General features: G+C 49.0%; 114 protein-coding genes, 2 pseudogenes and 1 riboswitch (2 of these 117 only partly in view). Of the genes and pseudogenes, 16 read left to right on the top strand and 100 right to left on the bottom strand.

Annotated features, from left to right (window positions below):
* Positions 1–594 carry the end of an oligosaccharide flippase family protein gene (locus tag AC0WRU_RS06140; RefSeq protein WP_476128585.1) on the top strand. Its footprint begins 867 nt before the window's first position, so the window shows 594 of its 1,461 coding nt (coding positions 868–1,461); its start codon lies beyond the left edge, outside the window; the stop codon is at positions 592–594.
* Between the two features lie 138 nt (positions 595–732).
* Here the strand turns inward: AC0WRU_RS06140 and groL are convergent, their stop codons facing one another.
* The 7 genes from groL to AC0WRU_RS06105 form a co-directional block, all read right to left on the bottom strand.
* Complete coding sequence (groL, locus tag AC0WRU_RS06135; RefSeq protein ID WP_476127648.1) at positions 733–2,364, bottom strand: chaperonin GroEL; 1,632 nt, start codon at positions 2,362–2,364, stop codon at positions 733–735.
* A 71-nt stretch (positions 2,365–2,435) separates the two neighbouring features.
* Positions 2,436–2,717 (bottom strand): co-chaperone GroES, encoded by a 282-nt coding sequence (groES, locus tag AC0WRU_RS06130; RefSeq protein ID WP_025685233.1) that lies wholly within the window; start codon positions 2,715–2,717, stop codon positions 2,436–2,438.
* A gap of 361 nt (positions 2,718–3,078) precedes the next feature.
* Complete coding sequence (gene tatC / locus AC0WRU_RS06125; RefSeq protein WP_476127647.1) at positions 3,079–3,849, bottom strand: twin-arginine translocase subunit TatC; 771 nt, start codon at positions 3,847–3,849, stop codon at positions 3,079–3,081.
* Between the two features lie 111 nt (positions 3,850–3,960).
* Positions 3,961–4,212, bottom strand: a complete 252-nt coding sequence (locus AC0WRU_RS06120; RefSeq protein ID WP_476127646.1) for a twin-arginine translocase TatA/TatE family subunit — start codon at positions 4,210–4,212, stop codon at positions 3,961–3,963.
* A 179-nt stretch (positions 4,213–4,391) separates the two neighbouring features.
* The gene (locus AC0WRU_RS06115) at positions 4,392–4,874 is read right to left on the bottom strand and encodes a MogA/MoaB family molybdenum cofactor biosynthesis protein (protein ID WP_013309212.1); all 483 of its coding nucleotides are present in this window, start codon (positions 4,872–4,874) and stop codon (positions 4,392–4,394) included.
* Positions 4,875–4,987: 113 nt separating this feature from the next.
* On the bottom strand, positions 4,988–5,476 hold the full coding sequence (gene moaC / locus AC0WRU_RS06110; RefSeq protein ID WP_013309211.1) for a cyclic pyranopterin monophosphate synthase MoaC: 489 nt from the start codon (positions 5,474–5,476) through the stop codon (positions 4,988–4,990).
* Between the two features lie 38 nt (positions 5,477–5,514).
* Entirely contained in the window at positions 5,515–6,168 is a 654-nt protein-coding gene (locus tag AC0WRU_RS06105) for a 5-formyltetrahydrofolate cyclo-ligase (protein WP_476127645.1), read from the bottom strand.
* 271 nt (positions 6,169–6,439) lie between these two features.
* On the opposite strand from AC0WRU_RS06105, the gene AC0WRU_RS06100 reads away from it, so the two are divergent.
* Entirely contained in the window at positions 6,440–8,398 is a 1,959-nt protein-coding gene (locus AC0WRU_RS06100; RefSeq protein ID WP_476127644.1) for an ABC-F family ATP-binding cassette domain-containing protein, read from the top strand.
* A gap of 542 nt (positions 8,399–8,940) precedes the next feature.
* On the opposite strand, the gene AC0WRU_RS06095 is transcribed toward AC0WRU_RS06100, so the two are convergent.
* From AC0WRU_RS06095 to tsaE, 6 genes and pseudogenes are all read right to left on the bottom strand, one after another.
* Entirely contained in the window at positions 8,941–9,546 is a 606-nt protein-coding gene (locus AC0WRU_RS06095) for a class I SAM-dependent methyltransferase (RefSeq protein WP_209440988.1), read from the bottom strand.
* A gap of 229 nt (positions 9,547–9,775) precedes the next feature.
* A pseudogene (locus AC0WRU_RS06090) lies at positions 9,776–9,933 on the bottom strand (transposase); the annotation flags it as partial.
* 153 nt (positions 9,934–10,086) lie between these two features.
* The gene (gene tsaD, locus AC0WRU_RS06085; protein ID WP_476127643.1) at positions 10,087–11,151 is read right to left on the bottom strand and encodes a tRNA (adenosine(37)-N6)-threonylcarbamoyltransferase complex transferase subunit TsaD; all 1,065 of its coding nucleotides are present in this window, start codon (positions 11,149–11,151) and stop codon (positions 10,087–10,089) included.
* Entirely contained in the window at positions 11,148–11,663 is a 516-nt protein-coding gene (rimI, locus tag AC0WRU_RS06080) for a ribosomal protein S18-alanine N-acetyltransferase (RefSeq protein ID WP_025685242.1), read from the bottom strand. The genes tsaD and rimI overlap by 4 nt, the downstream gene beginning before the upstream one ends.
* 17 nt (positions 11,664–11,680) lie before the next feature.
* A complete protein-coding gene (gene tsaB / locus AC0WRU_RS06075; RefSeq protein WP_476127642.1) occupies positions 11,681–12,517 on the bottom strand; it encodes a tRNA (adenosine(37)-N6)-threonylcarbamoyltransferase complex dimerization subunit type 1 TsaB in 837 nt (278 codons plus the stop codon).
* A 3-nt stretch (positions 12,518–12,520) separates the two neighbouring features.
* Complete coding sequence (tsaE, locus tag AC0WRU_RS06070) at positions 12,521–13,000, bottom strand: tRNA (adenosine(37)-N6)-threonylcarbamoyltransferase complex ATPase subunit type 1 TsaE (protein ID WP_025685244.1); 480 nt, start codon at positions 12,998–13,000, stop codon at positions 12,521–12,523.
* A gap of 135 nt (positions 13,001–13,135) precedes the next feature.
* On the opposite strand from tsaE, the gene AC0WRU_RS06065 reads away from it, so the two are divergent.
* Positions 13,136–13,666, top strand: coding sequence for a cysteine hydrolase family protein (locus tag AC0WRU_RS06065; RefSeq protein ID WP_476127641.1), 531 nt, complete (start codon positions 13,136–13,138; stop codon positions 13,664–13,666).
* Positions 13,667–13,818: 152 nt separating this feature from the next.
* Here AC0WRU_RS06065 and AC0WRU_RS06060 read toward each other — a convergent pair whose 3' ends face one another.
* On the bottom strand, positions 13,819–14,052 hold the full coding sequence (locus tag AC0WRU_RS06060) for a helix-turn-helix domain-containing protein (protein ID WP_226001615.1): 234 nt from the start codon (positions 14,050–14,052) through the stop codon (positions 13,819–13,821).
* Between the two features lie 194 nt (positions 14,053–14,246).
* Here AC0WRU_RS06060 and AC0WRU_RS06055 point away from each other — a divergent pair, with 194 nt between their 5' ends.
* Positions 14,247–14,627 (top strand): hypothetical protein, encoded by a 381-nt coding sequence (locus AC0WRU_RS06055; RefSeq protein ID WP_025685247.1) that lies wholly within the window; start codon positions 14,247–14,249, stop codon positions 14,625–14,627.
* A gap of 33 nt (positions 14,628–14,660) precedes the next feature.
* Here AC0WRU_RS06055 and AC0WRU_RS06050 read toward each other — a convergent pair whose 3' ends face one another.
* Positions 14,661–15,278 (bottom strand): DJ-1/PfpI family protein, encoded by a 618-nt coding sequence (locus AC0WRU_RS06050; RefSeq protein ID WP_476127640.1) that lies wholly within the window; start codon positions 15,276–15,278, stop codon positions 14,661–14,663.
* Positions 15,279–15,905: 627 nt separating this feature from the next.
* Between AC0WRU_RS06050 and AC0WRU_RS06045 the strand changes: the two genes are divergently transcribed.
* Genes AC0WRU_RS06045 through AC0WRU_RS06030 form a run of 4 tightly spaced genes read left to right on the top strand, consistent with a single transcriptional unit; the run spans position 15,906 to position 19,246 of the window.
* Positions 15,906–17,090: an acetyl-CoA C-acetyltransferase gene (locus tag AC0WRU_RS06045; protein WP_476127639.1), complete on the top strand. Its 1,185-nt coding sequence runs from the start codon at positions 15,906–15,908 to the stop codon at positions 17,088–17,090.
* Positions 17,091–17,145: 55 nt separating this feature from the next.
* Positions 17,146–17,886 (top strand): acetoacetate decarboxylase, encoded by a 741-nt coding sequence (locus AC0WRU_RS06040; RefSeq protein WP_476127638.1) that lies wholly within the window; start codon positions 17,146–17,148, stop codon positions 17,884–17,886.
* 41 nt (positions 17,887–17,927) lie between these two features.
* A complete protein-coding gene (locus AC0WRU_RS06035; protein ID WP_025685251.1) occupies positions 17,928–18,593 on the top strand; it encodes a CoA transferase subunit A in 666 nt (221 codons plus the stop codon).
* Positions 18,590–19,246: a 3-oxoacid CoA-transferase subunit B gene (locus AC0WRU_RS06030; protein ID WP_476127637.1), complete on the top strand. Its 657-nt coding sequence runs from the start codon at positions 18,590–18,592 to the stop codon at positions 19,244–19,246. The genes AC0WRU_RS06035 and AC0WRU_RS06030 overlap by 4 nt, the downstream gene beginning before the upstream one ends.
* Positions 19,247–19,494: 248 nt before the next feature.
* Here the strand turns inward: AC0WRU_RS06030 and AC0WRU_RS06025 are convergent, their stop codons facing one another.
* From AC0WRU_RS06025 to AC0WRU_RS06015, 3 genes are all read right to left on the bottom strand, one after another.
* Positions 19,495–19,674 (bottom strand): H-type small acid-soluble spore protein, encoded by a 180-nt coding sequence (locus tag AC0WRU_RS06025; protein ID WP_341162030.1) that lies wholly within the window; start codon positions 19,672–19,674, stop codon positions 19,495–19,497.
* A 55-nt stretch (positions 19,675–19,729) separates the two neighbouring features.
* On the bottom strand, positions 19,730–19,969 hold the full coding sequence (locus tag AC0WRU_RS06020; protein ID WP_476127636.1) for a hypothetical protein: 240 nt from the start codon (positions 19,967–19,969) through the stop codon (positions 19,730–19,732).
* A gap of 335 nt (positions 19,970–20,304) precedes the next feature.
* Entirely contained in the window at positions 20,305–20,703 is a 399-nt protein-coding gene (locus AC0WRU_RS06015) for a RidA family protein (RefSeq protein ID WP_476127635.1), read from the bottom strand.
* Between the two features lie 436 nt (positions 20,704–21,139).
* Between AC0WRU_RS06015 and ku the strand changes: the two genes are divergently transcribed.
* A complete protein-coding gene (ku, locus tag AC0WRU_RS06010) occupies positions 21,140–22,057 on the top strand; it encodes a non-homologous end joining protein Ku (protein ID WP_476127634.1) in 918 nt (305 codons plus the stop codon).
* Positions 22,058–22,149: 92 nt separating this feature from the next.
* Here the strand turns inward: ku and AC0WRU_RS06005 are convergent, their stop codons facing one another.
* From AC0WRU_RS06005 to AC0WRU_RS05970, 8 genes and pseudogenes are all read right to left on the bottom strand, one after another.
* Entirely contained in the window at positions 22,150–23,961 is a 1,812-nt protein-coding gene (locus tag AC0WRU_RS06005) for an ABC transporter ATP-binding protein (protein WP_476127633.1), read from the bottom strand.
* A 20-nt stretch (positions 23,962–23,981) separates the two neighbouring features.
* Entirely contained in the window at positions 23,982–25,181 is a 1,200-nt protein-coding gene (locus AC0WRU_RS06000) for a nucleotidyltransferase domain-containing protein (protein ID WP_476128584.1), read from the bottom strand.
* Positions 25,182–25,187: 6 nt separating this feature from the next.
* A pseudogene (locus AC0WRU_RS05995) lies at positions 25,188–25,649 on the bottom strand (lasso peptide biosynthesis B2 protein); the annotation flags it as partial.
* Between the two features lies 1 nt (position 25,650).
* Positions 25,651–25,953, bottom strand: coding sequence for a lasso peptide biosynthesis PqqD family chaperone (locus tag AC0WRU_RS05990; protein ID WP_025683018.1), 303 nt, complete (start codon positions 25,951–25,953; stop codon positions 25,651–25,653).
* Complete coding sequence (locus AC0WRU_RS05985) at positions 25,943–26,926, bottom strand: serine kinase (protein ID WP_476127632.1); 984 nt, start codon at positions 26,924–26,926, stop codon at positions 25,943–25,945. The genes AC0WRU_RS05990 and AC0WRU_RS05985 overlap by 11 nt, the downstream gene beginning before the upstream one ends.
* A gap of 132 nt (positions 26,927–27,058) precedes the next feature.
* Positions 27,059–27,187 (bottom strand): paeninodin family lasso peptide, encoded by a 129-nt coding sequence (locus tag AC0WRU_RS05980; protein ID WP_149094479.1) that lies wholly within the window; start codon positions 27,185–27,187, stop codon positions 27,059–27,061.
* A 53-nt stretch (positions 27,188–27,240) separates the two neighbouring features.
* A complete protein-coding gene (locus AC0WRU_RS05975; RefSeq protein ID WP_476127631.1) occupies positions 27,241–29,166 on the bottom strand; it encodes an asparagine synthase-related protein in 1,926 nt (641 codons plus the stop codon).
* Positions 29,163–30,431, bottom strand: coding sequence for a sulfotransferase family protein (locus AC0WRU_RS05970; protein WP_476127630.1), 1,269 nt, complete (start codon positions 30,429–30,431; stop codon positions 29,163–29,165). The genes AC0WRU_RS05975 and AC0WRU_RS05970 overlap by 4 nt, the downstream gene beginning before the upstream one ends.
* Before the next feature lie 215 nt (positions 30,432–30,646).
* Here AC0WRU_RS05970 and ligD point away from each other — a divergent pair, with 215 nt between their 5' ends.
* Entirely contained in the window at positions 30,647–31,537 is an 891-nt protein-coding gene (gene ligD / locus AC0WRU_RS05965) for a non-homologous end-joining DNA ligase (RefSeq protein WP_476127629.1), read from the top strand.
* A gap of 54 nt (positions 31,538–31,591) precedes the next feature.
* On the opposite strand, the gene AC0WRU_RS05960 is transcribed toward ligD, so the two are convergent.
* Together AC0WRU_RS05960 and cls are read right to left on the bottom strand one after the other, a co-directional pair.
* The gene (locus tag AC0WRU_RS05960) at positions 31,592–32,536 is read right to left on the bottom strand and encodes a YitT family protein (RefSeq protein WP_476127628.1); all 945 of its coding nucleotides are present in this window, start codon (positions 32,534–32,536) and stop codon (positions 31,592–31,594) included.
* 195 nt (positions 32,537–32,731) lie between these two features.
* Positions 32,732–34,162, bottom strand: coding sequence for a cardiolipin synthase (gene cls / locus AC0WRU_RS05955; protein WP_476127627.1), 1,431 nt, complete (start codon positions 34,160–34,162; stop codon positions 32,732–32,734).
* Positions 34,163–34,284: 122 nt separating this feature from the next.
* On the opposite strand from cls, the gene AC0WRU_RS05950 reads away from it, so the two are divergent.
* The gene (locus tag AC0WRU_RS05950) at positions 34,285–35,316 is read left to right on the top strand and encodes a M23 family metallopeptidase (RefSeq protein WP_476127626.1); all 1,032 of its coding nucleotides are present in this window, start codon (positions 34,285–34,287) and stop codon (positions 35,314–35,316) included.
* Positions 35,317–35,335: 19 nt separating this feature from the next.
* On the top strand, positions 35,336–35,797 hold the full coding sequence (locus AC0WRU_RS05945) for a bactofilin family protein (protein WP_476127625.1): 462 nt from the start codon (positions 35,336–35,338) through the stop codon (positions 35,795–35,797).
* Between the two features lie 27 nt (positions 35,798–35,824).
* On the opposite strand, the gene AC0WRU_RS05940 is transcribed toward AC0WRU_RS05945, so the two are convergent.
* From AC0WRU_RS05940 to AC0WRU_RS05865, 16 genes are all read right to left on the bottom strand, one after another.
* Entirely contained in the window at positions 35,825–36,910 is a 1,086-nt protein-coding gene (locus AC0WRU_RS05940; RefSeq protein WP_476127624.1) for an AI-2E family transporter, read from the bottom strand.
* A 215-nt stretch (positions 36,911–37,125) separates the two neighbouring features.
* On the bottom strand, positions 37,126–37,908 hold the full coding sequence (locus AC0WRU_RS05935; RefSeq protein ID WP_476127623.1) for an ABC transporter permease: 783 nt from the start codon (positions 37,906–37,908) through the stop codon (positions 37,126–37,128).
* Positions 37,901–38,821: an ABC transporter ATP-binding protein gene (locus AC0WRU_RS05930; protein ID WP_476127622.1), complete on the bottom strand. Its 921-nt coding sequence runs from the start codon at positions 38,819–38,821 to the stop codon at positions 37,901–37,903. The genes AC0WRU_RS05935 and AC0WRU_RS05930 overlap by 8 nt, the downstream gene beginning before the upstream one ends.
* 109 nt (positions 38,822–38,930) lie before the next feature.
* Positions 38,931–39,422 carry a hypothetical protein gene (locus AC0WRU_RS05925; protein ID WP_476127621.1) on the bottom strand — a complete coding sequence of 164 codons (492 nt, stop codon included), beginning with the start codon at positions 39,420–39,422 and terminating at the stop codon, positions 38,931–38,933.
* Between the two features lie 131 nt (positions 39,423–39,553).
* The gene (locus tag AC0WRU_RS05920) at positions 39,554–40,531 is read right to left on the bottom strand and encodes an LCP family glycopolymer transferase (RefSeq protein ID WP_476127620.1); all 978 of its coding nucleotides are present in this window, start codon (positions 40,529–40,531) and stop codon (positions 39,554–39,556) included.
* Positions 40,532–40,546: 15 nt separating this feature from the next.
* A complete protein-coding gene (locus AC0WRU_RS05915; RefSeq protein ID WP_476127619.1) occupies positions 40,547–41,887 on the bottom strand; it encodes a UDP-glucose dehydrogenase family protein in 1,341 nt (446 codons plus the stop codon).
* A 51-nt stretch (positions 41,888–41,938) separates the two neighbouring features.
* Complete coding sequence (locus AC0WRU_RS05910; protein ID WP_476127618.1) at positions 41,939–42,748, bottom strand: WecB/TagA/CpsF family glycosyltransferase; 810 nt, start codon at positions 42,746–42,748, stop codon at positions 41,939–41,941.
* Positions 42,726–43,931, bottom strand: coding sequence for a glycosyltransferase family 4 protein (locus AC0WRU_RS05905; protein ID WP_476128583.1), 1,206 nt, complete (start codon positions 43,929–43,931; stop codon positions 42,726–42,728). The genes AC0WRU_RS05910 and AC0WRU_RS05905 overlap by 23 nt, the downstream gene beginning before the upstream one ends.
* 155 nt (positions 43,932–44,086) lie before the next feature.
* Positions 44,087–45,307: a glycosyltransferase family 4 protein gene (locus AC0WRU_RS05900; RefSeq protein WP_476128582.1), complete on the bottom strand. Its 1,221-nt coding sequence runs from the start codon at positions 45,305–45,307 to the stop codon at positions 44,087–44,089.
* 468 nt (positions 45,308–45,775) lie between these two features.
* Complete coding sequence (locus AC0WRU_RS05895) at positions 45,776–47,038, bottom strand: hypothetical protein (RefSeq protein ID WP_476127617.1); 1,263 nt, start codon at positions 47,036–47,038, stop codon at positions 45,776–45,778.
* Positions 47,025–48,368: a flippase gene (locus AC0WRU_RS05890; RefSeq protein WP_476127616.1), complete on the bottom strand. Its 1,344-nt coding sequence runs from the start codon at positions 48,366–48,368 to the stop codon at positions 47,025–47,027. Before AC0WRU_RS05890 ends, AC0WRU_RS05895 begins: the two co-directional genes overlap by 14 nt.
* A gap of 122 nt (positions 48,369–48,490) precedes the next feature.
* Positions 48,491–49,480: a GDP-mannose 4,6-dehydratase gene (gene gmd / locus AC0WRU_RS05885; RefSeq protein ID WP_476127615.1), complete on the bottom strand. Its 990-nt coding sequence runs from the start codon at positions 49,478–49,480 to the stop codon at positions 48,491–48,493.
* A 22-nt stretch (positions 49,481–49,502) separates the two neighbouring features.
* On the bottom strand, positions 49,503–50,441 hold the full coding sequence (locus AC0WRU_RS05880) for a GDP-L-fucose synthase family protein (RefSeq protein WP_476127614.1): 939 nt from the start codon (positions 50,439–50,441) through the stop codon (positions 49,503–49,505).
* A gap of 31 nt (positions 50,442–50,472) precedes the next feature.
* Positions 50,473–51,171: a sugar transferase gene (locus AC0WRU_RS05875; protein WP_025683040.1), complete on the bottom strand. Its 699-nt coding sequence runs from the start codon at positions 51,169–51,171 to the stop codon at positions 50,473–50,475.
* Positions 51,172–51,257: 86 nt separating this feature from the next.
* The gene (locus tag AC0WRU_RS05870) at positions 51,258–51,944 is read right to left on the bottom strand and encodes a CpsD/CapB family tyrosine-protein kinase (protein WP_476127613.1); all 687 of its coding nucleotides are present in this window, start codon (positions 51,942–51,944) and stop codon (positions 51,258–51,260) included.
* Positions 51,925–52,674, bottom strand: a complete 750-nt coding sequence (locus AC0WRU_RS05865) for a YveK family protein (protein WP_476127612.1) — start codon at positions 52,672–52,674, stop codon at positions 51,925–51,927. Before AC0WRU_RS05865 ends, AC0WRU_RS05870 begins: the two co-directional genes overlap by 20 nt.
* A 327-nt stretch (positions 52,675–53,001) precedes the next feature.
* On the opposite strand from AC0WRU_RS05865, the gene AC0WRU_RS05860 reads away from it, so the two are divergent.
* Positions 53,002–53,370, top strand: coding sequence for a helix-turn-helix domain-containing protein (locus AC0WRU_RS05860; RefSeq protein WP_025683043.1), 369 nt, complete (start codon positions 53,002–53,004; stop codon positions 53,368–53,370).
* Between the two features lie 53 nt (positions 53,371–53,423).
* Here the strand turns inward: AC0WRU_RS05860 and AC0WRU_RS05855 are convergent, their stop codons facing one another.
* The 25 genes from AC0WRU_RS05855 to thpR all read right to left on the bottom strand — a co-directional run bounded on the left by AC0WRU_RS05855 (position 53,424) and on the right by thpR (position 85,178).
* The gene (locus AC0WRU_RS05855) at positions 53,424–53,606 is read right to left on the bottom strand and encodes a hypothetical protein (RefSeq protein WP_476127611.1); all 183 of its coding nucleotides are present in this window, start codon (positions 53,604–53,606) and stop codon (positions 53,424–53,426) included.
* Positions 53,607–53,916: 310 nt separating this feature from the next.
* A complete protein-coding gene (locus AC0WRU_RS05850; RefSeq protein ID WP_476127610.1) occupies positions 53,917–56,205 on the bottom strand; it encodes a hypothetical protein in 2,289 nt (762 codons plus the stop codon).
* Positions 56,206–56,254: 49 nt separating this feature from the next.
* Complete coding sequence (locus AC0WRU_RS05845; protein ID WP_476127609.1) at positions 56,255–57,880, bottom strand: glycosyl hydrolase; 1,626 nt, start codon at positions 57,878–57,880, stop codon at positions 56,255–56,257.
* A riboswitch (cyclic di-GMP riboswitch) is annotated at positions 57,861–57,941 on the bottom strand. It overlaps the preceding gene by 20 nt.
* A 152-nt stretch (positions 57,942–58,093) precedes the next feature.
* A complete protein-coding gene (locus AC0WRU_RS05840) occupies positions 58,094–59,470 on the bottom strand; it encodes a sugar phosphate nucleotidyltransferase (protein ID WP_476127608.1) in 1,377 nt (458 codons plus the stop codon).
* Positions 59,471–59,638: 168 nt separating this feature from the next.
* On the bottom strand, positions 59,639–59,836 hold the full coding sequence (locus AC0WRU_RS05835) for a hypothetical protein (protein WP_476127607.1): 198 nt from the start codon (positions 59,834–59,836) through the stop codon (positions 59,639–59,641).
* A 371-nt stretch (positions 59,837–60,207) separates the two neighbouring features.
* The gene (locus tag AC0WRU_RS05830; RefSeq protein ID WP_476127606.1) at positions 60,208–61,536 is read right to left on the bottom strand and encodes a UDP-glucose dehydrogenase family protein; all 1,329 of its coding nucleotides are present in this window, start codon (positions 61,534–61,536) and stop codon (positions 60,208–60,210) included.
* Between the two features lie 5 nt (positions 61,537–61,541).
* On the bottom strand, positions 61,542–62,642 hold the full coding sequence (locus tag AC0WRU_RS05825) for a glycosyltransferase (RefSeq protein WP_476127605.1): 1,101 nt from the start codon (positions 62,640–62,642) through the stop codon (positions 61,542–61,544).
* A gap of 28 nt (positions 62,643–62,670) precedes the next feature.
* Complete coding sequence (locus AC0WRU_RS05820) at positions 62,671–63,819, bottom strand: glycosyltransferase family 4 protein (RefSeq protein ID WP_476127604.1); 1,149 nt, start codon at positions 63,817–63,819, stop codon at positions 62,671–62,673.
* Positions 63,813–65,000 carry a glycosyltransferase family 4 protein gene (locus AC0WRU_RS05815; RefSeq protein ID WP_476127603.1) on the bottom strand — a complete coding sequence of 396 codons (1,188 nt, stop codon included), beginning with the start codon at positions 64,998–65,000 and terminating at the stop codon, positions 63,813–63,815. Before AC0WRU_RS05815 ends, AC0WRU_RS05820 begins: the two co-directional genes overlap by 7 nt.
* Positions 64,987–65,826 (bottom strand): glycosyltransferase family 2 protein, encoded by an 840-nt coding sequence (locus AC0WRU_RS05810; protein ID WP_025685115.1) that lies wholly within the window; start codon positions 65,824–65,826, stop codon positions 64,987–64,989. Before AC0WRU_RS05810 ends, AC0WRU_RS05815 begins: the two co-directional genes overlap by 14 nt.
* 22 nt (positions 65,827–65,848) lie before the next feature.
* Positions 65,849–67,228, bottom strand: coding sequence for a lipopolysaccharide biosynthesis protein (locus tag AC0WRU_RS05805; protein ID WP_476127602.1), 1,380 nt, complete (start codon positions 67,226–67,228; stop codon positions 65,849–65,851).
* Between the two features lie 5 nt (positions 67,229–67,233).
* Positions 67,234–68,676, bottom strand: a complete 1,443-nt coding sequence (locus AC0WRU_RS05800) for an O-antigen ligase family protein (protein ID WP_476127601.1) — start codon at positions 68,674–68,676, stop codon at positions 67,234–67,236.
* A gap of 5 nt (positions 68,677–68,681) precedes the next feature.
* On the bottom strand, positions 68,682–69,452 hold the full coding sequence (locus AC0WRU_RS05795) for a WecB/TagA/CpsF family glycosyltransferase (RefSeq protein ID WP_476127600.1): 771 nt from the start codon (positions 69,450–69,452) through the stop codon (positions 68,682–68,684).
* 4 nt (positions 69,453–69,456) lie between these two features.
* The gene (locus AC0WRU_RS05790) at positions 69,457–70,794 is read right to left on the bottom strand and encodes an O-antigen ligase family protein (RefSeq protein WP_476127599.1); all 1,338 of its coding nucleotides are present in this window, start codon (positions 70,792–70,794) and stop codon (positions 69,457–69,459) included.
* Positions 70,795–70,804: 10 nt separating this feature from the next.
* Complete coding sequence (locus tag AC0WRU_RS05785) at positions 70,805–71,740, bottom strand: glycosyltransferase (RefSeq protein WP_476127598.1); 936 nt, start codon at positions 71,738–71,740, stop codon at positions 70,805–70,807.
* The gene (locus AC0WRU_RS05780) at positions 71,740–72,438 is read right to left on the bottom strand and encodes a sugar transferase (protein ID WP_476127597.1); all 699 of its coding nucleotides are present in this window, start codon (positions 72,436–72,438) and stop codon (positions 71,740–71,742) included. The genes AC0WRU_RS05785 and AC0WRU_RS05780 overlap by 1 nt, the downstream gene beginning before the upstream one ends.
* 16 nt (positions 72,439–72,454) lie before the next feature.
* Positions 72,455–73,348 carry a UTP--glucose-1-phosphate uridylyltransferase GalU gene (galU, locus tag AC0WRU_RS05775; protein ID WP_014280252.1) on the bottom strand — a complete coding sequence of 298 codons (894 nt, stop codon included), beginning with the start codon at positions 73,346–73,348 and terminating at the stop codon, positions 72,455–72,457.
* A gap of 39 nt (positions 73,349–73,387) precedes the next feature.
* Positions 73,388–74,026 carry a CpsD/CapB family tyrosine-protein kinase gene (locus AC0WRU_RS05770; RefSeq protein WP_476127596.1) on the bottom strand — a complete coding sequence of 213 codons (639 nt, stop codon included), beginning with the start codon at positions 74,024–74,026 and terminating at the stop codon, positions 73,388–73,390.
* Complete coding sequence (locus tag AC0WRU_RS05765; RefSeq protein WP_476127595.1) at positions 74,010–74,753, bottom strand: YveK family protein; 744 nt, start codon at positions 74,751–74,753, stop codon at positions 74,010–74,012. The genes AC0WRU_RS05770 and AC0WRU_RS05765 overlap by 17 nt, the downstream gene beginning before the upstream one ends.
* 332 nt (positions 74,754–75,085) lie before the next feature.
* Complete coding sequence (locus tag AC0WRU_RS05760; RefSeq protein WP_476127594.1) at positions 75,086–75,721, bottom strand: response regulator; 636 nt, start codon at positions 75,719–75,721, stop codon at positions 75,086–75,088.
* Positions 75,722–75,814: 93 nt separating this feature from the next.
* The gene (locus AC0WRU_RS05755; RefSeq protein ID WP_476127593.1) at positions 75,815–77,452 is read right to left on the bottom strand and encodes a sensor histidine kinase; all 1,638 of its coding nucleotides are present in this window, start codon (positions 77,450–77,452) and stop codon (positions 75,815–75,817) included.
* Positions 77,453–77,758: 306 nt separating this feature from the next.
* Entirely contained in the window at positions 77,759–82,357 is a 4,599-nt protein-coding gene (gene gltB / locus AC0WRU_RS05750) for a glutamate synthase large subunit (RefSeq protein WP_476127592.1), read from the bottom strand.
* A 467-nt stretch (positions 82,358–82,824) separates the two neighbouring features.
* Complete coding sequence (locus tag AC0WRU_RS05745) at positions 82,825–83,508, bottom strand: metal-dependent hydrolase (protein WP_476127591.1); 684 nt, start codon at positions 83,506–83,508, stop codon at positions 82,825–82,827.
* A gap of 158 nt (positions 83,509–83,666) precedes the next feature.
* A complete protein-coding gene (locus AC0WRU_RS05740) occupies positions 83,667–84,473 on the bottom strand; it encodes a cell wall hydrolase (RefSeq protein ID WP_025685127.1) in 807 nt (268 codons plus the stop codon).
* A 111-nt stretch (positions 84,474–84,584) separates the two neighbouring features.
* Entirely contained in the window at positions 84,585–85,178 is a 594-nt protein-coding gene (gene thpR, locus AC0WRU_RS05735) for an RNA 2',3'-cyclic phosphodiesterase (RefSeq protein ID WP_476127590.1), read from the bottom strand.
* Between the two features lie 185 nt (positions 85,179–85,363).
* On the opposite strand from thpR, the gene AC0WRU_RS05730 reads away from it, so the two are divergent.
* Positions 85,364–86,320: a D-2-hydroxyacid dehydrogenase gene (locus AC0WRU_RS05730; RefSeq protein WP_476127589.1), complete on the top strand. Its 957-nt coding sequence runs from the start codon at positions 85,364–85,366 to the stop codon at positions 86,318–86,320.
* Between the two features lie 4 nt (positions 86,321–86,324).
* Here the strand turns inward: AC0WRU_RS05730 and AC0WRU_RS05725 are convergent, their stop codons facing one another.
* From AC0WRU_RS05725 to AC0WRU_RS05575, 31 genes are all read right to left on the bottom strand, one after another.
* Positions 86,325–87,314 (bottom strand): THUMP domain-containing class I SAM-dependent methyltransferase, encoded by a 990-nt coding sequence (locus tag AC0WRU_RS05725; RefSeq protein ID WP_476127588.1) that lies wholly within the window; start codon positions 87,312–87,314, stop codon positions 86,325–86,327.
* A gap of 13 nt (positions 87,315–87,327) precedes the next feature.
* On the bottom strand, positions 87,328–88,272 hold the full coding sequence (locus AC0WRU_RS05720; RefSeq protein WP_476127587.1) for an MsnO8 family LLM class oxidoreductase: 945 nt from the start codon (positions 88,270–88,272) through the stop codon (positions 87,328–87,330).
* 81 nt (positions 88,273–88,353) lie between these two features.
* Entirely contained in the window at positions 88,354–89,769 is a 1,416-nt protein-coding gene (locus tag AC0WRU_RS05715) for a deoxyguanosinetriphosphate triphosphohydrolase family protein (protein WP_476127586.1), read from the bottom strand.
* A 357-nt stretch (positions 89,770–90,126) separates the two neighbouring features.
* On the bottom strand, positions 90,127–91,038 hold the full coding sequence (nikC, locus tag AC0WRU_RS05710) for a nickel transporter permease (RefSeq protein ID WP_476127585.1): 912 nt from the start codon (positions 91,036–91,038) through the stop codon (positions 90,127–90,129).
* A gap of 35 nt (positions 91,039–91,073) precedes the next feature.
* A complete protein-coding gene (locus AC0WRU_RS05705) occupies positions 91,074–92,078 on the bottom strand; it encodes an ABC transporter permease (protein WP_476127584.1) in 1,005 nt (334 codons plus the stop codon).
* A 38-nt stretch (positions 92,079–92,116) separates the two neighbouring features.
* On the bottom strand, positions 92,117–93,772 hold the full coding sequence (locus AC0WRU_RS05700) for an ABC transporter substrate-binding protein (protein WP_476127583.1): 1,656 nt from the start codon (positions 93,770–93,772) through the stop codon (positions 92,117–92,119).
* Positions 93,773–94,661: 889 nt separating this feature from the next.
* On the bottom strand, positions 94,662–95,627 hold the full coding sequence (locus AC0WRU_RS05695) for a glycoside hydrolase family 25 protein (RefSeq protein WP_476127582.1): 966 nt from the start codon (positions 95,625–95,627) through the stop codon (positions 94,662–94,664).
* Between the two features lie 134 nt (positions 95,628–95,761).
* Positions 95,762–96,208 carry a phage holin family protein gene (locus AC0WRU_RS05690; protein ID WP_025685137.1) on the bottom strand — a complete coding sequence of 149 codons (447 nt, stop codon included), beginning with the start codon at positions 96,206–96,208 and terminating at the stop codon, positions 95,762–95,764.
* A 501-nt stretch (positions 96,209–96,709) separates the two neighbouring features.
* Positions 96,710–96,847 (bottom strand): hypothetical protein, encoded by a 138-nt coding sequence (locus AC0WRU_RS05685; protein WP_476127581.1) that lies wholly within the window; start codon positions 96,845–96,847, stop codon positions 96,710–96,712.
* A gap of 16 nt (positions 96,848–96,863) precedes the next feature.
* Positions 96,864–97,184: a hypothetical protein gene (locus tag AC0WRU_RS05680; protein WP_476127580.1), complete on the bottom strand. Its 321-nt coding sequence runs from the start codon at positions 97,182–97,184 to the stop codon at positions 96,864–96,866.
* A 15-nt stretch (positions 97,185–97,199) separates the two neighbouring features.
* Positions 97,200–97,787, bottom strand: coding sequence for a hypothetical protein (locus tag AC0WRU_RS05675; protein WP_476127579.1), 588 nt, complete (start codon positions 97,785–97,787; stop codon positions 97,200–97,202).
* Positions 97,788–97,805: 18 nt separating this feature from the next.
* Entirely contained in the window at positions 97,806–98,594 is a 789-nt protein-coding gene (locus AC0WRU_RS05670; RefSeq protein WP_476127578.1) for a pyocin knob domain-containing protein, read from the bottom strand.
* A gap of 14 nt (positions 98,595–98,608) precedes the next feature.
* Positions 98,609–98,998: a phage tail-collar fiber domain-containing protein gene (locus tag AC0WRU_RS05665; protein ID WP_476127577.1), complete on the bottom strand. Its 390-nt coding sequence runs from the start codon at positions 98,996–98,998 to the stop codon at positions 98,609–98,611.
* A gap of 122 nt (positions 98,999–99,120) precedes the next feature.
* On the bottom strand, positions 99,121–99,909 hold the full coding sequence (locus AC0WRU_RS05660; protein WP_476128581.1) for a putative phage tail protein: 789 nt from the start codon (positions 99,907–99,909) through the stop codon (positions 99,121–99,123).
* Between the two features lie 40 nt (positions 99,910–99,949).
* Entirely contained in the window at positions 99,950–100,078 is a 129-nt protein-coding gene (locus AC0WRU_RS05655; protein ID WP_280740285.1) for a hypothetical protein, read from the bottom strand.
* A 44-nt stretch (positions 100,079–100,122) separates the two neighbouring features.
* Positions 100,123–100,389, bottom strand: a complete 267-nt coding sequence (locus tag AC0WRU_RS05650; protein WP_476127576.1) for a hypothetical protein — start codon at positions 100,387–100,389, stop codon at positions 100,123–100,125.
* 20 nt (positions 100,390–100,409) lie between these two features.
* Entirely contained in the window at positions 100,410–101,021 is a 612-nt protein-coding gene (locus AC0WRU_RS05645; protein ID WP_476127575.1) for a hypothetical protein, read from the bottom strand.
* Between the two features lie 12 nt (positions 101,022–101,033).
* The gene (locus AC0WRU_RS05640) at positions 101,034–103,607 is read right to left on the bottom strand and encodes a hypothetical protein (RefSeq protein WP_476127574.1); all 2,574 of its coding nucleotides are present in this window, start codon (positions 103,605–103,607) and stop codon (positions 101,034–101,036) included.
* A gap of 1 nt (position 103,608) precedes the next feature.
* Positions 103,609–104,205: a YmfQ family protein gene (locus tag AC0WRU_RS05635; RefSeq protein WP_476127573.1), complete on the bottom strand. Its 597-nt coding sequence runs from the start codon at positions 104,203–104,205 to the stop codon at positions 103,609–103,611.
* Between the two features lie 13 nt (positions 104,206–104,218).
* On the bottom strand, positions 104,219–105,370 hold the full coding sequence (locus AC0WRU_RS05630) for a baseplate J/gp47 family protein (RefSeq protein ID WP_476127572.1): 1,152 nt from the start codon (positions 105,368–105,370) through the stop codon (positions 104,219–104,221).
* Positions 105,370–105,828, bottom strand: a complete 459-nt coding sequence (locus AC0WRU_RS05625) for a DUF2634 domain-containing protein (RefSeq protein ID WP_044645249.1) — start codon at positions 105,826–105,828, stop codon at positions 105,370–105,372. The genes AC0WRU_RS05630 and AC0WRU_RS05625 overlap by 1 nt, the downstream gene beginning before the upstream one ends.
* A complete protein-coding gene (locus tag AC0WRU_RS05620) occupies positions 105,821–106,228 on the bottom strand; it encodes a hypothetical protein (protein ID WP_476127571.1) in 408 nt (135 codons plus the stop codon). Before AC0WRU_RS05620 ends, AC0WRU_RS05625 begins: the two co-directional genes overlap by 8 nt.
* Entirely contained in the window at positions 106,221–107,198 is a 978-nt protein-coding gene (locus AC0WRU_RS05615) for an XkdQ/YqbQ family protein (RefSeq protein WP_476127570.1), read from the bottom strand. Before AC0WRU_RS05615 ends, AC0WRU_RS05620 begins: the two co-directional genes overlap by 8 nt.
* Complete coding sequence (locus AC0WRU_RS05610) at positions 107,195–107,836, bottom strand: LysM peptidoglycan-binding domain-containing protein (protein WP_476127569.1); 642 nt, start codon at positions 107,834–107,836, stop codon at positions 107,195–107,197. Before AC0WRU_RS05610 ends, AC0WRU_RS05615 begins: the two co-directional genes overlap by 4 nt.
* Positions 107,837–107,873: 37 nt before the next feature.
* The gene (locus tag AC0WRU_RS05605; RefSeq protein ID WP_476127568.1) at positions 107,874–109,877 is read right to left on the bottom strand and encodes a hypothetical protein; all 2,004 of its coding nucleotides are present in this window, start codon (positions 109,875–109,877) and stop codon (positions 107,874–107,876) included.
* Between the two features lie 177 nt (positions 109,878–110,054).
* Positions 110,055–110,489 (bottom strand): phage tail assembly chaperone, encoded by a 435-nt coding sequence (locus AC0WRU_RS05600; RefSeq protein WP_044645253.1) that lies wholly within the window; start codon positions 110,487–110,489, stop codon positions 110,055–110,057.
* A gap of 76 nt (positions 110,490–110,565) precedes the next feature.
* Positions 110,566–110,973 carry a phage tail tube protein gene (locus AC0WRU_RS05595; protein ID WP_134910844.1) on the bottom strand — a complete coding sequence of 136 codons (408 nt, stop codon included), beginning with the start codon at positions 110,971–110,973 and terminating at the stop codon, positions 110,566–110,568.
* A 63-nt stretch (positions 110,974–111,036) separates the two neighbouring features.
* Positions 111,037–112,503, bottom strand: coding sequence for a phage tail sheath family protein (locus AC0WRU_RS05590; protein WP_476127567.1), 1,467 nt, complete (start codon positions 112,501–112,503; stop codon positions 111,037–111,039).
* A gap of 2 nt (positions 112,504–112,505) precedes the next feature.
* The gene (locus AC0WRU_RS05585; RefSeq protein WP_134910845.1) at positions 112,506–112,724 is read right to left on the bottom strand and encodes a YqzN/YkzM domain-containing protein; all 219 of its coding nucleotides are present in this window, start codon (positions 112,722–112,724) and stop codon (positions 112,506–112,508) included.
* Positions 112,725–112,734: 10 nt separating this feature from the next.
* Positions 112,735–113,706: a hypothetical protein gene (locus AC0WRU_RS05580; RefSeq protein ID WP_476127566.1), complete on the bottom strand. Its 972-nt coding sequence runs from the start codon at positions 113,704–113,706 to the stop codon at positions 112,735–112,737.
* A gap of 362 nt (positions 113,707–114,068) precedes the next feature.
* Positions 114,069–114,545 (bottom strand): ArpU family phage packaging/lysis transcriptional regulator, encoded by a 477-nt coding sequence (locus AC0WRU_RS05575; RefSeq protein ID WP_476127565.1) that lies wholly within the window; start codon positions 114,543–114,545, stop codon positions 114,069–114,071.
* A 280-nt stretch (positions 114,546–114,825) separates the two neighbouring features.
* Here AC0WRU_RS05575 and AC0WRU_RS05570 point away from each other — a divergent pair, with 280 nt between their 5' ends.
* Positions 114,826–115,296: a helix-turn-helix domain-containing protein gene (locus AC0WRU_RS05570; RefSeq protein ID WP_476127564.1), complete on the top strand. Its 471-nt coding sequence runs from the start codon at positions 114,826–114,828 to the stop codon at positions 115,294–115,296.
* 11 nt (positions 115,297–115,307) lie between these two features.
* A protein-coding gene (locus AC0WRU_RS05565; protein WP_476127563.1) for an ImmA/IrrE family metallo-endopeptidase crosses the window boundary here: on the top strand, positions 115,308–115,343 show its 5' end (the start). 402 nt of this gene lie beyond the right edge of the window; 36 of the gene's 438 nt are visible here — the first part of the coding sequence; it begins with the start codon at positions 115,308–115,310; its stop codon lies beyond the right edge, outside the window.

Here is a 115,343-nt window from a genome sequence, read left to right as displayed (position 1 = left end):
AAGAAATATAACGCTTTCTACAAAAAAAGCCATACTGCCATTCAGGTAGCATGGGTCTGGGGATTAGCCTCAGGTTTTTTCATTTTTGAATATGCCCCAGAAATCTCCCTATTTGTTTTTGGTATACAAAATGCCGAAATCCCCATTAAATCGTTGGCTATGTTACCACTACTCGTCGGATTGCGGGAAATCACAACCAGCGTCTTATGGGCACAAAATCGAAAGAAAACTCCCTTTATTGGCCTTTGCACAGGTGTACTTGCCAATTTCATTATTCTTTACTCCATAGTTGCCATTCCCGAGTTCGGGTATACCGGCATGTCCCTGGGAATCATAACGCTGGAACTGATCGCAACAGGCTGGAATTTCAAAACCCTGCAACTCTTCCAACGAGCCAAATCCCGTACAGTCATTGTGCTGTTGGTGGACATTTTAGTTTTTGAAGCCATTCTTATCGTGGGTACGCTGTGTTCCAAGGCGTTATCCTCATTGGGCTGGTCGGGGACGGTTCATATTATTGTGGAGGCATTTCATTACTGCTTTTGGTGTGCTCTGTATTTGAATGTACGATTAAAAAGCATTTTCGAAGAGTAGAAAAGGCCTCCCACAAGTTAATTGAACTCGTGAGAAGCCTTTTTTTCTATTGCAATGTTAACATTTCGTTAACAAAATGTGGTCAAACAGGGGTTCTGCTCACAGAAACCCTAGATGCATAAAGGGTTCATCACCCTATTACATCATGCCGCCCATTCCACCCATACCGCCCATGTCAGGAACGCCAGCAGCGCCTGCAGGTTCTGGCTTGTCAGCGATAACCGCTTCAGTAGTCAGGAACATAGCTGCTACGGAAGCAGCGTTTTGCAGTGCATAACGAGTTACTTTTGCAGGGTCAACGATACCAGCGTCGATCATGTTTACCCAGTCGCCAGTAGCTGCGTTAAAGCCTACGCCAACTTTTTCGCGTTTCAGACGCTCAACGATTACGGAGCCTTCTTCACCCGCGTTAGCAGCGATCGTACGGATTGGAGCTTCCAGAGCGCGCAATACGATATTCACGCCTGTTTGCTCGTCGCCTTGCAGTTCAACGGCTGCAACAGCGCTGTATACGTTCAGGAGCGCTACACCACCACCGGATACGATACCTTCTTCAACCGCAGCACGGGTTGCGTTCAGGGCATCTTCGATGCGCAGTTTGCGTTCTTTCAATTCTGTTTCAGTAGCCGCACCAACTTTGATAACTGCTACGCCACCGGACAATTTAGCCAGACGCTCTTGCAGTTTCTCTTTGTCGAACTCGGAAGTCGTTTCTTCCAGTTGTGTACGGATTTGGCTAACACGAGCCTCGATGTCGGCTTTGTTTCCAGCGCCGTCAACCACAATCGTATTTTCCTTCGTGATACGCACTTGACGTGCTGTACCCAGTTGGTCTACGGAAGCAGTTTTCAGGTCCAGACCCAGTTCTTCCGTAATTACTTGACCGCCTGTCAGGGCAGCGATATCTTGCAGCATTGCTTTGCGACGGTCACCAAAGCCAGGAGCTTTAACAGCTACAGCGTTGAATGTACCACGCAGTTTGTTGACAACGAGCATAGCCAGCGCTTCGCCTTCGATGTCTTCAGCGATCAGCACGAGCGGTTTGCCTTGTTGAACGATTTTCTCAAGCAAAGGCAAAATTTCTTGTGTGTTCGTGATTTTTTTGTCTGTGATCAGGATATACGGATTGTCCAGCACAGCTTCCATTTTGTCCGTATCTGTAATCATGTACGGGGAAATGTAGCCACGGTCAAACTGCATACCTTCAACCACTTCCAGCTCAGTTGCAAAACCGCGGGATTCTTCAACCGTGATCACACCGTCTTTGCCCACTTTTTCCATAGCTTCAGCGATCAGTTCGCCTACTTCATCGTCAGCAGCGGAAATACCGGCTACTTGTGCAATGGATTGTTTGCTTTCGATTGGTTTGGAGATCGCTTGCAGTTCAGCAACAGCTGCTTTAACCGCTTTGTCGATCCCTTTACGGATACCGATCGGGCTTGCACCAGCAGTTACGTTTTTCAAACCTTCTGTGATGAGGGCTTGAGCCAAAACAGTAGCAGTTGTCGTACCGTCACCAGCTACATCGTTGGTTTTGGTTGCTACTTCTTTAACCAGTTGAGCGCCCATGTTTTCGAACGCGTCTTCCAATTCGATTTCTTTTGCAATCGTTACACCGTCATTGGTGATGAGCGGGCTACCGAATTTTTTCTCCAGTACAACGTTACGGCCCTTCGGTCCGAGTGTTACTTTAACAGCGTTAGCCAATGCATCTACCCCACGAAGCATGGAGCGACGAGCGTCTTCACTAAATTTAATGTCTTTTGCCATTTGCGATAAACCTCCCATGGATTATGAATGATTTGTTCGATTCCTATATTCAGGTCTTGTCCGGATTCCGGTTAACCAATGATCGCGTGGATATCGCTTTCTTTCATAATCAAATATTCTTTACCTTCATATTTGATTTCCGTTCCAGCGTATTTAGAGAAGATTACACGGTCGCCTTCTTTTACTTCCAGAGGAATGCGGGCACCGTCTTTCAATGCGCCTGCGCCAACCGCGATAATTTTGCCTTCTTGCGGCTTTTCCTTAGCAGAGTCAGGAAGTACGATTCCAAAGGAAGTCGTTTGCTCTTGCTCAATTGCTTCCACCAATACGCGTTCACCCAAAGGTTTGATCATGAAAAAATAGCCTCCTTATTAAGTGTTTTATTCCGTTATACGGTTGTTATGTTGTATGTATTAGCACTCGACACTCGTCAGTGCTAACAACCAACTTTATGATACTCAACTTGAGATTGAATTTCAAGTCCCTGATGTATTTTTTATGGGAATTTTTATGGACGGCCCTTCTCGATTATATCCATCTGTCCTAAAAATAACCGTTATCTCAGGCTAATGGTTATTTTTAGGGCAGCTATGCTGCTATTTTTTATGATCTGTTTTCAAGACAGCTAAGCTGCTGCTTTTCATGGTCTGCAAATTGCCATGTAGCTCCCGAACCCGAAGATACCGTTTTGCACGGAAATTCGAGTTCTACCTGTTACCGCTCCGGTGCTACACGCAGTTGTGCCTCCCGTTCTTCATCTGCACGCAGTTGCCTGCGGTACACCACTGTTGACATGTACACACTCACTTCATACAGCACCAGTAACGGGATCGCCACCAGAAAGTCAGAGATAAAATCCGGGGGAGTTATAACGACAGCAACAAAGACAAGCAGAAAATAAGAAATTTTCCGCCATTTGCGAAGCCTCATCGGAGTAAGTACCCGAATCCCCGTCAGGAACATGATGAGCAGCGGCAATTCAAACAACAGAGCAACAGGCAGCACAATATTAAACATAAAGGTGAAGTATTGAGCGATACCGTACGTTTCATGCAGTCCCATGCTTTTGGTGATAGACGACGTAAACTGAATCGCCATCGGGAAAATAATAAAATATGCAAAAGCTGCACCGATCACGAACAACAGCAGCACATAAGGCACATACCGCAAAGTCGCATTTCGTTCTTGCGGTCGCAAGCCGGGGCTAACAAACTTCCACAGCTGATAGCATGCAAACGGCAGCGCCACCGCAATCCCGATCAACATGGCGATCTTCATGTAGATGCCTATTCCATCCCAGAAGGAAAATGCATTCAGCTGAAAAGCCTGCGCCGAACCGGAGCGAATAAGCCAGTCATAGACAGGACCTGCGGCGAACAAACCACCAGCCAGTGCCAGAACAAATACAATCAGCACATAAATGATTCTACGCCGTAGCTCCCCCAGATGCTCCATGAGCGGCATTTCATGCTCTGATTGGGTCAAACTCGCTCCTCCTTTCTGGATCGGACGCAGCTGCGCCTCCTAAAAAATAAAGCCCTTCCCTGGAGAAGAGGCTCTTCTTGAAATTGTAAAAGCATCAACAATAAAACTAACCTAAGATAACCGTTTTTCCTCCGGCTGGGGCTGCACTTCTGAAGCCGTCGTCTGGGATGCCTTGACCGCACTATCCTTATTGTCTTTATGTTCAGTCCGTTGGTCTTCAGACAAAATGTCACGTGCTCCGTTTTTAAACTCACGGAATGTACGCCCCACAGCGCGACCCAGCTCAGGCAGCTTGTTCGGGCCGAATAGCAGCAGCGCCAGAATGATTAACAAAATATAACCCGGTGCTCCAATATTAGGCATGTGTGGTAACCCTCCTTATGTTGACGGGCAACATGACAAACAAGAACCAGCATCTGGTGCACAGACGCAGAAACAACCATGGAGACCATGCTTGTCCGTTGTATGTTTCTTGTGTGCTTTGCCCGCATACAGCCATGTAATTTCTTACGGATATCATACCACACTCAGCATGCTGCCTTCTACCGGAACTGGCCTGTCACCATGAGAAGCGCCTCTGGTAACTGATCCATAATAGCCGCCAAATTTTCATGCACGCCCTTAGGAGTTCCCGGCAAATTCACGATCAGCGTACGCCCCCGAATCCCTACAATTCCACGAAAAAGCATGGCCGCTGGATTTTTCTGCATCACAATCATACGCATCGCTTCCGCCATCCCGGGCACTTCCCGTTCCACGACCCGCCGAGTCGCCTCGGGTGTCACATCACGGATTGCCAGCTCGGTTCCGCCCGTCGTCAGTACCAGGTCTGCATGAAAATAATCGGTCATTTCGATTAAAGCCGCAATAATTTCATCCGGTTCATCGGGAACGATCCGGTACTCCACAATCTCTCCGCCCAGCTCTTCTTCGATGAGTTCCCGGATGACCTGTGCGCTTGTATCCTCACGCTCTCCCCTCGCCCCTTTATCACTGGCTGTTAGGATCGCCGTTTTCCACACCATAAGATCACCCTTCTCCTATCATGAAAGAATACTTTCTCTTCAGAAAATCAGAAACAGCCACGCTGCATCCTCCATCACATCACAGTACCCTCTCGGCGACATGTATGTCTATGTCAAGGTTCCCGGTGGTCCTCCCTTTGGAAATCCCCATGCTTGCCACCTGTTTTCGATTGCAGCATGGTAGGGCCGATGATCATATCTTTTTGCAGCGCCTTACACATATCATACACGGTTAACGCTGCGGCTGAAGCCGCTGTCAAAGCTTCCATTTCCACACCTGTCTTGCCCTCGGTCTTCACTTCAACTTCAATGTGAAGCACATCATGTCCATTATCAGAAAACGTAATGTTCACGCCTGTCAGAGCCAGCGGATGACACATCGGAATCCAGTCCGACGTTTTTTTCGCGCCTTGAATCCCGGCGACCTGGGCCACAGCAAGAACATCGCCCTTGCCGATTCTTCCTTCTTTTACAGCCGTCAATGTAGCCGGGTTCATCGTAATTTGAGTCACGGCGACTGCTGTACGAATCGTAGACGTTTTACCCGAAATATCTACCATACGAGCCCGTCCCTGTTCGTTAAAATGAGTAAAGGAATCCACGACTCCCTCACAGCTCCTTTCACATACCCAACTTTGCTTCATTCATCATTTGTCGATTTTGCGTGATCACAATCCAAGGGCCCTTCTGGAGTAAACAGCACGTCCACTCGTAAATCCCCTGGCTCCATGGGCACCTGCTTCAGCAATTGTCCCGGCAGCAGCAGCGAGACATAAAGCGGACCTGCGCAGCCGTTCTTACGCTTCTCTGCCTCTACCTGTGCGGTAAAACGATCATAGTAGCCTCCGCCGTAGCCGATCCTGCCCCCACGACGATCAAAGGCCAAGCCGGGCACAACAACCCAGTCGATTTCCGCCCACATTTCAGGCGACCATTCCTTGCATGTGGGCGCAGGCTCAGGGATGTTCCATACTCCGGGCACAATATCTCCGTACTGATCCATCTCCCTCAGCTCCATGGTCCGGGTTACCGGATTCACTCTTGGGGCCAGGACACGATCTCCCTGTGACCAGCAATGCTCAATGAGGGGAGTCGTCGAAATCTCGCTGCCAAAAGAGAGATAACTAAATAATGTTAGCTTATCCCCGTTTCTGTCTATTCTAAGCTGCTCCCATGCCTCGATTGCATACCGACAGGCCACAGCCGATGCCTTTTGCCTTGTCAGCGGGTCCATGGAGTCCCGCGCTTCCCGTTGCTTCAAACGCAGCGCGTTCTTCACATTACAGACATCCACACATCCGCCCTCCCGCACAATCGTCGATAATGATTTAAAATGCTACTATTGGTCCATTTGTCAGTAAGTGCTGTACGTTGCAAGTTTTTTTCATTCTTTTTCACTTCTCGTTTAAGTTTATCATTGTTTATACAAATTGACTACACGCGGCTCAAGGGTTTACGGGGTGAAAGCAGTGCATTAGTGGGTATTTTCATGTAAACTGGAAGGAAGACACCCTGCGGAGGAAGCGGGGAAAACTGTGCATAATGTAATGGAGGAACGATACGCGATGTTATTGCAAGTAACCGGAATTACGAAATCCTATGGAATTGAGCCCGTTCTGGACGGGATTAACCTTCAAATATTGGAACGTGAACGCATTGGACTGGTAGGTGTGAATGGAGCGGGCAAATCGACATTGCTCAAAATCATCGCTGGTGAAATATCATACGACAGTGGACAAATTTTTAAAGCGAAGGAGACCAGCATTGGTTATTTAGCGCAAAATAGCGGCTTGAATTCCGACCGATCCATCTGGGCGGAAATGATGCTCGTATTCACTCCGCTAATCGAAGCAGAGCGGGAACTGCGGCAGATGGAACAGGAAATCGCCGACCCCGCCAATGCGCAGAACGAGAAGCGCTATGCAGATCTGCTGGAAAGATATGCGAGAAGGTCAGACTGGTTCAAGGATCACGGCGGATATGAAATGGAGACCCGGATTCGCAGTGTGCTTCATGGCATGGGCTTTGGCTCGTTTGCACCGGAGACGCCTGTATCCACACTGAGCGGCGGACAGAAAACACGTCTCGCACTGGCCCGTATCCTGCTGCTCGCCCCCGATGTACTCATGCTGGATGAGCCGACCAACTATCTGGACATTCAAACGCTTACCTGGCTGGAAGATTATTTGCGCGGCTATTCCGGCTCGCTGCTGGTCGTATCCCATGATCGTTATTTTCTCGACAGACTGGTGACCACCATTATTGAAATCGAGCGTCATCGTTCGACACGATATACAGGTAACTACAGTCGATATATGGAGCTGAAAGCTGCCGAGTACGAAACCAATCTCAAGCACTATGAGAAGCAACAAGGGGAAATTGCCCGTCTGGAGGCATTCGTACAACGCAATATCGTGCGGGCTTCCACGACCAAACGCGCCCAGAGCCGCCGCAAGCAGCTAGATAAAATGGATCGAATGGATCGGCCGATGGGGGATCTGAAAAAAGCCCATTTCTCCTTTGAAACAGCTTATATGTCAGGGAAGGAAGTGCTGGAGGTACGCGACCTCTCCGTGGCCTACGAAGGTAAGAAACCGTTATTTCAGCATGCATCCTTCGACTTAAAACGCGGCGATACCGTTGCGCTGATTGGTCCGAACGGAATTGGAAAATCGACGCTGCTCAAATGCCTCACCGGAACGTTAAAGCCTGCTGCCGGATCGATTCACTGGGGCACAAAAATCAAAATCGGTCTCTATGATCAGGAGCAAACGAACCTGAACCCGGCCAATACGGTGCTGGAGGAGCTATGGAGCGAATACCCCCATATGGAGGAAGCGCGGATTCGCACAGTGCTGGGTAACTTCCTGTTCAGCGGTGACGATGTACTCAAAAAGGTAGCCACATTAAGCGGTGGTGAAAAAGCCCGCGTCTCTCTCGCCAAGCTGATGCTGCGCGAAGCCAATGTGCTGATTCTAGATGAGCCTACCAATCATCTCGATCTGTTCAGCAGAGAAGTGCTGGAGGCTGCCCTAATCGACTATGATGGCACGCTGCTGTTCATCTCCCATGACCGTTATTTCCTTAACAAAATGGCGGAACGTGTCATTGAGCTTCATGCTGAAGGAATAGAACATTTCCTGGGGAATTATGATGACTATGTAGACAAAAAGCAGGAGCTGGCGGAAATTGCGCAGGAAGCGCAGGAGTCCAGTCAGGCAACACGCAGCAAAGCATCATCTGTATCCGCAACGGACGAGACGGCACCCAAAACAGGTGCAGCAGCCTATGCCGCAGACAAACAAGCCAAGAGTGAGGAACGCAGTCGCCTGCGCAAGCTGGAGACAGTGGAAAATCAAATCAAAGAGCTGGAAGAACAAATTACGAGGCTGGAGGAGCAAATGACTCTCCCCGAAATTTATCAGGATTACACAGCGCTTCAGGAAATTCAGGCACAGCTTGACGCACGCAAGCAGGAATTGGCAGCAACCTACGCTTCATGGGAGGAACTGTTAGAAGAATAAGGCATGCTTCAAAATATGGACTTAAAAATTTCACATTTGCCCCATCCGTCTTTTTATACACAAAGATATCCACAGAATATGTGCATGGAATGTATTGAAAAATGGCCTTTAGGGCCATTTTTTTATTGATAAAAAGCCATTTTCATATGAAAACCAAATTTATCCACCCTTTTATCCACATTATCCACAGATTTCACAAAGCCTAAAGATGCAAAATATCCCCTGTTCTTGCATCCTGAAAAAGTCTTAAGCTGCTTGCTCCGAGCTTAATTATCCACATTTCGGACGGGATATGTGGATAACTTTGTTCACAACTTGACAAATCATATCATTGTTCGGTGAGTATTAAATTTAAGGTTTTTTTGATGAATGCTGAAAAATCATGCAACATCATGACGAACGCTGCGGGAGAATTAGACATTAAAATTCACCTGCTCAAACTCCTGTATTTATACCCCTTTAAAAAAACCGCCTTATTAATTAAGGCGGTAAATTTAAGGCGGTAGATTCAACTATTCTATTCAAAAGTTAGAAGGTGGGTATTACTTTCTTAATATGTAATCAATAAACCCCTGTCGAATTTTCTCACCCTGATATATTCTCTCCAATACTCTGTCTTCCTTGTAGAGTATAAACATATCATTGAACAATGTTTCGGGTTCGTTTTCTGCATAGTATGAATGGATTACAGGAATATCATCGTCATATTGCTCGAATTGATTGTTCCCGAGAGAAGGACCTTCACCACATCGGAAATCTTTTGTCGTCAAAAAGTTTACGAAAAACAATCCCCCAGGAACTAATACCCTTTTCATTTCATTTATTGATTTCTCAACCTCAGCCTTGGTCATATGAAAAACTGAATTGTAAGAGTATACAAAACTGATAGAATTATTTTCAAAAGGTAATTGACGCATATCCCCTTTCATTATATTCAAATCTTGACCCTTACTTTTTGCATAATTTTCTGCAATTTGTAATTGTTCATTATCAGACTCAATACCGATAGTTCTATAATCATATTCAAAAAACAAACTTAATGGAGGGGTCTCGCCCCCTGCTCCACAATCTAACACTACTTTTTCAAGGGTTAAATCATTACAATACGCTAAGAAGCGATATAACGGAATTTGTTTAAATATCTCCAACAAAATACATCCCCCGTTCAAAATAATCTATTTGCTTGGGTAATCTTACCATAATACACTCAGGTGAAAAATACCATCAAAACCATGCCCTTTCGTATCATGAAGAAATCGATGCTTGACGAAGAAGGACATTCGTCACTACTACTGGAAACAGACATGAGGAGACCAACATATTTTTCTTATTCGACGTTGTATTCTCATATTCCTTGCTGTAAGTTACCTCATCATGCAACAACTCCGCACATTTTCTAAGCGAATAACCCTCAATCATCATTCGATGAATCGAACCCAAAGATGGGGTTTTCTGGTGCGTTGAAGAGGAGTATTAGTAAGATCGTTAAACGTTTGTTGACATGATTTACAACGGTAACGTTGCCGTTTTACATCTATGTCACCCTAATTATAGAACAAACGTTCGTATATATCAAATATCAACAGTCGAATTTAACATAGCCAAAATATAAAAGACACGACTCAAACGAGTCGTGTCCCTATCTACTATCTTCACTTGCATTCAGCTCACTGCCTGATCTTCTCCAACTAAGATTGGACGGACCACTCTTCCAGAGACAGCCCGGGATCGGCTTTCATGTCCAGTGAGGTGAATTCGCCACGCTTCCACTTGGCGTAAGCAGCCGCACCAATCATAGCCGCATTATCCGTGCAATATTTCATGGATGGTACTAGCAATTCCATACTTTCACATTCACAGCGTTCACGAAGTGCGGTCCGCAGTCCGCGATTGGCGGCAACACCGCCGCATAGCAGCAGTTGCTTCGCGTCGTATTCACGCATGGCACGAATTGCTTTTTCCACCAGCACTTCCACGACCGACTCTTGAAAGCCTCTTGCAATGGCTCCGGCATGAACGGTTTCTCCGCGCATTTTCGTCTGGTTGATCACATTCAACACCGCAGATTTCAAGCCGCTAAAGCTAAAATCATAGGAATCCGGCTCCAACCATGCACGTGGCAAGGTGATAGCTTCCTCGGATTCATGAGCCACTCGGTCTACGTGCGGACCACCGGGATACGGAAATCCAATAGCACGGGCTACCTTGTCGTAGGCTTCCCCAACCGCATCATCCCGTGTGCGGCCAATCAGGTGAAAATGACCCTCGGACTCCATCCATACCAGCTCCGTGTGCCCACCCGATACGACCAAAGCGATGCACGGATATACGATTTTATGCTCCAACTGATTTGCATAAATATGTCCTGCAATATGATGGGTTCCGATCAACGGCTTGCCAAACGCCATGGCGGCGCTTTTGGCGGCGACAATGCCTACCAGCAGCGCACCGACCAGTCCCGGTCCTTGCGTCACGGCAACCGCCGAAAGCTCGCGGGGCGTAATTCCCGATGCTTGCATAGCCTCGTCCAGCATGTAGGTAATGCTCTCCACATGCTTGCGGGATGCCACCTCTGGCACAACTCCACCAAAGGCTTTGTGCGTTTCAATCTGACTGGAAATCAGGTTAGAAAGCACCTCCGTGCCATTTTTCACGACGGACACAGCCGTTTCATCACAACTCGTCTCCACTGCCAGTATATAGCAAGGCTCGCCAGAGGCGGCGCCTGTACCTGCTTTTTCCTCTTGCGTCATTGCTTCTGCACGCTTCCTTCCTGTTCACCGGATGCCCCATGTGCGGGAAGATCCGCCCACATGATCACGGCATCCTCGTTATTATCCGAATAATAGCCCTTACGGACACCCGCTGGCTTAAAGCCTTTTTTCTCATACAAGCCCTGAGCGATCCGGTTCGTCACCCGTACCTCCAGCGTCATGCGTTCCATCCCCAAATAAGAGGCCGTCTGCATCAGCTCGTCCAGCAGCTTATCTCCAAGCTTGCGCCCGCGATAGGCCTCACGAACGGCAATATTCGTAATATGGGCCTCGTCCATAATCGTCCACATACCTGCGTAGCCGATGGCTTGTCCGTTCAGCTCCATAATCATATATTTAGCAAAATGATTCATTGTCAGTTCATTGCGGAACGCTTCTTCCGTCCACGGCAGCGTGAACGCTTCATGCTCAATTGCCAGCACATCGGGAATATCATCCAGCTGCATCAGTCGAAACTCTAGCTTTTCTTCCCGTTGCATGTTCTTTGCCATGTTGTTCACCGCTCTCTTCAGCGCTGACGAAGCAGATTGGCTTCCGCCTCCGCCAACTGGGTATAGTTTGGAACCAGCGTATGTAACTCGTCATGTTCCTGACGAAGCAGCTTATCCGCCCCAAGGCGGCCAACCCATCTTCCTTCCAGCTCATACGGTACGATACGAAGCTCGCCACATGCACGCAGGCGTTCGGCTATTTCTGCGTGAACCGCCGTTTCACCGACCAGCCAAATGACCGCAGGTCGCTGTTCGGACGGCAAAGCCTCCAGTCGTTGCAGCAGGTCCTCAGTCCAAGTGGCCATCAATCGGATCGCATCCGGCTCCAGACGCTGCGGAATCCCGGTATTACCGTCCACATTCGCTGTGAACAAGCCTGTATAAACCTGTCCGCGCCTTGCATCCAGCACTGGAACGATCCAGTCTGCCACCTGCTCTCCAGCCAAGTGTTTACTTGCTAACTCACTTCCAGCTTCTTGCTCCTGTGACTCGGTGCCACGGCTCCAACCGCCCCAGGCCAGCGCGTGCAAAGTGGATACGGATGTCACCGGGACGCCCCAGGCCCAAGCAAGTGTTTTCGCTGCGGTCACCGCAATGCGAATGCCTGTGTAAGACCCCGGTCCCACACCCACCGCAATGCCGTCCACATCATCTCGTGTCAGCCCGTCTTCGCTCAGAAGCCGTTCCAATTCGGAAATCACATGCACCGAGTGATTGCGTTCGCCGTACACGTTGCTTTCACCCAGTAACTCTTTTCCATTCATCAGGGCGGCCGCCATCACGGTCGTCGCTGTATCTAACGCCAAAAACCGCTCACGCGGTTTTACATTCTCATCTGTATGCTCTCTTTGCATGGTTCAAACTCCATTCTCCCGCAAACTGCGGCACCATTGTTCATAAGGCTCGCCGTACCCGGTCAGGTGAATCAGGCGCTCCCCCACATCCGTTGTTTCTATATACATGTGAAGCCGCTGCTCCGGCAACATATCCGGTATAATACTCCCCCATTCCACCAGACATACGCCTGTCCCGTAAAAATATTCATCCAGCCCGAGATCCTCCGCCTCGTCCTGGGTAATCCGGTACACATCCATATGATACAAAGGCAATCGGCCTTCGTACTCCTTAATGAGGGTAAAGGTTGGGCTATTTACGATACCCGGCACACCTAAATGGCTGGCAAAAGCCTTGGAAAAAGCAGTTTTACCCGCTCCCAGATCTCCATCCAGCACGATCACCGTTCCGGGAACCGCTTTGGCTGCCAAAAAACCTGCCAAAGCCCCGGTCTGCGCCTCTTCGGCAGAACGGAACGTAAACTGTTCCTGCGAAATTGTCATATATTTTAATCACCTTTCGTCCGAATCGGACCGTTCCAACTTGTCCTTTATTATATAGTTCACCTTATGTCGCCGCAAGACATGAAGACATGCTATTGTAAGATAGATGTAACATACGGGGAGGGAAGCGAAACGATGGGACAAAACGTTTTACTCATGATTGACGTGCAGCAGGCTATGTTTATGTATGAAGAGAAGCTGTATCGAGAGCAGGAGGTTGTAGAGCATTTGCAGCAGCTTTTGACCAAAGCCAGAGCAGCAGGTACGCCCGTTATTTTTATCCAGCATACCAGCGAGACGGACGAGGATTTTCGGGAAAACAGCATAGGGTGGGCCATAGCAGATGTAGTGCGTCCTCTTCCCCATGAGCGGATTGTCCGTAAATCATCCTGGGACAGCTTTTACCAAACTGAATTGGGCGATGTACTGAAGGAACTGGATGCTGATCGCCTCATCATCGCCGGGATGCAGACCGAGTTCTGCCTCGACACGACCTGTCGAAACGCCTACAGTCTGGGGTACCAGAATAATGTGCTTGTGTCGGATGCGCACAGTACATTTAATAGCAACGTGCTGAGCGGAGAACAAATCGTTGCCCACCACAATGAGATGCTCGGTAATCGTTTTGTACGTTTGCTTGCAACGGAGGAAGTACATTTTTCGTGAGTTGTTGAAGTAAAACCTTTACGTTCCATGCCGACTGCTTTCAAGCAAGTCGGCTTCTTTTTTGTTTACCCCAAAAAACCGCAGAATAAAAAAACACTGACGTTATAACGTCAATGCTATTGGTAACTCAGGTATATGGATTCTACATAAGTTTATTCAATATTTTCTTTGGCATTCGGTATGTACTCTAGAAGATCACCCGGAGTTACACCTAATCCTCGACACAATGCACCTAGTGTATCGTAATCTATCCGTTTGGTTGCGTTACCAGCAAGCGAAGTAATGGTGTTTCGACTCACTCCTGTTAAATCCACTACATCTTTGTTTTGCAGTCCCCGCTCTCGCATAATATCACCAAGGCGACAACGTATACTTAAAGGGTTCATAAAATTCCTCCAAAAAATAAGCACAGGATGTTGACATATAGAACAATATTAGATATTATTCATTCATGCACAAAATGTTGACATATTGATATGTTAACTACTTTTTATCTTCTTTTCATCGTAGCAAAACCTTTCGTTATTAGCAATATGTTACCGTTTCAAAATACAATAACTATCCAACAGGGGGTAAACATATGTTTATAAAAACAAAAACAAATTCACTCGTACTAGAACGGGCAGCGATGGTATTTGGACCCTATGATCAATCTCATAATTATGAGATATTTGAGGGGATCATTTACGACGGACAATACTTTTTTCACATAGAAGACGAGCGTTTGTGGCTTCGGCATGTGCTCAAAGTAGACCATCCTGAACATACCCACTTATTCGTCGACGGTGACAGCGGTGGACTCCAACTGGCAGAAAACATTCAGTGTGACCTTATGGAGGCTGTATCCAATACAATTGACAGACTACATACTATGGATAGCATGACATTTCTAATTAACGAATTGCTGTGGCTAAACAATCGTGGAGACATTAAACTTAATTTTATAAAAAGCAGTAAATAAAGCTCTATTTGATCCAATTCACAGGTTTTTTTGCTATCTCGCAAAGGGGTCATCATTTTTATTGGCATTCCAAATGTATTCAATTTGATTGGCAACCTGCCTAGCTTTTTCAAGACCAAATTGGTCGGCAACAAAGCCTAAGGACATATCCATTCCAGCAGATACACCGGATGAAGTATAGAACTTTCCATCTACTACCCATCTTGCGTTTGGAATCCAGTCAACTTCCGTGTCGATAGATTTGACCCAATCAAAGGCTAATTTATTGGATGTGGCACGCCTGTTTTTTAACAAGCCTGTTTTGGCAAGTAGTGCAGAACCTGTACAGACAGTTATACAAAAATAGGACTGTTCCGCAATCTCAGTGATCTGTTTCATAAATTTATCGTCATGGATTAAACTTCTTGTCCCCTGTCCGCCTGGGATCATGAATATACCATTGGGCTTTACCTGTGCAATGGGTTCAGTAACAATCTTGGTCTTTTGCCTGCTCTCCATAATTCCTCCGTCCAAAGAGAAATATTTTAAGTCATAAACTTCTGGTAGGCGACCAAAAATCTCAACGGGTCCGAATACATCCAATGTTTCAAAATCATCGAACAAGCATATGTTAAAGTCCATACGGCTCACTTCCCCTAAAATATTAATCATACTATACACCCCGTTTCCTGAATTAGACAATATAAAAAAGCGCCCTTTCGAGAGACACCGTTAGCAAGAAGCAAGCTAGCACAATATGACGAAGATCATGAATATTTAAAGGCAAAGCCGTCTTCAGAAAATTCTGGAGGGCTTTTTTTATTTCCCAGCGATAAGTTAGGTGCTATTTGCGAAGAAAAGGAAGGACGTGATTAAGAGGAAGGTGTGCAAACTCAACGATTGGCCTCGTTTTTTCACGCGTTGATTACAAATTTCGTTTTTAACATAAAATTCAATTTGAGATCATGATTTTCAGAAAAATCAAGAAATTAACAGAAAACATTAGAATGGCCTATATATTTTAGAGTATATGGCTTTATACGTACTTGTATATAAATATATGTATATATTTGAACATTGAGCAAAATCTGCATTAGAACTATGATGTAAATGGTTTTAATTTCCAACGAGAGAAGGCGATCGAACCGTCACACTCACCGTCTTAGGCACCATGATATGCCCGCATACAAATGGATCTTGCAGTCGCTGCGTTTCATAAGTTAAGAGCGGAAATTACGAATTGAAGTGCAGTCATGGATGTATTGTGTCTTGAACACAGCGAAAGGAATGTGAATTTTAATGAAAAAAGTAGCTTTAGTAAGCCCGTTGAGAACAGCGGTGGGCTCTTTTAACAAAACCCTCGCGCCCCTAAGCGCTCCTGAACTGGGAGCAACTGTGATGACAGCATGCCTTCAGCAAAGTAAATTAGAGCCTTCTTTGATTGATCAAATTTATTTGGGAAATGTTCTTCAGGCAGGCAATGGCCAAAATCCTGCCAGACAGGCGGCACTAAAAGCCGGTATCCCCATTGATGTACCCGAATCAACGATAAACACGGTTTGCGGTTCAGGACTTCATGCCGTTGCTTTAGCCTACAACTCAATATTGGCGGAACAAGCCAACATCGTCTTGGCCGGAGGCATGGAGAGCATGTCGAACGCCCCTTATCTGCTAAGGAATGCAAGAAACGGCTACAAGCTTGGCAACGGTGAATTGGTAGACTCCCTGGTGGCCGACGGCCTAACGTGCCCGATCAACAATTACCATATGGGAATTACCGCAGAAAATGTTGCTGAGAAATATGGAATTTCAAGACTTGAGCAGGATGAATTTGCCTATGAAAGCCAGATAAAGGCCGTAGAAGCAAAAAACAAGAAGGTTTTTGCAGAGCAGATTGTTCCGGTCATGATCAAAAACAAAAAAGAAACGATTTCTTTCACAGAGGACGAGCATATAAGAGGAAATACAACGAAAGAAAAACTTTCTCAATTAAAACCTGCGTTTAAGGAGAATGGAACGGTTACCGCCGGGAATGCTTCGGGAATCAATGATGGCGCGGCGGCTATGCTTGTAGTGTCGGAAGACAAATGTAAGGAACATGCATTAAAGCCATTGGCATATATCAAGGGTTATACACTTGTTGGCGTTGACCCTGCATATATGGGAATGGGACCGGTGAAAGCCATTTCGTCACTTCTTAAGCAACAGGGAATATCCATCGATGCCATTGATCTTTTTGAAATTAATGAAGCGTTCGCCGCACAAGCATTAGCGGTATTGAAAGAGCTTGGGGTCAATCCGGAGAAGGTGAATGTCAATGGCGGCGCGATCGCGATCGGACATCCTGTCGGTGCAAGCGGTGCCAGAATATTGGTTACGCTGGTGCATGAAATGGTACGAAGATCTTCACGTTACGGCATCGCCTCGTTATGCATCGGAACGGGAATGGGAATAGCGATGCTGGTTGAAAATGCACTTATTTAAAGTGCGTGTTCAGGATGACTTTTAGAACTACCTCTTAAAAGGAAGGGAGATCTCTATGAATCAAAAAGATGTACTTTCACTACAATCCATGCCTGCGGCTAGCGGCAGCTACGGGCGCCCACCATACCGCTTCATCAACCGGGAATTTTTTATCATTACCTATGAATCCGATCCCGCTGCGATTAGACAGGCGGTTCCGGAACCTCTTCAGCCGGATGGAAGCAATACCGTTTCCTATGAATGGATCAAGATGCCCGATTCATCCGGGTTAGGAAGCTATGAGGAAAGCGGTATTGTCATTCCGTGTACTTTTCATGGAGAACCCTGTAATTTTGTTGCCCAAATGTATTTGGATAACGCGCCTGCTATTCTTGGGGGACGTGAAATCTGGGGATTTCCGAAAAAATGGGCGAAGCCTCGCCTGAGCGTGGAGGAAACGGAGACGCTGACGGGTACATTGCATTATAATCACGTCCTGGTGGCCACGGGAACTATGCCTTTCAAATATAACATTCTTGATGAAAAGGAAACGGCTAAAGCCATCGCAAAAACGCAAGTTAATTTAAAATTAATTCCTGATGTTGATGGTACCCCCAAAATCGCTCAGTTAGTAGCGTATAATCTCGATAACATTACTGTAAAAGGCGCCTGGTCAGGGCCTGCCAGATTAAGCCTGATCCCCCATGTCAACGCTCCTGTGGCAGATTTGCCGGTAAAAGCTTATATTGGCGGAAAACATTTTATTGCCGATTTAACGCTCCCATATGGAAGAGTTCTCTACGATTATCTCCAATAAAGTTTGCTTTCCTAAAAATATATATATAAGGAGAAGGAACCATGAATAACAAAGTAATCTCCGCTGAAGAAGCAGTTAAGAAGATCAAAGACGGAGACACGGTGATGGTCGGAGGTTTTCTGGCAGGAGGCTTTCCGGAGGATCTGGTACGTGCGCTTGTCGACACAAATTCCGCCAGCAATCTCACAATTATTTCCAATGACACAGGCACGCCGGAATTATCTATCTATAACCTTGTAAAAAGCGGCAGAGTAAAACGGATTTTTGCATCCTATATCGGCTCCAATCCGGAAACGGGAAGGCTCCTTATGACGAAAGAAGCGGAGGTCCAACTCTTCCCGCAAGGCACGCTCGCTGAAAAAATACGCGCAGGGGGAGCCGGTTTGGGCGGTGTTTTAACACCTGTAGGTGTAGGCACCATGGTAGAGGAAGGAAAAAAGAAAATAGAAATTGACGAAAGGGAATATTTGCTCGAACTGCCGCTCAAAGCGGATGTGGCGCTAATCAGAGCCCATAAGGCTGATGAAGAGGGAAATCTTGTCATTAACGGCTCTTCACGCAACTTCAATATGGTTATGGCTACAGCGGCAGAGTATGTAGTTGCTCAGATAGACGAATACGTAAAGACGGGAGAAATTGACCCCAATCATGTCAACGTTCCCGGAATATTTATCGACGCAATTGTAAAGGTGGGTGGAAACGCATGAATAACAGAGAATTCATTGCTCGAAGAATAGCCCAGGAATTCAAAAATGGCGAAGTTGTCAACCTTGGTGTTGGAATGCCTACAATGGTAGTGGACTATATCCCCGAAAACATTCATATTATGCTGCAGGCTGAGAACGGAATCCTCGGTGTAGGCCCCAAAGCGGCTCAGGGAAAAGAAAGACTCGATTGTATCGATTCAGGCGGAAACTACGTTACAACTATGGAAGGAGCATGCTTTTTTGACAGTGCACTTTCATTTTCCATCATCCGCGGAGGGCATGTGGATATCACCGTTTTGGGCGCCCTGGAGGTCGATGAGAAAGGCAACCTTGCAAGCTGGATGATCCCTGGAAAAAAGGTGCCAGGCATGGGGGGAGCCATGGATTTGGTGGTTGGAGCCAAGAGAGTGATTGTAGCCATGGAGCATGTGAACAAAAATGGGGCGCCGAAAATACTGAAGCAATGCAAGCTGCCCCTGACCGCTGTAAATGTTGTAAAGACCATAGTAACCGAAAAGGCTGTCATCGATGTTATTCCGGGTAGAGGGCTGATGCTAAAGGAAATTGCCCCGGGTTTGTCGGTGGAAGATGTTCAAATGGCAACAGAGGCTGAGCTGATAGTTTCACCACATTTGAAGGCCATTGCAGTGTGAAGGTCATGGGAACGGAACAAGCCCTTAAGGGGAGATAGAGACTGACCCCTGTTTGTAAGACAGGGATCAAAACAGCTTTTCATTATTACAAATAAGGTTCGCTAATTGCTCATTGAGCAATTGCGAGCCTTTTTGGGGGTGGAGCGGAACCATTCAAGCAGCATTCTACGATGAAAGCCTATAGCTGTCCAAGATCAAGCCACCATACACCCCATACTATGGGAAAAAATCTGTTTGGTGCCCCTCTCCTATTGTTCTTCCAGACGATCCACACGGACGGTTTGCGTATTGCCGGGTCTGCTGCCTATCTGTACTGTTGCCATACCGTTCGCTTCGTCTACATGCTCAATCCAGATCGGTTTGCCATCCAATTGTACGGCAATATTTTCGGATGAATCATAAATAGCTTTTGCTCGGTCCACGTTCATGCTATTCTTCCCCTCCTGATTGTTGTTGTGTGCATTAATTCAGAAAAATAGGTCACTAGTCTTCATCTATAATCCGTTCAACGTCTAATGATGGAAAGCTGTGAGAAGGAGAGGTTGAAACTACAGCCTCCAAATCCACATGAGCTACAGCTACGGGAAAAGGCGGCTGGATTCCATGGGAAAGGGCAAACTCGGGCGGCAATGCATCCTGTTCGCCTCCGGCGGGTCCCCGAAAAGCGATATGGCTTTTACCCACACGATGCCTGATTTGCTGAGGATAGGATTTTCCGGTCATAAATTGTGTACCTCCTTTTGAAACGGATATGCCTTACTATGCACCAAAATTGCTGCAACCATGCGCAAGCGGAAGCAATTCGCAGCCTTCATTTACACCTCATACAAATCCTTTGTACGAAGCATAAAAATGATTTGCTCACAGCCAAGGCATTGGAATCGAAGGATGCAGATGCGGATAGCTCATCACAATGCGATGCTCAGTCATCGTTTAGTGCGTTTGCTTGCGACGGCGGATGTACATTTTTCGTGAATTTAAACATAAAACAGCCCCAGCTTCTCACGAAGACCGGGGCTATCTATGATTCCATCCCATAAATGAGGTACGTATTATTTTTATGCTTTAGCTGCCCAAATTTCAATTTCAATTTTTATTTCAGGCAATCCTAGAGCAGTAAGGTAGCCGATAGTCATTGCAGGATAATCATTCCCGAATAACTTTTCCCATTGGGAATACATGTAATCCCAATCTATCTGCTCAGTTGCCCATACATTTACTTTTATAATATTGTCAGCGGTTAATTGTTCGGCGTCCAAAACTGATTTAATGTTATTAAAAGTATTGCTGATTTGTAGGTTAAGGCTTTCTGGGAATTGGCCATTCTGATCTACTCCAACTTGACCCGAAGTCACGAATAGCTCTGAATTTCTGGGAATTTTAGTTATATGTGTGTAATTCCCTACTGGTTTCGGCATACCTGCCGGGTTTTTTCTAGTTATTTTTTCATTTTTCATTTAATCGACCTCGTCATTTTAAAATTTTTCTACCGTTTCTTCTAACCATTTTTAGGCAGACTCCACCCATAAAAATGATTTTAGAAAAAAACAGCAGTCGAGTATCCATATCCAAAAGATATAAAGTTTAATGATCTTTTCTTCATGACATGAACACTCCTTTCTTATAAAATGTCAAAATCGTTGGTTATCCCTTATCTTAATATAACTAATGTAACTTAACAACTTCAAATCATTGTGTTATGCGATGTAGTCATACCTCAGAAGGCAGATTAGTTGGCTTGCTCTTTTCTTTACACCTCATACATTCCTTTCTCCGAAGCATACTAAGTGAAAAATCTAAATGAAAAATGGATTGCTCACAGCCGAGCGTTGGAATCGAAGGATGCAAAATGCTGATACTTGATATCACACATAAGAAAGGAGGAGCGGCGTAATGCATACGGTCTGGAAAGGCGCAATCAGCTTTGGACTGGTTCATGTGCCCGTTAAGATGTTTTCAGCTACAGAGGATAAGGATATTTCCATGCGTTATATTCACAAGGAGTGCGGAAGTCCGCTCAGTTATGTACGGAAGTGTCCCGTTTGTGACAAGGAGGTCGAATGGGAGGAAATTGGTAAAGGCTATGAGTACGAAAAAGGAAAATTCGTCATGTTCGATAAGGAGGAGCTGGAGCAAATCAGTGGACAGGCGGACAAAAATATCGTCATTCTGGACTTTGTGGACTTGCAGGAAATTGATCCGATTTATTTTCAAAAAACATATTATTTGTCCCCGGATCAGGCAGGCTCCAATGCTTACAAACTGCTTATGAATGCGATGAAGGATACCGGGAAAATTGGCATTGCTCAAATCTCAATCCGATCCAAAAGCAGTCTGGCGGCTATTCGTGTGCTGGATGAATGCTTGGCGATAGAGACAATGTTTTACCCGGATGAAATCCGCCCAGTGTCTCAGGTTCCTAATCTGCCGGGACAGGAGGAAGTTAAAGAGAAGGAGCTGACCATGGCAAAAATGCTCATTGAGCAGCTATCCACGCCTTTTGATGCAGCAAAATATACGGACCAGTACCGCGAGCGTCTGCTGGACCTCATTCAGCATAAAGTGGCTGGAGAAGAGATCCGAATCGCTCCGTCGCAGCCGCAGACCAATGTCGTGGACCTGATGGCTGCACTCCAGGCCAGCATCGAGGCAGTGAAGCCTGTCGTTACCGATCCCGGCCCTGCCGCTGTGAAAAAACGCCCTGCGCGCAAAACAGCAGCCACAACAACACAACAAGCGGTGGCAGGAGATGTCGTTTCTCCAACTCCGATTAAAAAGAAAAGAAGTACCGCCAAACGCAAGGAAACCTGAGACTACGAAGGCTCAGGTTTAGCATATGTTTACGGAAAGACAAGCCCATTCAATATCCAGTAGGAATTTAAGCAGGCCAGCAGAACTGGTAACTAAGGGGTGGCGATGACACTGCTTTGGTATGACAGCAGTTGACTGAACGCCCCCCGCTCTTCCTGTACCAATTGGCGGTAATTCCCCTGCTGTATAATCTCGCCCTGTTCCAGAACGACAATCTGATCGGCATGACGAATGGTCGACAGACGGTGAGCAATGACGATCAACGTCATTTGACCTTTCATCCGCTCCAGCGCCGCCTGAATATCGGCTTCATGCTCCCCATCCAGCGCACTTGTCGCCTCATCCAGAATGAGTACTGGAGGACGATGCAGGACAGCCCGCGCCAGTACCAACCGCTGACGTTCCCCTCCAGACAGGCGAATGCCGCGATCCCCGATTACCGTGTCCAGCCCTTCGGGCAATCTGGTAACAAAGCCGTCTGCGGCTGCAAAATGTAACGCTTCCCATAACTGCTGCTCGCTCGCATTCGCATCGGCCAGCTTCAAATTTTCACGGACAGTGGCATGAAACAAAAAAGGGTCCTGCGACACATACCCAAACGACTGCCGCCACTGTGGCAACAGCTCGTCGTCCAGCACATGTCCGTCCATTTTAATCTGGCCCTGGGTTGGGCGTAAAAATCCCATCAGGACGTCAACCATTGTACTTTTGCCTGCGCCCGATTTCCCCACAATGGCCGTCATTCCCCGAGCGGGGATGAACAGATTTATTTGGTGTAATGCAAGCTCTGCTGTACCCTCATACCGATAATCCAGACCACTGCATTCAATGCCAATACGAAGATACAAGGGCTGGCGTACAGATGCAGTTGTAGATGCAGTCAGCGATGGATCTGAGAAAGCTTCGCATTCCTGCTGTACCTTGGTCACACTTTCAAAGGCAGACAGCATGGACATAATATATTCCAGACTCGCTTGAATAAGAGCAAACCTTGGCCATAAACGGGAAAATATAAGGATGAGCACAATCAGCTTTTCAGGAGAGACGTGTAACCATTGCAATGACACCAACATGATGCAAGCGACAAACACGGCAGCCGCCGTGCGGTGAAAAAATTGTGTGGTGGCATTTTGCCGTACAAACTGGGTCGTGTTGTCCTCCATACGTTGGGTCAAGGATCGAAACCAGTCTATATTCGCGGTTTCCAGCAGATTGCTTTTAATATCCTTCATCCCGTTCATATGGTCGGTGATCCCGGCAAAATAAACCTGCGACAGCTCGGTCGTACGGTCGCCCAGTTGTTTAGCATTTTGAATGGATCTACGAAACACGACAAACAGCCCCAATCCGCACAGGAACACCAGCCCGGTTAAAGAAGGAGACAGCCAAAAAGCCAGCGCAATCTGGATCAGCGTAAAAATAACGGCTGTGGTGAGCTGGAGAAGCAGATTGGTTCCCTGACTGACACGCGCCAGCTCGGTCGTCATCACATGGCTGAAATCAGATTTTCGCTGACGCAAGTAAAAAGTCCACTGGGCCTTCATAAAGGAGGTATACACGTCTATTCGAAGGGAACGCATGAACCGTTGCTGAATCCGCGAATTCAGAATGGATTGGTAACGCTGAAGAAGTGCCTGCCCTATGAGCAGTAACGCAAAAAGCAGCAGCATTCCCGGCAACAGCCAGCTTTTAGGGATGTTTGACAAGAAAAGATCAAATCCGCCTGACAGGAAGGACATCCCTGCATGACCGCCAAATATGCCGATAGCCGCCAGCATGGGAACAAGCATGTAAATACCCAGCCCCTCCAGCAAGCTGACGATGATCATACATCCAATATTGAGAAATAAAGCACCGCCATTCACGGCATACAGCTTGGTCATATATAATCGCAGGTGGTACATAATGCACGCTCCTTATCAGGTCAGTGCTTTGAGAATCGCCGTTTTAGCCAGAGAAATGGACGTAAAGGAATGTACAGAAAATGCAGCTGGCGAGGCAGTGGTAAAACCGCCGGATCGCCCGTAGAAGGAAGCAAACGGCTTATCAGGTACAGCAATCGGTGGCTAGGCTCCTTTAGGGAGAGCAAATAGGATCGACTGGTTGGCTGGCGGGTCGTTGGTTCGACTTTCTGGTACGCCGCCCCGGGAACGCTGGCCCGAATAAAGGCCAGCGCTCTCAGCGCGAGCCTGTGCGCCTGTCGGGTAGCCGATACCGGACGCATCGGCTCCGGTATCGGCGTACCCAGCAATGCAGCGGCGAGCGCCCAAGCCTGCCCGCCCGCAGGCAGGCCTCCGTATCGGCGCAGCATCGGCAGAAGCGCCTCCCAATCGACGGCGCGTACTGCAAGCCTGTCGATGTCAACCAGCCAGCGCAGCCTGAACCAGCCGTGACGCGCCCCGTGTGCGCTGAGGTACAGAAACTGGTGCTCGCTGCCAAGCGTGTACGTACAGGGTGCTCCTGTAGCTGTGACTTCACTCATTTGCCTGTGATCCCACAGCTCGTCAAATGAAGGTTCTCCGCCTGCATCCGGATGGAGCCGCCAATGCAGCTCTATCTCTACCCGCTTATGCGGATGAAGAAAGGACGCATGATGGTCCTTCCATTTCCAACTGCCCAGTACACGTACTTCTCCGCTTTTGGATACATAACCGGCTTCCCGCATCCAATGCTCCGCCTGATCCATGTCGTCCGGGGCAATGAGCAGATCCACGTCCTTGGAGGTACGCAGTGAAACATCCCCGTACAATTGCTGCGCCAAGACAGGACCCTTGAGCATAAGTACACGGATGCCATGATTCATGAGCAGCCCGGTCACACGTCCGGCTTCCGCTTGCAGGTGTAGCATACGCAGGGTGTTCCGGTGATATTGCGCCTGAAGGTTGCGCAGCAATTCAGCAGGAATGGCCGGATGATTTATTTTTTTCAACTGGAGATATGCCGCAGGTACCACCCGGTGGTGTTCTGCCAGCCGCAACAAGCGGGTCCAATCCAATCCATACAGATCAGCAGCATGGACTGCATCCAGCTTTGAAGTAGCATCTTTTCGCAGTAAAAAGAGCAGCAGCGTCAATTCCTGATCCTCATTCCAACGGTCAGGTTCCAGAACAGTATTGGTGGACATACTTTCAGCAATCTTCGTATTGTGGGCCGTCACAGCACGCCTGCCGAAGGTGCCCACCACGGTAAACGCCCCCATCTCCCGTTCGCCCGTAACATAAATCGGTCCACTCCGCACCCAGGCATGTGCCGCCAAATGTCCCGCAGTAGTCTTGGCTGTGCCAAGATACAGCGTGCAGTCCAGCTTTCTGCGACCCAGCAATGTCATTGCGGCGGCAGCCTGCACAAGACAGCTACTGCGCCAAGGGGTATAACGGCTCGCCAGCTCCACAGCATGTGAAATATGCCGCACGGATTGCTTCTGCCGGGCATCACATTCCCAAGAGGTTTCTTCCATCCGTATTCCCCAACCGCGTGCATAATCTTCAAACGGACGATGCTGATGAAGACGCGCCCATCCCAGTTGCAGCCAGGCTTCCGGCAGCAGTCTCCTGACCTCCGGGGATAGACGACGAAGGCGTTGAACCCACATTTTAAACCGACTCCCGCAGAAGCTTTAGCAGTCCTTCCCGTTCCAGTTCAGCCACAAAGGTATGTACTTGCTGCCTGCACCGTTCCTCGTCCACTTCATATTCATCCGTCAGAGCAGCTACGATCTCCCCAAGTGAAGGGCAGGATTCCGCCAGTTCCCAGATTCGTCCTCCCGTGAAGCCAAGATTATAATATTTTCCTGTGTTGATGCTCATCATGACCTTTTCCCCGTCCATGTCACTGACATACACTTCCTCACCGTGAATGACACGGTCATGATCCTTTGTCGAATGATTAGCTGCCATAGCTGTCTTCCTCCCTGCAAATGATATCAAGTACCCGGTGTACAATCTCGGACGCGGTAAAAGCCGAGCTATCCCTCAGTAGTCGCCAGCCCTCCACCTGCCGGGCCACCCGGGCTGCCGTTCCAAAATGCCATTCACCCAGACTCATTCGCGGAATAACTACCCTGCGATATGTATGAAGCAATAACGTATGCAAGCATTCCAGCATGTTCAAAGAATGTTCCATAACCGCCTTTAACTCCCCTTCGCGTTGGAACTCACGGCTTGGGGACTCTGCCACCAGCTCGAATACACCTCCCAGGGGAAGCGGCTCGTTGTGAAAAGAATCGACTGTTGGCACGGCATATTTATTCAGCTCACCTGTAAGCTTACGCAAATGTCCATGTTTATTTTCCTGTAAAGCCTCAAGCTGGAGCATGCTTTCCAAACCTAATTTTTGCTGCGGGTAAGCTGGATAGACTATGGTTTTGGAAGCCGTAGCTTGCACAGCAATAACATCATCACTGACTATCTTATAGCCTGCCTGTGTAAAAGCAGCAGCCAGTGTCGATTTTCCTGCTCCGGATTCGCCCACGAAAGCATAGGCCTTGCCTCCAATGACTACCGCACTCCCGTGAAGAGGCAATATCCTTCTCTGTAACAGAAGCACGCCCATGCATGTGCCGAGCACAAACAAACGCACGGTGTCAGGATCAGCTCCGTGGTATACGCATACCTCAACCTCTTTGCCACCCCTGACAGCATAAATAGCCGTACCCGGTACGTGAAACATAAAGCTCTCGCCCTCTATCATAAAATGCGTTTGCTCCAGTTGTTCGCCCCATTCAGTCAAATCAGCCTGACGAATAACCACATCCTCCACCACTCCCGGCGCTGCGGGCATCAGTTCAGGTAATTCCAGCTCACTGGCAATCTTGAGCCCAAATGCCGTATATACCTCCAAACTGATACTACGTGTACTACTGTCATGCACGATAGGACCCTCTCCCCCTGCTCTTTAAAAATCCCGCCTTTATTTCATTGAGCAACGCCTTCAACCCAATAGAAATAAAGACGGCTTTGTGCAACGAATATAGCCCGCTTAAAGAATCATGTATGTCATCTGTTAGCTTGGATTAACCAGGTCAGCGTCGTGATCAGATACCCAGTCAATTTCTTTCCAGCCCTTACCTGCCATCGTCTGGTTAATATCCAGCACCTCTATGGTGGGCTCCTGCCATTCTTTTTTACTCATGTCATCACCTCCCCTCCAACGAACGACGTAGCTGTCTGACCGGATAGACCGGATCAGTTAAATCTGCGTATAAAACGGTACACAATCAGACTGTGCATCAGCAGCCGTATGTTGGGATCGGACGCCTGCTCCGGTCGCGGTTGGCGAAACTTCGCCATAGCCATTTTAATGACATCGATATTGAGAAATTCGGCGGCATGTAAATCATGGCACAGCAGTTGAAGCTCCCCCATAAACGTCTCCCAGCAGGGGAGCATACGGTGTAGCCAATCCGCAGGCTGTACACCGCGTACACGCTGGTTCAACCGGACATCATCGGGCAAATAATCCCGCATGGCTCCGCGAATGAGTGCGCGATCCCGGCCGTTTTGCACATACTGCTCAAAGGGCACCGACAGGCAAAAGCGGATTACCCGACTGTCTCCGGTCGGGTCGCGCTCCCACAGACCATAACGCAGCGACAGCTTGGTCGCGACTACACCATTTTTGTTCGCAATCGCCAAATTCGTGAATTTCTCTTTTCTCGTCTGATCAGCGTTCTTCATCCATCCGGTTCCGCTCAAAGCCGGAATGTCCTCCACATTCATCCGCTTGGCGAACTCCGGGTGAATGAGTGAAGGAACAGGACTTCGATTGCCGCCACCTAACCATAAACGGGAGTCAAGCGTGGTCGCTTTTTTCAGCATCACGGGTAATAATTGGGACATCCGCCTTCCGGTCAGCTTGCTGTACCCCCACAACCCCTGAAAGGATTGCAGCCAGTGAAAACGACGAAGCTGACGGGCATAATAGTCCAGTGCAGGTCCCCACGAAATGGTAAAATTTCCTCGCGCCCCAGTCAGTAGCACACCTACATTTTCCTCTTGTGCTTTTTCATAAAAACCCCTGATCCAGAACGAATTTTCAAAATATTTATAGGGAGCTTCCATCAATTCCAGCCAGATATCAATTTCTGAAAATGGACTTTTCCCCTCAAAATCCAGGTAATTTTCGTGAATGTTGCCCACATATCGAGCCGTGGATTGGATATAAGCCCGTTCATTCGCCAGCAGTGTCGACGGTGTCCAATCCGTAAAATCCTGTACGGGTACATAACTGTACGCATGAAGAGGCTTTTGCTGCAATCGCAGGGACGGCGCGGCAAGGCTGGCAACCGCACCGGAATCCAGACCGCCACTCAAGGCCGCCCCTACAGCGCGATGCGTGCGCAATCTGGCATTCACCGCCTGTGAAAATACCTCGCGAAAAGCCTCGACATACTCGCCGCCGGTTTTGAGTCGCAGCGGCTCCACATCCTCCAAAGAGGCATATTTATGGATGGTTCGCTTTCCCTCCTCCATGGTGAACCAATGGGCGGGTGGAAGCTGGTTTATATGCTTATAAGCAGTAATCCCAATATCTACGGATTCCTGCATGGCGCGGATGGCCAGAAATTCCGCCAGCCACGGCTCATGCAATTCTTTTCGCAGGGAAGACAGAGCCAAAAGAGGGGCTACTACTGTACTGAACGCAAACCCTCGGTCATGTTGGTATGTATACAGCGTGCGGCTTCCTGCCATATCCCGAGCGCCATATAATCTGTGCCGCTTGGCATCCCAAATAACAAAGGCAAAATCGCCTATTAGATAGCGGGCTGCATCGAGCGCCCATTTGTCGTATGCCAGCAAAATCAACTCGCTGTCCGTAATGTCTTGCCGCCTTTCCTGTCCCACCCCCAGCCGTTCAAACAGCTCGGAACGATTGTCAATAATCGCATCCGCCGTGATCGCCAAATTCCGTTCCTCGTCATAGAAAGGGAGACGCTCATGAACGGATTCTGGTGTCACATGCTGGGCATGACAGCCCAAAAATATGGAACCCTCACACCAGGCGCATACGCGGTCGGCGGGATATTTTCGCAGAGCTTGCATCATTTTAACGCCTTCTTCGGCGCATACGGACTCATGCTCAAAGCTGTATATTCCGGCAATCGCACTCACGTTTTCCCCCCTTTTTCTTTTTTCATTCCCGATAACGCTACGGACGCCCAGCGACACAACTGACGGGCAAAAGGGATACGAGATCGGAGCCGTTGATTTCTGCCTTGGTAGGTTTTGAGCTGTGCGATAAGACGATTCCGCTCCTCATAGCTATGTGCCAGCCTGTTTTCCAGCGATTGGAGCCGTCTATCATTTACAACCTGTACAACGTCCTTCTCTAGAGAATCATGAAGTGCAGGTTTCTGCCCTGCTTTTATTATGAATTCCCTGTTATCCGCATCCTGCTCTTCCAGCATTCGATAAGCGTTCTTCCATTCAAAGCCGCTTTGTTGGAGAAATTGGCTCGTACGCCGACTTAGTAGCTCCACATCCGCCTCCTCTTCAAACTTTACACCGGTGATACGCTCGGCCTGTTCCAGCGCTTCCCCGTAGCCAAGCTGTGTAAATATACGAGCTCCGATGCTTCTGCAATACAGCTCAATTTCCTTTTTGTTCAACAGATGTTGCCAGCTATGTACCGAGTCCTGATGCGTCTGCTCATGCTCCCCCACGAACGGATCACCCGCTCCCATGCTGTAAAACAGACTGGATTTAGGCGTATCCGCAAAGTCCCCGTACTTTTCCATACCCGGTTGATAATCTACACCCAGAAAATCGCACAGCTTCCCGATCTCCACCGCCGGATTAGCTACAAGTTGCTCATACACAAGCGGGTATGCAAGCGGATGAGGTGTGGCAAAATAATGTGCGTAACGGAACAAACCGACCGTAATATCCGTCATTTTCATATTAAAATGCGAGCTCTCCAGCTCCTCCAGCAGATGAAAGCGTTCGCCGCGCATTTGATTAACTTTTTTGAATGAAGCCACGATAGATAAAGGATTACGGATAAGCCACAACCTGCGGGCTGCCGGGAAAAGGCAGTCTATAAATTCCAGCACCGTATAGTAACGCGGGGATTTGTCGATAACCATATTTGCGTTAGTCCCTTCAAGCAGCCCGTTATAGATTTCAAGTGCATACGATCGGGAAGCCTGCTCCAATACGTGCCGAGGAACCATACCGTTAAAAAATTGCCGGATGATTCCGGTTCCTCCATAGGGACGTGTTTGTGACTGGGGAAGATCATACAGACTGAGCAGGAACCACATTTCCTGCGTGGCAAACAAGCGGGAGTGATTTTGTAAAATGGTGGTCACTAGCGAGCTTCCACTTCGGGGGACACTAAGCAGGAAAACCAGTCCCTCGCCTTGCTTATCAATCAAGGAAACGCCTCCTCTAATCTGCTCAAGACACTTAATAGATACATTTCGTATTTTATTATAAATTTATGATACATATTGTATCTTGTCAATCCCTTTGGCGGATAAATTCTGTACATGACGCTCATGTTAATCCATAACTACATCTACAGGTACATCATCCAGGCTGTTAATAGAAGGTTTGTATAGACTGAGGCTAAAAGAAGGAGCGTAGCGTTATGGGACAAGCTGTTAAAGGCATCATTACCATCGAAGGTCTGGAAATTCCTATCACCAACCCGGATAAACCCCTGTGGCCCGAAGCTGGCGTCACCAAAGCGCTGTATCTTCGCAAGCTTGCGGTGCTGGCCCCTTTTCTGCTCAAATATAGCCACAACCGTTTACTGACTGTCATCCGTTGGCCGCACGGCATTCACGGGGATTTTTTTTACCAGAAAAATGCCCCGCAGCCCCGGCCGGACTACATCGAAACCTTCCAGCATGACGGTATTGAATATATGGTGCTCGGCACGCTGCCACAACTGCTATGGCTCGGCAATCAGGCGGCGCTGGAGTTTCATCCCTCCCTGCATCAAGCTGGAAGCACACTGCCCTGTGAATGGATGATTGACCTTGATCCGTCCAGAGAAGTCGAACCACGTATTATGGAAGCGGCGTCCATCGTCGGTGAAGTACTGGCTTCGCTTGGTTTGGATTCCGTACCCAAAACATCCGGAGCCACGGGTGTGCAAATTATTGTTCCGATCCGCACAGGCATCACCTTCGATGAGCTTCGCAGCATCGGTCTGCTGGTGGGACAGTTCGTAACCGAAAAACACCCGCATCTGTTCACACTGGAACGGTTAAAAAAGGATCGGGGAACGGCTATCTATTTTGATTATTTGCAGCATTATCAAGGAAAAACCCTGGCCGCTCCCTATACCCCGCGAGCACGCCCTGGTGCTACGGTATCCACCCCACTGACATGGGACGAGGTGCGACAAGACGTATCGCCGCTTGACTATCATTTGCTGAATATTGAGGAACGGCTAAATCAGGTGGGCGACTTGATCGCCAAGATCCCTCCCCAGCCCATCGAGGATGTTCTCAAGCATATGCGCGCCAAATAAAAAAGGGGACGAACTCCACAGCCGTAAAATCGACTGAGGAATCGTCCCCTTGCGCTAGTGTATTCCTTTTTTCTTGAAGCGTCCGCCCTTCACATCGTGAATGTTACCAATCGCCACAAAGGCATGTGGGTCCCAATCTTCAACGATGGTCTTCAGCTTCGCTTCTTCCAGACGGGTGATGACAACGAAAATGACTTTCTTGCTTTCGCCTGTAAAGCCGCCCTCACCTTCCAGATAGGTTACGCCCCGTCCAAGACGGTCCGTCAGGGCATCCCCGATGTCGCGGTATTTTTCACTAATAATCCAGACTGATTTGGACTGATCCAGACCTTCGATGGTAATATCAATCATTTTCATCGCAATATAATAAGCAATCATGGAATACAGGGCATTCGGCCAACCGAATACAAAGCCTGAGCTGCCCAGAATGAAGATGTTAACGAAAAGTACGATCTCACCGACCGAAAAAGGAGTTTTTTCATTGACGAGAATAGCTACGATCTCTGTTCCATCCAGCGAGCCGCCGGACCGGATGACAAGACCTACCCCAACGCCGAGAATGACACCGCCAAAAATAGCGCCGAGCAGTGGTTCGCCAGGGGTCAACGCATTTACACTGTGAAGTAACGTGGTTCCGATGGACATCACGATAATGCCGAATAATGTGCATAAAGCGAAGGTTTTACCGATTTGCTTGTAGCCGATAACCAAAAATGGAAGGTTCAACAGGGTCAAAAAAATGCCGAGCGGGTAGCCAGTAATCTTGGAGGCCATAATGGAAATACCTGTGACGCCTCCGTCGATAACGCCGTTAGGAACCAGGAATATTTCCAATCCCACTGCCATGAGCGCCGCTCCAAAAATAATCATGGCCGCACGCTGGAATAGGCGTTTTGCTTTATTTTTAGGATTGGCTGGTATTTTGCTGATCTTGGTCAACTCTCCGGTCACATCTGTGATTTCAGACAGATTTTGGACTTCCTTGCTTACTACACTCATATATAAATCCCCCCGTTACAGTATGGTATATTGGACCGAAAAAGGGGCTGCTATCCGCAGTCCCCTCTCCTTTACGGCGCTTGTGTTATATGAATAGTATATCATAAAACTGTGATTTTGCGTAAAAAAGTTAGCAAAAAGCACATAAACCTCAATAAAGCGGGATTATATTGATAAAAACGACGAAAACCGCCTTTAAAGGAGCGGAGAGAGCATGCGAGCCAGAATTTCAACTGTTTTCTGTAATCGTGGACGTCTGCGGAACACCTTTAAATCAATGTGTGAGGAGTTGGACAGGTCCTCTTCAAAATCGGCCGACAGGTGCTCCAGCGCTGACCGGGCAAAGAGTACAGCGGTCAACTCAAAATTATAGAAAAAGCTGCGCATGTCCATATTGGCGGTCCCGACCGAGCCGAGCAAATCATCCACAATGACAACCTTGGCGTGAATAAACCCTTTACGGTATTGGTAGAACCCCACCCCCGCCTCCAGCAATTCTTGAACATAGGATAGAGACGCCAGATGAACCAGCTTCGAATCCGATTGATATGGAATAATAATCTTTACATCGACACCACTGACCGCCGCCAGCTTAAGCGCCTCATAAATCCCCGGATCGGGAATAAAATACGGCGTGGTAATCCAAATCCGCTTCTTGGCAACCGCCAGCGCACCAAAGCACATTTCCTGAATCGTATCCCATACCTGATCGGGACCGCTGCTCAAAATCTGTACTTCCTCATCTCCTTCACAGGCATGCGGCGGAAATAAATTCTCATCCATCAGCCGTTCCCCGGAGGCCAGCTTCCAGTCGCTCAGAAATGCATTTTGCAGAAAATAGACGCTATCTCCTTCAATCTGCAAATGCGTGTCCCGCCAAAATCCCACCTTGGGGTATTTGCCGAGGTAATCATCGCCCACATTTATGCCTCCAACAAACCCGATCAATCCGTCCACCACTACGATTTTACGGTGATTCCGGTAGTTAATCCGGCGATCCAGCGTGGCGAAAAACGGGGGCAGAAAATAATGAAACTCTACACCTGCCTCACCACAGGCACGAATAAAGGAATAGGGCAAATTGTAGCTCCCCACGCCGTCCACAACGAACCGAACCCTCACCCCCTCACGCGCCTTGCGGATCATGAGCTCCTGAAACTGGGTACCGATGTCGTCCGCCCGGAATATGTAAAACTCCACATGGATATGATGCTGCGCCCGTTCCATCGCTGTCAGCATCGCCTCAAAGGTCTCCTCCCCATTCGTTAGCACACGGGTGCGATTACAGCCGGTCAACGGATTTTCCGACATGCGAATTAGCTGGTTAAACAGACGCTCCTGGTGCTTGAAATGAGGATTGTGCATTTGTTCCACATTCTCAATCACCCTCGATTGTGACCACAGGCGCTCGCGGAATTCACGAAATAGCTGTGATCCCGCTTTTCGCACCATTTTGCGCTTCTTATAATCCTGTGCAACAAAGTAGTACACGACAAAGCCGATGAGCGGGAAGCAGAACAAAATAAAGAGCCAGGCTACCGCCTTGGACGGCTTGCGAAATTCAAAGAGCAGGATCGTCCCGGTCTGAAAAATAAAAATAATTAAAACCAACAGCAACCACAGCATGTTTAAGCCTCCTTATGTATCTATGTTTTATACCAAGCTCCAATTTTTTTGACATGTTTGCCCCTTAAGCTGAATAGATAGTAACCAAGCACTATAGGAGCGATGTCCGGAAAGGAGCGATTATGAAAAAAGGAAGCCTAAATCGCCGGATGACCTTGCTCGTCATTCGAGATGCACAGCAACCACCCAAGCAGTTGCAATGCACTACAGCCGCTGTCATTCTCGTCCCGACCCTTGTGATCGCGTCCATCTCTACACTCGTGATCGGGCTGCAAATCCGTTCTTCCCATATCATTTCCCAAATGGAAACGAATCTTGCCGTCCAGAGCTTGCAGATGGAGGTTACGGTGGCGGACAAGGATGCGGCAATCGGGCGATTGCGCCGCGAAGTCATGGAGCTGACGAATCAGGCGACCAGTATTCGCGAACGCCTCCAGCGAGTAACGGAGCTGGAACAGCAAATGCAGCAATTTATCCGTAAACATGGAAAATCCTCTGCCACCAGTAGCAACAAATCGACTATGACCCCTCTCTCCCGGGATGCCTCCGGCCATACCGGGGGCGAGTTGATTACAGTTCATGAAAATACAGCCATGCTTACTCGTCAAGCTATGGATGATTTTCAGGAAATCGAATCCCTGCTGGACACGGTAGAACGCACGGTTCCCCGCTCAATTCAGCAGGCGAACGCCGTACAGCAGAACCTTGAGCAGAAGCAAGCCGCACAGTTACTCCAAACCCGCAGACTGGCGCTTGCCGAACAGGGCAAGCCTTCGGCATGGCCTGTGGGTTCGCGCCAGATGACCTCCAGCTTCGGTTATCGCAGCGATCCGTTTACGGGCAAATCGGCTTTCCACTCGGGCGTGGATATTGCCGGACAAACCGGTGACCCCGTCTATGCGGCAGGAGCGGGCACCGTGCTGGAGGCAGCTTCCAGCGGGGCACGAGGCAAGTGCATTATCATCCAGCATCCTGACGGACTCCAGTCCTGGTATATGCACCTGAGCGGTATGCAGGTGACTCCAGGGGATCGAATCCATAAAGGGCAGATGATCGGCAGGCTGGGAAGTACGGGAAGAAGCACGGGGCCTCATCTTCATTTTCAGATCGTCAAGCATAATCAGCCTGTCGATCCGTTACTGTATGTACAATAAAGGATTGGAGGAAAACAACATGTTCAAGGACTCCAAAAAAAAGCTGTCCGCTCCTGCAACCGATACGCTGTTGGCTAACGGCACCAGCTTTGAAGGTACGATTGAGGCTGAGGCCAATATTCGAATTGATGGCCATTTTCAGGGCGATATCCGCAGCACTCGCGCCGTCGTGATCGGGGAATCTGCTGTCGTGCGTTCGGATATCATCGCACGAGACGTCATCCTTGCGGGCAAGGTATTCGGCAGCATCACCACAGAGGGACGACTGACGATTACGCCTACGGGCGGACTGTATGGCAAGGTAGCCGCCGCCGCGCTGGTCATCTCCGAAGGCGGCGTACTGGACGGTACGAGTCAGATGATCCGAACGCAAGACGCAGAACCGTCTGCTTCAACTGACGACTCTGATCTTGAATCACAATCCGGTATTCGCAAAGACAGGGAAACCAGTCAAGCGACCCTGCAATCAGAAACGGGATAATTCCATTTACTCCATCCTATCCTCCATTCACTCCATTATATCCTCCACCCTGCGTTCCAAAAATAAATGATACACCTTGCGTATCACTATTTTAGCGCACATGTACAGCGGAATAACCAAAACGATACCCAAAATGCCGAGCAAGTCACCACCTACCAATAACAGTATGACGACGGTCAGCGGATGAATATCCAGTTGCTTGCCAAACACAACAGGTGACAACCAATTGTCCTGAATTTGCTGGGCAGCGATCACGACGACCAGCGACCAGATCGCCATGGAAGGTGATTCAAGAAGCCCGATAATGACGACGGGTATGGAAGCCGCCACAGCCCCCACGTAAGGGATAAAATTGAGAAAAATCGAAATGACCGCAAGCAGCAAGGCGTAAGGCAGACCGATGATTAGAAAGCCAAGGAACATCATAATACCCAGCGCGACATTTATCAGCACCCGACTCACGATAAAGCTGCTGAGCGCACTGTCGATATCCTCCATGACCTCCAGCGCGTCCTTGTGATATTTTTTAGGAAAGAAGTTTAGCATTTTGGGACCAAACTTGCTCCCCTCCTTCAGCATGTAGTAGAGCAAAATCGGAAAGGTAGCCACGACGATAAAAAAGTAGGATACGAACGATACCAGCTTAACCGAATAATCGGACAGAGCTGAAAAAGCCTCATTCAACGTATCTGACAGTCGTGACAGCGGATCTTCCCCCGGAGGCAGCACTTGTCTCAAGGATTGATTATGCCGCCATTGGCTCAATTGATCAACCAGACTGCTAATGAGCTTCGGCGCATTTTCAAATAAATTCGTTACCTGATCACGCAATGTAGGCCATACACCCCATGAGAAAATAAACAGCAGCGCGGCAATGACCAGATAAATCAGCAAAATGGAGACGGGACGCTTGATTTTTCTTCGTTCCATCAAATCTACCACTGGCCTCAATAAATAGTAGAAAAAAAAGGACAGCATCAACGGTACAACCAGCAGGCTGACCAGAGATACGATAGGACTGAATATAAAACTTACTTTGGTGCCCAAGTAAATGATGAGCAAGAGCATGACAATACCTGTAGTCAGGCGAAAAAAACGATTATTGGGCAGCATATCATGCAGCACCCCCTTCTGATCTGTTACTCTCTACCTCTTTAAACGCAAAACGACCCTATTGATTGATTCTTGCTGAAAATAGGTTGCAATATACCCCGGCACGCATAATCTGTAGCGGTAATTGTATAAATACAGCGCCAAAACAGCGCAAAAAGGACGTGCAAATGGATAGCCATTTAACACGTCCTTTCAGATCGAACCAGAGGATCGGTTTAGGTTGAAACATCTCGTTTTACAAAAACTACCCAGGCAATTACGATAAAAACTACATAATAGGCAGCCAGCACGGTGAGCGAAAAGGTCAAACCAGAACTTACTGTGCCCGGCGGCATTTCGAGATATTTTTTCAGGTCCATATGCGTAAACAGCACGTATTTGGTCCATTCATAACGATCTGTACTAAACAAACCGATTGAATTATAGATTGTTTTGGTGAACATCATGAACAAAGACAGGCCAATCGCCAAGGCGCTGGAACGAAAAACAGCGGACAGCATAAAAGCAAAGGCGATGGTCACGAATAGAGCGATATAGCTGTACAAGAAGTTCAGTGTTACATAAGAAATCGGATCACTGAACGGCGGAATCGAACCGGCTGGCGTATCTTTGGATAACATCAGCCAAGAGGACAGCGTAACCATCGCTATTAAAATGAACGTTCCGAGCAGACTGAACAGGATGACCGATATATATTTGGACAAAAGAATTTTGCTGCGGGTCCAAGGACGGATAAGCAGCAGCTTGATGGTTCCCCATGTAAATTCACCCGCCACCGAATCAGCCGCTACAATGACCGTAAACGTCGTATTGAGGAAAAATGTAAACATCGCCGTCAACACGATACCATCCCACACGCTGACCTGATCGGAAACCAGGGCAATCAGCATCGGAATCACAGCCGTGATGACCGCTAGCAACCCTAGCATAATCCACGTCCGTACACGCAAGTAAATTTTAAGATTTTCGTTATGTACCAGCTTGAAGAAGTCAGCCAATGGACCCGCCTCCCGTCACTTCCAAGAATTGATCTTCTAACGTACGGGCCACCGGACGAATCGCATATACCTTGACTCCATTTGCAGCCAGAAGGCTGTTCATGTCTGCTATCTGCTCCCGTTCCAGATGCAGCAGCAGTTGATTGCCTTCGACGCGCCCTGCTCCGGCAAGCGCATAGGCTTGCTGGGGATCATTCACTTCAAAAGCAATTTCCGCCGTCTGGGCTTCTTCGCCTGTGCTCTTTAGCTGCTTGATGTCAATCAGCCGTCCGCTTTGGATAATGGCGACACGGTCGCACATCAGCTCCATTTCGGACAACAAATGACTCGATACAAATACTGTAATTCCCTCGCTCCGGCTCAACTGTCGCAAATAATCCCGCAGTTCGCGGATACCCTGCGGGTCCAGACCGTTGGTCGGCTCGTCCAGCACGAGCAGCTTCGGCCGATGCAAGATGGCCTGTGCTACCCCGAGTCTCTGCCGCATTCCGAGCGAGTAGGTTTTGACTTTATCGTGTATCCGGTTTCCGAGTCCTACCAGGCGGATCGCCTCATCTATGCGCTCCCTGGTCACCCCTGGTGACATTCTCGCAAAATGCTGCAAATTTTGATAGCCGGTCATAAATTTGTACATCTCCGGGTTCTCCACAATCGCACCAACGTGGGAAACGGCCTTTTCAAAATCGGTTTTGATGCTGTCTCCACAAATATGGATATCGCCTTTACTGATCGAAATCAAGCCAACCATCATACGGATGGTGGTTGTTTTTCCCGCACCGTTCGGTCCGAGGAAACCAAATACCTGCCCCGCTGGAACCTCCAGCGTCAGATCGTCCACAATCGCTTTTGAGGAAATGATTTTACTCACACCCTCCATACGTATGACGGGAAGCTGTCCTGTCGCTTGCTGCATGCTATGAAACTCCTTCCATCCGGAGTGAAGCTCTATTCTATTTTGCTGTTCATTTCCGGTTTTGGAAGTATTGTACCATATTTAACCTGTTAGAAACACTGCGTCCGATCTATTCCTTATCCTTGTATATCCAAAGCACCCGCCATTCTTCACCTTCCTGCGTCACATAACAAGGCTGTACGATATCAAAATTACCAAATCGGGTCTTGTAATGCTGGGTAACCGTAATACGGTAAACCTTCCCTAGCTCGTCTACACTCTGCTCTGTGCGAATATCATATTCAGCCTGCGGCTCTCCCAGCTCGAATGTGAACGTATCTGTCCCCATATCCTGCATAAACACATGTGCACGCTGCTGCACATACGTGGATTTTTCGAATTTCTTTTTCATTTGCGAATGAAAAAGCTCCCATGAGCCTCCGAAATTTCCCGATTGCTCCATCGTATAAAACTCATTCAGCGCTTCTACCGCCTGATCGCCCTCACCCGTAGACATTACCTCGCGCAGACCCAGCCACAGCAGCCATAACAGCCCGCATATCAATGCAAAATACAGCAGCTTGCGGACAAACGTAGAAGCCGCTCTCCTTCTAAACAGCACACATTGCCCCTCCCTCTGTTGGACTATACCGAATTCTCTACAGATGTATGTGGGACAAGCCTTGTTTAGAAGACTTTAGAAGAAAATAACGGGTGACCTCCCCAAAGGGCACCCGCCTACATAAGGCTTACCTAAGGTGATATGGCAGTGGTAAGCCTATGCTTCTCCAGCACTCCATGGATACGCTGGCGTTCCTGCTCATCCACAATGTAATAATACACGCCGTTGATTTTACCCCCATGTCCCTTCAGCTCAACGGTATCCGTCTGCTTGAGGGACGGACCGATCCGAGTCAGGAAGGTGGTCATATCGTCAAAGGTAATGTCTGTGCGAATCTGCTCCCCCGCTGCCTCCAGTATCGGTTTTACCCTCAACAACCCTTCCTTGCTGATGGACTGGGCAAGAATTTGCTTGAGTAGCTCCCGCTGGCGGGCATTTCTTCCGAGATCCCCTCGTGGATCATCGAAACGCATACGAGCGTAGGCCAACGCCTCAGCCCCGTTCAAGTTCAAATTACCCTGTGCAAAATGATGGCCCTCATATTGAAAATCAAGTGGATTATGAACCTCGACTCCCCCCACAAGGTCCACCATTTTCGCAAACCCTTCCATATTCATCTGTACATAGTAATCTATCGGATGGTTCAAAAAATGTTCTACCGTACGGATCGACATATCCACGCCCCCAAAAGCAAAAGCGTGATTGATTTTGTCCTCACGTCCCCTGCCGATCAACTCTGTTCGCGTATCACGCGGAATGTTGAACATCAACATAGAGCCTTCGGCAGGGTTAACAGACAGGACGATCATCGTATCCGATCGTCCTGGATCGTGAGGCCGCCGATCTACGCCCAGCACCAGCACGGTGAACGGCTTAAACTGGGAGATGGCTGCCGGATTGGGTGTACTTGATCCAGTGTCTGTACCTACGGATCGCCCTGCTCCGCCCGTTGCAAGGGTAGAGACCGCCCCAGGCTGCACGATGCTGCGCGGATGATACATCGCATTTGCCGCCGTTTTAAAGGAATGATACACATAAGCGGTGTAGGCAGCAGCCCCTACGACCAATAATGCCGCAGCCCCCAATGTCATCTTCAGCCATCGTTTCATACAGAGCCTCCCCCTTTACGGGTTCATTACAGACCGATGACGATCCATATCCAGATTGTTCATCTGCGGCCTGCCGACAGAATAGTATGCAAAGGCAGACTGCCTGATTTGCTCCTCACGGTACACATTGCGTCCGTCGATCATAATGGGATGCTTCATAAGCTCGTTCAGCTCGCCCAGCCCCACCTCACCAAATTCCTCCCACTCGGTTAGCAGGCACAGCGCGTCGCATCCTTCTGCCGCTTCTCGTGCGCTATCGGCCCACGTCACTTCCGAGCTGTCGAGCAATCTGCGGAAGTTGGCGGTGGCGACCGGGTCATATGCACGTATTTGCGCCCCCGCTTCCAGAAGCGACTGCATAATATCCAGCGCTGGAGCATCTCTTACATCATCTGTATTAGGCTTGAATGCCAGCCCCCATATGCCAATCGTGGCTCCTTCCAGATCACCCAAGGCTTCTTCCAGCTTGCGTATCACATTAAAGCGCTGCCCCTGATTCACTTCCACCACGGATTTCAGCAGCTTGAATTCATAATCCACATTGCCCGCAATCTGGATCAGCGCCTGTGTATCCTTGGGAAAACAAGAGCCGCCATAGCCGATGCCTGCGGACAGAAAAGAGGAACCGATCCGCTGATCCAGCCCCATGCCGTGTGCCACACGCGTGACGTCTGCGCCCACTTTCTCACAGATATTCGCAATCTCATTAATAAACGAAATTTTAGTCGCCAAAAAAGCGTTCGACGCGTACTTGATCATCTCCGCCGAACGGATATCTGTGGTCAAAATATTTGTCGTCAGCGGCTCATGCAGCGTACACAGCACAGCGGCGACATGAGGATCGGATGCCCCGATCACGATGCGGTCCGGCTGGAGCGTATCTGCTACCGCCGAGCCTTCGCGTAAAAATTCAGGAACCGAAGCCACGCCAAAAGAGTAGTTCGTGCGGCTCGCGATTAGACTGTGAATACGATCATTGGTTCCGACAGGCACTGTGCTTTTGGTGACAATCACTTTGTAGCCATTCATGGCGTCTGCCACCTCGCGTGCGGCTCCTTCAATATAGGACAGGTTCGCTTCCCCGCCCGGCAACGAAGGTGTACCCACTGCCAAAATAACAATCTCCGCTCCCTCTACCGCAGATGTGGTATCTGTTGTAAAGGTCAGTCGGCCCTGCTCGACATTATCCTTGATCAAGCCTTTTAACCCCGGCTCATAAATCGGTACTTCTCCTTCATGAAGCTGACTAATTTTGTCCTCATTCTGGTCGACACAGACGACCGTATTCCCGAGCGCGGCAAAACAGACTCCCGATACCAGTCCGACATACCCCGCACCAATTACACATAGCTTCAAAGCGGCTCCCCCTTTTACATGCTGTCTCGCTACATTACTCTTTTACCAGCTTCACTTCTCTACGCCTCTCCCTGCATGCCGATTATGCTGGAGCGCCAGCCGTTTGTTCTGCCGATAGGATTTGAGAAAACGGTATACATACACCGGATTGTTATAGGCGTATCTCTTCCACAACCGTTTCGGCTCGCTAATCAGGCGGTACAGCCACTCCAGCCCCAGCTTTTGTATCATTAGCGGCGGTCTGCGAACCTTTCCGGTGATATAGTCAAAGGCCGCTCCTACACCAATCATCACGCCACGGATGCGGTCTTTGTTACGATACATCCATATTTCCTGCTTCGGACAGCCCAAGCTGACAAAAATGATATGCGCGCCTGACGCATTGATGTCATGAATAATCTGCTCCTCCTCATCCGGCCGAAGCTCCCGAAATGGCGGTGAAAAGCCACCCGCGATGCGGATTCCTGGGTAGTCCTGCTCCACTCTTTCCTTCAAGCTGTCCAGCGTATCCGGCGTGCTGCCGTAAAAATACATACTTAATCCCGTCTGCGGCGCACGTTCACACAGCTTGAGCATCAGACTGGGGCCATCCACCCGATCCTGAAGCTCAAATCCGTACAGCTTGAGCGCCCATACCAGCGGCATACCATCCGGGGTACACAAATCTGCACGCGCAAGTGCTTCATGGAACTCGGATTGATTTCCGGCTGTAACAATGGAATGCGTGTTGCAGATACATACATAGCTGTCCTTGCGTCCGACTGCCCATTTCTCCACCGTGTGTACTGTTTCCTGAAACGTAAGCGCCGCAATATCTGCGTCCGCAATCCTTCCGACTCTATACCGGGGCAGCTGCTTCATAATCACGCTCCTCCATCGCCTCGCTGTATATGGCCATCAGTTGCTCGTAATTCACTTTTTCTGTGTAGCGTGCAGCATATATTTCCGAAACCTTTTGTCTCATGGCTGGATAGTTTTCATAGGCTGTCGCACGACGGATTACGGCACTTATATGTTCCATATCATCATGTTGAAAATGGAACCCGGTCACTCCATCCTCCACCACTTCCTCCAGTGCCCCGATTCGGCTGCACAACACCGGGGTTCCCACGGAATAGGACTCTACGATGGTCATGGGAAAGCCTTCATACCAAATGGAAGGGACCATGACATACATGGCCCGGCTCATACAATCCAGCACCGTGCCTCCATCCTGCTTGCCGAGAAAACGAATATCCTCCTGCGGATAAGCGGCAGCCAGTTCAGCCTTTTCCGGGCCATCCCCGATGATGACCAGTCTCAAGCCGCCCCGATCTTCCACCTGTGTCCAGGCTTGCAGCAGATTACGCACCCCTTTTTCAGCTGAGATCCGCCCCACAAACAACAAGTAACGATCATCCGGGTCATACACGGCTTCCACCTCTTTACGTTGGATAAAGTTAGGCTTTACCGCGATACGATCGGGTGGAATGCCACTTTCAGCAAATTTCTCCCGCGCAAACTCGGTTAGCGCAATATATCGGCTTACTTTGTGCTGCCATGTGCCGATCAGATCGTTGAACTTGATCATCGCCGCCACCGGAATCGTCTGTAGCTGTGAACCCCGGTAACACCCGTGGCGGATGGAATGCAGCAAGGTGCCGTGCAAGCATTTTTCACAAACCTCATTCCCTCGCATAAAGGTAGCCGCCGGACAAATCAGCCTGTAATTATGCAGCGTCTGGACGACCGGAATTCCCAATCGTTCACAGGCATGATAGACGGAAGGCGAAATAACCGGAAAAAAGTTATGCACATGCACCACATCCGGCTTCACCCGCAGAAGCAGCTTTTTGATTCTTTTAAACTCTGGCAGGGACCATGCCGCCTCCACTGCCAGCTTTGCCATGTTAACCAGCCCTTTGCTTTGGATGCTGTCGTTATGCACATAATAATGCTCCGTCTCTATCCCTCTGGAGCGCAGCATAGCCAATTCCTGTTCGACAACCTTGTCTTCTCCCCCGCTTTGCTGATAAAAGTTATGGATGACCAGCACCCTGCCCACCGTTTTATGGCTATGTTCACGTCGATGGACAGGGTTGGCTGTATCCGACGGTGACGAGTTGTTGGGCTGATGGGCCTCTCCCTGAACATAATGATGGCCTAGGCTTGGAGCCTGTGGACGCACTGGAGGCCCCGTCTGTATGCTGATCTGTTTGCTCACGTGGCTGTCCCTCTTTCCTGCCCGGATTGCATAGGATGGTGCATGGGCTGCATGGGCTGTATCCGTGAGTGACTTAGCATTTCTTCCGCAATACGATCCCACGACATACGCTCGACTGTAAGAAACGCCTGCTCCGCCATACTTTGTCTCAGCTCAGCATTGTCCAACAATTCAGAGACTCGACTCACCCATTCCTCCTCTGAAAAGCTGCTCAGGATCACTCCGCTCATCCCGTCCTCGATCAAGGTAACCGAGCCGCCATTCACCGAAGAAATAATCGGGACGCGAAACAGCATACTTTCCAGCAGCACCATACCGAAAATATCGTAATGAGTCGGGAACAGCATCACATCCGCCGCTCCATAAATCTGCCACAGATGCCGCTGCTCCACTCTTGGAAAATGCAAAATACTGTCCGTCAGCCCAAGCTCATGGGCATAGGCCCAATAGCGATCCGTATCCGCTTTACGCCCATCCCCGACGATTAACAAAAGGCAACAGGGATGCTTTTGAAGTACCTTTTTGAACATGCCTAGCATAAAACGTATATTTCTCCGCTCCTCCAGCACGCCGACATACAGTAGCACCGGACGATCCCCGAGCCGCCTCAGCTCATCCGTGACCTCACGATTCTTCTCGCGATCTTCGCTTTTGTCGTTGCCGCTGCTGTGTGTCTCCTCGACTTTGCTGCGGTCCAGTCCAACCCCAAGGGTGACGACGTTGTGAAAGCCTTTATCCTCCAGATAGCGCTTGGCAAGATCGGATTTGACATAGGTACAGCGTAGAGACTTTGCCACCTTCGGCAGTAGCAGGGTATCGTACAATCTTCGGATCAGCGCATGTGTGTTATCCCGGTACGGGCCGTGATACAGCACCAGCTTTTCGGGACATTTGCGGGAAAGCAGATAAGTCATGATCTGGTTGTATTCTGTGGAAATGACCAAATCATAAGCAGTCAAAAATGAATCCTTGAGGACATCCCTGTAGATGCTGTTGCTCAGGAACTTCAACCCGTGGAGCCAGATGATGCGCAGTGTGCAGCCTTCGTGACGGTATACCTGCTCCAGATGGGTTTCCTTGTGGTCGTTGTAGTAGACAATGTCGCAATCGAAGCCTTTCCGAACGAGTGCTTTACCCAAGCCGACTTCCTGCAAATTGTATGAGGCCCCGTTCACCTTGCTGGCAAAATTGCGAAGATACAATATTTTTTGAATCATCATTAGGCTCCTGCCATTTCATATTGGGTGAGTTATGGGGTGCGGGGTGAGGCCGCTACGTGGATGGATCATTCTTCCGATCGCTGTTACCCCCGGATTTCATCTGATTGTATAGACCCTTTAAAGGGTAAAATCCGGGGGTAAAGGCGAACGCTATCGCTTCTTCAGAACGATTCCATCCACTCCGCTGCTAACCGCCGTGTCCATAAAGTCACCCTAATTTAAAAAAAGGGAACTCAGGGCATGAAGTGCCCGGCGAAAGATTTACGGCGATAGAGCGAAGCTATCGCCGGGCGGGCTCTACCTTCCCCCACCCTATGGGCTGAGGGAAATTCTTTTTGGCGGCGGCAAGTAGCGGAGGGTAGGATTTGAATCTGTAGAAGCGAAGCGTTCGCCTTTGACGTGGGATTCCGCCCCCTACAGGGCTTATTCAAACCAGGGAATCCCACGTCAACAGCGACCGGAAGATCAAACCCTGCCCGAAGCGGCCTCCCCCCTCCAAACCGAATGCTCCCGCTGCTTTTCTTCCGTCATCTGCATATTAAAATGGTCTGCTCCTTTAAGCTGGGCAGCCGCCATGTCCGCCACCAAAGTCACGCTCGACTCCATCGGGACAAAGCGGTATTTATAAGCCGTAAGCCGATGGTCCGTTTCATGAAATAAAATATCCTGCGCGTAGTTGCCCCAACGATCCTTGGGCATCAGGTCAATCGTCATGCCGGCATGTGCGGAGGGCAGCAGCATATTGGAGCCGTGAATGCCGATCACCAATCGGCTGGCTGCATATACCTCGCATACTCGCAGCTCGCTTTCCCGGTCGAAGCGTGCGACACGTTCGTCGTTAATCCATGACGGGAAGCTCCCGGTGCGACCCAATCCGGCGACCGTAAAATGATAATCCGGAAAGGATTCCCGCAGCCTTCGGAACAATCGAATGATTTTGCGGCGCTGATGATAAATCAGCGGTTTAAGCCAACGCTTGAGCTGCGGAAATTTCTGCACTGCCCGTGCGATATGATGGCTGCCGCTCCACAAGCGGTCTTCCCTCCATACAAAGGTAATACGCGGCTCCGACTCACGGCCATCCTCATAACGCGGGACACCCGTAAACTGCTCAATATCGAACTGGCTGGGGTGAGAATACGCAGGGCTGACATAGACCTCGTCAAAACGCACCAGTTCCTCTATCATCCGATGATGCAGCACCGGATAAAAGTTACGGGCCTTGCTGAACGGCACATCGACTGTCCAGATTTCAGCCACACCTGCGGGTACCATCCACTCCAGCGATTTTTGCACAATAACGACGATACCCAGCTCTGGTGATTGTTCATATTCCCGCTGTACATTCAGCAGCTTGAGCAAAGCGTGACCATACAAATAATCAATCGTATTGACGATGATGACGCGCTTAAAGGGTTTCATTGTATGCACAGTCATGCCGACCGCCAAATCATAGGAAGGACTTAGCAGTGCTTGCCGCAAGGGTTCTCCGAGCCATTTTCTCGATTTCGCATCTCCAGTCAATGTATAGTTGGGCATTTCTACCCGATAGGGTGAATACGTAGCGTGACCAACCCGCATATCCTCGATATATTCACGTCCACAGCCTTCACACCAAGTGCTGACACATACATGAATTCCCTGCCACAGCACCTCTCCGCCCCGTACCTTACCTCCACAATGCGGACACTGCCCCTCATGCTGAACAAACGGTTTAATGGGTATCATGATTGTTCTCTCCAACTTTCGGTACTGTAATGTGAACACGCCAGAAGGTCAGGATCGACTTCATCATCCAGCCCAAATTGGCTTTGACTTCCTTAAACAGTAAATCTAATAAAAATACAGATATCGTAAAAGACAAGATGGTCGCCACCAGCGAGCCTCGGACACCAAGCAACGGGATAAGCGCATAATTTAAAGCCACATTCGTGACCGCACCCACAATCGAGGTCAGCAGCGTATATTTGAACAAATTTTCATTCGTGATAAACAAGCTTTTGGCAACACTGAAATTGGTAAAAAACAGACGAATCGCAAACAGCGACAGCAACGAGCCAGCCTCGGTAAATTCCCGCCCATACAGCACGACTACCACCCATTGCGACAGAAAAAATAATGGTATCGAGGTCACCAGAAAGCAGATAAACATCAGTCGGTACACGTTGGACAACGTTTGTCTGTATTCGTCGCTCCCTTTCATCTTGGATCGGGTTACCACCGGAGCATAAGCCGTAGTAAGGACGACCGGAATGAAACCCAGCACTTCAATGAGACGGAGCGCAACAGAATACTGCCCCACGGCCGCATCTCCCAGCATCTCGCCGATAATGACCTGATCGATCCGTGCCTGTACATATACAGCGGAGGATGACAAAATAAGCGGCCAACTGTGATTTATGATTCGTCGTGCTGTGGTTAGGCTGAACGTCCACTTGTGTACATGCCGTCCTTCCTTACGGAAGAAATACAGCAGAATCAGACTTCCGAGCAGAAACTCGCCATGAGCGCACAGCGCCACCACCCATATGGGGACACCGGACAACAATAAAATGATTTTAACGGTGGAGCTGAGGACAAAGGCTGTGTTCTTGGCAATGACCGTGTATTTGGACAACATCTGCGCCCGAAACCAGTAGTCGATGATATCGAACAACTGAAACACCGAGGCCGTCGCCAGAATCAGATTGATCAACCGTACGGAACTATCCTCCGGTCTGAGCAGCGAAATGAAGGAGCAGGACAGGACAATGGCTACCAAAGTACCCACCAGCTTCAGCAGAATCGCCGTACCCAATAACTCATGCTCATCCTTGGGGTCCTTGACGAGATCACGCACCAATATGGAATCAAAACCAAGCGTCGTGAAGATCAGGAACATCCCGAAAAAAGATTCCGCATAATTCCATTTCCCCAGTTCCTCCGGTCCGAGCACTCTCGCCATGATAATGCTGACCGCCAGTCCAAACACCATGCGGATCATTTTGTCTCCGAACAGCCAAGACGTATTCACCAACAGACTTCTGCGCGGTTTGGCGCGATTTTTGACTAATGTCATAAGCTCTACTCCATCTTGAAAAATGACCTTTCGCACGGCTCCATAGCATGCTGTTCTGCCGATGCGACTACAATAATGTACAGCGAAGAGACCTCCCGGCAAGCGAGCGGCCCCTCCATGTCCTACACGACGACGGAAGCCTCGACCGCAGCCTGTCTTTTTACCCGCTCCAAGTCTGTATCCACCATCATATGAATGAGCTGTTCGAAGCCTACTTCCACTTGCCAGCCCAGCTTTTCCTTCGCCTTGGCGCAATCGCCGAGCAGTAGATCCACCTCTGCCGGACGGACGAACTGAGGATCAATGACGACATAATCCTCATAGTTCAGACCTACATGGGAAAAGGCAATTTGCAGCAATTCGCGGACGGAATGCATTTCTCCCGTGGAAATGACGTAATCATCCGGTTGATCCTGCTGGAGCATCATCCACATCGCCTTAACGTAATCTCCTGCAAAACCCCAGTCCCGTAGCGAATCCAGATTCCCCATGCGCAGCTCCTGCTGCAAACCCAGCTTGATACGGGCTACAGCATCCGTCACTTTGCGTGTTACAAACTCCAGCCCACGGCGGGGCGATTCATGATTGAACAAAATGCCGGAGCATGCAAACATATCAAAGCTTTCGCGGTAGTTCACCGTGATCCAATGACCGTACACTTTGGCGACACCGTAAGGACTGCGCGGGTAAAATGGGGTTGTTTCTGTCTGCGGCGTTTCCAGCACCTTACCGAACATCTCACTGCTCGACGCCTGATAAAAGCGCGTGTCCGGCTTGGCAATCCGTACCGCCTCCAGCATATTGGTAACGGATAGCGCTGTAATCTGCCCGGTAGCCAAGGGCTGCGGCCATGAGGCCGCGACGAAGGATTGGGCAGCCAGGTTGTAGACCTCATCCGGGTCAGACTGACGCACGGCTTCGATGAGCGAAGCCAGATCGGTCATATCGCCAGAAAGCCAATGAATGTCATTCTGGATATGTGCCACATTTTCAAAGTTCGGCGTACTGGTACGTCTGCGTACCCCGTACACCTCATAATCTTTGGACAGCAGCAACTCAGCCAGATAAGATCCGTCCTGTCCGGTAATCCCTGTGATCAGCGCTTTTTTCATTCCTATTCCTCCACCGTTTTTTTTATTGTTCAACCAGATCCAGACCTTGAAACGCCTGATAGACAGACCTTAATCCCTCTTCCAGTGAAATACGCGCCGACCAGCCCAGCCCGGAAATTCGGGACACATCCACCAGCTTACGCGGTGTGCCGTCGGGTGCGGACGTATTAAAGGTAATTTCCCCCTCATAACCGACGACTTCCTTCACACGTTCAGCCAGCTCCCGGATGGAAATATCCTCCCCAACGCCGATGTTCACAATCTCATTGCCCTCATAGCCGTTCATCAGGAACAGACAGGCTTCCGCCAAATCATCCGAATGAAGAAATTCACGACGCGGTGTGCCGGAACCCCATACTTCTACCGTCGGGGACTGACTCAGCTTGGCTTCGTGAAACTTGCGGATGAGCGCGGGCAGCACATGAGAGGTCTGGAGATCAAAATTGTCGCCCGGACCGTACAAATTCGTAGGCATCACCGAAATAAAACGGGTTCCATATTGACGGTTATAGGACTGGCACATTTTAATCCCGGCAATTTTAGCGATAGCATAAGCCTCATTCGTTGGCTCCAGCTCACCCGTGAGCAGATATTCCTCCCGCAACGGCTGCGGGGCAAATTTGGGATAAATACAGGTGGACCCGAGGAACAGCAGCTTGCTTACCTTCGCCCGGTATGCTGCATCAATTACATTCGTCTGTATGAGCAGGTTGTCACGGATAAAATCGGCCGGGTAATCGTTGTTCGCCAAAATCCCGCCAACCTTGGCTGCTGCCAAAAATACATAGTCCACCGACTCGGTTTCGAAAAAACGGTCTACCGCCTCCTTGTTGCGCAGATCCAGCTCACTGCTTGTGCGGGTGATCAGGTTACGATAGCCTGCTTTGCTCAATGCCCGAGCAATTGCAGAACCCACCAGTCCGTTGTGCCCTGCTACATATATGTTGGAATAAAGATCCATGCTTTCCCCTACCCTTCCTGTTGGAGTGAATTTAATACGCATCGTTGGAGCCCAATAGCACCCGGAACGTTTTCAGCATGATGATGATATCCGTGCGCAAACTGCGTCTGGATATGTATTCCAGATCCAGCTCTACCATCTGGTTAAAGCTCAGATGATTACGACCGCTGATCTGCCATAGGCCGGTACAGCCTGGCGTAACCGTCAGACGCAGCTTATCCCTTACCGTATAATCATGGACTTCTCTGGGTAGCGGGGGTCTGGGCCCTACCAGACTCATCTGCCCACGCAATACATTCAGCAGTTGCGGTAGCTCGTCAATACTCGTTCTGCGGAGAAAGCGCCCAATTCGGGTGATACGCGGATCATCCCTCAATTTGAACATCGCACCCTCGATTTCATTCTCCAGCAGCAGCGCAGATAGTCTGTCCTCGGCATCGGACACCATGGAACGAAATTTAATCATGCGAAACGGTCGCTCATTTTTACCAATACGAACCTGATAAAATAACGCACTTCCTTTCGGGTCCTCCAGCTTAATCAGCAAAATCACGAGCAAAAATACCGGGCACAGCACGATTAATCCAATGAACGACAGCATGATGTCCATACTTCGCTTCACGAACGGATATACGCTCAATCCTTGTCGGCGTTCAAGCCCATGAGCGACCGAATACACTTCCACTGACGTACTCAAAGCCTCGGTCTCGTTCGAGTGGGAAGAAGACACTGCTCATCACCTCGATTTCCGATATATAAGTATTATTTATTCATTGTTAAAAGAATTTTATTAACTTTCATTTCCCTCGTTGCTGCTCATGTCAGGTTGCGTTCCTCCATGCCGCGTTCGGCACGAGTATTTGATCGTTTCACGTTGTTGAGCACCACGCCCAAAATACGTGCCTTTACTCTTTCCAAATTTGCCTTTGCTTTCTTAACGAGATCCTTTTTGACCTTCCCTGCCTGCACCACCAAAATCACTCCGTCACACATAGCGCTTATAATGAAGCCATCCGGAAAGGACAGCAATGGCGGCGTATCCATTAAAATCACATCATAATGCTCCTTCAGCTCAGCCATTAGAGCGTTCATTCTGCGGGAACTGAGCATTTCGGACGGATTCGGCGGAGCAGGTCCGGCTGTAATGGCATACAGATGGTCGATCCCGGTTTCCTGAACCACATCCTGCCATGGCTGCTGGTTGGCAAGGACTCGCGTCAAACCGGTATGATTACGCAAGCCGAACATGTGGTGCAAGGAAGAACGGCGTAAATCCATATCCATGACGAGCACCTTTTTCCCCTCTTGCGCATACGTTACAGCCAAATTGCTAATCGTGACCGTCCTGCCTTCACCCGCCTGAGCTGACGCCACCATCATAACCTCAATCGGCTCGTCTATAGAGGAAAACTGGATGTTCGTACGAAGCATACGGTACTCCTCCGAAACAGAAGATTGGGCATGCAGGGATGTGACGAGCTGGTTATTGATTAGTCGCGGCATATTGTCCTTCACCTACCTGTTTGGGAGTTGTAGCGGAGCCGTCGGAGCGTCTGTCTTCTTTTTTCATTTTCGTAATCAGGGACAGGGTAGGCAGGCCAAGTTCTTTTTCAACATCCTCTTCATTTTTAAAGGTATCGTCCAGCACTTCCAGCAAAAAAGCCAAGCCTATACCCAGCAACAAGGAGGCGGTAAAAGCAATAAGCATCTGTATAGCGGCATTACTGTTCACGGGAACAGCTGGTTCAGTCAGGCTGGCTTCGCTTAGAATCGTGACGTTATCCATTTTCATGATAGAGGGAATTTGGCGTTTGAATACTTTGGCTACCGCATTTACGGTTTTGACAGCCTTTGTATACGATAAATCGCGGATTGTTAAATCCATGACCTGTGAATCACCTGCGGTGTTTACTCTTAATTTTTGCGTTAGAGCTGACGGAGTGACCTTGAGATCGGGGAAGCTGGCAACCACCTGGTCCATAATTGCCGAGGACATCATAATTTGCTTATAGGAGTTCGTTAAGGCTATATTTGTTTGAACGACACTGTAATCGACGACACCCGCACGATCCGGCCTTGGCGTCTGATTGATAATAAGCTTCGCTGTCGCTTCATAAACCTGAGGGGTAAAATATACATTTTTCACGCCCACAACAGCACATACCAACAATACGATACCGCCAATTAACCATATTCTTTTTCGGACCATACGAATGTACTCTTTCAACTGCACAAGACCAGTCCTCCCTGATTGACTTGTTTTCGATGCGATGACGCTTGTACTGATCCTCTGCATACCGGGGAAAAGAACGATGCATGAGCCTCTAATATATAGTAAAATGTTATATAATGTCGCATAGAAGGTCTAGCCAGCGAATTTGCACAAGTGCTAAACCATCCGTGGCCTCCCAGGGTATATAAACGATAGCATATGGATAAAACTATAAAGCATTGATACATTATGTATCTTACATAACTAATTTATGATACAAATCGTATCTTGTCAAGCGTAAAATTGCTGTTTTTACTTTCTCAACCTTGCATTCAGGAGGAATATCAGATGAATTATGGCACCCGCATCGCTGAATTACGGGAACATAAGGGATTAAAACAAGAGGAACTAGCGCAATCCCTCGGAATTACGCGGGCGGCTCTTTCTCACTATGAAAAAAACCGGCGCAAGCCAGATTTTGAGATACTGACCAAGCTTGCAGACATTTTCGGGGTATCCATTGATTACTTGGTAGGACGCACTAGCCATCCGGCAGCGATTTTGGATTCAGATGTGAGGGAATTTGTGGACCAGTTGGAGCTGTCCGATGAAGATATCCTGCAGCGTTTTAATCTGACCATTGACGGACGAACTTTATCTGAGGAAGAAGCCAAGCGTTTTATCGCGTTTGTCCGCATGGAACGAATGATGGAATAAAGAAGGGGGGAGCCGGTTCACTCCTGTTTTTAGCAGTGCCGGCAGCCGATATTTTACACGCTCTTATCCTTCCGACCCTTGGTTCCGTCCGCTTCGCTCTGTAAACATTGCGGCATCGTGATACCGCATTGAAGCAAAATATCCCGGATGTCCAAGTGGACGACAGGTTTGTCTGCTTTCCGTTCGTTGTTTCGTAGAAGATGGCTGTTCATCCCTGATTCTGTCTCCTTGTTCATTCGGCACTAACCTCACTTTATCATTCTTGGTCACCGGAAAGAGAATCCCCACAAACATGTATGTATAATTACGAGCAAAACTATTATATATGAACACGTACCTGTAATGTTGTCGTCTTATGACGAGAAAATTAAAGGATTTCTGTGTTTTTTTCTGAAATATACGCAATGATTTGCCAAATCAGAACGATTTTCAAATAAAAAAGAACCTGTCAGGTCCTACTTTCTCCTGATAGGTTCTTTGGCATTCTGTTTTCGGTTACATGTAAGGTTTTCTTCGACTCTGGTCCTATTCTGCATTCTGTCCTGGTTAAGCGACCTTGGCGGCTTGGGATATCTGGGTGCCTCCGGTCGCTCGGACTTTATAGGCGTAGTGGCTCCCGGCTTTCGCCGTGTGATCCGTATACGTGTTTCCCGCTACTTCGGAGGCGATCACCTGATACGCCCCGTCTGTCCCTTCCGCACGCAGCACATCATAGGCTGATACACCTTCTGCCTGAAGCCAATCAATCTTTACCGCGCCTGCCTCTACAGAGGCGGCCTTCACCTCTGTTGGAGCCGAAGCCGCGGCCTGATCTGTACTTTTCAATTCCAGAATGTATTGCACCGACTCGCCGGGTCCCAATTTTTCTTCAAAATCGAGATTAGGCGAAGCATTAAGTCCTGATAGGGAACGCCGTGCCTGGCTGTAGGTTGACCCGGCTCCGAAGCGCTCACCCGTGTACAAACCGGCCTTCGGCATCGTCACCCGTACACGGATCGTCTGTGCTGTGGATTCGAAATTCACCAGATTCACCAGCAATTTGTCCGAGGTGGCGCCACTGCCAACCAGCGGCTTCAGTTTGGAGGTATCCACTGCACGGACATAGACCATCCTATCCTTTGTTTCCTCCGGATTCAGTACCCTATAAGTCAATGGTTTCCCGTGTGTGGCATAAGCCAGACTCAAGCGTCTCATGATGTTTACACGGCTGTCCTGCCCTTGTCCGAACGGATAAATTTCCGTATTCGCCGGATTGTGATTTTGCAGGTCAAAGTCGGTTTTAAACAGCGTGTAGTCCTTATAGAAAGCTGCATGCTGGATAAACATATCGGCAAAACCGATCTGCGAACGCATAATCCGGTCGAACGCTGCTGCTTGTGGCTGACTGGACCCGTACTCAGGGTTGTCCCGATGCGTATCGTTCGTACCAAACTCCGTATTCAGCATCTTCTTCTCCAGCCCGTTACTTGAACCGCCGAACGTTTTCAGATTTTGAACAAAGCTGCCTCCGCCCTCTTCGTTATACGATTCGCCATAGGCATGTCCATTGGTCAGGTCAGTGACATCCTCCAGTTGCTTACGTTGTGCCGGGTCCCGCTCCCATCCATCCGGATCGCCGCATTTGAGCGTACCTCCGGTTTGGTTTTTGCATGCCTTGGTTGAATAGGTCGGCCAGTAGGCCCAGCCCGGCGCAACCGTTTTGAGATGCGGCGCCAATTGCTTACCTTCCGTATTCAGCCACTTGGCTACGGCCAAATTGACCGCTTTCGAGCGGTTAAACAATCCAGGTTCATTATCCACTTCGTAATATTGTAGGTATGAACCATATTTTTTTACATAATCGCGCAATTTCTGCTTGGCCGTCTCCGGCAGGGAGCCGTCTTTTTGCAGCTTGATATCGCCTGTATACAAATACAAAGCTGACGATTGCATATTATACTGCTTCAACGTTTGGTAGTAATCTCCCACGTCTGTGCAGGCCTTGTTTACATTACTGGCACAAGTGACTCTCATGACATTGCCGCTATACGCAATTCCCAGCCATTTGAGAACATATGGTAAATGTTTAACTGCACCCTCATCATAATAAAATTCTTTATTATTGACATTCGTTCCGGTCAGTATATATTTACCGTGTATCGGCTCGGTCGCAGGTGAAGTTAACGTCTCCAAGCTCAAGTCATCCCAAGTCCACCACACATTTTTATCTTCAGTAGAGGAGCAGTATAGGCAGCGCGCTGTCTTTAGCTTGAGTACGTTAACACCGCTTTGCAATTGCTCTTTAGGTATATATAGCTCGTAATTGCTTTTGAAATTATATGCACTGCCTGTGCCGGCAACCCCGGCAATCTGAATGATGCCAGACAACTGATGATTTGAAAATACAACCATTTGAGGAACGGCTTTGCCCGCATCCAAAATCCGTACACGGAATATCACCCCGTTCGGAGGAACCTGATCGAGCTTGTACTGAAGTGACAGCTCAGGATTCGTGGACGCATTTAGACCGGGAGGAATATCTCCACTGCTGAGCAATACCGGAGCCGCTGTACTTCCTGCTACGGACATCGCTGACGATGTTCCTTTAGCAGACGACTCGGTAGAGGCCGCAGAAATATTGACATTGTCCTTACCGACTACACCCTTAAATTCTGCTGAAGAGTCATCCTGCTGACCGAGCTTCCATATCGGGCTGGCCGCCGCTACTTTATCCGTCTGAAGTTCTTCACTCTTGGGAGGCGTATGAATAAACCAGGCGATCATCGCTATAGCTGCGACCCCCAGTAGCCCGGCCAATACTACTATATACCTTTGGGTCAACCATTTTTTCATCATTGTGTTCCACCCTCTCTCCTCAAAATTTTTGGCGGGGAAAGAGTATATATCAAGGAAGAAACAAAGCGTTGCCGGGGATCACCGCTTTCGCTTCATGCTGACTTTCCCACATCAGACGTGCCATTGCATCGCCTGTTTCATCATAATATTCAACTTTCAGATCTGCTATTTTTCCTGCTTGCAAGGTAATGCTGCCCTTGCGTTCAGTCCAGCTTTGTTTGAACCAACTGTCAATAATCAGCTTGCCGTCTATCCATACACGAATACCATCATCGGATATCGTGGTAAACGTATAGGTCTCACTGTATTGCGGCTTGATTTTGCCCGTCCAGCGGACCGAGAACTGATCAGCCTTCACCTTGGGATCCGGCGAGGAGGCACGCCAGTTATAATCCAGCTTACTGTCTGTCCGAACCAAAACAGCGGTGCCGTCCAGATCCATGCTGTTAAAATATTCACCCCGCACCCCGTTCGCGTAGACCATATCCGGAACGGAAGGCGGGGCTGGTTTACTTACCACTGGCGGAGCCGGAGTTGGATCGTTTGGCCCCGTGTCCGGTACGGTCGGTAGCTCCGTATCAGGTTGTTTCATCGCAGCTAACCCTTCTTTCACATCATCCCGCGTCAAGCTTGCCGAATCATTCATATAATCCTGAATCTGATCCGTCGTGTTATTTTCGGTCAGCATCTTGCCCCAGGTCATGGAATACACCCATTTAGGCTGAGCCTGCATCACCTCGGGACTAGGCACCTCACCGTGTTCCCCAATGGCAATCGGCTTATTCCGTGCCAATCCGAGCAGTTCTTCGTAATGGCTTTGCTTAAAATCATTGCTGTAGATGTCTACAGCCAAAATATCCACTTTGTCATCCCCCGGATATTTCGGGGTATATGGGAAGGTGTACGAATTAGGCGCATTCGGACTCCATACCCACAGCAGATTGTTCAGTTGATGCGTGTTTACAAAACGGTCATACATGATATTCCATAGCTGATTGAAATTGTTTTTGTTTCCCCACCAGAACCAGTCGCCGTTCATCTCGTGGTAAGGTCTCCATAATACCGGAACGCCCGCATCACGAAGCTGCTTTAACGATACAGCGACCTTATCCAGATCGGCAATGAGAAGATTATACTGCGTAGTACCCGGCGTCACGTATTTGTTGAACTCCGCCTGGCTTACTTTCGCCTGCACATTGGCCCAAGTCAGTGGCTTACCCGGCAACGGTTCATGATAAGTCATCGTAACCATGCCGCCAGCTCTACTCCAACGTATGGCGCTATCGACGACATTTTTACGTTGTGCTGCCTCCGTAGCGGCGGACTGGCCGGAGATGGCTCCCATCTCGTAGCCATGTACACCAGCATACGCCTGACTGATTTTTTGGACCTTGTTGCTTAATTCATCCGGACTTTCCAAATAATCATGTTGACCCGTGACCATTTTTTTCCCCGAGATGCTGATCAAATAGCTGTATAGTTCACGGGTCTCAGCAGAAGCGTCCGAATTAACAGGCTGTAATGTGGCAGCATTCGCCACGGACAGAGATTCACCAAAACCGACGGGCAACAAAGAAAAAAGCATAACAACGGGGAGTACACTGCGTATCCATCGATTCACAGGGGTAAAATAGGGGCTCACTCTCGCTCTTCCTTTCGGTAGCCAGGCTGCCATCCTCACGGAAGGCCCTTTAGCTTTGCGTACCTGCCTTTCAACAGGGCTGCGTTTATCGTGGAAGGAGTTTGGATTCCTTCTTACCCTAAGTATCGACTTTTTTTTACCAAAATTTAATAGGTCATGTTCATAAATTTACAGATTTTTGCGTATTTTCGACAGTTCGGGCTAAAAAACTTCATAAATGAGTCTTTTTTCATTTTTACGAAAGATTTATGAAATAAACTGGTGACGGGAAATTTCATCCCAATCCATGCAAAAGCGGACAATATCCTCTTCGACCAGCTCAGAACCTGTCTGTACCTCGATCAATTCCACATCGGTCACGGCCAAAATGCTATGCTTCGTCCCTTCTGGAATGCGAACCACATCACCAGCCCTCACCTTGTGCAGCTTTTCATTCAAAATAATTTCCGCTTCACCGCTAATAATGGTCCAAATTTCACTCCGTTTGAAATGAAGTTGGTAGCTGATATTTTTTCCTTGCAGCACACGGATTCGCTTGGTCAATACCTCGTTGCCCTCGTCATACTTCACATAATCCACTACCCGATAATGCCCCCAACGGCGCTCTTCGTACATTGGACGCTGATTGTGTGCTTTGAGCACTTCCTTGATGCGCGGACTTTCTGCCTTATTAGTCACAAGGATGCCATCCGGGCTGGCAGCTACGATCAGATCATTCGTTCCAATAATCGCCACGGGAATGTCCAGTTCATTGATGAGGCTCGTATTGACACAATCCTCTGTTACTACACCTCTGCCCACTTGCTGATGGGACATTTCTTCCGTCAAGGTGTTCCAGGTACCCAAGTCCTTCCAGAAGCCATCATACGGAAGAACAACGATATCCTTCTCCTTCTCGACTACCGCGTAGTCAAAGCTGATTTTTTCCAGAGAAGAATATTGCTTTTGCATTTCTTCATAGTTCAGCGGCAATCCTTTGGATGCCAAGATATCAAGCAAATAACCTAATTTGAATGCAAAAACCCCGCAGTTCCATAGAGCATTGCGTTCAATCAGACGCTCCGCCTGCTCCCGGTCGGGTTTCTCTTGAAAATGGCTCACTTCACGGTAGCCTGTGCTACCTTGTGTGGCATCGTTTTTCGGTATAATGTAACCGTATTTCTCAGAAGGATAAGAAGGGACAACCCCGATTAACGCAAGCTTGCCTTCACTCTCCTGGAGAGTATGCTCCAACTGGGCGACGGTAGCAAAGAAAGCATCCTCTACATAGGGGTCTACCGGCAATATAGCAACAATTTCATCGGGCGAAACACCAGCGATGGAATATAGATAGGTCGCTGTCAACGCAATGGCGGGAAAGGTATCTCTTCGTTCCGGCTCAACAATGATGCGCGTATCCTGCCCAACCTGACTCTGAATCATTTCGACCTGCGCTCTCCCTGTTGCAATGAACGAGGATTCAGACAAGCCGTTATCCCCCAGTTGTCTCCACACCCGTTGCACCATGGATTCCGAATTCCCCTCCGGACTCTCCAGCACCTTCAAAAATTGTTTGGAACGGGAATCGTTGGACAAAGGCCATAATCTTTTACCGGAACCACCAGACAAAAGTACGAGCTTCATAACTCTCCACTTCCTCTCTATAATTGGGTAGTTGATCGGATGGTGCACGGTTGAGTAGCCCGCTACGGGATGGATTTGATCTTACGATCGCTGTTGGACCGGGATTCACTCGATTATATAAAATCGTATAAAGGTTTGAATCCCGGTCCAAAGGCGAACGCTCCGCTTCTACAGATTCAAATCCATCCCTGCGCTACTCAAATATGCATCATGCCGATCATACCGTGTATTGCAAAAGGCACGACCGGACATGATTAGTCCGGTCAGCCTGTAAACGCGCGTGCACGCGCGCTTGCCTGTCGTGCTTGCAGGCTTCAAGTAACGTTCAGCCCTGCCACGCTTGCCTTCGGTAACCGCTAATACCACTTCAAAAGCTTGCGTATCGCAACTGTAATGGAGGGTCTTAAGCCACAGTAGCGGAGTGGCTCAGCCGCATGGCAGCCTTGATCCGAAGGAGCGGTATCACCGCGCCGCTCCTTCGGATACGCCCTTCCTACCTCCCCCTATAAGGTGGGGGTTAAAAATTGTGACTCCATGCGGTAAAAGTTAGCGGAGCGGGCAGAATTGTTCTGAAGAAGCGGAGCGTTTGCCTTTATCCCCGGATTTTAACCTTTGAATGTTTTATACAATCAAGAAAATCCGGGGGTAACAGCAATCGAAAGAACAATCTGCACGCGCAGCGCCTCCAACACCACCACAGTCACTTTTTAATGTTTCACTTTTAAATCCATCACTTTTTAGGCTTCAACCTTATCTCTGTTCCACCCACTCATCCGCGGACGACCCACAGAGTAGTATTCTAGCCCGGAGCCTTGAATCTGCTCCTCAGTAAATACGTTACGACCGTCAATCAGGACTGGCTTGTGCAAAATGGAAGCCAATTGTACGAGATTGACGTTCTTGAACTCTTCCCAATCGGTCAGCAGGCAGACCGCGTCGCATCCTTCGGCGGCTTGCTGCGGAGAGGAGCACCATACAATATTCGGGTGATCCACGCGCTCCTTGAATTTTTCCATCGCAATCGGATCATACAGCTTCACAATAGCGCCTGCCTGGATCAGCGTTTCGATGATTTCCAGTGCCGGAGCCTCGCGGATATCGTCTGTATTCGGCTTGAAGGCCAAGCCCCAAATGCCAATCGGCACGCCATGCAGTTGACCCAGCGATTCGCGCAGCTTGGATACGATCATGAAACGCTGGTCGGTGTTCACCTCGACCACCGATTTTAACAGCTTAAATTCATAGTCTACGTTGCCCGCAATTTGGATGAGCGCATTCGTGTCTTTCGGGAAGCAAGAGCCCCCGTACCCGATCCCTGCTTGCAGGAAAGAGGACCCGATTCGTTTGTCCATCCCCATACCGTCAGCCACACAGGTGACATCCGCGCCCACCTTTTCGCAAATATTGGCGATTTCGTTGATAAACGAAATTTTGGTCGCCAGAAATGCATTGGATGCGTATTTGATCATCTCGGCACTGCGGATATCCGTCACATAAATGTTATCCGTGAACACCTGATGCAACGTAACCATCGTTTCACGCAGCCCCGTGTTGTCCAAACCGATAATGATGCGATCCGGATGGAGTGTATCATTGATGGCAGAGCCTTCTCTCAAAAATTCCGGAGCGGATACGATATCGAAGGACAAACTCGTATGACGAGCCAGCACGTCCTTGATCTTTTCGTTCGTTCCGACAGGGACCGTGCTCTTGGTCATAATAATTTTATACCCGTTCATGGCCTTCCCGACATCAGCAGCCGCCTGCTCAATATAGGACAGATTCGCTTCACCGTTAGCCAGAGAAGGCGTACCTACCGCCAAAATAACGATATCCGAGCGTCGAACCGCGTCAGCCAAATCCGAAGTAAACTCCAAACGACCCGCTTCCAGATTTAACGCGATCAATTCCTCAATGCCCGGTTCATAAATAGGAGATTCCGCCCGGTTCAGCATGTCGATTTTGTGCTGCTCCAGATCGACACAAATCACCTCATTACCTTTATGTGCAAAACACACGCCCGAGACGAGCCCAACGTATCCAGTACCGATTACAGCCAGCTTCATACCGTTCATCCTCCTTTTAGAAAGTTCACATAGGCTTGCTCTACATACTTTTTGAAATGATCCTTGAACGTATCTTCATCAAATTTGCGTGCATGGCTAATGATTCCGTCCACATCCCATGCATGCTGCTCGACCTTGGCGACCGCCTCCAGCACATCCTCTACCTGATGTCTGCGGAAAAATACACCATTCACATTCGGAACGATGGTATCCAGCGCTCCCCCGCCCTGATAAGCGATAACAGGCCGTCCGGCTGCGTTCGCCTCCAGAGGCGTGATACCGAAGTCCTCTTCCCCCGGAAAAACGAGCGCCCGGCATTCTGCCATCAGCTTGTTGACCTCTTCGTCTTCAAGTCTGCCAAGAAACTCAATGTTCGGAGAGGCCATGCCTTCCAGTCTTTTACGATCCGGTCCTTCACCGACAATGCGCAGCTTGAGACCATTGCGCTTGAATGCCTCAATCGCCAGGTCAACGCGCTTGTAGGACACTAACCGGGATACGATTAGGTAATAGTCACCAATGCTTGTAGCACGTTGGAAACGGGATGTATTAACAGGAGGGAAAATGACATCCGACTCCCGTTGGTAATAGTGCAGAATTCTCCGTTGGACGACGGAAGAATTGGCGACAAACTGGTTTACGTTGCGAGAAGTTTTGGCATCCCATGTTTTCAACCGATTCATGTAAAGCTTTAGCATGCTTTTGAGCAGGTTGGATTTGGACTGCCGGGCCATATATGTATCGTAATCCCAGGCAAACCGCATCGGTGTGTGACAGTAACAAATGTGAAACGTATGTTTAGGTACCTGGATGCTTTTCATAAATGCGCTGCTGGAGCTTAGAACAATGTCGAAATCCCTAAAGTCGAAATCACGGATAGCGATGGGGTACAGCGGCAGCACTCCTTTGAAATTGGCCTTCACTCCAGGGATGTTTTGTAGCCAGGTGGCTCTTATGTCTGCATCCTTCAAGTTGTTCGACAGGCGGTCGTCGCTGAACACCGTTGTGAAGATTGGAGCCTCCGGATACATATCGTGGAATACCTCTACCACCCTTTCCGCTCCGCCCATTTGGATTAAGTAATCGTGTGCTATCGCTATTTTCATCTGAATCATCCTTTAACGCGAATGTCGGTCAGACTCCTGCCAACAAACCCTTATAGTAATGAACTATATCCTTAACCGTGTTCTCGATAACAAAATGCTTCTTGACCCGTTCCATCCCCTTATCGCCCATTTGCTGACGTTCCTGTGGATGCTCCAGCATCCAGCGGATGGCTTCTTCCAGCTTGGCTGGATCACCCGGTTCAATAAGCAGCCCGGTTTCGTTCGGTACGACGGTTTCCTTGGGTCCACCCTCATTCGAAGCAATCACCGGCAGACCTGCGGCCATGCCTTCAATAATGACCTGCCCAAACGGCTCCGGTGTGATGGAGGTGTGAATGAGCAGATCACAGCGCTGCATCAGGCCCTGAATGTCATCGACGTGTCCAAGTAAATTGACGTTGTCTAATCCGTATTCGCGCATTGTGGATTCCAGACGGCGTTTGTATTCCTCTTCGCCGAACAGCGCATCTCCAGCCAGCCAAAATTTCACACGCTTATCCGGTAAAAAAGAGCGCGCCGCTTCCAGTAAAATGTGCTGTCCCTTCCACTCTGCCAGTCTGCCGACCAATACGACGTTAAACGAGTCATCGTCACGTGAATTTGCGGTCACATCACGAGCCGTAATCGCTTTGGCAAATGCCGAGTAGACGACGAGCGTCTTTTTGTCCGGGGGCAGCTCCAGCGCACTTAGCGTGGACTTGGAGTTGGCAATGACGCCGTTAGGCAAAAAGCGGGACATCAGGCGAATGCCTTTGGCGACAATCGGCTTCAGGTACGGCGGGCCGATATGGTCACGAATATGCCAGATCAACGGCACCTTCGCTGTCTTCGCGGCTACTGCGCCGTAGAACGCCGACTTGAGCGAATTCGTGTGAACACACACGACCTTTTCCTCGCGCAGCAAAGGTGCAAGCTTTTTCCCATAAGCCAACAGCCGGTAGGCTGCCGCAGGCGCACCCAGATTGACGGCATTTCGCCCCCGATTGCGGATAGAATCATCCAGCGGAACGATACGCACATCAATGTCACGTTGCCGGAGGCGATCTGCCAAATCACCTTCCTCCGCCAAAATGACGAGCGGATCGATATGTTCCCCGATGTTCGTCAGTATGTTATACAAAGCGACTTCGCCGCCGCTCCATCTTGCCGTGTGGTCAATATAAGCTATTCTCAGCATTTTGCCGCCGCCTTTCTGTCAAGGGCCTGCCGGAACACATCTTCCACCTGCTCCGCCACATGCCCCCACGTATATTTGCTCAGGACATGGTCCCTGCATTCCCGTGCGTCAGGAAGGGCTTCGCGGTTATCCAGCACACGCAGCAGTCCTTCCGCAATGGCTTCGCTGTCTGTTCCCCGGAACAACAGCTCCGGACGGAATCCACTTAAAATTTCCTTGTTGCCGCCTACAGGAGTCGCCATCACCGGCAGCCCCGAGGCCATCGCCTCCACCGTGATCAGACCGAAACCCTCCAGCGCCTGTGTCGGCACAACGAACATATTCGATGCCTGATGATACAGGGGGAGTTCCTCATCCGATACATACCCAAGCAATCTCACATGATTATGAAGATTGTATTCTGCCACCTTGGAGGCCAGTTCCTCCATCAGAGGTCCCTTCCCGCCAATCAACAGCAGATGATCAGGATGACGCTCGGTGACCCGCCGCCATGCTTCCAGCAGTTGCAACAGTCCCATTCGGTTAACAAGACGACGGACGGTCAGCACAATCGTCGCATTCTGTGGCAAATTCAGCCGTTCCCGCACCGTACCCCGATCCTCTGCCGGATGGAACCTTTCTACATTCGCTGCACCGGGAATGATATGGATTTTGCTGAGTGGAACCTTATAATGCTCATGCAAAATATCCCGAAAGGTTTCGCTCAGCACTACAAATTTGTCCGCCAGACCATAAGCCTTCATTTCAATGGATTTGGCCAACGTCGTTTTCAGCAGATGCTTGAGTCCTTGCCCTTCAATCTTCATTTCCTCTGTCCATGGGCCGTGGAAGGTGGTGACTACCGGAATTCCCCGTTTTTTCGCCTCCAGCGCCGGTCCGACACCATAGGGGGCAAAATGGGAGTACAGCACATCTATCGGCTGCTTGTCGAACAGCGTTGCTGCATATTTTTGCATCAGCTCTCGACGCTTCCAGATGGATTGCTGCTTGCTGCCAATCGAATGAATTCGGATACTGTCAGGCACTTGCGGCTTCTCATCGCTACAGATTAAAGCATCCAGCGTATTTTGTTCCGCCAGTTGCTCACAGATGGATTTGAAGTAGGTGTTTAAACCGCCGGGCTGCAAGGACGGCCAGCTAAGCCCTGTTGCTGCAATGCGAAATCCGTTATTGTACAACATAGCTGGTTTCTCCTTTCTGCTCGGTCTGTTCGTCTTCCACAATCTCTATTTTTTTCCGCCGCTTCGTCAGCTCATAATGCTTGAAGCAGACTAGAAACTCATACATCACCCAGAAGACCGCCACTGCAAAACCTGCCAATCCCTTGCGGTATAAGCCTTGAACAAAATACTTCTGCACAAAGCGGGCTGGAGGCCGCAACAACAATCTGGTAATCCGAAAGGATCTGCCTTTGTTAAATGCCGTCTCCGCTTCGAGGTCTGTGTACTTGTTAAAACGGGTCATATGATCACTGATGCTGCGGAAGCCATAGTGCCATAACACGCCCTCCAGATTGATGATCTGGGAAGAGGCTACATCCGGCATTTCATGAACAAGACTATTTGTAATGCCGTAAATACGCCGATTGTACAGACGAACCAAATACTCGCCTTTGTTCATCCATTTGCCCAGAAAATCACCAATTCGAAACACAGAGTATGCTTTGGCTGGATCATGGAGCGTTTCCTTGATCTTCAACAAATCTCCAAGAAGCTCCGCATCTACCACCTCGTCCGTATCAATCAGGAAAATCCAATCAAATTCGGCTTTTTCAACACCAAACATGCGCTGCTTCGCATAACCGGGCCACGGGTTGGAAAACACCCGACAGCCCAATGATTCAGCTACCTGAATCGTATTGTCCTTGCTCCCTCCGTCAATGACGACGATATCGTCCGCAAAGGGCTTGCAGGATTTGATGGCGGCTGTGATTCGAGTGCCATCATCCTGAGCGATAATAACTACGGATATCCGGTTGTCCGCGGGAACGCTAGACATGTGGTTCATTAGGGGGTGCCTCCTTCTTTATCTAACCGTTAACTGGCTTTTTCCGGATGTAGTGTGACATCGTTGATCGGAGCCATTGAATATCTTGTTTGGAAATAAGCAGTCTCGGAATTTTCATTTTCAGAACGAATTTAACATTACATAAAATGAAAACGAATCGTAGAATCCCCGAAGACAGCATCGCTATCCCTGCACCCGTCAAGCCGTATCTCGGAACGAGTATAGACAGCAATGGTATGACGAGTGCCAATCCGACACCCTGTAGGATGGTAACCAGCTTGGGCTTACCCAGCGCCATGAATTGCTGTGCCAGCACCATGGTTCCTCCGCTGATAGCAACCTCAAGCACCAGTAACCGGAATACCGTAAGCGCTTGTTTAAACTCCTGACCATATAGCAATGTAAATACGAACGGAGCAATCAGCGTCAGCATCATGGCAGCCAGAATCGTTGCTGTTGAAGTCACTCGAAACGCCCGAAATGTTATCGCAACCGCGTCCTCCTTGTTTAACCCAGAGGCTTTGGGAAAGAGCACGACGATAATCGAGGTTGAAAATACATTCACCATCCGGGCCAAGCTGACCGCTACCGCATATAAACCGAGATCAGCCGGTCTGAGCAGACCCGCAATCAGGATCTGATCAATGTAACTAGAAACCTGCCCCATGAGATCGTTCCCGTATGAACCCATGCCGTAGGTAAAGAGATTTTTGAATTGCGTCCAGCTGTTCTTCACCTTCGGTTTGTACAGCCGAACCATTCGAATCGTGACACCGATATAAATCGGCAAGCCTGGCAGCAAATAGGCCAAGGCTGAGGTGTACGGATTCATATGACCCGTCAGGATCAGGATCGCCAGACCCAGCAGCGTACTCAGCGGCACCAGATACCGGAACAAATTGTACTGCTTGTATTCCGACCGGACCTGAAGCAATGCATTATTGATCTGCGAGATCGCGATAAGCGGACACATCATCATGGAGCATTGCGCGAACAGGATGACCGATGAAGAAAAGGAGCGCAGCCAATAAGGAATCAGGAACACGCCGATAAGTGTCGCCAAGCCCCCGAACATCGCCGCCAGTAGCAAGGCGAGGCCGTACAGCTTGCCTGTTTCCTCCGGGTTCCTTTTCGCATTGTAAATCAAAGCGGACGGGACACCGAAGCTCATGCAGAAGGCGAGAAATTGGGACCAGTTCACCATCGCTGTCTGTTCCCCGCGTCCGGTAGGACCCAGGAATCGGGCCGTCAGCACGCCAGTCAGCATGTTCACGACGAGAATCAGCATGCTGAATATCATCGTTTTGACTGCTGCCGAGCTGCTATCCTTGCTTTTGGCAAAGCGAACCACTGTGGACCATAGTGTCCGAACAGGTGCGGATAATGTTTGTAAGTTTTGCACAGCCTTTACCTTCTTTCCGCGATGACATCTTTTGCCCACAGTCCTATTCCGATCATCATCCAAATCAGATAGCCGCGCATACCGGGAAAACCGTTATCCGATATGAGACTGGCTACAGCTCCGGCCCACGTAGCCAATGCAAGTCTGATATAAGGCTGACTGGCATCTCGCTCGGCAATGCGGACGAGAAGGCGCTTGATGATAACGATCAGACCACCGAAGAAAAAGAATGCTCCGCAAATACCGAAGGTGAGGAAAATGGCAATGTAGCCATTATCCATAATCCCAAGTTCACCGAGATCGCCGCCATTATCAAGCTTGGTTCCGATTCCTACGCTCCCGATCCCCTGCCCCACCGGGTTACCGACAATGGCCGGAAGCATCGTATTCAACAGATCCAGGCGTTCATTGTACGAATGATCCTGTTGAATATCCGTCAACGTTTGCATGCGGGCCACCAGACCTTCTGCTCCCGGCAGCTTCGGAACAAGGATGTAGAGAAGGAGGCCAACGACAGCAAGTTGAAACAAGGTTTTCCACTTGCCCTTGGAGGATGAAGTGAGAATATAAGCCAGCAGCATAACGAATGCAATCAGCCAGGCTGAACGTACCAGCGTGATCAAAAGACAAACGATCGTCAGCAGGACTCCGATCCATCCCAATGTGCCGCGCCACCGTTTTTCCATCAGCATGGGTACGAGCGCCATTGCCAGGAAAATAGCGCAGGGACCAGGCGAGTTCATAGAAGAGAAAACTCTGATTTGGAGCGGCTCTGGTATACCGATAGAATTCATCTCTACGTTATTCATCCAAAACGCATCCCAAGGAGGGACTGTCAAATACTGAATAATGCCGTAAATCGCCACGAGAACGGCAATGTTAGCATAGGAATACAGCAGACGATCCAGTTCCTTTGCTTTCATGGGCTTAATCGCAAGATAAGGCAGCAGTAGCAAAGGAATCACATAGTTGGCTAAATCATAGGCAAAAACAATTCCATTTTTGAACAACCCGACCAAACTTCCGTAGGCCAGTTCAATCCCAAAAAACACAGCAATCCGGGTCAATGGCTTTTCCGCCTGATGAATGCCACGCAGCACGGGAATAATCAACATGCTGCTTACCAGCAAGGGTGCCAAGCTCAACAAGGACACCGAGTGATACGTTCCCTCCATCCAGTCCGCAATGCGCCGGATTTCCGGTCCTACTGCCCACACCACCAGGGTGTACGGAATCAGCATCCGCGATTGAATGATCGCCAGCAAAAAGGCCGGAAAAACGAGCGCCAGCAATATGGCCCCCTGCTGGCTCATGGTCGGATTCATCTTGGCGCTGACAAATCCGATGGCGAGCGGCAGCATACAAGCCAACACTCCCATGCCGATCATGCTGATTCCACGCCGATTTCCTAACCAAACGGAAACCTGCTGATCTGCCAATCGACTCATGTTTCTCACCCCTGACCTCCCTTCATCCGTTTCCGCTTGAACATTTCCTTAAACAGCAGAACGAGAAACTGGGAATCCTCAATCAAGTATCTTTTCCACAAACGCTTAGGCTCCTGAGACAACCGCCAAAACCATTCAAATCCCGTCTTCTGCATCAGCTCCGGTGCACGTTTCACATTTCCCGACAGAAAATCAAACGTAGCTCCCACCCCTATCGAAATTGGAGCGCGATATGTCTCGTAATATCTGTAAATCCATTTTTCCTGTTTAGGTGCGCCTACGCCGACAAAAACGATGTCCGGGCGAGCCTCTTGCAGCAATTGGACAATGTGTCTGTTCTCTTCCTCATTTTTCTCAAAGCCATAGGAGGGAGAGTAGCAGCCCACCACATTCATGTTCGGGTACGATTCCTGAAGATTGAGCATAGCCTTCTCGGGAATACCGTCCGCCGCACCCAGAAAAAACAACCGATAGCCTCGATCCTCAAAAGCCTCCCCCAGCCGGGTGAACAGATCGGAGCCTGACACCTTTTGCTTGAGGGGCTTTTTCAGCAACCTGGACGCCCAAATAATGGGCATTCCATCGGCCACCACAGCTCCCGCATCGGAATATACCTTGCGGAATTCATCATCCTTGCGAAGCTTGATCACATGATCGACATTACAGGTCAAAATGTAGGAATGACGCTGATGCACAATAGAAGTATCTATAAATTCGAGTAGATCGTTAAAATCATAATTATCAAAGTTGACATCGAACATGTTCACTCTGCTCATCGTATCACTTCTCTTTGCGAAAATCGGTTTGAGTAGATGTCTGGTATAACGCGTTCAAATACCAGCAAAACGGAATAATCATCTGAACCGTCGACAACGTGTTATCTGAAAACGAATAGATCAGAAAGCCCGCAATCAAGCTTGCAAAATAAGGTTTGATCGATTTGGCAAGCGACCGGTAAATGAGAACGAACACGACCAGCAATGAAAGCATTAATAGCCCGCAGCCGACATATCCCGTGTCAAAATAAAAGCGTATATACTCGTTATGCGGTACGACAAAGCCTTTGAATAATGTCCCGTCGTTCGCAACCGTCACCGCGCCAAGACCCCTGCCTGACCACGGATAATCCTGTACTCTGTTCAAGAAATATTCCCATGCCTCCGAGCGTCCCGACAGGTCAATTCCCGTATCGGTCTCCCGCTCGAAGGAGCGTTTTTTTAAATTGTTCCATTGCAGGGCCACCGCCCCCAGAGCAATCAAAAACGATCCGGCCAGCGGTAGCAAATAATTGACTTTTCCCTTGAGATACTGCCGGGCGATATCGAACAGATACACAGCAAACATTAGCAACAGTGCCAGAATTGGCCCGCGTGTGCCGGTAGCAATCAGAATCAGAAAGTTCAGTGCCAGCACCGTATAATAAAAAGCAGCTTGCTGCGGCTTGCGTTTGACCTCAATCAGCGAGACGGCAATCCCGAGAAAGGAGAGCATCGCCAGATGCGGCGGAATGTTCGCTCCCTGTACTCTCACCGCCCCCGTAAATTCCACATCGGTAAACGAATGCAGCCCTACGACCTGTAAACCGAGTCCGACAACCACACTAATGATCGGCAGCAGGCTGATCAGCCGGATATGCTTTTCGGCCACATCCTTCTTCCACTGGATCAGTAGAAAAAAGAAGGGCAACGATAGTCCGACGAAAGCTTTTACTGCAATCGAGGTCGTCAGCGTAGGCAGCCATGCTGAAAATCCAAATGTAATCCCTAGCATGATCATCAATGCCCAGATCGGATAGCTAAATTTGAGGCGTATGCCGTAAACGAGCATGCAAGGTACCAGCAAGGCCAAAATACCCAATTTGTACAATGACAAAATCTCGATACCGAATACGCCACCCTGATACAGGGAATCCACCGATACCGCCGTGCTCAGCAGAACTGCATAGCTGATGCGCTCCGGATGATGGATAGAAACGGCCAGCAGAAGCAGTAAGCATACCGCCGCAATGCTGGCCACGGGCTGATAAGTAGCCGCAATTCCTACAGCAAGAGCGCCCAGAAGAAAAATGAAAACATGCTGTATTGTGTTTATTCTCGAAGTCCAAGGATAATTGCTCATGTTCAATCTTTCACCCCGCAGCTGACTCGCTTTTTCGGTTGCGCAGCGTATCCAGGGTTCCCCGTATACTTTCAAATCTGCACCGGTTCAACAGCTTCCTGCCCTCAGTACGTGCCAGCAGGGAGTCCATCGTGTTGTATAGCCATTTGGCTGCTGTCTTCGCCATCAGCATCACGTTGCCGCGCAGACCTACGGCCTGAACAGCGTGAGACATGCCCTGACAGTAGTAACGGTTCATGATCCATTCCTTTGTTAACCGTGCAGCCGGAACAAAATGCTTCACTGCCATGTGAGGATGGTACATGATCGTTCCGCCATTTTTACGAATCTGCTCGAACACCCACGATTCTTCACCGGATAAGAGGAGGTCTCCCTTTCTTCCCAAATGAAGCGGGAACATCACGGCAGCAAAAGCCGTTTTGCGCATGGCCATATTTGCTCCGAACGGATTCAGTCCCGGCGGATATTCACGGATGGCTTTTCCCAAGTCAATAATTGTGTAGGGCAGCTCAAGCGGTCCTGTCAGCCAGCCCGGTCGTTCCGTTTCAAACAAAGGATCTATCTTTCCGCCCATGGCCGTCAGCTCTGGATTATTCCCAAAGGTCGACATAATCGTTTGCAGCCATGTAACACACGGGATCGCATCATCATCCAGAAAAGCAATGACTTCTGCCCTCGATAACGTAATGCCCGCATTACGAGCGGCTGATAATCCTTGCTCGCGCTCATAATGATACCGGAGATGGATATTCTGACCATGGGCGACAGTGAACCTTTTGATCGTCGCTGCTGTATGATCGGTGGAACGGTTATCGACCACAATGATCTCAGCCAGTGCAAGGTCATTTAGCTCCAGCAGGGACATTAGCGTTTTTTCCAGCAGGTCCGCCCGGTTATAGGTGCAAATAACGACGGACACTGCGGGACATCGCTTGAATGCATCCATCAGTAAGCATCCTTGGAGAACAGCATTTTAATGCCTGTTTTCATGATAATTTTCAGATCGAGCCACGTATTGCGAACATGAATATACTTCAAATCCATTTGCACCATTTCTTCGAAGCCTACGCTGTTACGTGCGCTCACCTGCCAGTAGCCGGTACATCCCGGTGTTACAATCAGGCGTTGCTTGTCATAATCGGAGTATTGCTCAACCTCGCTCGGCAATGGCGGACGCGGACCCACTAACGTCATGTCCCCGACCAGCACATTCCACAGCTGCGGAATCTCATCAATACTCGTCTTGCGCAAAAAACTGCCAATCTTCGTAATCCGCGGATCGTTTTTAATTTTGAACATGGCGCCGCTCACTTCATTCAGCTCCAGTAAGTCCTTTTTCAGCTCCTCGGCATTGGACACCATTGAACGGAATTTATACATGTTGAATAGCTTCTCATTCTTGCCCACCCGAATTTGCTTGAAAAACACGCTTCCCTTCGGATCCTCGAGCTTGATCAAAACACCCACCACGATAAAAAGCGGCAGTAATACGATCAAACCCACGAAAGACAGCAACATATCGAGCAATCGCTTGGTTACCAGATAAGACGTTTTATCCTGAATTTGTGTATTTCCGTATGGCATGTAAAACGCTTTACCTGACATGACAGCCTCGCCGTCCTCCGGTAAATTTTCCATGCTCATGCTGACGTACCCCCTCTCAACCTGCCGTGGTTGCTTTCTCGGTCTTTTTCAGCCACTCGTGCATGGCCTCTATAACCGGATACTTCAAATCATCGCTAGCGAGTGCAAATTCAAGTGTGGTCAAAATATAACCAAGACGCTCGCCCACGTCATAACGTGTTCCTTCAAAGTCATAGGCGTACACGCGCTCGCTTTGATTCAGCTTTTGGATGGCATCGGTCAACTGAATTTCGCCGCCTGCCCCTTTTTCCTGAAGATCGAGATATTTGAAAATTTTCGGTGAGAATACATAACGGCCCATAATTGCCAGATCGGAAGGCGCTGTGCCCGGAGCCGGTTTTTCTATAAAATTGTTTACCCGGTACAGGCGTCCGTCCTGTTGATCCGGTTCAATGATGCCGTAGCGGTTCGTGAACTCCTGCGGTACCCGCTGCACACCGATAACGGAATTTTGAGTTTCCTCATATTGATCCATCAACTGACGCAAGCAAGGCTTCTGACCTGTTACGATATCATCGCCCAGCAGTACGCCGAACGGCTCGTCCCCGATAAAGCGTCTTGCGCACCATACCGCATGTCCCAAGCCTTTAGGTTCTTTCTGGCGAATGTAGTGAATTTCTACTCCCGAAGAACGCTGTACCTCTTCCAGAAGCTTCAGCTTGCCGTCCTCCAGCAGCTTCGATTCCAGCTCAAATGCGTTGTCAAAGTGATCCTCAATCGCACGCTTGCCTTTGCCCGTTACGATAATAATGTCCTCAATACCAGATGCAATTGCTTCTTCCACGATATATTGAATTGTGGGCTTATTGATAATCGGAAGCATTTCCTTAGGCATTGCTTTGGTTGCAGGAAGGAAGCGCGTACCCAACCCTGCTGCTGGAATAATGGCCTTCTTCACTCTTTTCGTCATCGCACTCATTCTCCTTGCTTCATCGAATTTTGGTGTTGCTTACTTCACCTGATTCATCACAATTCCAACCAGTGTCGCACCGGCCTGATCCATGAGCTGCTTTGTTTTACGTAAATCTTCCCGTTTGGTCCGGGCATGTCTGGCGACGAGAATCACACCATCCGTCAAGCTTGCGACCAGGCGGGCATCCGTATAGTTCAGCGCTGGAGCCGAGTCGAGCAGTATGATGTCATATTCGCGTTTTAGCTCTTCCAGCAGCTCCACCATGCGTTCACTGCCGAGCAGATCAGCCGCGTTGTATAAGGTGTCGCCGCCGGGAATAACAGACAGCTCCGGCACGCCATGCCTGACGATGGACTTGGAAGGAGCTCCACCGCGCAAATAAGCCGATAAACCTCCGGTATTCTCCAATCCGAATATCTCGTGCAACGCTGGTGTATGGAGATTGCAATCCACCAGAGCCACCTTCCTGCCTTCCTGTGCAAAGGAAACGCCGATGTTGGCGAGCAGCGTTGTTTTGCCCGCTCCGCTTTCTGGCGAGGTCAGCAGCAGCACCGTCCCGCGGTCCGTCTGCCCGATGACCTGCTGCCGGATGTATGTACGGAGGGAACGGAATGATTCCGAGACATACGATGAAGGATTGCTTTCTGTAATCAACATGTCATTCAATCGCAGCATATTTACGCTCCCCTACCCGTTCTTTGGAATTTCCGGCTGCGCCGTTGATGTCCTTCTTGCGAATGACAGGGATCGATGCAATCACCGGAATACCGATGTCCGCATCTGCCTCTTTTTCCGTGCGCAGCGTACCGTTGATGCTTTCCAGGAACACAATCGTGCCCAGCGCAATCATCAGCGATACGAGAAAGCTAATCGCAATATTCATGAGCGGATTCCCATTGGTGGGATCAGGATTGGCCCGCGGGTCCGCCTCATTCAAAATTTTCACATTATTCAATTCCATCAGCCCCGGAACCGCCTGCACGAATTTCTGGGTTACCGCGTTGACAACAGCGGCGGCCTGTGAATAACTCCCTGCCTCAAACGTCAAGCCGATGACCTGACTTTTATCCGAGGTTTTGACCTGTAGCTTTTCTGCGAGCTTTTGCTGCGTCAAGCCGAATTCAGGATGAGCCGTTACGACAGCCTCCATAATTTTGGGTGAAGTGAGAATTTGCTTGTAGCTTTCCACCAAATTAAGACTTGTGTTGACGTCGTTCAGATTGTTGCTCCCCTGCTTACCGGAAATATGATTAACCAGCAGCTGACTTGAGGCGGAATAGACCGGCTTCACGACATTGTCGCTCACAAAGTAAGTCGTTACGCATGAGAGAATGACAAAAATCGCAATCAGCCACAATCTTTTTTTGATTAGTACCAGATAATCCAAAATGGTTTTCTCCACAAAAATCCTCCCTCCCATACAATTTCTCTTCTTATTTTAAGTATGATCTAATTGTAACAAGCTGCTGTGGGAACGACATGGAACCGGACGGCACTTTCTCCATCACTACAGGGGGAGGAGATTGTATACTTTTGGCTACAGCATGGTATACTTTTGTACCAGTCTTTGTTGATTATGGAAAAATAAATCGAAAAAAAGCCCCAAAACCACCGAAGCTGGTGATTTTGAGGCTTCTTCTGTTAATCGCTATATAAACTGAACTGGAAAGCTACATGGGCGCACTGCCCAGTCGGACATGCTTTCCATCGCCACCGCCTTCAGCGTATCACACGCTAGATGTTCGTTGGCTCGTACTTCGCCAGACCAATCGCATTGGCATACAACGCTGCCTGCGTCCGATCCGCCAGCCGCAGCTTGGCCAAAATCTGACTGACATGCTTTTTGACTGTAAATTCGCTGATGAATAACCGGGATGCAATCTCGCGGTTGCAGACTCCCTGTCCCAGCTCGACCAATACTTCCTTTTCCTTCGGTGTCAGGTCGTCTGTCAGATTGCCCGCATCCTCCCGCAGCTTGTTCTCCAGAATAGCAGGATCATAATATTTGCGTCCTTTGTTGACAAGATGAATCGCGTAAATTAGTTCCTCAGGCAAAGCCTCCTTGAGTACGTAGCCGTCCACAGAAGCTTCCTCCGCTTTCAGGAAGTCTTCTCGTGTGGCCGAGGATGTCAGCAAAATAAATTTGCTTCTGAACCCGCGTCCGCGTGCTATTTTGATAATATCCAGACCTGATTCGTCGGCAAGTTTCAAGTCCAGCAGCACCAGATCCGGGTCGGTTTCCTCGATAACCACAAGTGCTTCCTGTTGATTCTGGGCCTCTCCCGCAAACTGAACATTGGGCTGCATGGATATAACCGCAGCGAGTCCTTTCCGTACTAAAGGATGATCATCGACAATGACAATTTTCATGATTCGGCCTCCTGTCTACAGTTCAGGATTTGCATAATCCCTATGTATCCGATTGTTACCGCAGATTTTGTATTGCAGGATGTTTACACATCTTTATTCATAAGCATTTACTGGAATGGACAATCGGATCTGTGTTCCCTCTCCGATTCGACTTGAAATATCAAATTCACCTCCCATTGATTGAGCTAAATATTCCATATTCATCATGCCCAGGCCACTGCCTGCACTGACCGTCTCACCTCCTGCTACCATTCTACCCGTCTCGAACCCTACTCCGTCGTCATGAATAGACAGTCTAATCACCTGGGGCGTCAATTTTAACTTCACATCAATCCGCTTGGCCAACCCATGCCGGATTGCGTTACCTGCGGCTTCGGATATGATACGAAATAAAGCCTTTTGATACAAGTACGGCAGTGAAAAATGATCCCCATGAATATCAAAGTCAATCTGTACATGATTCAGCTTGGACAGCGTATGCAGATGGCTTTTCACCGTTCCTAACCAAGTTGGCCCCCCGCTCTTTTTCGAGCTTAGGCTATGAATGGCCCCTTTCAGCTCCCTGACTGCCTGGTTGGCGGATTGCTGAATCAGCTCAATTTGTTCCTCCACCTGCTCCTTGGGCTGATCATGCCATGTCTGCCGAAGTGAATGCGTCGCGTATACAATGCCAAAAAGACTTTGTGATACATTATCATGCATTTCATTCGCAATCCGGTTCTGCTCGTTCGTTACAATCAACTGATTTTCGATTCGCTCCAGCTCGTAGCGCTCCAAAAATACGGCGCTCAGCTCAGCCAGGAATATTAGTTGCTGCACGAGCCAGCGTCTTCCCGTCAAACTTTGATCTGGGCCCAGTTTGAGTCCGATGGTTGCTACAAAACGAGTCGTCATCGGTACCGTGATCATGAGAAAATCGCCCCATTCCGGCAGATGCCTGAAAAACGGCTCCCGCTCTTCCCTGAATTCCTCGCGATAATTCCCGAGCTCCTCGAATAGCTGCTCCTCTTCCTCCACCGTCCAACCTGTCTGACTGCTCTCCGGCGCATCCTCCTCCTGACTGTCCAACCAGAAAAATGCGCGGCTCTGCTTTGTCAGCTTAACCGTGTAGTCCGAGATGACCTGCCCCAGATTCAATGCCTCGTTGTGGCTAGTTGTCTCCATGATGTGGTAAATCGACTTAATATGTTCCATCGTCTCATTAGCTTGCTCCTTCGCCATCTTCAACTCATTCTTCATGACACCGATCACCTGCATGGCCATCGTGGTCACAATCAGCACCAGGAATAAATTCGCATTTTGCAACACCATATCCCACAAAAAATATTGACCTGGTGTAAAAAAGATATAACAAAATGTGAGTACCAAGCCGATATAAGAAAGAAGGAGCGTCCAACTGTACCTCATAGAGAGGTGAGCACAAGCCACCAACATAGGGGTAATCACATACCATTTGAACGGACTATCCATCCCTCCCGTCGGGAGCAGCAACAAAATGATCCCTGCGGTTTCCAGAGCAATGCTGCATTTCAAAACCATATCATGAAGTCTGTACTTGCGGTAAATCCACGTAAATAATGTAACAGATAAAAATAGAAACACAATGAGTAATAACTTCTGCCACACATTTAATCTGGATGATTCGAACAAAAAAACAAGCGACGTTAAAGATAGTGATACATACCGATACAAAAAAATCATTTTGTCTTCTGCTGACTTCTTCAACTTCATCCTGTCACCCTATTCTATGTTTTGAAGGGACGATGGGGATTTGTTTGTGTACTCTAAAAAATCATAACCAATCCAAAAATAAATAACAAGACATAAACTCTCACGTAAACGGTTACATTCTAACTTTTTATAACATATTTACCGTTTCAGGAAAACATTTTGAGGGTAATGTCAGAAACTATAACGTTTGTCAAGGACATAAATCATATTTTCAGAGAACTAAAAAAAGGACTTGCTGGTACCACCGTGATCATAACAGCGGTATTCAGCCTGTCCTTTTTTCAGTGAATTTGGTGCGGGGCTACATTAGCCCCCGGCACGCGCCAATTCACGCATATTGGCTTCAAATGCAGCCAGCAGAGCCTCATCCCCGCTCAAACCGGTTGCCTCTTCTTTTTGTATCTGTTCAACCATACGCTTGTAATCCTTCGGAATCACCCGTACAAACTGCTGAATCGCATTCTGCCAGTCATCCAAAATACGTTGTCCCGCTTCACTGCCTGTGTACGTGACATGGCGCTGAATCAAACCGCGCAGATCCGCTGCTTCCGCAGGATCTTCCACGCCTTCCAGCAACACCATCTCCAGGTTACAACGGCTTAGGAACGTTCCCTGAGGGTCATAGACGTATGCAATACCTCCAGACATCCCTGCTCCGAAATTCCGTCCGGTTTCGCCCAGTACAGCTACACGTCCGCCTGTCATATACTCACAGCCATGATCGCCGACACCCTCGACAACGATACGTGCGCCAGAGTTCCGGACGGCAAAGCGTTCCCCTGCAATTCCGCTAATATAAGCTTCCCCGCTGGTCGCTCCATACAAAGCCGTATTTCCGATAATAATGTTCTCTTCCGCCTTAAAGGTCGCTTTGTGGGATTTCTTCACAATAACCTTACCACCGGATAGCCCTTTACCTACATAGTCATTGCTATCGCCTTCAACGCTCAGCGTGATACCTTTCGGAATAAACGCCCCAAAGCTCTGACCTGCTGATCCGATGAAGTTAAAGCGAATCGTATCCTCAGGCAGCCCCGCCGCTCCGTACTTACGGGTAACCTCGCTGCCCAGAATCGTACCTACGGCCCGATTCACGTTCGTTATAGGCAAGGTAGCCTCTACAGCTGTTCCGTTCTCCAGCGCCCCGGCAGCCATCGGTACGAGCTTCTGCATATCAAGCGTTTCTTCCAGACCGTGGTTTTGGCGTTGTACGCGGTAACGTACACTGCCGTCTTCCAGCTCAGGAACATGCAGCAGCAAGCTTAGATCGACGCCTTTCTTCTTCCAGTGCGAGTCGGCGTTCACGGTATCCAGACAATCCGTGCGTCCGATCATTTCCTGAATCGTGCGGAAGCCCAGCTCGGCCATAATTTCGCGGACATCTTCTGCGATGAAACGCATAAAATTCACCACATGGGCAGGATCACCCATATAATTTTTGCGCAGCTCCGGATTCTGCGTAGCTACACCAACCGGACAGGTGTCCATTTGGCATACCCGCATCATAATACAGCCCAACGCCACAAGCGGCGCTGTAGAGAAGCCATATTCTTCTGCTCCCAGCAGGGCAGCTACCACCAGATCGCGGCCGGACAGCATCTTGCCGTCTGTCTCCAGCACTACACGGTCGCGCAGGTTGTTCAGCATCAGCGTCTGATGCGTCTCGGCCAGACCCAGCTCCCAAGGCATACCCGCATGGCGGATGGAGCCTTGCGGAGAAGCACCTGTACCGCCGTCATAGCCGCTGACCAGAATAATGTCAGCACGGCCTTTAGCCACTCCTGTAGCAATCGTGCCCACGCCTACCTCCGATACCAGCTTCACGTTAATGTCAGCACGCGGATTGGCATTTTTGAGATCATAGATCAGCTCTGCCAAATCCTCGATAGAATAAATATCGTGGTGCGGCGGCGGCGAAATCAGTCCCACGCCCGGTGTAGAACCGCGCACCTCTGCCACCCAAGGATACACCTTGCGTCCTGGCAGTTGTCCGCCTTCGCCCGGCTTCGCGCCTTGCGCCATTTTAATCTGAATTTCATCGGCGTTCACCAAATAATTCGACGTTACACCGAATCGGCCTGATGCCACCTGCTTGATCGAGCTGCGACGGGAATCGCCATTGGCATCCGGTATGAAACGTGCAGGGTTTTCCCCACCTTCACCCGTATTGCTCTTGCCGCCGATACGGTTCATCGCAATCGCCATATCTTCATGCGCTTCCTGACTGATCGAGCCAAAGGACATAGCTCCCGTCTTAAAACGACGCATAATCGATGCAGCAGATTCCACTTCATCCAGTGGCACAGGTTCACCCACGGACTTCAACTGAAGCATGGAGCGGATCGTCAAATACTGTTCACTTTCGCCCTGCACCAGCTTGGCGTATTTCTTGTACAGCTTGTAGTCTCCCGAGCGAACCGACTGCTGAAGCAAATGTACCGTTTGCGGATTAAACAAATGCTCTTCCCCATCGTTACGCCATTGATATTCGCCGCCTGAATCCAACACTTTGTCGTTGCCGTCCTTGTCGGTAAAAGCCCGGTTGTGGTGAGCCAGCGCTTCCACCGTGACTTCTTCCAGACCGATACCGCCAATGCGGGAAGGTGTCCAGGTAAAGTAGCGATCAACAAACTCCTGTTTGAGACCTACGGCCTCAAAAATCTGTGCTCCACGGTACGACTGAATCGTGGAAATACCCATTTTGGACAATATTTTAACTACACCCTTGGTAGCAGCTTTAATATAATTTTTAATTGCTTTTTCGTGCGAAATGCCGCGCAGCAAGCCCTCTTGAATCATGACATCCAGCGTTTCGAAAGCCAGATACGGATTAACCGCACTCACGCCGTAGCCAAGCAGCACCGCATAATGATGAATATCTCTCGGCTCTCCGGACTCCAGCAAAATACTTACACGTGTGCGTGTACCCTGCTTGATCAAGTGATGATGCAGGCTAGAAACAGCCAGCAACGCCGGAATGGCCGCATTCTCAGCATCCACGCCACGGTCGGACAGAATCAGGATGTTATGACCCTTGTCAATGACACGGTCAGCAGCCTCAAACAGTCCTTCGAGTGCTTTACGCAGTCCCTCTGCGCCTTCCTTCGCTTCAAAGAAGATCGGAATCGTCATCGACTTGAAGCCTGGACGGTGGACGTGACGAATTTTAGCAAATTCCTCATTCGACAACACCGGTGAATCCAGACGAATCTGACGACAGCTTTCGGGTTCTGGATGTAGCAAATTGCGCTCAGGTCCAATCGTAGTTGCCGTGGACGTTACGATCTCTTCCCGAATGGCATCAATCGGCGGATTCGTGACTTGTGCAAACATCTGTTTAAAATAGTTGTACAATCGTTGTGGACGGTCAGACAGCACCGCCAATGGAGCATCATATCCCATCGAGCCAATCGGTTCCGCACCTGTGAGCGCCATCGGCTCCAAAATCTTGCGCAGTTCTTCAAACGTATAGCCAAAAGCCAGCTGAAGCTGGTTCACATTCTCATGCTTCGGCTCCGGCTGTTCTAGTGCTTCCGGCAGCTCATCCAGATCAACCAAGTGCTCATCCAGCCATTGCTGATAAGGTTCCTCGGAAGCGATACGTTCCTTTAACTCTTCGTCAGAAACGATACGGCCTTCTTGGGTATCAACCAACAGCATACGACCCGGACGAAGACGATCCTTGTAGAGTACATTTTCAGGAGGAATATCCAATACGCCCGCCTCTGAGGACAGTGCGATCAGATCGTCCTTGGTCACATAGTAACGCGCAGGACGCAGGCCGTTGCGGTCCAGAATTGCCCCGATCTGCACACCATCCGTAAACGCCATTGCAGCCGGTCCATCCCAAGGCTCCATCATCGTGCTGTGATACTCATAAAATGCCCGCTTCTTCGGGTCCATGGTTTCATGCTTGTTCCAAGGCTCCGGCACCATCATCATGGCTACATGAGGAAGGGAACGTCCGCTCAGATACAGAAATTCAAGCGTATTATCAAACATGGCTGTATCGGAGCCATCCGGGTTAATTACCGGTTTTACCTTGCTGATATCTTCGCCAAACGCTTCACTTTCAAACTGGGCCTGACGTGCATGCATCCAGTTCACGTTACCACGCATCGTGTTAATTTCACCGTTGTGAATCATAAAACGATAAGGATGCGCACGATCCCAGCTCGGGAACGTGTTCGTACTGAAGCGGGAATGGATCAGCGCGATCGCCGATGTCACCCGCTCATCCTGTAAATCCAGATAAAATTGTCCTACCTGCTCGGTTGTAAGCATTCCTTTGTATACAACCTTACGGCATGACAAACTCGGGATATAAAACGACTCACGGTTCTGGTCTTCTTCGTTATAGCGAATGGCAAGCTCCGCCCGTTTGCGAATAACATACAGTTTTCGTTCAAAGTCCAGTTCTTCCTTCAAATCGCTGCTGCGTCCGATGAACACCTGACGTACACCCGGTTTGGCCGCTTTCGCCGATTTGCCTAGCATTTCGTCATAAGTCGGAACATCACGGAAGCCCAGACAGTTCTGGCCCTCATCTACGATAATATCTCTCAGCTTCTGCTCATGAACTTCACGAACCTTCGGATCATTGGATACAAAAAGCATACCCACGCCGTAATGTCCGGCCTTTGGCAGCTTGAAGCCCAGTTGCTCCGCTTCCTCTTGGAAAAACAGATGCGGCACCTGAATCATAATCCCCGCTCCGTCACCGGAGTTCGGTTCACTTCCCTGACCGCCCCGATGCTCCATATTTACGAGCATGGTCAAAGCCTGACTTACGATATCGTGTGATGGTTTTCCCTTGATGTGGGCAACAAAGCCCATGCCGCAGGCGTCTTTTTCGAATTGGGGATCATATAATCCCTGTTTGGGTGGTAAACCTGTCTGTCTCATGGAACGCAACCTTTCTGTTATAAAGTCATGCTGGCCTGAAATACAGGCGGCCGAATAGAAGACAGTGGCAACAAGAGGTAACTCAAAGAACAACTACGAGTACGAGGATTGGGGGACAAAACATGTGACGTATTCAAGGCGGTACGGTCCGCCGAATGCGAATGTTTTTCAATAATTATGCAATAGCTTGATTTGAAAAACACGTCGGATTTACTGATGAATCTAATTAGTTCTATCATTTTATCATTGACCTACCATGTTAGCAATTCAAAGTTTTTATGATTGTGATAATAAATCTTTTACATTACAGCTTCAACGTGGCAATGCAAAAACATACCATTTTTATGTATAAATATTCATTTTAAAAAACCAGCCTTTCCCATTCCCTAAGGAACAGAAAGGCTGATAAAGGATATCTGTTGAATATTCTCGTACTTGGACGTATAACTGCTATTCGGCAATACGGGTTAAAATTCGAGGCTTTCGCCGGGATTCAGGGCTTTACCCTCAATCCCTTCCTTGTGCAGACGGTCACAGAAAGCTTTCCCGTCCTGCTCAATGCCCGGGAAGGTATTGTAATGCACGGGTATCACGCGGCTTGCCCGCAGCCATTTAGCTGCCAGCAGCGCATCCTCCGGTCCCATGGTATAACCGTCACCTATCGGTAATACCGCAGCATCTATCGAGTTAGTTTCCCCAATGAGACGCATATCGCCAAACAGGGCGGTATCGCCAGCATGGAAAAATGTTTTGCCGCCTATGGTCAATAAAATGCCCGCAGGCTCACCCATATATATCGTTTGTCCCTCCACCATTAAAGAGGAACTGTGGAACGCAAGCGTGAATTTTACATGGAAGCCGTCAAATTGGTGACCACCGCCAAGATTCATACCGTGAGCCTTGGCTCCCTGAGATGAACAATAGTCAGCCAATTCCGCCACCGCAATCACCGGGCAATCGTTGCGCTTGGCAATTTCAACAGCATCTCCAAAATGATCGGCATGACCATGCGTCAACAGCACTGCATCCACCTGAATGTCTTCAGCTTTCACTGTTGCTTTAGGATTTCCAGTCAAAAAAGGATCAATGATAATCCGTTTGCCCTCTTCCTCCACCAGCACCACTGAATGTCCGTAATATGTGATTTTCATATCATCTGCCACCTCCATTGTCACTTTCAAAACTAGATACCTTTCCTTTACCCATTATACCTCTTTTTGCATACAAGCTTCACCTGTACACGAAAAAATACGTTCACAAAGCTGAACCCTGTTGTTTAGAAAGGGCTGTTATTTGTAGAAGGCTGCCTTTATTTATAAAAGGTATGATGGCCGATTGTTTTCACCTTGGTACGCGAATGATGAACCGTAAGATCCTCAGCCAACGTCAGCGACAGGAAAAAACAGGTATTATCAGGCACGGCTTTATGGCCGTTCAAAGCAGCCGTAACCGCACGAATGCTGTCCTGGTTGGGCTGAACACGACGAAGACGCCCGTTCGCGACCGGACTAAATTGCGCTTTTTGATAAATGACTGCCTGAATCGTATCGGGAAATGAGGCTGACCGCAGCCGGTTTAAGACAACGTTGGCAACTGCCACTTTGCCTTCGTACGGTTCGCCTTCTGCTTCTGCCATGACTATTTTTTGTAGCAGGAGCAGTTCTTTAGCGGAGACATGATAGCTCCAGGTAGACAACGCCTTGTCATCCTGAGAGAGCATTTGTGTCTTCGTAAAGTAGATGGTTGTAGGAGGGGTAAGAATTGCGGACTTGCTATGCTGGACTTCAGGCTTTTTCACGCCGGTTGCAACATTGCTCCGGGCTTGTCCCGCCTGCTTCATCTGGGAAGCGGGTAACGGAGTCGGCATGATTTGTCTCCAGCTCGGCTGTTGGTAAGCCTCGGCAAAGATGGGACTTGTCCTGTTTGACCCGTTACGGGTCCCCATCCTGTCCCCGTGTGAAGGAGCCAAAGAGTTCCCTGACCAGCTCAGAGATTGCATAGGTGCATTTTTTTTCTGTGTTTGTTGAACCTCAGCGTAGAGGCCTACCCCCAATATACAAACAAGCAGCACACTCAAAAGAGGTGCAAACCAACGATGTTCTTTAACGATTTCCATAATGTTCCTCCCGTGAACTCTAGGCACATTCCTCAGATATGTAACCCAAAATGCGCCTTTTGAATAACGCTGAAACACTATATCACTAAAATCGCTGATAGATCAAGGGTTTCACCTCAATAATGGGATTGTTTGAATTATTTGGTACATCGGTTTTTGGCCCATTCGGGTCGCATACAAAACAAATTCTCCCACTTCCCACGACTCGCCTATCCGGTCATTGGACTGAAACATAGACGCCGGAACAGGCTCCTGCCCTGTATATGAACGTGCTACTGTGATATGGGGTCGGTAAGGCCGTCCCTCCGGCTTAAAACCAAGCGGTTCGGTAGCCTGAACTATGGATTGCTGGAGCTGGTTCAAACAATCCTTTTGCCCGGTCACTCCCCTCCATAGCACACGCGGAAATCCATCTCGCCCAAAAGTCCCCGGTTCGCCAATGCCGAGAGTGAACGGGGGATGTGCAGCGGCCGCTTGAAATAAAGCCTGTTCCAGTTCCGGTATATCCTTGGTCGCCACATCCCCCATAAACTGAAGTGTTACGTGATAATCCCTGAAATCGGTCCATTTTCGAAAAGACAGCTCGTTAACATCCTGTTCCACCCAGCGCCGTAACTCCTCCTTATGCTCGCTTGGGAGAGCAATCGCGGTAAAAAGTCTTTGTGTCTGTGCTGTATGCGAAACTATCGGCTTTGATCCGTTCATGGTCATCGTCTTCCTTTCATCCCTAATCGGAGCTACAGTCATTCGTTGTTATCTATAGTGACACAGCAAGCTCGTTTTTACCCCTATTTATGCAATCTTTTCACCAATCTGTTATCCTTGAAAGGATGATTCATCAGAATATATTGGAAGCTCCAAAGAATTAAAAGCCGAGGAGGTAATGAATCATGGGAAGCATCGTCAGTTTACACCAGCTTACCGCAGAGCAAGAAAAGCAGGTTCGTGCAGCAGCCCCGGGCTATGAGCTGGTCATCGGCAAAGCCCTAGAGCTGAATCCTGAACAGATCCGACAGGCCGAGGTCATTTTAGGCTGGTCCAAGCATATTGTCGAAGTGGCTTTGCATCCCGACAGCAAGCTGAAATGGATACAGACCTGGTCGGCGGGCATTGATAAGCTGCCACTTGCAGAGCTGGAAAAGCGTCATATTTTACTCACCAATACAAGCGGCGTTCATGCCGTTCCGATTACGGAGCAAATCTTCGGGATGCTGCTGTCGCATACACGGTATTTACAGCAAGCAGTTCTCTTGCAACGTCAGAAAACATGGCAGCCACCGGAAGGCGACCTAACGGAATTACGTGGTAAAACACTGCTGATTACGGGCGTCGGCGAAATCGGGCGTGAAACGGCCCGGATCGCAGAAGCCTTCGGCATGCGAGTGATCGGAGTTCGTCGTTCCGGCAAGGATGCCCCTCATGTGAAGCGCATGTACACAAATGAGCAGTTACATGAAGCGTTAGGAGAGGCGGATATCGTGGTAAATATTCTGCCATTCACCAAGGAAACCCGTCACTTCTTTGACGAAAAGGCATTTGCAGCCATGCGTAAGGGAGCTTTCTTCATTAATGTAGGTCGTGGCAGCACTGTCCATACGGATGCACTTGTGCGCTCTCTGGAGCAAAAGCATATTGCCTTTGCCGGACTGGATGTATTCGAGGAGGAACCGCTACCCGCGTCACATCCGCTGTGGAGTCTGGAGAATGTCCTGATTACGCCTCATATTGCAGGCGACACGGACCGTTACGCTGAACGGGCGGTAGATATATTCCTCACCAATTTGAAAGCCTATGCTGCCGATCAGAAACTGCCGCTGAACTTGGTTAACTACAAAACTCAGTATTAACAAACTATTCACAGATCCATATTTCCCGGCTCATACCTGTCTTGTGTATGCGGCATTGCTCCGTGAGGGTCCAGCCTGACTCGGACAGCAATGCTGCCATCGGCTCCGTGCTTACGACTACCGCTCGTGCGGCCAAGCGTCTCAGGCTGCGCAGCATCTGCTTTTGTTCATCGGCAGGGAGCACGGAGCACAGGTTATAGGGCATATCCAATATGGCTGCATCATAGGTTCCCTCCAGCAGATTCATATCTCCCAGCTTCACCCGATCCTCTTCATATCCAAAATGACGCAAATTCACGCGTGCCCCGCGTACCGCCAGCGGATTGATATCACAACCGCGAATATCTTTTCCCATGCTCAGTGCTTCAATCATTACATTACCCATGCCACAGCACGGGTCCAGCAGCTTCAATCGGCCCACATCTATATCCTGTGCTGCTATGTCATTCACAGCTAAATTCACAAGCGCTTTGGCTACCAGCACTGGTAGTCCGGTGGAGTAGTTTTGCGGCTTATGACGGCGCTCCAGCCATGATCTGTCGCTGTACATGCACTTGCCGAGCAACCACCGCTCTCCTACCCGTATGACACCCAAGGTGACATCCGGTTCCTTCATTTTCGCCTGCCCCCGAATACGTGCGCCAATGCGTCTTTCTGTACCGCGTCGCTCGTCATAGTCGGCCACGTTGTCGCCTTCCTTGAGGCACAGGACCTTGAAGGTCTTCCCTTCTTCAAGGTGAATTGCGGAAGCTGCTTCGCATAGCTCATCCAAACTACCCGCATCTGCGGTCACATCCAGTCGAAGATGGATGAACGGGCTGGTGCCCGGCTCCAACTGCCGATAGGACAGCAGCATGGAATCATGCGCAGGCGGCTGGCCGAACAAGCTTTTCAACTCCAAAAGACACAGCTCTCGCTCGGTTTCATGACACGCGTAGGTATATATGCATCTTTGCATATTCATAGCAGAACTATTGATTTCATGTCGGTTCATGTCAGATCTCTTTTCATCTGGAATCACAGCTAGAATTTACGGCCTCCGCTATAAGACGGTAGGATTGAAGTCGCTGCTCATAATCGGGAATGGGGGTAACCAGCAGAAATTCATCATTATCGTACTCAACCTGCAAGCTGCGCAACCGTTCGGCAACATCCGATGGTGTCCCCACCAACCAATTAGCCCGTATGGCCGGGTCACTCATTGTAACCTGTGCTGCCCACTGCTGCGCCTGTTCATCCGTTAAGGCACATATGGCCCCTACAGCAACCATCGTACGGGGCTTGTCCATTCGTTTGGACGGCTGAAAGCCGGAACGGTAAATGCTCAGCATTTCTCTCGTATCCTGCTCACTCATAAATTGACCGAACACATAGCCAGTTGAATACCGGGCGGCGTATTCGGCGCTTTTACGGTTTGTACCCAGCATCCACAGCGCAGGTGGCTGTGCAGGCATCGGGCGGGCAAACACGGACACCTGCTCATACTCGTATGTGCCTTCCAGCAAAGCCAGCAGCGCTTCCATCGTCTGTGGCAGTTCAGCCACATGCTGGAGAAAGTTGCCGCTCAGCGCCATCGAAGCATTCGGTCCTCCACCGGGTGCTCTCCCGAGACCCAGCTCGACTCTGCCCGGATATAGAGCCGCCAGCAGATGAAACCATTCTGCGACCTTGACCGGACTATAATGCGGAAGCAAAATAGCGCCTGCCCCCAGCTTGATTTTCCGGGTCACCGCCCCGATGTGAGCCAGCAACACTTCCGGACTGGAGGAAGCCATCCCCTCTATATCATGATGCTCTGAAGTCCAGTAGCGCGTATAGCCCCACGCTTCCGCACGTCTCGCCAGCTCTCCTGCCCATTGAACGGCCTGCTCCGGTCGGTTTCCGGGCAGCAACGGCACCATATCAAGTACCCCCAGCTTCAATGATTTGACAGGTATAGACTGAGAACCCATAGATATCTCTCCCTTTTTTTACATACTTAAAAACCAGTTTCTTCTACTATATAGGGTTAAAATATGAGGTTAAATGAAACGTTAGTCCAGATCGTAAATGGAACCCACCTTCAAACCATACAGCTCATTATAGATTTTCTCGGCAAACGCGTCGGTCATTCCTGCAATATAATCAATGACCATATGCTCCCATGTCCAGATCGGTTTTGCCTTGGCCTGATCACGTTCAAAGCGTTGGAGCCAATCACTCGGAATAATGGACTTGGATGTCTCTGGATCGAGAAAAGCCAGCCACAGCCGTCTGAGCATCCATTCACTCCGTTTTTGCAGCCGCTGTACGCGCAGATCACGGATCATCGTGACCCAAGCAAAGCTTTTCAGCACACTCACGGTACGAAGCATATCGAGATCCTCGCTTCCATCCCGCACAAAAGTAACCTTTTTCCAATTGCCCATATCAATTACACCCAAGCTGCTGACGAACAGACTGACCCAGTGCGCCTTCACCTCACGCCGGGTGCGGGAATAATCGTGTTCACACATCGGCATCTTGCCATTCCATACCTTCAAAAATTCGCTAAGCACACCCGCCACCTTCTGTTCGATCTGAGCCAGCTGCCAGCCTTGCCAGAAGCTATCCTCCAATGTGGTGATTTTTTCTGTAATCAGACGGATCAAATACGGATCATATAAAAAATGCTCGTGCACCTCAATTTTCCCTGCCTTAATTCCGTCCTCCAGATCATGCGCGGAATACGCAATATCGTCGCACAGGTCCATAAGCTGGGCCTCCAGCGTCTTTTGACCATCAGGAATTCCCCAATCCTCGCGGATGGAACGAATGTATTCCCACTCATGCAGATACATCCCTTTTTTGTTCAAAATCCCCGGATATGGGTACTTGTTGATCCCCAGTAACACAGCATCCGACAAATTCAGACCATCTACGTTCTCACGCTTCTCCAAAAACATAATCAGACGGAAATTGTGTGCGTTCCCCTCAAAATGCTCATAGATTCGTCGCTCACGTGCATATGCCTCCAGCCCCTGCCTGGAATCAGGTGTGAAGCCTCCGGCGGCCGCTATCTTTTCCACCTTCGTCTCGATCAACTGATCCAAAATGCCGTCCAGTACCTCTTCGCCCTTGTGCCCGAACGGTGGATGACCAAAATCATGCGCAATGGACGCACACTCCACCACCTCGGGGTCAATAATCAGCCCGGCGTTATCCGCCTGCCCCAGTTCCACCTCGGGATGCCGCCGCAGCAAGCTGCGCGCCGCTTCACGTGCAATCTGTGCTACCTCCAGCGAATGCGTCAACCGTGTACGGTAATAATCTCCCGTGCCTGCGCCAAAAACCTGGGATTTGCCTTGCAGCCGACGAAAGGTCGGTGAATGAATCAACCGGGAATAATCCCGTTCATATGCGGCCCGTGAAGCGTCGCTTCGTGTCTGTTCCGGAAACTGCCGATGCTCTCTCTTGTTTTGCCATGTCATAAAGCCCACTCCCAACGTACTCAATTGGAGTGATTATACATTTTTTTTACGTCTCAGGAAAGCTCACATGATTTGCATCGAGAAGATTGTATGTACGGTTGAATGAATCGAAGTTCGTTACACGAAAAATATCATATGAAAAAGGTGTTCCTCCAGCCCTTAGGATTCAGGTCGGGGAACACCTTTTTTATTAATATTAGAAGTATATAAGCTAAACTTGAAAAATGTACATAGAAAACGGAGTAGGCGGAATGATGCTGTACAAGCGAGGCGGTGGCGATGGGAAGCACCATCCGACTGCGCAGTGGCGCTAAAGGTAACTATTAAGTTCGGTTTATATACCTTACTACTTTTATTCTAGTGCTTTGCTCTCGGGTCCAGCACATCCCGCAAGCCGTCACCCATCAGGTTAAAGCCCAATACGGTCAGCATAATGGATATACCCGGAAAAATAACAGTCCATGGCGCGTTCTGGATATATTGGCGCGAATCCGACAGCATTTTCCCCCACTCCGGCTGAGGAGGCTGTGCGCCCAAGCCGAGAAATCCAAGCGCCGCCGCTTCAATGATCGCCGTTCCAATCCCCAGCGTGCCCTGTACGATGATCGGTGTCAGGCTGTTCGGCAAAATATATCGGAGTATGATTCGAACATTATTCGCCCCAAGCGCTCTGGCAGAAGTGATGTATTCCTCCGTTTTGACACTGAGCACCTTGGAGCGCACCAACCGTCCGTACGTTGGCACATTAACGATCGCAATGGCATACAGTGCATTTTCCAGGGAAGGCCCTAAAATAGCAACGATCGCAATCGCCAGCAGAATCCCCGGAAATGCCAGTAAAATGTCGAACAGCCGCGAGATGATCATATCTGCCCATTTTCCGTAAAATCCCGCAACTAAACCTAAAGCTGTTCCCACGATCATCGAACCAATGACGGACAGAAAACCGACCCACAACGAGATTCTGGCCCCATACAGCGTACGAGTCAGCAGATCCCGGCCGAGATCGTCCGTACCGAACCAATGCTCTGCAGAAGGGGGCTGCAAGCGCCCCACCAAATTCTGCGCTTTATAGTCAAACGGAGCAATCCACGGCGCGATCAAAGCGATGATGACAAAGAAGATAATAATGCTGAGGCCGACGAGCGCCATTTTATTGTGTTGGAAAGCTCTCCACGCGTCTCTCCAAGGGCCGGAAACGACAGGCACATGCGCCAGCGCATGGCGTGTCGTCGGTATATTGTTGGGTTCCATCGAAAATTGTGACATCGGACAAGCTCCCCCTTGACCCATTGACGACTTGATTACTGATAACGGATACGCCGGTCCAGAACCGCGTACAGCAAATCGACAATCAGATTAATGATAACGAACAGGAACGCAATGATCAGAATCCCGCTTTGAATGACAGGATAGTCGCGCGAGCTGATCGCTTCAAAAATGTACCGTCCGATGCCAGGCCATGCAAAAATGGTCTCCGTCAACACCGCGCCGCCCAGTAGCGAGCCCGTCTGAAGACCGATGACGGTAAGCACGGGGATGGCAGCATTTTTAAGTGCATGCTTGTACACGACTTGAAAAGATGCCAGCCCCTTCGCCCGCGCCGTACGGATATAATCCGAATCCATAACCTCCAGCATGCTGGAACGGGTAATACGGGCAATGACCGCCATCGGGATGGTTCCCAGTGCGATGCTGGGCAAAATCAAATGCTTGATGACCGTCCATACCTGCTCCATACGTCCACCAATCATCGCATCAATAACCGCCAAATGCGTTACCGCCTCCACCGGATCACGGGAATTCATACGTCCGATGGAAGGAAGCCAATGCAGCTTATTGGCAAAAATCCACTGCTCCATCAAGCCCAGCCAGAAAATCGGCATCGACACCCCGACAAGGGCAATGACCATGCTGACATAGTCAAACCAGGAATTCCGCTTCCAGGCACTCACAATACCCGCATTCATTCCAACAACAATGGCAAAAAACATACTCGCCACCGTCAACTCCAGCGTAGCCGCCAAGTAAGGCAGCATTTCCCGGGCAATCGGCTGTCTGGTGCGGATCGAATCACCCAAATCGCCATGTGCCAGCTCGCTCAGGTAGGTTCCATATTGCTGCAACCACGGCTTGTCCAGCCCCAACTGCTCACGTAGCGCCTGCTTGGACTGCTCTGTGGCCTTGTCTCCCAGTATCGTTTCCGCCGGATCACCCGGAATGGCATGAATAATCGAAAAAACAATGAGCGTCATGCCCAGCAATACCGGAATCAATACGGCCAGTCTTTTTACAATGTATGAGTTCATACCAGAATCACCGCCTGCTTGCGCTTGAGCTATTTGGACTATTCAAAATAAACGCTGCTATACGATTCCATACCTCCAGGAGCAGGTACGAAACCCTTGAGATTCACTTTGCCCGCCATTAGCGGTGTGCTGTGAACCAGTGGAATCCATGGCGCATCCTGTTTAATAATCACTTGCGCTTGTTTGTACAGTTCAGCACGCTTATCCTGATCGACCTCAACCTGGGCTTTCACCAATATTTTATGCAGCTCCTCATTGACATAAAAGCTGCGGTTATTGCCTGGAATCGTATCCTTGTCCAGCAGGGTGTACAGGAAGTTATCCGGGTCGCCATTATCTCCGTTCCATCCCAGCATATACAAATCATCTTTCTGTCCCGCCTTAACATCATCCAGATAAGTGGCCCATTCCGGCGATTGGATGTTCACTTTCACACCTATTTTTTCAAAATCAGCTTGAATAGCCTCCGCTACCTTTTTGCCATCAGGCATATACGGACGAGATACAGGCATCGCGTAAAAGGTTAACGGCTCGGTAAGCCCGTTAGGGTAGCCCGCTTCTGCCAACAAGGATTTGGCCTTATCCAGATCATAGGCATAATCCTGAATGCTATCGTTATACCCCCATAATGTAGGCGGCATCGGATTGACCGCAGGCTTCGCCTGCCCTGCAAATAGCGCATCAATAATAGCCTGCTTATTCACCGCATGGTTAAGCGCCTGACGCACCTTGGGATTATTGAATATCTTTTTCTTCAAATTAAATCCGATGTATGCCACATTAAAGGATGGGCGTTCAATTTTTTGCAGCTCATTGTTGCCTTCCAGTTGCTTCGCATCGTCCGGGTTGAGGTCCTCCATCAGGTCAATCTCCCCGTTTTGCAGAGCATTAAATCGCGCGGTATTGTCGGGAATAGAACGAACAATGACCTTGGACAGCTTCGGCTGTCCCTCTTTCCAATAGTTTGGATTTTTCTCCAGCGTGATGGTATCATTCCGTTTCCATTCCTTAAATACAAAGGGTCCCGTACCGACCGGATTGCTCTTGAAGTCAGCCTTTTTCTCCTGAATAGCCTTAGGGCTGGCGATACTAAAGGATGGCATAGCGATATTTTGTAAAAAAGGCGCCTGCGGCTTGGTCAGTGTAAACTGAACAGTGTTCGCATCTACCGCTTTGACCTCCTTAATCACCCTACTTCCTTCAGGCCCGAACATGGAATCATAATAATCATACGAGTCCCCTTCAAATTTGTATGGACTTTTCGGATCAGACCAGCGGTTAAAGTTAAATACAACGGCTTCTGCATTAAAGTCGCTTCCATCATGGAATTTTACACCTTGACGCAGCTTGAACGTATAAATCAGTCCGTCCGGTGATACTTCCCAGCTCTCTGCAAGCCCCGGCTGAATCTCCGTGGTGCTCTCCTTGTATTCCAGCAGGGTGTCGAACACTTGCATCCCGATTTTTAGCGATTCACTTTCGGTCACAATAGCAGGGTCCAGCGCCACGGAATCTCCGCCGCGTCCATAAATCAGCGTATCCTGCACGCCCTCGCCCGCTCCGCCCGGCGTTTTTCCCGCCTCTGGTTTTGCGCCTTCATTGGAACCTCCACAGCCGGAAAGTGCCAGAACAGCACCTAACGCAAGTACCAGCAGAATGGTCCAAGCTTTGTTTTTTGCGTACTTTTTGCTCATGCAGCAAACCCCTTTCACACCTCGTATATTGTTAGTTCGTTGATACCGGATGAATGTCCAGATAACCTCTATGATCTAATGGACACAGCGTCCAAATTAAATCTCATGACACACAGATACGTAAGCTTATACAGCAAATAGCTTTCACATATCGTAAGGTATAAGCGAGTAATTGCGCTGAATGGCTAAAACGAATAACCCCTTTATATTCAGCAGAAAAAACTGCCTCCGGGTCGCATGTGCATTATTTCGAGTAAGTCTAAACGGAATCAGGTTCATTTTCATCCTATTACCAAGTGATATCATTTTCTCTGATGGAGGTTATTTCATAGGTCAGCATTTTGCATCATTCGATTCCCAACGGTCGAAAGTACAATAGATAGACGAACTAAACCGTTTCGATCTATATATTGCTGATTTGAAATCGCTCTTGGGATTGTTGCAAAATGCTCAAGTAGGAGGTGTGTAAGGTAATTTTATATGTAGAAGTAGATATCAACACCCTGTGGTTCAATTCAATCGGCCTCCGTGATGTATGCCTAAAGTCTCGTACCCGATGCGATGGTCTGTGAGGTTATGAGGAAGATTGCTGTCTCCAAGCATTCAGCTTTTGTTGAATCATAGTGAGAAATGTCATATATACTCACAGTATTACAAGCGATTACATGAATGGAGAGTGATTACTGGATACTTTACTATAAAATGAGGTGGTAGACAAGAGCGTTTTCATAGATTTTTTTAAAATTCCCGCATGTTTTCGGAGAGAAATGTTAGTTAATATCACAGGGAAGTAATTACAAATATATGAAAAAGAACGCGGCTTTACCACCTGCTCGCGTCCTCTTTGCAAGATCCAATTTCCCCACTTGGTTCCTGTTTGTTCAGTAGTTTACGACGATTTCTTAAACACACCCAGACGGTTCAAGACTACAAGCAGGCGATAAAAATCATAACTGCTCGGCAGCTTCGCATCCACAATCGGACTTGCCGGATTAAAGGCAACGGCTGCGGCCACAGCTTCCTTTGCCCAAGTTGGCACTGGTATAGCCTGACGCGTCTCCAGGTCAGCTACTCGCTGATCCACTTTTTTAATATAAGCGCTCTGTTCGTTCAATGTCTGTTTGAGCACATCCTTGCTGTTTTCAAGCGCGGCAACCTGCTGCTGCAAGGCTTTAAATGCCGCTTTTTCCTCTGCTGTCATCGGCTCATCCCCCTCTTCTCCTGCAAAAGCTTGGCGCAGCTCTGCCTCTGTTCCCGTATATACATTCAGGTCAACAGGTCCTTGAATCCCATCAACCCGTCCGCTGTCGCTGTATTGCCAGAAGTCCCACTGCTTCCATGCTGTGGTATCGCTGGGCACTCGTGTGCTATAGCGCGCAATCCACAGCTTATAGGCTCCCAGCGGCGCCTTGAAATGTGCCGCAAATGCGTTCCCCGTATATACCATCGGCTTGCGACCGCTTACCCTTTCAAATTCCGTCAAAAACGCCATAGCTACATCATGGATCGCGGCAGAGCTAAGTCCACCCGGATTGTTCTCATAATCCATGACCGCTGGAAAGTCCAGCGCTTTTGAACCTCCAACCTGATCCAGCACCTCGGCAAAATGTCTGGCCTCCGCTTTGGCCATGTCAACGCTGGTTGCATCTACAAAATGGTAAGCCCCCAGCAATACCCCTGCTGCCTTGGCCCCTTTTGCATTGGTGATAAATGTCGGATCTACGTAACGCTGCCCCTGACTCGCTTTAATAAAGGCAAACGATTTGCCATTGGCTCGTACACGTTTCCAATCAATATTTCCCTGGTACCGGGACACGTCAATGCCTTCGGCAGCGTTAGGACTGCGATTTTGCATAAGGCGATCCCTCCTTGTCATTCATAATGTTGTAGCCGTTGATGTTACTGTTATAACTATGCTTGGACCATTGAAGCGGTCCGGGCCCTTCCATCTTGATGCTGAAAATGGGGCAGAGGTGCATTCTGCTCACCTTATGAAGCTTTGTTTCCTTTGTCGGAGGGGTCTGTTGGCTTTTTCTTTTCCCCGATCGACTTGGATTCAAAAATGGCTACCGCATTTCGCAAAATATCCGGCATCGGCACTCCCATTCGACCCACATTTTCAATAATCGACAATAGTTCATTCGCCAAATAAAAGAAAACGACGGCATCCCGGAAATAATGTGCATCCCCGAGAATACCGTCGATCAGATGAGCTACTGTAATCATCAAAAACACCGTAACCTTGCGAAAAATACCGTAATAGCCTTCTCGGCTTTTCAATGCTCCGTTAATCCAGGCCGCCGCCCAGCCGGTAAAAAAGTCGATAATGACCATCCATAACAACAACGTCAACATCGTCGTCCACCCCCCGAAAAAATAACCGATCAAGGTCCCCGTGGAAAACCCCAGCCAAATCTGATCGACCTTTTCATGCATGCTTGTTCCCCCTTTTGAACCAAGGTGTAAAATGAATGTCCCCTTGAGGTAATCAAGGGCACAAAAGACACACTCCGTTGTGAGCGTGTTTGTTAAACATTTTGCGCTGTTGCTCGTTTTGTCGCCTGTGTAGCTGGCGCTGCTTCTTTAGCTCCAGTCATCATCCTGTGCATTCCCTTACCAGACTTTGTTCGTCCTTGTGCATACAGAAATATCTTGCTCCATATACGTCTTGTAGTCTCTGTGCAATGGTGATCCACTCATCTTGGATTTGGAGCAATCAGGGAGACTCTCGGCAGTTATACGTATGATTACAGGTGAATCCGAACAGCCGTATCTCAGAAGACTGATCAACTGAAACGGTAAAGGCATACCCATTGCGGCCCACACGATGCTGCGAAACATTTAATTTGGCTTACTACTTGCTTCCCCTTAGAAAAAAATAAGCCCCCGACCACTCCGAGGGCATAAAAAATACGCCTTGCGGCTCTGTTTATGATTTTATGCTGTTTTGTTTATAACTTCCGACACGATCGGTTTTAGATTGTATAGATTAGGCACCTCATCCAACTTATACGTGCCAGTCATGACCAAACTAATCCACACCTTGACCAAACCGCTATTAGGCGTAAATGTCATCGCTCACCGCCTCCCTTCATGATTGCTGTGTAACAGCGAACATCATAGTCAACTCGGCTACTGCTGCTTTAAGCTCAACGTTTTCTGCTTTCAATGCGGCGTTGTCGATCAGAAGTCGCGCCGCCTGCGGGTTATTCAGCACTGAATAATCTGAGTCAATAACACCGATTTCACTATTTACGGCTTTCACTGTAATGGTGTATATGAATTCGTCACCCGGCTTATACTTTTCCGACTTGGCCACCGCGTACCCTTCCGGTGCTGTCGGCTCTGCGGTCGTAATGGCCACCACGTTACCGGTTTCCTTATGGTATTGCACAAAATTGTAATCAGACATGATCGTGCCTCCTTATTAAAAGTATGTCCAGCTATTGCTACCGTTCCAAATTTCCCGGCCATCCAATAAAATGCGGTAAAGTCTTACCCGTTTCCAATAGGTTGCATCGGCATTGATGGAAGCATGAGCGCGTAAATAGTAGTATCCGGACAATCCGGCTACATACAAGCTTTTTGTGGCTCGTGATACCCGGAGACCCTGATACGTTCGGACGTTAAATGTACCACCGTCGCCCATCTGCTCCGTCGACGCTATGAAAATACCATCGGACCTAGAATCCACTGAACCTTCCAGTGCGAAATCAAAGTCAACGTAGGTAACATTGGTCAGATCCACTGGTGTATTTGTTACCACAGCAGCGTCCCCGCCGCCAGTGCTTGGACTGTATGCGTACAATTCCACATGGTCCCTCTGTTTGCTTACGTATGAATTACTTCCCGATATGGCCCCTTGCTGCATAGTCAGGTCTGCATTCCAAACAGGTCGCCATGCTCCCGACACTTTAACCCATATATTTTGTACCTTCCTCCACGATCCCGAAACCTTCACGGATACTCCAATGGGCGTTTTCCACGCCCCGTCAACTTTAGTACCTAGAGCCATGCAATACACCACCTCTATTTATTGATATTTAAACCAAATATCCCCATCATTTCCTCCTGATGGGGAGGCAGATGAAACGATCATATTTCTAGCTACAGACTTTAAATAATCGACCTCTGCTCTCGTAGGGTTCCAGGTCCAACCACTCCAAGCTCCATCTCTTTTATATCTCGAGTATACATTTACGTTATTAAAGTTGTAGGCTTCTTGTACAAACCAGCCAGTATTGTGCTTTATATTTTCGACCCAATACCATTCACCATTCGGTGCATTCCCTATATTAGATCCCATGTACCAACCTGTAGGACGGTCGGCGTTTAAATCCTGTCCTGAAATATCTTGCGCAGATCCATTATCGGCTGTGACCTTAACCCGCTGACCACTAACTGCCAAATCGTATGCTGCTTTGACTGCGCTTGGGGTTGCCGCCTGATCCGTTGCTGTACTGCTCACCGAGTTGTTCAGTTGAGTAATTCCTCTGGCCTGCGTAGAAGCAGAAGGCAAATCTGACGCAGGGTGACTATGCTGCTTTGGAGCTGCGTAATCCCTTGTATATTGTTTGGCATTCCCCTCTGCTGCACTCCATGCCGCTTGCTTGGCTGTTGTAACATGAAGGTCTGTATTGCTGGCATGATTGTCTAGCGCTTCTTTGGAAGCAACCCCGTTTCCAGCCGGGTCCTTTTTGATATTTTCAACCTGTGCGGCCAATTCCTGATCGTTAGCATAAAGTGTATCAATCGGTACATTCAGGACATCTGCATGACCTTGATCTGTGGTAACAAATCGACGTGGCTGTTGTATGCTCATACTCAGTATCCCCCTTAATAAATGTCATCAATTTCAAAAACAAACTCCATGTCAGTATCCTTGACCTTGTTACTCATTGTACGGATGGCAGTCAACTTACCCGCTGAATCTACCAAAGCCAGTTCATTAATCGTCTCACCCGCCAATTCATTTTCTGCCAGTGAGCAAGTATAACGAATTGTTGCAGGAGCAATAAATTCAAAGCTCGTAATATCCTTTTGAACCAGTTCCTTTTTCAACACCTGTTCTGTTCCATCCAAAGGCAGTGGCTTTCCTGCTTGATCCACGCCTCCGCTACCAAACGCCATTTTTACCACTTTAGTTAGCGTACCACCCTCAGCGCGGGCACGTGCCATTTGTTCTCTTGCATATGCAGTCGTGACTGTCAAAACTTGTTCTGCCATACTTACCATCCCTTCTATATATAAAGTTAACGTTTTCTCCTTGGCAAATCATTTTAATATGAGGCAGCTATGTCGTTCGTTTTCATCCTCTTGCCAATGAGTTCACATAAGTTGTAAGTCAGCTAAATTAAAATAACCGTCTCGGTTGAGCTTAAAAGCCGGGTACCATCGAGCTTCATACTTCCATCAAATTTCCAGTAATGATTCCGAATCTTTACGTTGCCTTCCTGACGATTGTCCTCGCGATGCAACATGGATAGTTTCGTACGATTCAAATAACGCAGACGTTCCCCAGTCCACCCAGACAATGAAGCTACTCCGTTCAGTAACTCAACGCCATCCAAGTACCAAGGTTGTCCACCAAAAAAGCGAACTCTCGAACGTAATCGAATACGAGAAACGATTTTATTCTCATGAGGAAATACAAGCCTAGTCTTGTTATTCATGTAAAAAGCAAGGTGAGCAGGCTTAATATCCTCAATGATCTTTTTGAAATCAGCCATATTTTCAGGGATACGGTTTTCGAAGCTTATACCAAACTTATATTTGGTCGGGTAAAAATCTACTTCTCCATATACACCAAATGAGTCGATGATTTTCCGTATCAAATCTCCTGAAAATTTACCGTTCCCACGGAGCTTCGATTCCACAACGGATCGTCGCTGCTCCAACGGCTTTTCCATATGAATAGGGATGCTTAGCTCCATCTCCCAGCGTTCCAGCGCCCAGGTGGCGGTGCAAACGAAAAACTGGGCTAATGTATCATTTAATGCGAGATATAGAGCATCCAATTCACTACCTTTTGCGTCCATATCAGTTTGCATTACACGGGAGGTTTCGTAATAAGCCGGTAGATAGGAGAATAGCTCCTGTCCCCGAAAACTGCTCCTTTGACTGTTGTTATCCTCCATTACACTCTGTATATTGAGTTGATTATTGTTCAATCCATCACTATACACCGACGATCACCATCCCTTGCTCCGTCGCCTGACCAAATTGAATCCTTTTATGCTGATTACTCCATTTATTCATTTTCGGCTCGGAACGATCAGTCATGGTCGGATTCATTCTTTTACACATGCTCGTCCCCCCTTTGGGTTCAGACTGTTTTTTTGTTCTGTTCGCTATACTGTTTTCTTGCGGAAAATAGAGCTATACCATTTAACCGTTTCTCCCTGCTTATTCGTAATATCCTCAGATGACGAATCTTCTACGTTACCCGGTACCAGATCAGAACGTTTGGATAAAATAATCTCCATTACCTTCCCACGCTGTTGTTCATCCAAAACATAGCTTCCAATGATCGTAGCTACGTCGCCCTCTCCCCGATCACAGCGGGTGATGCAGGCATGAGTACAAATACGCAATTGAGCCTCTGTTAAAGCTGCCATGGTTATAATTTCACCTCCATTTATTTCCCTGTAGTGCCCAGCATAAGCTGAATCAGCGTTACTTCCAGATCTGCAATACGCTGCTTCAATTGATCTGTCTCACTTGGCTGTTGCTCCGCTTTTTGTGTCAGTTCCTTAATTGCTTCCTCGCTTAAGCCTTCACTCCAAAATGTCGTGGGGTCTCTTCGCTCTGGAGACGTAAAGGCCTGGGCAAGATAGACAGGCTCGTCCCCACGTTCGTTTTCCGGTTTGCTTTGCCATTCATCATGGAGCTTCTGAAATGAAGCTTGTGATTCCTTGTTGATCTGCTCGTATGCTTCCTGTGCTTCTGCCAGCTTTTCACCGTATTCTGCTTCATAAGCCAGCCAGCTTTGGATATCAAAACGAGGATGGTATAAGCCCGGTGGCACTATAATACCGACGGTATAGCCAGCAGGGATGTTTTCCTGGCTAGTTTGATCCGTAGTATTGGAATTAGTGACGGTAGGGTGATATGTGTCTAGCTGCTCGTTTGCATCAGATAGCGTGAGCGAAGATGGAGCATAAAAAGGGACGACGCCAGAAAAGGCATCGTCCACTAGCTCGTCCTCCAGATAGAGTCCATCTGTATTTACTTTAGCGACTGCTTTCATGTGAAGCCTCCTTTATTTTTCCGCTAAAAAAGATATACCGTCAAGCCATACACCAGCATAATTTATATTCTGTAATACCACATTCCCTGCCGCGTCAATGATCAACGTCGAGTTGGTGGATGTGCTACCGTCTCCGTATGAATAGGTAGGTATTTCAGTACGTTGGTTTGGTCGGAAACCTTCGGGCAATTTAAAAATACGTGTACCAGCCGTGGTAACGCCCCCCTGAATTTGTCCCTTGAAACGAACAACACCGTCAGACGAACGAAAATACCCTACAGGTATTGTCTGACCCCACCCATTAAGCAAAGTCGGCGTAATCCACGATGGGTTATCCTTCTCTGCCTTCTTATTCTCCAATGCCGACATCCGCGCCGTGTTCTGTTGTACACTCTCCACCAAGTCAACCAAAAGCGTCTTCTCGTTGGCTGCATAGCTACCGACAAAGGATGCCACAGGAGACTTATCCAGCATCAGGTATGTGACACTGTAGGCGGCTGTAACGTCATGGTCTGACTCATATTGTTGCCCCAAGGCCCCAATAGGTGTGACCATACCCTTGGTAAGCATCCAAGTAGGATCAAGGGAACCATTTCGGTAAACCGCCAAAATAGCAGCAGCCTTCCATTTAAGCCACGCTGTAGTGGTGTAGTTTGCGTTATTGATATTCCACAATTTTTCCACGGGTTGCTGATACGGATGATTAGATTCCCGCACCACAATACCCGTGCCTACTTCAACCTGATTATCACCCTCAACAAAGGATAATTGACCTTCACTAACAATTGGCTCTACCGTTGGGGTGGCAAGTTGGTATACGAGTTGGTATGGTGTCCAGCCTTTCGCTTGCGTTGTTGGTAAGCTTGTAGAAGCTTCGGGCCAGCTTCGAGTTACACCATCGTCTCCACGTCGCGCCCATGCTTTCAAGCCCGTGCCGTTGTACAGGTTATTGACAGGAGTATCCGGGTTAACGTAGCCGTTGGCTTGATCGGCTTTATACATTACCCAGCCCAAAAAATAAGCTTTAATCTCGTCGGCTGTTGGTGTGTAGCTGTCTCCCCATCCGCTGTCTGAGTTAAAAATAGATACATCAAATGCATCCTTAGTCGTCTGATTACGGAAATAGGCGTTATCTGCCGCTGTCATTGCGGAATTATGTGTCAGAATCTTCCCATCGTACTTAGCAACATATAGCGAATCATACGCTTTAGCTGGACCTAACCCGGATATTCCTGCAACTTTATAGCCTGGATAGCTACCCGAAAGCGTCCAGACGAACGATCCATCCAGCGTCACACTGTTCCATTTTTTAGCCTTGAAATACTGCCCATCACGTTCAAACACTGTATCCGCATTTGCCCCTGTAATCGGGTCTGCGTACAAGTCCGTTTGCAGCGCAAGCATGGAATCCTCACGTGGCTTGAATGGTTTGGCTGTGTTGCCAATGTTGAGCATAGGGCTAGACATTGTCACCACTTGAGTGGATGTACCTAACATACGTGTAACCACGCCACTTGATCCGACGGGTACGGTAATGGTAACCGAAATTAACCCATTTCCTGACGCACTTCCAAGTGCCATACTTTCGTCTGCATTGTTAACCTGAATACGTCCAGTTTCGTTGCTTGAATACGCTGAAAATGTATACGTTTGCTCTGGGGTAAGCGGTTGAACTAACGTAATCAGTTTATTCTCGCTCGTAACTGTACAGCTTTGCCCATCATTAATAATTGGCATTCCCTGTTTTGCTGACCACTCGTAAAGCGTCGGCAGTAGGTTTTCTCCATACCGTATCGCATACGGATTACGTACAGGCATTACGCTATCTACATATGGGTATTTCGACGCTATTTGTTCTAGCGTCATACTGGCAAGTGCTGTGTATTCAGTATCAGAAATCTCATATAATCTAAGGGCATCTGCATAGCCAATCTGACCGACTGCTGTAACATTAAGTCGCGCCATCGCTTGGGTATTATTAACATCTGCTGAGGGCGAGAAGGCTACATAAGTGAACTCCCATTTGTTCTTGGAAGTAACCAACGGACTTGAAAAGCTAGTTCCCTGAATAACGATGTGCATATTACTGCCAGATTCGTTGTACAAATTCCCTAGAGCAATATACTTTTTGCCTGCTTTTATTGTCGTTGTTGTGTTACCAAAACCATCAGCAATAGCATTGGCAAGTTCTGCTGTTATCTTTAAAGATCCACTGCCTGCTATGCTTTTTTTGGTATCAATGTCCAACGTAGACTGGAAGCGTCCGAACCTCGAAAGGGCTTTCGATCCTCCCCAATCCCTACCTAACAAGTTCACCAACGTACGCCCGCTCAGCCCCGTGAGCGAGAACGGCGAAGCCTTTTCCGCATGAACAATTTGCACCCCAGGTGACAGCGTAACCTCCTTACGCTCCGTTGTATCCAACCGCTTCTTAATCGCATTCACACCATCATTCACATCACCTGCAAAATTATCTACAGCGCGCCAGTTTTGATCCAGATACTTCTCCAAATCAAAGTACGTTGTTTTGGGCGATGTACGATCAATTTGATTTAACCCGAGATTCGGTGTTTTTTCGCTCGCCATATTACGCGCCACCTCCTAAATATCTATCCTGTGTTGTATGTTCATTTTCATAGATGGTCATAGACTCGACTTCAGCAATGGTCAGGTAGCGTAGTTTATATTCAACCGCCAAATGAGCTGGCTTGATCTCCTCGATGGCTGCTTTAAGATCCTCCACATTGGGCGGAATCCCGATGGTATCTATAAATTTGACCGTGAATCCCCATTCGGCGGGATGAAAGGTAACATCTACCATACCGCCGTCATATGCTTCGGCTACATTTTTGACAAGTCGGCCGGAAAAAGTCCCTGCTCCCCGTAGCTTCGACTCTACTACTGCACGACGCTGGTCCAGCGGCTTGCCAAGGTCGGTTTCGATACCCAGCTCCATTTCCCAGCGTTCCAATCCCCAGGTAGCGGTACGGACGAAAAACTGAGCCACCGTCGCATCCATCGCCAGATACAAGGAATCCAGTTCACTACCCGTCGCATCCATATCAGAGCGCATCACACGGGAAATTTCATAGTAGGCGGGTAAATAGGAAAACAGCTCGCGTCCCCGCAAGCTGCTCATTTGCCCCTCTTCACCCATAGCTAGACGATTCGTTTGATCGTTCATGTTCGTACCATCATTACTCACTGACGCTCACCGTCCCCAGCACCGCCACCTGACCTGATCCAATTTCAATATTTTGATTGCTCTGTCCGTTGATTTTTAGCTCAGAGAAATCAATAATAATCGGAATGTCCAGCAAAACAGCAGAAATCCGGGTATACCGAACCAACGGGTCTTCCTTGTAAAAAGCAAGCTGCTTCAAATACGTCCGCACACCGCTTTCGATCAGCTTTTTGATTTCGTCCAGTGTGGACGGCTTCTCTTTGGTGCGCTGTACCTTGACCGAGATGTTAATTTCCACCTCTGTCGCTGGCATGATCGTCACCACAGGCCCCGCTGGTGCCAGCCCTTCGCCTTGTCCATCCTGGGTTGGATCAATATACTTCTGAACAGCAGCGACGATATCCGGACTGGCAGCACGTTTATCCGTGTCCAGCACATATAAAGCCACCGTACCCGGCCCTTTCCACAGCGGAACAACCTCCACGCCGCCTACTCCGGCAATTTCATTCGCCCATTGCGTATATTGCGCCTTGTTGCCGCTTGTGCCCTGGTTCCGCACCTTGGCATAAAAACGCTCCAGCAACAGCTGGTCGCTCTCAATGTCCGTGCCACTTTTAGTCTCCTCCGCATTCATAACGGAGGAAACACCACTGACTGGGCTCGCCATCACCTGAATGACACCCGCGGGTACGTTACCGCTGCGACCGGGATTGACTGCCCGGATCGCCGCTTCTCCTTTACCCTGCTCATCCAGCGTGACTGATGCCGTAGTCGCATACTCAATGGAAGCTTCCCCCGATACATCATCTGCCGGGGTCGCCACCAACGTTCCCGCCAGGACGGTCGTTCCCGCTGTGCCCGTGAACGTGACCATACCTGAGGCAGCAACCGCTTCCCGCCGTGTCACTCCATGCTCTGCTGTTCGCAGATCCAGCTCCGGCGAGCGAAAATCCGGGTTATCGCTGGCCGCCGTACTGGCAAAGCCCCGGCGCAGCAGCTCCTGTGCCCAGATTGCCGCTTCGGAGAGCATAAATGCCACGGGTGCCTGCGCATCCCAAATAAAAGAACCCTCGGACTTATCAATGTCCGAAGGCACTTTTTCCAGCATACGACTTAAAATTTCCTCTTCCGTCTGGTCTACCAAATATTCCGGCAAGTCTGCCATTAGATCACCACACTTTCCACAATTTCCGTTTCATCCCGCACATTCGTAATCTGGCAGCTAAAATGGCATGCCTCGCCTTCCCAGCTAAACGTAAACTGATCCACACTAGCCGTGCGAGCATCTGCCAGCAACGCTTCGGTGACCATGCGCTTGATTTCACTTTCCTGAACACCATGCCCATAGCTGCTGCCGATCAGCTCCTCCAGCTCGCTACCATAGTCGGGAGAATAGATCACATGACGGTAGCGGGGGGTACGAATTGCTTTTTCACACCACTGCACCCAGGCTTCTTTTTCACCTGTAGTCACGATTTTACGGCTGGGGCTCATAACAAATTCTCCGGCTTCAAAATCAAACCGCCAGCTTCGTCCAAATACCGCCCGATTATCCTCCAGCACATCCGGGTCCGTAATATCCGTCCAGAGCATATCATCCGTTTCGGGAAATAAATTAGCCACGTCCACTCACCACCTTGCACACCACAACCACATCGTTGCCGCTATTCACCCGAACCGCAAGTACGCGATCTCCGGGCTTCAGTCCTTCGTTCAGGCTCAGTTTCACATTCTCCAGCTCGTCCTCCCCGATATAAAAGGAGGTTTTCAGCTCCTTGCCCTCCCAATTCTCCGACTCCACTGCGGTTGAGGTACCTTTATACATATGACGCGGTACAGACAGCAATCCCGGCAGCTCGGCGACCAAATAATCCTGAAGCTCATGTTTAAAATCGTCCAGCTTGATTCCCGTGGAGGTAATCGTGCCTAGTACCGCGCCCACTCCGCTCAGCGCTTGCTTGGTATGCTTGTGAAAAGAGGATTGCAGCGCGGTTGCCAAATGCCCGTAGGGGTCCTTATTCAAGATAAAACCTCCTTTTTACATCGTCATACGTGCCCAACTCCAGCGACATACTGCCGGGGTTACCCAATTCTCTGCTCACTGAAATCACCAGCAGCTTCATAGAACCCAGCATCACCGCGTCTCCTGCACGAATCGTGTTCATATCCGGTGCATTTAGCGATATCGTTTGTTGTATGCCTCTCAGCTTACTTTTGGCCAACTCACGTGCGGCTGCACCCGATTTCACCTCGTCATCCTGCACGATCACCTGAAGCGTTCCATATTTGGCAATGTCCTTTTCCTCAAGCGCCATCACCTTGGACGGAACCTCGTTGCCCGTTTCACTGGCCGCCGTAGCCAGCACCTTCACCCTCGTGGCCGCGCCTTCGAGCGTACGGGATTGTGTCGTATCGGTCACTCTCTCCAAAACATACACATCTTTGTTCGTTCCCAGCTCGTATAGCTCCAAACCGGAGGTAATCATCCGAGGATGATAAAGCTTACCACCCGCCTTTGCCGTTTCACGCAGATCGCCCAGCATCATGGAATAGATGGACTGTGTCCGGTATACGGCACGCCCCAGCAACTTTTTCGTGTCTGGCAATGAAGCGATTTTCAGCTTCCAATCCCTGGCATATTTCTGAAAACGCTGAGTAGCCGTCTGCTTCGCAGGGAGCAAATATTCATCCTCCGACTTGTCCAAATACACCGTGCGATCATACAATGTCAGCGTCATACGCTTGAGTCCATTGTTGGAGGTTTCCACTTCCCAAATAACCGCTGGAGACAGCAAGGGGACATAGTCTTTTTTTCCATATGGAATGCCACTAACCCGAATCGACATCCCTGGAGAAATGGGTGGCATATCCGGCGTAACGACCAGATTGACCGTGCCCTGATAAGCGATTTGCTCTAGCGAATCCCTCAAATTAATGTTCTCCACCAGCGGCGACAAATCATATTTATCCTGTAAAATAACTTTATAGCTCATGACAGCACCAGCTTTTGCCCTGGTTTAATCGCATTCGGATTTTGACCAATGACCTTTTTGTTAAGTTGATAAATACGGCTCCATTGTGAGCTGTCCCCCAGCTCCAGCTTGGCAATTTTGGACAAGGAATCCCCCGATTTCACCGTGTAGGTTTTCTTCTTTTCTTTCATATCCGTGCGGGGCTTTTTGTTGACTGTAGAAGACTTCGTCCCACTACCGGCTTTTTTGGATACCTTCATTTCACTCCAGGTCCGCAGCGAAAGATCAAAATTCACGTCCCCATATTCCCCGCCCCGAAAGGTTGAATTATGAGATGCTACAATTACAGGTACATTTACAGCCGTCTCTGAAATAATGAAGCGTAATGGCTTTTGGGACAGCAAAAAACCATTCAACGTGTTCATGGCCTCCTGCGGATCGGGTAAATCTTTATAATTGCAATACGATTCATCGTACTCCTTGGGAAAAAAAGAAGAGAAGGAGATTTCCTTCACCTTCTCCCCTTGCGGAAAATCAAACTCCCCATAGGATAAAATCGTCGTCGTATCAAATCCCTTTTGCCGTGAGATCGTCACTTCCTCGGGATTCACCGGAAAAATAAACTTAAATCCCTTACCATCCGTTAAACTAAATTCCATCTCTTTCCTCCTTCCCCGTTACTCCCACCCTACTGCATTACATAGCTCCTCCGCTCGCAGGCTTGGTGTTCTGCGTTGCCCGCAGAATCTCGGCTTTGAGACGGTAGCCAATTTGCGTAATAAGTCCCTCCACATCCAGCTTGTTTTCATGCACAGTTACCTGTACAGCCCCTGCTGGAAGATTGAATTGGTTCGTAGTTTCCGTCTTAAAATCCTTCAAAAAGCCGGAGAGTGTTCCCATTTGTTCTGGGCTAATCTGTACCACTTGAGGAGTCGGATTACCATTACCTTTGCCTTTAGCTTTGACTCCATTGTTCGCATGAGCCGCAGTATTCAGCAGTGGGTTTGGATTTACACCCTGGTTAGCAATAACCATCGGACCATAAGGGTTAGGGACGCCATTTAAGGCTGGCTGTCCAGGCCCATACATCACTTGAGAGCCGGGCGGTAATCCCGGAAAAGCTGGCATAGGCGTTAATGGCTTAGTCGTCGTTACAGGTGTAGTGGATTGAGGTGGTGTCGCAGGCTTGGGTACTTCGGCTGGCTTCGCCGGGGTTTTCTTGGGCTCATCTTTACCTCCAAAGGAGAAGAAGTTGGAGATGCTATCACCAAAGGCTTCACTCTTTTCAGAGAGCCAACCTGTGACTTTGGACGCTTTTTCCTTGATATCAGCACCATGGTCTGAAATCCATCCGCCTACTTTGCCCCCTAAAAAGTCGCCTGCTAAACCGCCTACATATGAACCAACAGCAGTACCAACACCTGGAAGCAAAAATGTTCCTATTGCTCCCCCTACCGTACTCCCAACCGCCCCACCTACAGTGGAACCAATCGCTTGTGCGCGTTCCTTACCCGGAGCTGATGTAGCTATGCTTGCTGCATCTGCCAGAACCCCCAAAGGTCCACTAATAAACTTTTTGCTTACACCAAGACCTTTACTCACTTTTTCAACTAATCCGCTATCGCTCACCATATCCAGAACAGAAGAAGTATCTATATCTGTTCCACCAGCGAGCAAGTCGCCTGCAAAGCTAAGAATACCACCCGACTTGGAAGAGCGACGATTACCAGAATTTCTCGGATTATTTCTTGGACTAGGAACTCTTCGGTTAGGATTAATCCGGGGATTGGACTCTGCAGGGCCTGCGGTGCTTTGTCGTCCGCTTCTGTTTCCTCGTGTTGAGTTCCGATCTCTAGTATTAATCCTTGCAATCTCTCCGGCTCTTGAATTAAAATCTCCTTGACCACCCGAGGATCGACGGCCACCGCTTCTGTTGCCAGACCTTCTGCCTCCTGTACGTCTGTTCCTTCTTCCTTGGCCAGCACCACCGCCAAAACCACCAGTAGATTTATCAGAGGTAACTTGAATTAATTTCTTAATTAATTCTTTAATCTCCGAAAGGTCCGTATTACCTGTCGCACCTTCCGTGTTACCTTCAGCTACCTCTTCTTTTTTATCCGGAAAAAAGAATTTTTTTAGTACTCCTTTTGCTCCGCCTTCTTTCCACGTTTGTTTGGTCTCCATAAAAGCGGCAGGCATCTTTTTAAACGTTTGAAGACTTAAATCTTCACCTGTAACCCCTTTGTATACTTCCTGGACAACCTTGGCAGGTTCATTATACTTTTGCAGCGCCTCAGCCCACGCTGGAAGTTTACTTTCCTCTTTTTCCTTAGGAGGCTTATTTCCATTAAACAAAGCCATATTTTTTACTGCCCTTGTATTACTGTCTAGCGCCTTTACAAGAGCATTAACACCTTCGATGGATATGTTACTGCTACTGCTCGCCTTCACATTTACATTCCCCGAGGCGTTAATAATCTGAGATTTAACTCGGTTAATCTTGTTCAACAGATTATCCAGCCCTTTGGAGGCCATATCGTTCAGCACAATTTCCGGAGCCATGCGGGTACGGCCTATTTTCAAAACACGCCCTTGAATCCGCTCAAAATAGCGTTCCATTGCGCGCAATTCGCGGTTCGCCTTAATGACGTTTTTAGGATCAATCACGAGGTTCATGCGGTAATTTAATGCTTCTGCCATATTTCAATGTTCACCTCCTTGTTTATGCTTTTGAAGAAACCATACTGTCCATTTCCTGTTCAGCAAACGCTAGCAACAGCATGCGCTCGCCACGGGGGAGCTGCCAAAAGTCTCCGGGGCGGAGGTGGTGCCGGACCCACAAGTGGTACAGCATCGTCGTCATTCCCCCGGAGTTGATTAGTTTTTTAGATCAGCAATTTCCACGCCAAAGCCAGACAGTTCCAGCACTTTGTCGCCTACGGCATCCAGCTCACCTGCCAGCAGCATACGACGGACAGATTGTTCGCCACCGGACAGCTTCAAGCGGCTTGTAATCCGGGGATCACCCCAGCCACTAAGGGACAAGCCCTTCACTTCCAATTTGCCGGTAGCTTCGGAAATCAACAACGCATTGAACGTCTCGGTATCTACCTTTTCATCCACTGCACCCTTCACGGTACGGCGAATGGTACACCGTTCACGAATGCTGTCCACCTTGCTGGAGGTCAGGCCATGCAGCACAATTTTCATATCGAGGCGCTTGATACGCACCGTTTCCTCTGGCAGTTTTTCAGCGGCTTCAAACAGACTGTCCAAGATTTGTTCTTCTGTCATATTTTCATTCAAGCTCATAAGTCATTCTCCCTTATTATCAATTTGTATTGGGGGAACGGAACACCTTACGGCATCCCTATTCCCCGTGTTCATATTAGTTCGCTACAATCGGATCAAGCAGCTCATAACCTTCAAAAGTGAAGGTCGTTTCTTCCTGCACTTCCTCGCCAGCTGTCCAGTTGGCAAGCTGAATTTTGTCAGGAGTGCAACGGATAAGACGAATACTTTCATGCCCGAAGGCTTCCGGATCATCCAGTTTGGTAATAATCTCAAAACGGTTAAAACCACGACGAAGCATATCGGACGTAACCTTGTAGCCACTCATCGTGCCCGTTCCTTTTTTAATACCACGCTTGTGAACCTTCCAGTCATTGCCCACGAGGTTCAGCTCGCGTTTTTCCATTTCCACGCTGGCTTCCAGCTTATTGATATTCGTCTGCCATACCCCGTCCACATGCGCCTGACCATACGTACCTAAAATGACTCTTGAAGCATCCAACATTTATTTTTCCTCCTCAAAATGATCCATAATATAGTTTTGAATTTCTAATTTCCCGCGATATTCTTATTGCACGTAAAATGTACCAAACAGTTGCTCCATCACGTCGGTCAGCTTCACGTTCCATTGCAGGAACACTTGATCCGGCTCCGGTTTGATAACTGGCGCATCACCATAGTAAGCCGGATCGAGAATGACATCGTAGCCATCGGCTTCGATCACGTTGCTTAGCGACAGCTGTGCCAGGTATTCTTTGATCGCACCGATGAGAGCCAGACGGCCTTCCACCGTGTTGTTGATTTTGCCAATGTAAGTCTCTTCGGCTGCACGCTGCAAGTCAGCGTTAATAGCATCCATGACACGAATAGAACGGATTTTCTTCCACGCGTTGTTTTGTCCGGCAGCCGGGTTCACCAAGCTGTTGATCCCACGCAACGCTTTGACCTGACGGCCGTCGAAGAACAGCAGGAAGACACCATTACGGACAGCCTGCTCCTGCTCGGAGCGTGTCCAGCGGCGGGTCACGTCTTCAAAAGGCGTCACCGCATATGTGGCGGATTGATTCAGACGTTGACCTGCGATCAGTCCGGCTACATAAGCAGCCGTCTGAGCGGAGCTGTAGTCCGTACCTGCCAGACGCACGCCAGTACCCACGTTTACGATTCCTTCATGGTTGAGCGCCAGAGAACGGGCAGAGGCCAAGCTGACAGCGGTTTTGGATACATCATCTGCCGCAGAACCACCAAACACGGCGATAACGCCCTTGCCTTCGCCCCGGACACGCTTGATCCACGCGGCAAAGCTTTGCAGCAAGGCCAGATCCGCTGCATAATCGAGCGCGAGGACGTTAAATTCCTGTCCTTCCAGCGCTTCCTGCATCGCGATATAATCGGCGTTAACCAGCGTGCTATTACCGCTGTTGCCGCCAATGAGATGTACGCCGCTGACATCCGCCGGAATGCCGCCATTACCGACAACCTCGGCCTTCACCCATACATTTTCGCTGTTCTTGTTCATCGCTTCGGCAATCGAAGCAGCCGTACCGTCGCTGCCTTTATACGTACCCAGCAGCTTGGTGCCCTCATAGAGACGCACCTCACGGGCTTGCTCGTCACCCAAGGTTGGCTGTACCGTTACGGCAAAGCCATTACCGCGACTACCTGTGTACAAAGCCTGCAAGCGCAGCACATCGGTTGGTGCCTCACCGCCACTTTTCAGCGTCACAGTTGCTGGTGCAGCCGTGTCATCTGCCAAACGGTAGGCCAACAGCTTTTTCGGTCCACCCAGCAGAGCCAGATACAGCGTAGAATACGCTGTTGCTCCATCCAGACTGTCATTCGAAAAGATTTGGCTGATCGCCGTTTCACTACCAATCTCTACAAACTCACGTACAGGACCCCAGTTGGCTTTAACCGGTACAACGACCGTACCGCGCGAGCCACCTTGAATCGCTGAAGCTGCTGCTGCCTGAAAATTCATATACAAACCCGGCAATACCGGTTTATTCGTGTTTTCCCATGTTCCGCCTGCCATAATTAATCCACCTTCGCTTTCATAAATTGTTCGATTTTAGTGTGTGCTTCTGCTACCGTGAACAGCTTGTCCTGTGTGCCAAAAAAGGCGCCTGCCAGCACTTCTTCCTTCACGGAAAACAATTGTTCCGCGTGCTCCTTAAGCTCCTCCAGCGTATAGCGGGGGCCGCTTGCTTCCTGCCCGGCATTGACCGGGGCCTGCTCGTTGTTTTCCAAGGTCACTCGGACCACCTCATTTCAAAATAGGATGAATTTCCACTCTGCGGATTAACGCCGCTTCCTCAGCCGGACGCATACGTCGCTGTACCAGCGTCAGCCGGAGCTGACCGTCCAAAATCGCATCCGCCTGCAAATCTGCGGAAGCTTCTGCCGTAGACATGTAACGGCCCTTCTCCTGATCCAGAGGAAGCTGAATTTGGGCGGCAAAGCCCTCGACCAGCGCGGAAGCCGCGCGGTTCTCTTCGGTGGTGTCCGGGGCGGTAATATGCCCGATGAACCGTTTGCGAAGTTCATACATGGAGGCTCCTGCCATCCTGGTCTCGCAGCCGCTCAGCCGCCATAGCACCGCATGCCGTCCCGGCTGTGCGGGCCATGCATCGGCGTACACCGACCACGTCTCGCCCAACTGCTTCTGCGTCCAGCGGGTCAGCGCAGCCAGCCATTCATCCGGCTGTGCAACACCGTTTGCCGGAACAGCTGCTGGACTACCTTCCGTTTCAGGCACATACACGCCAAAACGTAGCGTTCTGTAGGCCTTGCCCGTGACGGTATCCAGCTTTTCCGCATCCCGCACGCCCAAATAGTGCGCGGTAAAAGCCGACGTGTCCTCGCCTTCACCTGTCACCGGTTCCCGGTGCAGTCCGGCAATCAGGGCGTTCGCCCATACATCGGCCTGTGCCAGCCCGGCTTGTCCTGCGTACAGCTTGATGCGGACAACCTGCCGATATCCGGCCCAGGACGACTTCCAAATTTCCTCGCCCAGCGCCATAACGGCGTACGGCTCCTCTGCCGTCTGCGACGGTGGCTGAACATCGTATACGCGCCCTTGAAGCGCTGGAACAATGTCAATGAGCTTTTGTTTAAAGGCTTGTCTCATCCTGCGGCATGCCACCTTTGCGCATCCTGCGTTCGCATGTTGTGGCTGCTTACCCAAGCTTTTTTCCACTTCCGTGTTCTCATCCGGCGCAGCCTCAACCTCATGCATTGCAGCATCCATTGCTTAGGCAACACGACTCCTCCTTTCTGTACCACGAATTCCCGGGAATCGACAGGGACGACAACCGCATGAAAAAACCGGCCCTGATGGCCGGCTAACGTTTGACTGTGTGTGTCTTCGGTATGTCCTCTTGTCTTGATTCCCGATGATATAATCTTACACCCTTATAACGAATGCGTTGCCGGGGAAAAGGACGATAAAAGCAGAGACTAGGGATGAAGTTGGGCGGTATTTTGAGAACATATGTTCGTGTTATTAAAAAAGACCTTGACCCCTGCTATTACAGGAAATCAAAGCCTTTTAAGAAACGATATTAAAATAGAAATGCGAACGAATGGGTAATTATTACATCATCCCCATTTTCGATCCGCGCCCTTCTGTAAGCCTGCCAGATTCAAAACACCTTGATCCGCCAGGGCAAGCGCCATTTTGTAAAAAGCCCGGGTGCGGATTTTCGTGTACGTATCCTTGCTTACTGGCGGATCGAGCACATAATTGTAAACCTTGTAGTCGAACACATCGTCATCCTTTAAATAGCGCTCACGGATGAGTAACTGTTCGCGTTCATTCAAACGGCCGACTACGACATCCACCATTTCGCAATAAGCCAAACGAGCTGCAGGAGCATCTACATTATATACGGCTGTCCGTGCCGTTGGATCGCTGGTCACATTCGTCGGGCCGTTCGGGCGATCCGTATAGCCGGCAGTAATGAAACTTTCCCGGTCCATAAAGGTAATGGTTTTATAAATCCGATATTTTTCAAATACCCCCTCCAGTGCGTTCTGCGTTTTGCGTCTGTCCAATTCGGGTAAGTTATTTTTCATGTAAAGCAACACTCCTTATCTTATGCCTTTTGACAATGATGTATTTTTTTTAAATCGTACAACTCTTACGTTTACAATTCGTTCCCCTTTTGTTCGTATTATGAGTATAACATAACATTATTTAGGATAGCTATCCATCGGCAAAAAAAGCGATATAGCTTCAAAAACAGGATATTCGCTTTATTTTTCTATGCCTTTTGGCATATTACGTGCTTTTACTATTTGCCTAATGGTATAATGGAACTAATCTTTTATTCTGTTGCAGAAGGGGGTCGCCATTGTGGAACAACCAGCATTCGGAACATACTTAAAGCAGCAGCGTGAGCACAAGCAATGGAGCATTAACCAATTGGCAGAAGCGGCTGGCATCAGCAATTCACAAATTTCCCGTATTGAAAACGGACTGCGTGGCGTACCCAAGCCCTCTACTCTCCGCAAAATAGCCGACGCGCTCGGTGTATCGTATACCGAGATGATGAAGAACGCCGGATATTGGGGAGACGATGATTCAGTAGAGCAACATTCACACGAGTCCTATCGTTCCAACGTACCGGAATGGGCTACTTCCAAAGACCGCCGGGATTTTAAAAAAATGCTGGAGGAAGACGGCGAATTGATGTTCGACGGCATTCCGCTGGATGAAGAAGATCGTCAACGGATCAAGGATGTGCTGACAGGTCTGTTCTGGGAAGCCAAACAGATGAACAAGCATAAACCCAAATCGCCCCCAACGGGCAGTGATCAGGAATAGCAGGTGAGCGCATGAACGATCTCATTCACAAACTCGTCCGAAAATAC

Source organism: Paenibacillus sp. 1-8, from assembly GCF_056316205.1.
The sequence above is the reverse complement of the archived record's forward strand: the minus strand, read 5'-3'. Positions and strand labels throughout refer to the sequence as shown.

What these genes read in the sequence shown, in the direction of transcription:
- AC0WRU_RS05740 (WP_025685127.1), bottom strand. Translation starts at nt 84,473, where the DNA reads ATGGAAATCGTTAAAGAACATCGTTGGTTTGCACCTCTTTTGAGTGTG.
- tsaB (WP_476127642.1), bottom strand. Translation starts at nt 12,517, where the DNA reads ATGCAAAGAGAGCATACAGATGAGAATGTAAAACCGCGTGAGCGGTTT.
- AC0WRU_RS05680 (WP_476127580.1), bottom strand. Translation starts at nt 97,184, where the DNA reads ATGTCTGATTACAATTTTGTGCAATACCATAAGGAAACCGGTAACGTG.
- AC0WRU_RS05745 (WP_476127591.1), bottom strand. Translation starts at nt 83,508, where the DNA reads ATGAAAATCACATATTACGGACATTCAGTGGTGCTGGTGGAGGAAGAG.
- AC0WRU_RS06005 (WP_476127633.1), bottom strand. Translation starts at nt 23,961, where the DNA reads ATGTACCACCTGCGATTATATATGACCAAGCTGTATGCCGTGAATGGC.
- AC0WRU_RS05920 (WP_476127620.1), bottom strand. Translation starts at nt 40,531, where the DNA reads ATGAAACGATGGCTGAAGATGACATTGGGGGCTGCGGCATTATTGGTC.
- AC0WRU_RS05930 (WP_476127622.1), bottom strand. Translation starts at nt 38,821, where the DNA reads ATGCAGCAAGCGACAGGACAGCTTCCCGTCATACGTATGGAGGGTGTG.
- AC0WRU_RS05825 (WP_476127605.1), bottom strand. Translation starts at nt 62,642, where the DNA reads ATGAAAATAGCGATAGCACACGATTACTTAATCCAAATGGGCGGAGCG.
- AC0WRU_RS05850 (WP_476127610.1), bottom strand. Translation starts at nt 56,205, where the DNA reads ATGATGAAAAAATGGTTGACCCAAAGGTATATAGTAGTATTGGCCGGG.
- AC0WRU_RS05785 (WP_476127598.1), bottom strand. Translation starts at nt 71,740, where the DNA reads ATGGATGCATTCAAGCGATGTCCCGCAGTGTCCGTCGTTATTTGCACC.
- AC0WRU_RS06115 (WP_013309212.1), bottom strand. Translation starts at nt 4,874, where the DNA reads ATGGTGTGGAAAACGGCGATCCTAACAGCCAGTGATAAAGGGGCGAGG.
- AC0WRU_RS06065 (WP_476127641.1), top strand. Translation starts at nt 13,136, where the DNA reads ATGGGACAAAACGTTTTACTCATGATTGACGTGCAGCAGGCTATGTTT.
- AC0WRU_RS05640 (WP_476127574.1), bottom strand. Translation starts at nt 103,607, where the DNA reads ATGGCGAGCGAAAAAACACCGAATCTCGGGTTAAATCAAATTGATCGT.
- AC0WRU_RS05755 (WP_476127593.1), bottom strand. Translation starts at nt 77,452, where the DNA reads ATGAAGTTGAAGAAGTCAGCAGAAGACAAAATGATTTTTTTGTATCGG.
- AC0WRU_RS05780 (WP_476127597.1), bottom strand. Translation starts at nt 72,438, where the DNA reads ATGAGCATGGAAAATTTACCGGAGGACGGCGAGGCTGTCATGTCAGGT.
- AC0WRU_RS05895 (WP_476127617.1), bottom strand. Translation starts at nt 47,038, where the DNA reads ATGATACCCATTAAACCGTTTGTTCAGCATGAGGGGCAGTGTCCGCAT.
- thpR (WP_476127590.1), bottom strand. Translation starts at nt 85,178, where the DNA reads ATGAACGGATCAAAGCCGATAGTTTCGCATACAGCACAGACACAAAGA.
- AC0WRU_RS05820 (WP_476127604.1), bottom strand. Translation starts at nt 63,819, where the DNA reads ATGCTGAGAATAGCTTATATTGACCACACGGCAAGATGGAGCGGCGGC.
- AC0WRU_RS05650 (WP_476127576.1), bottom strand. Translation starts at nt 100,389, where the DNA reads ATGGCAGCTTTAACAGAGGCTCAATTGCGTATTTGTACTCATGCCTGC.
- AC0WRU_RS06030 (WP_476127637.1), top strand. Translation starts at nt 18,590, where the DNA reads ATGAATAACAGAGAATTCATTGCTCGAAGAATAGCCCAGGAATTCAAA.
- AC0WRU_RS05590 (WP_476127567.1), bottom strand. Translation starts at nt 112,503, where the DNA reads ATGGCAGGCGGAACATGGGAAAACACGAATAAACCGGTATTGCCGGGT.
- AC0WRU_RS05610 (WP_476127569.1), bottom strand. Translation starts at nt 107,836, where the DNA reads ATGGAATTTAGTTTAACGGATGGTAAGGGATTTAAGTTTATTTTTCCG.
- AC0WRU_RS05645 (WP_476127575.1), bottom strand. Translation starts at nt 101,021, where the DNA reads ATGAAAGCAGTCGCTAAAGTAAATACAGATGGACTCTATCTGGAGGAC.
- AC0WRU_RS05600 (WP_044645253.1), bottom strand. Translation starts at nt 110,489, where the DNA reads ATGAGCTTGAATGAAAATATGACAGAAGAACAAATCTTGGACAGTCTG.
- AC0WRU_RS06000 (WP_476128584.1), bottom strand. Translation starts at nt 25,181, where the DNA reads ATGTCCACCAATACTGTTCTGGAACCTGACCGTTGGAATGAGGATCAG.
- AC0WRU_RS05990 (WP_025683018.1), bottom strand. Translation starts at nt 25,953, where the DNA reads ATGGCAGCTAATCATTCGACAAAGGATCATGACCGTGTCATTCACGGT.
- AC0WRU_RS05840 (WP_476127608.1), bottom strand. Translation starts at nt 59,470, where the DNA reads ATGAAGCTCGTACTTTTGTCTGGTGGTTCCGGTAAAAGATTATGGCCT.
- AC0WRU_RS05685 (WP_476127581.1), bottom strand. Translation starts at nt 96,847, where the DNA reads ATGACATTTACGCCTAATAGCGGTTTGGTCAAGGTGTGGATTAGTTTG.
- AC0WRU_RS06015 (WP_476127635.1), bottom strand. Translation starts at nt 20,703, where the DNA reads ATGAAAAATGAAAAAATAACTAGAAAAAACCCGGCAGGTATGCCGAAA.
- AC0WRU_RS05670 (WP_476127578.1), bottom strand. Translation starts at nt 98,594, where the DNA reads ATGAGCATACAACAGCCACGTCGATTTGTTACCACAGATCAAGGTCAT.
- AC0WRU_RS05720 (WP_476127587.1), bottom strand. Translation starts at nt 88,272, where the DNA reads ATGGGTTCTCAGTCTATACCTGTCAAATCATTGAAGCTGGGGGTACTT.
- AC0WRU_RS06045 (WP_476127639.1), top strand. Translation starts at nt 15,906, where the DNA reads ATGAAAAAAGTAGCTTTAGTAAGCCCGTTGAGAACAGCGGTGGGCTCT.
- AC0WRU_RS05900 (WP_476128582.1), bottom strand. Translation starts at nt 45,307, where the DNA reads ATGATTCAAAAAATATTGTATCTTCGCAATTTTGCCAGCAAGGTGAAC.
- ligD (WP_476127629.1), top strand. Translation starts at nt 30,647, where the DNA reads ATGGGACAAGCTGTTAAAGGCATCATTACCATCGAAGGTCTGGAAATT.
- groL (WP_476127648.1), bottom strand. Translation starts at nt 2,364, where the DNA reads ATGGCAAAAGACATTAAATTTAGTGAAGACGCTCGTCGCTCCATGCTT.
- AC0WRU_RS05595 (WP_134910844.1), bottom strand. Translation starts at nt 110,973, where the DNA reads ATGTTGGATGCTTCAAGAGTCATTTTAGGTACGTATGGTCAGGCGCAT.
- AC0WRU_RS06060 (WP_226001615.1), bottom strand. Translation starts at nt 14,052, where the DNA reads ATGAACCCTTTAAGTATACGTTGTCGCCTTGGTGATATTATGCGAGAG.
- AC0WRU_RS05815 (WP_476127603.1), bottom strand. Translation starts at nt 65,000, where the DNA reads ATGTTGTACAATAACGGATTTCGCATTGCAGCAACAGGGCTTAGCTGG.
- AC0WRU_RS05790 (WP_476127599.1), bottom strand. Translation starts at nt 70,794, where the DNA reads ATGAGCAATTATCCTTGGACTTCGAGAATAAACACAATACAGCATGTT.
- AC0WRU_RS05665 (WP_476127577.1), bottom strand. Translation starts at nt 98,998, where the DNA reads ATGGCAGAACAAGTTTTGACAGTCACGACTGCATATGCAAGAGAACAA.
- ku (WP_476127634.1), top strand. Translation starts at nt 21,140, where the DNA reads ATGCATACGGTCTGGAAAGGCGCAATCAGCTTTGGACTGGTTCATGTG.
- tsaD (WP_476127643.1), bottom strand. Translation starts at nt 11,151, where the DNA reads ATGACGCAAGAGGAAAAAGCAGGTACAGGCGCCGCCTCTGGCGAGCCT.
- AC0WRU_RS05910 (WP_476127618.1), bottom strand. Translation starts at nt 42,748, where the DNA reads ATGAAGCAGCTGCCCCGGTATAGAGTCGGAAGGATTGCGGACGCAGAT.
- AC0WRU_RS05700 (WP_476127583.1), bottom strand. Translation starts at nt 93,772, where the DNA reads ATGAGCAAAAAGTACGCAAAAAACAAAGCTTGGACCATTCTGCTGGTA.
- AC0WRU_RS05730 (WP_476127589.1), top strand. Translation starts at nt 85,364, where the DNA reads ATGGGAAGCATCGTCAGTTTACACCAGCTTACCGCAGAGCAAGAAAAG.
- AC0WRU_RS05675 (WP_476127579.1), bottom strand. Translation starts at nt 97,787, where the DNA reads ATGGCTCTAGGTACTAAAGTTGACGGGGCGTGGAAAACGCCCATTGGA.
- AC0WRU_RS05810 (WP_025685115.1), bottom strand. Translation starts at nt 65,826, where the DNA reads ATGAACCACATGTCTAGCGTTCCCGCGGACAACCGGATATCCGTAGTT.
- gltB (WP_476127592.1), bottom strand. Translation starts at nt 82,357, where the DNA reads ATGAGACAGACAGGTTTACCACCCAAACAGGGATTATATGATCCCCAA.
- AC0WRU_RS05870 (WP_476127613.1), bottom strand. Translation starts at nt 51,944, where the DNA reads ATGCCGCGACTAATCAATAACCAGCTCGTCACATCCCTGCATGCCCAA.
- AC0WRU_RS05795 (WP_476127600.1), bottom strand. Translation starts at nt 69,452, where the DNA reads ATGAGCAGAGTGAACATGTTCGATGTCAACTTTGATAATTATGATTTT.
- AC0WRU_RS05800 (WP_476127601.1), bottom strand. Translation starts at nt 68,676, where the DNA reads ATGAGTCGATTGGCAGATCAGCAGGTTTCCGTTTGGTTAGGAAATCGG.
- AC0WRU_RS05855 (WP_476127611.1), bottom strand. Translation starts at nt 53,606, where the DNA reads ATGAACAAGGAGACAGAATCAGGGATGAACAGCCATCTTCTACGAAAC.
- AC0WRU_RS05715 (WP_476127586.1), bottom strand. Translation starts at nt 89,769, where the DNA reads ATGACATGGCAAAACAAGAGAGAGCATCGGCAGTTTCCGGAACAGACA.
- AC0WRU_RS06100 (WP_476127644.1), top strand. Translation starts at nt 6,440, where the DNA reads ATGTTATTGCAAGTAACCGGAATTACGAAATCCTATGGAATTGAGCCC.
- AC0WRU_RS05615 (WP_476127570.1), bottom strand. Translation starts at nt 107,198, where the DNA reads ATGAGCTATAAAGTTATTTTACAGGATAAATATGATTTGTCGCCGCTG.
- AC0WRU_RS05960 (WP_476127628.1), bottom strand. Translation starts at nt 32,536, where the DNA reads ATGAGTGTAGTAAGCAAGGAAGTCCAAAATCTGTCTGAAATCACAGAT.
- galU (WP_014280252.1), bottom strand. Translation starts at nt 73,348, where the DNA reads ATGACGAAAAGAGTGAAGAAGGCCATTATTCCAGCAGCAGGGTTGGGT.
- AC0WRU_RS05655 (WP_280740285.1), bottom strand. Translation starts at nt 100,078, where the DNA reads ATGTGTAAAAGAATGAATCCGACCATGACTGATCGTTCCGAGCCGAAA.
- AC0WRU_RS05830 (WP_476127606.1), bottom strand. Translation starts at nt 61,536, where the DNA reads ATGAAGCTGGCTGTAATCGGTACTGGATACGTTGGGCTCGTCTCGGGC.
- AC0WRU_RS05635 (WP_476127573.1), bottom strand. Translation starts at nt 104,205, where the DNA reads ATGAACGATCAAACGAATCGTCTAGCTATGGGTGAAGAGGGGCAAATG.
- gmd (WP_476127615.1), bottom strand. Translation starts at nt 49,480, where the DNA reads ATGAAAAAAGCGCTGATCACAGGGATTACCGGACAGGACGGATCTTAT.
- AC0WRU_RS06020 (WP_476127636.1), bottom strand. Translation starts at nt 19,969, where the DNA reads ATGACCGGAAAATCCTATCCTCAGCAAATCAGGCATCGTGTGGGTAAA.
- tsaE (WP_025685244.1), bottom strand. Translation starts at nt 13,000, where the DNA reads ATGACAATTTCGCAGGAACAGTTTACGTTCCGTTCTGCCGAAGAGGCG.
- AC0WRU_RS06120 (WP_476127646.1), bottom strand. Translation starts at nt 4,212, where the DNA reads ATGCCTAATATTGGAGCACCGGGTTATATTTTGTTAATCATTCTGGCG.
- AC0WRU_RS05575 (WP_476127565.1), bottom strand. Translation starts at nt 114,545, where the DNA reads ATGAAAAATAACTTACCCGAATTGGACAGACGCAAAACGCAGAACGCA.
- AC0WRU_RS06025 (WP_341162030.1), bottom strand. Translation starts at nt 19,674, where the DNA reads ATGAACGTGGACCGAGCAAAAGCTATTTATGATTCATCCGAAAATATT.
- AC0WRU_RS05760 (WP_476127594.1), bottom strand. Translation starts at nt 75,721, where the DNA reads ATGAAAATTGTCATTGTCGATGATCATCCTTTAGTACGGAAAGGACTC.
- AC0WRU_RS05660 (WP_476128581.1), bottom strand. Translation starts at nt 99,909, where the DNA reads ATGGAGGATAACAACAGTCAAAGGAGCAGTTTTCGGGGACAGGAGCTA.
- AC0WRU_RS05980 (WP_149094479.1), bottom strand. Translation starts at nt 27,187, where the DNA reads ATGAGTAAAAAAGAATGGCAGGAGCCCACCATAGAGGTGCTGGATATT.
- AC0WRU_RS05880 (WP_476127614.1), bottom strand. Translation starts at nt 50,441, where the DNA reads ATGGATCTTTATTCCAACATATATGTAGCAGGGCACAACGGACTGGTG.
- nikC (WP_476127585.1), bottom strand. Translation starts at nt 91,038, where the DNA reads ATGTCACAATTTTCGATGGAACCCAACAATATACCGACGACACGCCAT.
- AC0WRU_RS05890 (WP_476127616.1), bottom strand. Translation starts at nt 48,368, where the DNA reads ATGACATTAGTCAAAAATCGCGCCAAACCGCGCAGAAGTCTGTTGGTG.
- rimI (WP_025685242.1), bottom strand. Translation starts at nt 11,663, where the DNA reads ATGGCAAAGAACATGCAACGGGAAGAAAAGCTAGAGTTTCGACTGATG.
- cls (WP_476127627.1), bottom strand. Translation starts at nt 34,162, where the DNA reads ATGCTGTGGTTGCTGTTGGTTTTAATTATTTTTATTTTTCAGACCGGG.
- AC0WRU_RS05845 (WP_476127609.1), bottom strand. Translation starts at nt 57,880, where the DNA reads ATGGCAGCCTGGCTACCGAAAGGAAGAGCGAGAGTGAGCCCCTATTTT.
- groES (WP_025685233.1), bottom strand. Translation starts at nt 2,717, where the DNA reads ATGATCAAACCTTTGGGTGAACGCGTATTGGTGGAAGCAATTGAGCAA.
- AC0WRU_RS05690 (WP_025685137.1), bottom strand. Translation starts at nt 96,208, where the DNA reads ATGCATGAAAAGGTCGATCAGATTTGGCTGGGGTTTTCCACGGGGACC.
- AC0WRU_RS05770 (WP_476127596.1), bottom strand. Translation starts at nt 74,026, where the DNA reads ATGCTGCGATTGAATGACATGTTGATTACAGAAAGCAATCCTTCATCG.
- AC0WRU_RS05860 (WP_025683043.1), top strand. Translation starts at nt 53,002, where the DNA reads ATGAATTATGGCACCCGCATCGCTGAATTACGGGAACATAAGGGATTA.
- AC0WRU_RS06055 (WP_025685247.1), top strand. Translation starts at nt 14,247, where the DNA reads ATGTTTATAAAAACAAAAACAAATTCACTCGTACTAGAACGGGCAGCG.
- AC0WRU_RS05580 (WP_476127566.1), bottom strand. Translation starts at nt 113,706, where the DNA reads ATGCATGAGGTTGAGGCTGCGCCGGATGAGAACACGGAAGTGGAAAAA.
- AC0WRU_RS05945 (WP_476127625.1), top strand. Translation starts at nt 35,336, where the DNA reads ATGTTCAAGGACTCCAAAAAAAAGCTGTCCGCTCCTGCAACCGATACG.
- AC0WRU_RS05940 (WP_476127624.1), bottom strand. Translation starts at nt 36,910, where the DNA reads ATGCTGCCCAATAATCGTTTTTTTCGCCTGACTACAGGTATTGTCATG.
- AC0WRU_RS06050 (WP_476127640.1), bottom strand. Translation starts at nt 15,278, where the DNA reads ATGATTAATATTTTAGGGGAAGTGAGCCGTATGGACTTTAACATATGC.
- AC0WRU_RS05950 (WP_476127626.1), top strand. Translation starts at nt 34,285, where the DNA reads ATGAAAAAAGGAAGCCTAAATCGCCGGATGACCTTGCTCGTCATTCGA.
- AC0WRU_RS05605 (WP_476127568.1), bottom strand. Translation starts at nt 109,877, where the DNA reads ATGGCAGAAGCATTAAATTACCGCATGAACCTCGTGATTGATCCTAAA.
- AC0WRU_RS05705 (WP_476127584.1), bottom strand. Translation starts at nt 92,078, where the DNA reads ATGAACTCATACATTGTAAAAAGACTGGCCGTATTGATTCCGGTATTG.
- AC0WRU_RS05725 (WP_476127588.1), bottom strand. Translation starts at nt 87,314, where the DNA reads ATGAACCGACATGAAATCAATAGTTCTGCTATGAATATGCAAAGATGC.
- AC0WRU_RS05630 (WP_476127572.1), bottom strand. Translation starts at nt 105,370, where the DNA reads ATGGCAGACTTGCCGGAATATTTGGTAGACCAGACGGAAGAGGAAATT.
- AC0WRU_RS06040 (WP_476127638.1), top strand. Translation starts at nt 17,146, where the DNA reads ATGAATCAAAAAGATGTACTTTCACTACAATCCATGCCTGCGGCTAGC.
- AC0WRU_RS06035 (WP_025685251.1), top strand. Translation starts at nt 17,928, where the DNA reads ATGAATAACAAAGTAATCTCCGCTGAAGAAGCAGTTAAGAAGATCAAA.
- AC0WRU_RS05695 (WP_476127582.1), bottom strand. Translation starts at nt 95,627, where the DNA reads ATGCAAAATCGCAGTCCTAACGCTGCCGAAGGCATTGACGTGTCCCGG.